114 protein-coding genes, 1 tRNA gene, 1 other RNA gene and 6 pseudogenes (2 of these 122 cut by a window edge) are annotated in these 112,663 nt (G+C 55.6%); 47 read left to right on the top strand and 75 right to left on the bottom strand.

The window, feature by feature from the left end:
• A protein-coding gene (locus NQ842_RS05515; RefSeq protein WP_014833147.1) for an ABC transporter substrate-binding protein crosses the window boundary here: on the top strand, window positions 1-1,124 show its 3' portion. It extends 163 nt beyond the left edge of the window; only the last 1,124 of its 1,287 coding nucleotides appear in the window; its start codon lies beyond the left edge, outside the window; it ends in the stop codon at window positions 1,122-1,124.
• Window positions 1,125-1,197: 73 nt separating this feature from the next.
• Here NQ842_RS05515 and NQ842_RS05510 read toward each other — a convergent pair whose 3' ends face one another.
• From NQ842_RS05510 to kduI, 3 genes are all read right to left on the bottom strand, one after another.
• Complete coding sequence (locus NQ842_RS05510; protein ID WP_013098574.1) at window positions 1,198-2,613, bottom strand: sugar porter family MFS transporter; 1,416 nt, start codon at window positions 2,611-2,613, stop codon at window positions 1,198-1,200.
• 313 nt (window positions 2,614-2,926) lie between these two features.
• Entirely contained in the window at window positions 2,927-3,688 is a 762-nt protein-coding gene (gene kduD / locus NQ842_RS05505) for a 2-dehydro-3-deoxy-D-gluconate 5-dehydrogenase KduD (RefSeq protein WP_013098575.1), read from the bottom strand.
• A 63-nt stretch (window positions 3,689-3,751) separates the two neighbouring features.
• Window positions 3,752-4,588: a 5-dehydro-4-deoxy-D-glucuronate isomerase gene (gene kduI, locus NQ842_RS05500; RefSeq protein WP_014833149.1), complete on the bottom strand. Its 837-nt coding sequence runs from the start codon at window positions 4,586-4,588 to the stop codon at window positions 3,752-3,754.
• A gap of 297 nt (window positions 4,589-4,885) precedes the next feature.
• Here kduI and NQ842_RS05495 point away from each other — a divergent pair, with 297 nt between their 5' ends.
• Entirely contained in the window at window positions 4,886-6,061 is a 1,176-nt protein-coding gene (locus NQ842_RS05495) for an oligogalacturonate lyase family protein (protein WP_096927706.1), read from the top strand.
• A gap of 108 nt (window positions 6,062-6,169) precedes the next feature.
• On the opposite strand, the gene NQ842_RS05490 is transcribed toward NQ842_RS05495, so the two are convergent.
• The 3 genes from NQ842_RS05490 to NQ842_RS05480 form a co-directional block, all read right to left on the bottom strand.
• Complete coding sequence (locus tag NQ842_RS05490; RefSeq protein WP_096927705.1) at window positions 6,170-6,853, bottom strand: porin; 684 nt, start codon at window positions 6,851-6,853, stop codon at window positions 6,170-6,172.
• Between the two features lie 241 nt (window positions 6,854-7,094).
• A complete protein-coding gene (locus NQ842_RS05485; RefSeq protein ID WP_046889802.1) occupies window positions 7,095-8,273 on the bottom strand; it encodes an acetyl-CoA C-acetyltransferase in 1,179 nt (392 codons plus the stop codon).
• 93 nt (window positions 8,274-8,366) lie between these two features.
• Window positions 8,367-9,233: a LysR family transcriptional regulator gene (locus tag NQ842_RS05480; RefSeq protein ID WP_257256602.1), complete on the bottom strand. Its 867-nt coding sequence runs from the start codon at window positions 9,231-9,233 to the stop codon at window positions 8,367-8,369.
• Window positions 9,234-9,338: 105 nt separating this feature from the next.
• Between NQ842_RS05480 and NQ842_RS05475 the strand changes: the two genes are divergently transcribed.
• Window positions 9,339-9,800, top strand: a complete 462-nt coding sequence (locus NQ842_RS05475) for a multidrug/biocide efflux PACE transporter (RefSeq protein WP_020687112.1) — start codon at window positions 9,339-9,341, stop codon at window positions 9,798-9,800.
• A 119-nt stretch (window positions 9,801-9,919) separates the two neighbouring features.
• Window positions 9,920-11,149 (top strand): amino acid permease, encoded by a 1,230-nt coding sequence (locus tag NQ842_RS05470; protein WP_257256601.1) that lies wholly within the window; start codon window positions 9,920-9,922, stop codon window positions 11,147-11,149.
• Window positions 11,150-11,188: 39 nt separating this feature from the next.
• Here the strand turns inward: NQ842_RS05470 and NQ842_RS05465 are convergent, their stop codons facing one another.
• Window positions 11,189-11,641 carry an Lrp/AsnC family transcriptional regulator gene (locus NQ842_RS05465; protein ID WP_013098583.1) on the bottom strand — a complete coding sequence of 151 codons (453 nt, stop codon included), beginning with the start codon at window positions 11,639-11,641 and terminating at the stop codon, window positions 11,189-11,191.
• A 114-nt stretch (window positions 11,642-11,755) separates the two neighbouring features.
• On the opposite strand from NQ842_RS05465, the gene NQ842_RS05460 reads away from it, so the two are divergent.
• Window positions 11,756-12,367 carry a LysE family translocator gene (locus tag NQ842_RS05460; RefSeq protein WP_014833156.1) on the top strand — a complete coding sequence of 204 codons (612 nt, stop codon included), beginning with the start codon at window positions 11,756-11,758 and terminating at the stop codon, window positions 12,365-12,367.
• 27 nt (window positions 12,368-12,394) lie between these two features.
• On the opposite strand, the gene NQ842_RS05455 is transcribed toward NQ842_RS05460, so the two are convergent.
• Window positions 12,395-12,667 (bottom strand): GNAT family N-acetyltransferase, encoded by a 273-nt coding sequence (locus NQ842_RS05455; RefSeq protein ID WP_013098585.1) that lies wholly within the window; start codon window positions 12,665-12,667, stop codon window positions 12,395-12,397.
• Between the two features lie 10 nt (window positions 12,668-12,677).
• Window positions 12,678-12,908 carry a 4Fe-4S mono-cluster protein YjdI gene (yjdI, locus tag NQ842_RS05450; protein WP_014833157.1) on the bottom strand — a complete coding sequence of 77 codons (231 nt, stop codon included), beginning with the start codon at window positions 12,906-12,908 and terminating at the stop codon, window positions 12,678-12,680.
• A gap of 178 nt (window positions 12,909-13,086) precedes the next feature.
• Between yjdI and NQ842_RS05445 the strand changes: the two genes are divergently transcribed.
• The 6 genes from NQ842_RS05445 to NQ842_RS05420 all read left to right on the top strand — a co-directional run bounded on the left by NQ842_RS05445 (window position 13,087) and on the right by NQ842_RS05420 (window position 20,151).
• Window positions 13,087-14,727 (top strand): sensor histidine kinase, encoded by a 1,641-nt coding sequence (locus NQ842_RS05445; protein WP_047361372.1) that lies wholly within the window; start codon window positions 13,087-13,089, stop codon window positions 14,725-14,727.
• Window positions 14,711-15,406 carry a response regulator gene (locus tag NQ842_RS05440; RefSeq protein ID WP_154316671.1) on the top strand — a complete coding sequence of 232 codons (696 nt, stop codon included), beginning with the start codon at window positions 14,711-14,713 and terminating at the stop codon, window positions 15,404-15,406. The genes NQ842_RS05445 and NQ842_RS05440 overlap by 17 nt, the downstream gene beginning before the upstream one ends.
• Window positions 15,407-15,574: 168 nt before the next feature.
• A complete protein-coding gene (locus NQ842_RS05435) occupies window positions 15,575-16,663 on the top strand; it encodes an ABC transporter substrate-binding protein (protein WP_014833160.1) in 1,089 nt (362 codons plus the stop codon).
• A gap of 83 nt (window positions 16,664-16,746) precedes the next feature.
• On the top strand, window positions 16,747-18,516 hold the full coding sequence (locus NQ842_RS05430) for an iron ABC transporter permease (protein ID WP_257256600.1): 1,770 nt from the start codon (window positions 16,747-16,749) through the stop codon (window positions 18,514-18,516).
• A complete protein-coding gene (locus NQ842_RS05425; RefSeq protein ID WP_014833162.1) occupies window positions 18,509-19,579 on the top strand; it encodes an ABC transporter ATP-binding protein in 1,071 nt (356 codons plus the stop codon). Before NQ842_RS05430 ends, NQ842_RS05425 begins: the two co-directional genes overlap by 8 nt.
• Window positions 19,580-19,752: 173 nt before the next feature.
• Window positions 19,753-20,151 carry a hypothetical protein gene (locus tag NQ842_RS05420; RefSeq protein WP_047361369.1) on the top strand — a complete coding sequence of 133 codons (399 nt, stop codon included), beginning with the start codon at window positions 19,753-19,755 and terminating at the stop codon, window positions 20,149-20,151.
• Window positions 20,152-20,209: 58 nt separating this feature from the next.
• On the opposite strand, the gene NQ842_RS05415 is transcribed toward NQ842_RS05420, so the two are convergent.
• Window positions 20,210-20,824 (bottom strand): outer membrane beta-barrel protein, encoded by a 615-nt coding sequence (locus tag NQ842_RS05415; protein ID WP_257256599.1) that lies wholly within the window; start codon window positions 20,822-20,824, stop codon window positions 20,210-20,212.
• 93 nt (window positions 20,825-20,917) lie between these two features.
• Window positions 20,918-21,547: a helix-turn-helix domain-containing protein gene (locus tag NQ842_RS05410; RefSeq protein WP_014833165.1), complete on the bottom strand. Its 630-nt coding sequence runs from the start codon at window positions 21,545-21,547 to the stop codon at window positions 20,918-20,920.
• 534 nt (window positions 21,548-22,081) lie between these two features.
• Between NQ842_RS05410 and NQ842_RS05405 the strand changes: the two genes are divergently transcribed.
• Window positions 22,082-22,894, top strand: coding sequence for a LecA/PA-IL family lectin (locus NQ842_RS05405; RefSeq protein ID WP_046889807.1), 813 nt, complete (start codon window positions 22,082-22,084; stop codon window positions 22,892-22,894).
• Between the two features lie 797 nt (window positions 22,895-23,691).
• On the opposite strand, the gene NQ842_RS05400 is transcribed toward NQ842_RS05405, so the two are convergent.
• The 4 genes and pseudogenes from NQ842_RS05400 to NQ842_RS05385 form a co-directional block, all read right to left on the bottom strand.
• Window positions 23,692-24,048 (bottom strand): putative T6SS immunity periplasmic lipoprotein, encoded by a 357-nt coding sequence (locus tag NQ842_RS05400; RefSeq protein WP_257256598.1) that lies wholly within the window; start codon window positions 24,046-24,048, stop codon window positions 23,692-23,694.
• Window positions 24,049-24,050: 2 nt separating this feature from the next.
• Window positions 24,051-24,320: pseudogene (locus NQ842_RS05395) on the bottom strand (type IV secretion protein Rhs); the annotation flags it as partial.
• A gap of 34 nt (window positions 24,321-24,354) precedes the next feature.
• Window positions 24,355-24,594, bottom strand: a pseudogene (locus NQ842_RS05390) (IS3 family transposase); the annotation flags it as partial.
• A gap of 48 nt (window positions 24,595-24,642) precedes the next feature.
• Window positions 24,643-24,795 (bottom strand): annotated as a pseudogene (locus tag NQ842_RS05385) (transposase); the annotation flags it as partial.
• 144 nt (window positions 24,796-24,939) lie between these two features.
• Between NQ842_RS05385 and NQ842_RS05380 the strand changes: the two are divergent.
• The 3 genes from NQ842_RS05380 (at window position 24,940) to NQ842_RS05370 (ending at window position 26,020) form a co-directional block, all read left to right on the top strand.
• Entirely contained in the window at window positions 24,940-25,212 is a 273-nt protein-coding gene (locus NQ842_RS05380; RefSeq protein ID WP_126521840.1) for a hypothetical protein, read from the top strand.
• A gap of 244 nt (window positions 25,213-25,456) precedes the next feature.
• A complete protein-coding gene (locus tag NQ842_RS05375; RefSeq protein ID WP_125365443.1) occupies window positions 25,457-25,726 on the top strand; it encodes a hypothetical protein in 270 nt (89 codons plus the stop codon).
• 51 nt (window positions 25,727-25,777) lie between these two features.
• Window positions 25,778-26,020, top strand: a complete 243-nt coding sequence (locus tag NQ842_RS05370) for a hypothetical protein (RefSeq protein WP_014833170.1) — start codon at window positions 25,778-25,780, stop codon at window positions 26,018-26,020.
• Window positions 26,021-26,179: 159 nt separating this feature from the next.
• Here the strand turns inward: NQ842_RS05370 and NQ842_RS05365 are convergent, their stop codons facing one another.
• The 6 genes and pseudogenes from NQ842_RS05365 to actS all read right to left on the bottom strand — a co-directional run bounded on the left by NQ842_RS05365 (window position 26,180) and on the right by actS (window position 28,838).
• Entirely contained in the window at window positions 26,180-26,713 is a 534-nt protein-coding gene (locus tag NQ842_RS05365) for a thioredoxin fold domain-containing protein (RefSeq protein WP_014833171.1), read from the bottom strand.
• Window positions 26,710-26,919: pseudogene (locus NQ842_RS05360) on the bottom strand (hypothetical protein); the annotation flags it as partial. The gene NQ842_RS05365 and the pseudogene NQ842_RS05360, both read right to left, overlap by 4 nt.
• Window positions 26,915-27,049 (bottom strand): annotated as a pseudogene (locus NQ842_RS23350) (capsid protein); the annotation flags it as partial. The pseudogenes NQ842_RS05360 and NQ842_RS23350, both read right to left, overlap by 5 nt.
• Window positions 27,048-27,398: a hypothetical protein gene (locus NQ842_RS05355; protein WP_046889576.1), complete on the bottom strand. Its 351-nt coding sequence runs from the start codon at window positions 27,396-27,398 to the stop codon at window positions 27,048-27,050. The gene NQ842_RS05355 and the pseudogene NQ842_RS23350, both read right to left, overlap by 2 nt.
• A 542-nt stretch (window positions 27,399-27,940) precedes the next feature.
• Window positions 27,941-28,014, bottom strand: a tRNA-Gly gene (locus tag NQ842_RS05350).
• An 80-nt stretch (window positions 28,015-28,094) separates the two neighbouring features.
• Window positions 28,095-28,838, bottom strand: a complete 744-nt coding sequence (actS, locus tag NQ842_RS05345) for an amidase activator ActS (protein WP_257256597.1) — start codon at window positions 28,836-28,838, stop codon at window positions 28,095-28,097.
• A 162-nt stretch (window positions 28,839-29,000) separates the two neighbouring features.
• On the opposite strand from actS, the gene idi reads away from it, so the two are divergent.
• Window positions 29,001-29,543 carry an isopentenyl-diphosphate Delta-isomerase gene (gene idi / locus NQ842_RS05340; protein ID WP_014833175.1) on the top strand — a complete coding sequence of 181 codons (543 nt, stop codon included), beginning with the start codon at window positions 29,001-29,003 and terminating at the stop codon, window positions 29,541-29,543.
• A 47-nt stretch (window positions 29,544-29,590) separates the two neighbouring features.
• Here the strand turns inward: idi and lysS are convergent, their stop codons facing one another.
• The 5 genes from lysS to xerD all read right to left on the bottom strand — a co-directional run bounded on the left by lysS (window position 29,591) and on the right by xerD (window position 35,684).
• Window positions 29,591-31,108 (bottom strand): lysine--tRNA ligase, encoded by a 1,518-nt coding sequence (gene lysS, locus NQ842_RS05335; RefSeq protein ID WP_013098608.1) that lies wholly within the window; start codon window positions 31,106-31,108, stop codon window positions 29,591-29,593.
• A gap of 9 nt (window positions 31,109-31,117) precedes the next feature.
• A protein-coding gene (prfB, locus tag NQ842_RS05330; RefSeq protein ID WP_096927693.1) for a peptide chain release factor 2 occupies window positions 31,118-32,216 on the bottom strand; the annotation gives its coding sequence in 2 pieces (ribosomal slippage) (window positions 31,118-32,140 and window positions 32,142-32,216; 1,098 coding nt in all).
• A gap of 90 nt (window positions 32,217-32,306) precedes the next feature.
• Window positions 32,307-34,040: a single-stranded-DNA-specific exonuclease RecJ gene (gene recJ / locus NQ842_RS05325; protein ID WP_257256596.1), complete on the bottom strand. Its 1,734-nt coding sequence runs from the start codon at window positions 34,038-34,040 to the stop codon at window positions 32,307-32,309.
• Window positions 34,041-34,045: 5 nt separating this feature from the next.
• Window positions 34,046-34,759: a bifunctional protein-disulfide isomerase/oxidoreductase DsbC gene (gene dsbC, locus NQ842_RS05320; RefSeq protein WP_013098611.1), complete on the bottom strand. Its 714-nt coding sequence runs from the start codon at window positions 34,757-34,759 to the stop codon at window positions 34,046-34,048.
• A 28-nt stretch (window positions 34,760-34,787) separates the two neighbouring features.
• A complete protein-coding gene (xerD, locus tag NQ842_RS05315; protein WP_014833179.1) occupies window positions 34,788-35,684 on the bottom strand; it encodes a site-specific tyrosine recombinase XerD in 897 nt (298 codons plus the stop codon).
• Between the two features lie 101 nt (window positions 35,685-35,785).
• Between xerD and fldB the strand changes: the two genes are divergently transcribed.
• Window positions 35,786-36,307 carry a flavodoxin FldB gene (gene fldB, locus NQ842_RS05310; RefSeq protein WP_046889569.1) on the top strand — a complete coding sequence of 174 codons (522 nt, stop codon included), beginning with the start codon at window positions 35,786-35,788 and terminating at the stop codon, window positions 36,305-36,307.
• A gap of 6 nt (window positions 36,308-36,313) precedes the next feature.
• On the opposite strand, the gene NQ842_RS05305 is transcribed toward fldB, so the two are convergent.
• Window positions 36,314-36,727 carry a protein YgfX gene (locus tag NQ842_RS05305; protein WP_014833181.1) on the bottom strand — a complete coding sequence of 138 codons (414 nt, stop codon included), beginning with the start codon at window positions 36,725-36,727 and terminating at the stop codon, window positions 36,314-36,316.
• On the bottom strand, window positions 36,708-36,974 hold the full coding sequence (gene sdhE / locus NQ842_RS05300) for an FAD assembly factor SdhE (RefSeq protein WP_013098615.1): 267 nt from the start codon (window positions 36,972-36,974) through the stop codon (window positions 36,708-36,710). Before sdhE ends, NQ842_RS05305 begins: the two co-directional genes overlap by 20 nt.
• Window positions 36,975-37,268: 294 nt before the next feature.
• Between sdhE and ygfZ the strand changes: the two genes are divergently transcribed.
• The gene (gene ygfZ / locus NQ842_RS05295; protein ID WP_047361362.1) at window positions 37,269-38,249 is read left to right on the top strand and encodes a tRNA-modifying protein YgfZ; all 981 of its coding nucleotides are present in this window, start codon (window positions 37,269-37,271) and stop codon (window positions 38,247-38,249) included.
• 109 nt (window positions 38,250-38,358) lie between these two features.
• Here ygfZ and NQ842_RS05290 read toward each other — a convergent pair whose 3' ends face one another.
• Entirely contained in the window at window positions 38,359-39,018 is a 660-nt protein-coding gene (locus NQ842_RS05290; protein WP_003863433.1) for a hemolysin III family protein, read from the bottom strand.
• 265 nt (window positions 39,019-39,283) lie between these two features.
• Here NQ842_RS05290 and NQ842_RS05285 point away from each other — a divergent pair, with 265 nt between their 5' ends.
• Both NQ842_RS05285 and NQ842_RS05280 read left to right on the top strand, forming a co-directional pair.
• The gene (locus NQ842_RS05285) at window positions 39,284-40,015 is read left to right on the top strand and encodes a MurR/RpiR family transcriptional regulator (protein ID WP_014833183.1); all 732 of its coding nucleotides are present in this window, start codon (window positions 39,284-39,286) and stop codon (window positions 40,013-40,015) included.
• A gap of 116 nt (window positions 40,016-40,131) precedes the next feature.
• Window positions 40,132-41,565 carry a 6-phospho-beta-glucosidase gene (locus tag NQ842_RS05280; RefSeq protein WP_257256595.1) on the top strand — a complete coding sequence of 478 codons (1,434 nt, stop codon included), beginning with the start codon at window positions 40,132-40,134 and terminating at the stop codon, window positions 41,563-41,565.
• An 85-nt stretch (window positions 41,566-41,650) separates the two neighbouring features.
• Here NQ842_RS05280 and NQ842_RS05275 read toward each other — a convergent pair whose 3' ends face one another.
• The 8 genes from NQ842_RS05275 to NQ842_RS05240 all read right to left on the bottom strand — a co-directional run bounded on the left by NQ842_RS05275 (window position 41,651) and on the right by NQ842_RS05240 (window position 51,681).
• Complete coding sequence (locus NQ842_RS05275; RefSeq protein ID WP_013098620.1) at window positions 41,651-42,394, bottom strand: SDR family oxidoreductase; 744 nt, start codon at window positions 42,392-42,394, stop codon at window positions 41,651-41,653.
• A 72-nt stretch (window positions 42,395-42,466) separates the two neighbouring features.
• Window positions 42,467-45,340, bottom strand: a complete 2,874-nt coding sequence (gene gcvP / locus NQ842_RS05270) for an aminomethyl-transferring glycine dehydrogenase (RefSeq protein ID WP_257256594.1) — start codon at window positions 45,338-45,340, stop codon at window positions 42,467-42,469.
• 122 nt (window positions 45,341-45,462) lie between these two features.
• Window positions 45,463-45,852 carry a glycine cleavage system protein GcvH gene (gene gcvH, locus NQ842_RS05265; protein ID WP_013098622.1) on the bottom strand — a complete coding sequence of 130 codons (390 nt, stop codon included), beginning with the start codon at window positions 45,850-45,852 and terminating at the stop codon, window positions 45,463-45,465.
• A gap of 23 nt (window positions 45,853-45,875) precedes the next feature.
• Window positions 45,876-46,970: a glycine cleavage system aminomethyltransferase GcvT gene (gene gcvT / locus NQ842_RS05260; RefSeq protein WP_196372772.1), complete on the bottom strand. Its 1,095-nt coding sequence runs from the start codon at window positions 46,968-46,970 to the stop codon at window positions 45,876-45,878.
• Between the two features lie 397 nt (window positions 46,971-47,367).
• Complete coding sequence (ubiI, locus tag NQ842_RS05255; RefSeq protein ID WP_047361356.1) at window positions 47,368-48,570, bottom strand: FAD-dependent 2-octaprenylphenol hydroxylase; 1,203 nt, start codon at window positions 48,568-48,570, stop codon at window positions 47,368-47,370.
• Between the two features lie 12 nt (window positions 48,571-48,582).
• A complete protein-coding gene (gene ubiH / locus NQ842_RS05250) occupies window positions 48,583-49,761 on the bottom strand; it encodes a 2-octaprenyl-6-methoxyphenyl hydroxylase (protein WP_257256593.1) in 1,179 nt (392 codons plus the stop codon).
• The gene (gene pepP, locus NQ842_RS05245; protein WP_257256909.1) at window positions 49,758-51,071 is read right to left on the bottom strand and encodes a Xaa-Pro aminopeptidase; all 1,314 of its coding nucleotides are present in this window, start codon (window positions 51,069-51,071) and stop codon (window positions 49,758-49,760) included. Before pepP ends, ubiH begins: the two co-directional genes overlap by 4 nt.
• 31 nt (window positions 51,072-51,102) lie before the next feature.
• Entirely contained in the window at window positions 51,103-51,681 is a 579-nt protein-coding gene (locus tag NQ842_RS05240; protein ID WP_014833189.1) for a YecA family protein, read from the bottom strand.
• 168 nt (window positions 51,682-51,849) lie between these two features.
• On the opposite strand from NQ842_RS05240, the gene zapA reads away from it, so the two are divergent.
• From zapA to NQ842_RS05225, 3 genes are all read left to right on the top strand, one after another.
• The gene (gene zapA, locus NQ842_RS05235) at window positions 51,850-52,179 is read left to right on the top strand and encodes a cell division protein ZapA (RefSeq protein WP_006811891.1); all 330 of its coding nucleotides are present in this window, start codon (window positions 51,850-51,852) and stop codon (window positions 52,177-52,179) included.
• 41 nt (window positions 52,180-52,220) lie between these two features.
• Window positions 52,221-52,404, top strand: a non-coding RNA gene (gene ssrS / locus NQ842_RS05230) — 6S RNA.
• 24 nt (window positions 52,405-52,428) lie between these two features.
• Window positions 52,429-53,025: a 5-formyltetrahydrofolate cyclo-ligase gene (locus tag NQ842_RS05225; protein ID WP_257256592.1), complete on the top strand. Its 597-nt coding sequence runs from the start codon at window positions 52,429-52,431 to the stop codon at window positions 53,023-53,025.
• A gap of 107 nt (window positions 53,026-53,132) precedes the next feature.
• On the opposite strand, the gene serA is transcribed toward NQ842_RS05225, so the two are convergent.
• Together serA and rpiA are read right to left on the bottom strand one after the other, a co-directional pair.
• Window positions 53,133-54,365 (bottom strand): phosphoglycerate dehydrogenase, encoded by a 1,233-nt coding sequence (serA, locus tag NQ842_RS05220; protein WP_013098629.1) that lies wholly within the window; start codon window positions 54,363-54,365, stop codon window positions 53,133-53,135.
• A 268-nt stretch (window positions 54,366-54,633) separates the two neighbouring features.
• Window positions 54,634-55,293: a ribose-5-phosphate isomerase RpiA gene (rpiA, locus tag NQ842_RS05215; protein ID WP_013098630.1), complete on the bottom strand. Its 660-nt coding sequence runs from the start codon at window positions 55,291-55,293 to the stop codon at window positions 54,634-54,636.
• 127 nt (window positions 55,294-55,420) lie between these two features.
• Between rpiA and argP the strand changes: the two genes are divergently transcribed.
• Entirely contained in the window at window positions 55,421-56,314 is an 894-nt protein-coding gene (gene argP, locus NQ842_RS05210) for a DNA-binding transcriptional regulator ArgP (protein WP_008499727.1), read from the top strand.
• 48 nt (window positions 56,315-56,362) lie between these two features.
• Here argP and NQ842_RS05205 read toward each other — a convergent pair whose 3' ends face one another.
• The 7 genes from NQ842_RS05205 to tkt form a co-directional block, all read right to left on the bottom strand.
• Window positions 56,363-57,103, bottom strand: coding sequence for an oxidative stress defense protein (locus NQ842_RS05205; protein ID WP_014833191.1), 741 nt, complete (start codon window positions 57,101-57,103; stop codon window positions 56,363-56,365).
• A gap of 92 nt (window positions 57,104-57,195) precedes the next feature.
• Window positions 57,196-57,831, bottom strand: coding sequence for an arginine exporter ArgO (gene argO / locus NQ842_RS05200; protein ID WP_014833192.1), 636 nt, complete (start codon window positions 57,829-57,831; stop codon window positions 57,196-57,198).
• 145 nt (window positions 57,832-57,976) lie between these two features.
• Complete coding sequence (gene mscS / locus NQ842_RS05195) at window positions 57,977-58,831, bottom strand: small-conductance mechanosensitive channel MscS (protein WP_014833193.1); 855 nt, start codon at window positions 58,829-58,831, stop codon at window positions 57,977-57,979.
• A gap of 187 nt (window positions 58,832-59,018) precedes the next feature.
• A complete protein-coding gene (gene fbaA, locus NQ842_RS05190; protein ID WP_008499731.1) occupies window positions 59,019-60,098 on the bottom strand; it encodes a class II fructose-bisphosphate aldolase in 1,080 nt (359 codons plus the stop codon).
• Between the two features lie 91 nt (window positions 60,099-60,189).
• Window positions 60,190-61,353 carry a phosphoglycerate kinase gene (gene pgk, locus NQ842_RS05185; protein WP_046889559.1) on the bottom strand — a complete coding sequence of 388 codons (1,164 nt, stop codon included), beginning with the start codon at window positions 61,351-61,353 and terminating at the stop codon, window positions 60,190-60,192.
• Between the two features lie 49 nt (window positions 61,354-61,402).
• The gene (epd, locus tag NQ842_RS05180) at window positions 61,403-62,422 is read right to left on the bottom strand and encodes an erythrose-4-phosphate dehydrogenase (protein WP_257256591.1); all 1,020 of its coding nucleotides are present in this window, start codon (window positions 62,420-62,422) and stop codon (window positions 61,403-61,405) included.
• Between the two features lie 356 nt (window positions 62,423-62,778).
• Window positions 62,779-64,770, bottom strand: a complete 1,992-nt coding sequence (gene tkt, locus NQ842_RS05175; RefSeq protein WP_014833196.1) for a transketolase — start codon at window positions 64,768-64,770, stop codon at window positions 62,779-62,781.
• A 272-nt stretch (window positions 64,771-65,042) separates the two neighbouring features.
• Between tkt and NQ842_RS05170 the strand changes: the two genes are divergently transcribed.
• On the top strand, window positions 65,043-65,801 hold the full coding sequence (locus tag NQ842_RS05170; protein ID WP_046889557.1) for a M48 family metallopeptidase: 759 nt from the start codon (window positions 65,043-65,045) through the stop codon (window positions 65,799-65,801).
• A gap of 210 nt (window positions 65,802-66,011) precedes the next feature.
• The gene (locus NQ842_RS05165; RefSeq protein ID WP_257256590.1) at window positions 66,012-67,280 is read left to right on the top strand and encodes an OprD family porin; all 1,269 of its coding nucleotides are present in this window, start codon (window positions 66,012-66,014) and stop codon (window positions 67,278-67,280) included.
• 91 nt (window positions 67,281-67,371) lie between these two features.
• Here the strand turns inward: NQ842_RS05165 and NQ842_RS05160 are convergent, their stop codons facing one another.
• The 14 genes from NQ842_RS05160 to NQ842_RS05095 all read right to left on the bottom strand — a co-directional run bounded on the left by NQ842_RS05160 (window position 67,372) and on the right by NQ842_RS05095 (window position 80,066).
• A complete protein-coding gene (locus tag NQ842_RS05160; RefSeq protein WP_257256589.1) occupies window positions 67,372-69,012 on the bottom strand; it encodes a thiamine pyrophosphate-binding protein in 1,641 nt (546 codons plus the stop codon).
• Window positions 69,013-69,025: 13 nt separating this feature from the next.
• On the bottom strand, window positions 69,026-70,495 hold the full coding sequence (locus NQ842_RS05155; RefSeq protein WP_257256588.1) for an aldehyde dehydrogenase: 1,470 nt from the start codon (window positions 70,493-70,495) through the stop codon (window positions 69,026-69,028).
• A gap of 9 nt (window positions 70,496-70,504) precedes the next feature.
• Window positions 70,505-71,275, bottom strand: coding sequence for an aspartate dehydrogenase (locus tag NQ842_RS05150; protein WP_014833201.1), 771 nt, complete (start codon window positions 71,273-71,275; stop codon window positions 70,505-70,507).
• Between the two features lie 9 nt (window positions 71,276-71,284).
• Window positions 71,285-72,079 (bottom strand): SDR family oxidoreductase, encoded by a 795-nt coding sequence (locus NQ842_RS05145; protein WP_014833202.1) that lies wholly within the window; start codon window positions 72,077-72,079, stop codon window positions 71,285-71,287.
• Complete coding sequence (locus NQ842_RS05140) at window positions 72,063-72,833, bottom strand: alpha/beta fold hydrolase (protein ID WP_050860360.1); 771 nt, start codon at window positions 72,831-72,833, stop codon at window positions 72,063-72,065. The genes NQ842_RS05145 and NQ842_RS05140 overlap by 17 nt, the downstream gene beginning before the upstream one ends.
• Window positions 72,834-72,842: 9 nt before the next feature.
• Entirely contained in the window at window positions 72,843-73,373 is a 531-nt protein-coding gene (locus tag NQ842_RS05135; protein WP_014833204.1) for a cupin domain-containing protein, read from the bottom strand.
• A gap of 10 nt (window positions 73,374-73,383) precedes the next feature.
• Entirely contained in the window at window positions 73,384-74,640 is a 1,257-nt protein-coding gene (locus tag NQ842_RS05130) for an MFS transporter (RefSeq protein WP_014833205.1), read from the bottom strand.
• Between the two features lie 25 nt (window positions 74,641-74,665).
• Window positions 74,666-75,853 carry an NAD(P)/FAD-dependent oxidoreductase gene (locus tag NQ842_RS05125; protein WP_257256587.1) on the bottom strand — a complete coding sequence of 396 codons (1,188 nt, stop codon included), beginning with the start codon at window positions 75,851-75,853 and terminating at the stop codon, window positions 74,666-74,668.
• Window positions 75,850-76,776, bottom strand: coding sequence for a VOC family protein (locus NQ842_RS05120; RefSeq protein WP_046889550.1), 927 nt, complete (start codon window positions 76,774-76,776; stop codon window positions 75,850-75,852). Before NQ842_RS05120 ends, NQ842_RS05125 begins: the two co-directional genes overlap by 4 nt.
• A 78-nt stretch (window positions 76,777-76,854) precedes the next feature.
• Window positions 76,855-77,643: an IclR family transcriptional regulator gene (locus NQ842_RS05115; protein ID WP_038983568.1), complete on the bottom strand. Its 789-nt coding sequence runs from the start codon at window positions 77,641-77,643 to the stop codon at window positions 76,855-76,857.
• Window positions 77,644-77,655: 12 nt separating this feature from the next.
• Complete coding sequence (locus tag NQ842_RS05110; RefSeq protein ID WP_257256585.1) at window positions 77,656-78,405, bottom strand: SDR family oxidoreductase; 750 nt, start codon at window positions 78,403-78,405, stop codon at window positions 77,656-77,658.
• Window positions 78,405-79,427 carry an aromatic ring-hydroxylating dioxygenase subunit alpha gene (locus NQ842_RS05105; protein ID WP_047361342.1) on the bottom strand — a complete coding sequence of 341 codons (1,023 nt, stop codon included), beginning with the start codon at window positions 79,425-79,427 and terminating at the stop codon, window positions 78,405-78,407. Before NQ842_RS05105 ends, NQ842_RS05110 begins: the two co-directional genes overlap by 1 nt.
• A 10-nt stretch (window positions 79,428-79,437) precedes the next feature.
• Window positions 79,438-79,746, bottom strand: a complete 309-nt coding sequence (locus tag NQ842_RS05100) for a recombinase-like helix-turn-helix domain-containing protein (protein ID WP_083020677.1) — start codon at window positions 79,744-79,746, stop codon at window positions 79,438-79,440.
• Entirely contained in the window at window positions 79,743-80,066 is a 324-nt protein-coding gene (locus tag NQ842_RS05095; protein WP_013098654.1) for a non-heme iron oxygenase ferredoxin subunit, read from the bottom strand. The genes NQ842_RS05100 and NQ842_RS05095 overlap by 4 nt, the downstream gene beginning before the upstream one ends.
• Window positions 80,067-80,480: 414 nt before the next feature.
• Here NQ842_RS05095 and NQ842_RS05090 point away from each other — a divergent pair, with 414 nt between their 5' ends.
• Window positions 80,481-81,692, top strand: coding sequence for an MFS transporter (locus tag NQ842_RS05090; protein ID WP_257256582.1), 1,212 nt, complete (start codon window positions 80,481-80,483; stop codon window positions 81,690-81,692).
• Window positions 81,693-81,695: 3 nt separating this feature from the next.
• Here the strand turns inward: NQ842_RS05090 and speB are convergent, their stop codons facing one another.
• The 3 genes from speB to yqgB form a co-directional block, all read right to left on the bottom strand.
• Window positions 81,696-82,616: an agmatinase gene (gene speB / locus NQ842_RS05085; RefSeq protein ID WP_002434404.1), complete on the bottom strand. Its 921-nt coding sequence runs from the start codon at window positions 82,614-82,616 to the stop codon at window positions 81,696-81,698.
• Window positions 82,617-82,827: 211 nt separating this feature from the next.
• The gene (gene speA / locus NQ842_RS05080; protein WP_014833212.1) at window positions 82,828-84,804 is read right to left on the bottom strand and encodes a biosynthetic arginine decarboxylase; all 1,977 of its coding nucleotides are present in this window, start codon (window positions 84,802-84,804) and stop codon (window positions 82,828-82,830) included.
• An 8-nt stretch (window positions 84,805-84,812) separates the two neighbouring features.
• The gene (gene yqgB, locus NQ842_RS05075) at window positions 84,813-84,944 is read right to left on the bottom strand and encodes an acid stress response protein YqgB (protein WP_139795425.1); all 132 of its coding nucleotides are present in this window, start codon (window positions 84,942-84,944) and stop codon (window positions 84,813-84,815) included.
• 662 nt (window positions 84,945-85,606) lie between these two features.
• On the opposite strand from yqgB, the gene metK reads away from it, so the two are divergent.
• The 8 genes from metK (at window position 85,607) to ruvX (ending at window position 92,680) form a co-directional block, all read left to right on the top strand.
• On the top strand, window positions 85,607-86,761 hold the full coding sequence (gene metK, locus NQ842_RS05070) for a methionine adenosyltransferase (protein WP_013098658.1): 1,155 nt from the start codon (window positions 85,607-85,609) through the stop codon (window positions 86,759-86,761).
• Window positions 86,762-87,111: 350 nt separating this feature from the next.
• Window positions 87,112-88,509 carry a galactose/proton symporter gene (galP, locus tag NQ842_RS05065; protein ID WP_014833219.1) on the top strand — a complete coding sequence of 466 codons (1,398 nt, stop codon included), beginning with the start codon at window positions 87,112-87,114 and terminating at the stop codon, window positions 88,507-88,509.
• A gap of 57 nt (window positions 88,510-88,566) precedes the next feature.
• Window positions 88,567-89,064 carry a SprT family zinc-dependent metalloprotease gene (locus NQ842_RS05060; protein ID WP_046888678.1) on the top strand — a complete coding sequence of 166 codons (498 nt, stop codon included), beginning with the start codon at window positions 88,567-88,569 and terminating at the stop codon, window positions 89,062-89,064.
• A gap of 94 nt (window positions 89,065-89,158) precedes the next feature.
• Window positions 89,159-89,866 carry a deoxyribonuclease I gene (gene endA, locus NQ842_RS05055; protein WP_014833221.1) on the top strand — a complete coding sequence of 236 codons (708 nt, stop codon included), beginning with the start codon at window positions 89,159-89,161 and terminating at the stop codon, window positions 89,864-89,866.
• A gap of 52 nt (window positions 89,867-89,918) precedes the next feature.
• Window positions 89,919-90,650, top strand: a complete 732-nt coding sequence (gene rsmE, locus NQ842_RS05050; protein ID WP_257256581.1) for a 16S rRNA (uracil(1498)-N(3))-methyltransferase — start codon at window positions 89,919-89,921, stop codon at window positions 90,648-90,650.
• A 19-nt stretch (window positions 90,651-90,669) separates the two neighbouring features.
• Complete coding sequence (gene gshB / locus NQ842_RS05045; RefSeq protein WP_046888609.1) at window positions 90,670-91,617, top strand: glutathione synthase; 948 nt, start codon at window positions 90,670-90,672, stop codon at window positions 91,615-91,617.
• A gap of 86 nt (window positions 91,618-91,703) precedes the next feature.
• The gene (locus tag NQ842_RS05040; protein ID WP_013098664.1) at window positions 91,704-92,264 is read left to right on the top strand and encodes a YqgE/AlgH family protein; all 561 of its coding nucleotides are present in this window, start codon (window positions 91,704-91,706) and stop codon (window positions 92,262-92,264) included.
• Window positions 92,264-92,680 (top strand): Holliday junction resolvase RuvX, encoded by a 417-nt coding sequence (gene ruvX / locus NQ842_RS05035; protein ID WP_006811925.1) that lies wholly within the window; start codon window positions 92,264-92,266, stop codon window positions 92,678-92,680. The genes NQ842_RS05040 and ruvX overlap by 1 nt, the downstream gene beginning before the upstream one ends.
• A 10-nt stretch (window positions 92,681-92,690) precedes the next feature.
• Here ruvX and NQ842_RS05030 read toward each other — a convergent pair whose 3' ends face one another.
• Window positions 92,691-93,671: a type IV pilus twitching motility protein PilT gene (locus NQ842_RS05030; RefSeq protein WP_014833224.1), complete on the bottom strand. Its 981-nt coding sequence runs from the start codon at window positions 93,669-93,671 to the stop codon at window positions 92,691-92,693.
• A 17-nt stretch (window positions 93,672-93,688) separates the two neighbouring features.
• On the opposite strand from NQ842_RS05030, the gene NQ842_RS05025 reads away from it, so the two are divergent.
• The 6 genes and pseudogenes from NQ842_RS05025 to NQ842_RS05000 form a co-directional block, all read left to right on the top strand.
• Window positions 93,689-94,390, top strand: a complete 702-nt coding sequence (locus NQ842_RS05025) for a YggS family pyridoxal phosphate-dependent enzyme (protein ID WP_014833225.1) — start codon at window positions 93,689-93,691, stop codon at window positions 94,388-94,390.
• A gap of 21 nt (window positions 94,391-94,411) precedes the next feature.
• Window positions 94,412-94,978 carry a YggT family protein gene (locus NQ842_RS05020; protein ID WP_013098667.1) on the top strand — a complete coding sequence of 189 codons (567 nt, stop codon included), beginning with the start codon at window positions 94,412-94,414 and terminating at the stop codon, window positions 94,976-94,978.
• The gene (gene yggU / locus NQ842_RS05015; protein WP_083020673.1) at window positions 94,975-95,262 is read left to right on the top strand and encodes a DUF167 family protein YggU; all 288 of its coding nucleotides are present in this window, start codon (window positions 94,975-94,977) and stop codon (window positions 95,260-95,262) included. Before NQ842_RS05020 ends, yggU begins: the two co-directional genes overlap by 4 nt.
• Before the next feature lie 12 nt (window positions 95,263-95,274).
• The gene (locus NQ842_RS05010; RefSeq protein WP_013098669.1) at window positions 95,275-95,868 is read left to right on the top strand and encodes an XTP/dITP diphosphatase; all 594 of its coding nucleotides are present in this window, start codon (window positions 95,275-95,277) and stop codon (window positions 95,866-95,868) included.
• Entirely contained in the window at window positions 95,861-97,009 is a 1,149-nt protein-coding gene (gene hemW / locus NQ842_RS05005; RefSeq protein ID WP_014833227.1) for a radical SAM family heme chaperone HemW, read from the top strand. Before NQ842_RS05010 ends, hemW begins: the two co-directional genes overlap by 8 nt.
• Before the next feature lie 35 nt (window positions 97,010-97,044).
• Window positions 97,045-97,131 (top strand): annotated as a pseudogene (locus NQ842_RS05000) (DUF559 domain-containing protein); the annotation flags it as partial.
• Window positions 97,132-97,228: 97 nt separating this feature from the next.
• Here the strand turns inward: NQ842_RS05000 and NQ842_RS04995 are convergent.
• From NQ842_RS04995 to trmB, 3 genes are read right to left on the bottom strand one after another with little or no spacing between them, the layout of a single operon-like run.
• Window positions 97,229-97,945 carry a DUF2884 domain-containing protein gene (locus NQ842_RS04995; protein WP_014833228.1) on the bottom strand — a complete coding sequence of 239 codons (717 nt, stop codon included), beginning with the start codon at window positions 97,943-97,945 and terminating at the stop codon, window positions 97,229-97,231.
• Window positions 97,946-98,001: 56 nt separating this feature from the next.
• The gene (locus NQ842_RS04990; RefSeq protein WP_003862421.1) at window positions 98,002-98,328 is read right to left on the bottom strand and encodes a YggL family protein; all 327 of its coding nucleotides are present in this window, start codon (window positions 98,326-98,328) and stop codon (window positions 98,002-98,004) included.
• Window positions 98,328-99,047 (bottom strand): tRNA (guanosine(46)-N7)-methyltransferase TrmB, encoded by a 720-nt coding sequence (gene trmB, locus NQ842_RS04985; protein WP_020689542.1) that lies wholly within the window; start codon window positions 99,045-99,047, stop codon window positions 98,328-98,330. The genes NQ842_RS04990 and trmB overlap by 1 nt, the downstream gene beginning before the upstream one ends.
• Window positions 99,048-99,185: 138 nt before the next feature.
• Here trmB and mutY point away from each other — a divergent pair, with 138 nt between their 5' ends.
• The 4 genes from mutY (at window position 99,186) to NQ842_RS04965 (ending at window position 103,177) form a co-directional block, all read left to right on the top strand.
• A complete protein-coding gene (gene mutY, locus NQ842_RS04980; protein ID WP_063427377.1) occupies window positions 99,186-100,244 on the top strand; it encodes an A/G-specific adenine glycosylase in 1,059 nt (352 codons plus the stop codon).
• Window positions 100,245-100,269: 25 nt separating this feature from the next.
• Window positions 100,270-100,542, top strand: a complete 273-nt coding sequence (locus NQ842_RS04975; RefSeq protein WP_008499765.1) for an oxidative damage protection protein — start codon at window positions 100,270-100,272, stop codon at window positions 100,540-100,542.
• A gap of 56 nt (window positions 100,543-100,598) precedes the next feature.
• Entirely contained in the window at window positions 100,599-101,675 is a 1,077-nt protein-coding gene (gene mltC / locus NQ842_RS04970) for a membrane-bound lytic murein transglycosylase MltC (protein ID WP_257256908.1), read from the top strand.
• Window positions 101,676-101,920: 245 nt separating this feature from the next.
• Complete coding sequence (locus NQ842_RS04965) at window positions 101,921-103,177, top strand: nucleoside permease (protein WP_050860610.1); 1,257 nt, start codon at window positions 101,921-101,923, stop codon at window positions 103,175-103,177.
• Between the two features lie 33 nt (window positions 103,178-103,210).
• Here the strand turns inward: NQ842_RS04965 and citG are convergent, their stop codons facing one another.
• The 8 genes from citG to NQ842_RS04925 are packed head-to-tail and all read right to left on the bottom strand — an operon-like array spanning window position 103,211 to window position 110,519.
• Window positions 103,211-104,014: a triphosphoribosyl-dephospho-CoA synthase CitG gene (gene citG, locus NQ842_RS04960; protein WP_257256580.1), complete on the bottom strand. Its 804-nt coding sequence runs from the start codon at window positions 104,012-104,014 to the stop codon at window positions 103,211-103,213.
• The gene (citX, locus tag NQ842_RS04955; RefSeq protein ID WP_083020669.1) at window positions 103,992-104,531 is read right to left on the bottom strand and encodes a citrate lyase holo-[acyl-carrier protein] synthase; all 540 of its coding nucleotides are present in this window, start codon (window positions 104,529-104,531) and stop codon (window positions 103,992-103,994) included. Before citX ends, citG begins: the two co-directional genes overlap by 23 nt.
• 2 nt (window positions 104,532-104,533) lie before the next feature.
• On the bottom strand, window positions 104,534-106,051 hold the full coding sequence (gene citF / locus NQ842_RS04950; protein ID WP_196372785.1) for a citrate lyase subunit alpha: 1,518 nt from the start codon (window positions 106,049-106,051) through the stop codon (window positions 104,534-104,536).
• Between the two features lie 10 nt (window positions 106,052-106,061).
• Window positions 106,062-106,937 (bottom strand): citrate (pro-3S)-lyase subunit beta, encoded by an 876-nt coding sequence (gene citE, locus NQ842_RS04945; RefSeq protein ID WP_013098681.1) that lies wholly within the window; start codon window positions 106,935-106,937, stop codon window positions 106,062-106,064.
• Entirely contained in the window at window positions 106,934-107,227 is a 294-nt protein-coding gene (gene citD, locus NQ842_RS04940) for a citrate lyase acyl carrier protein (RefSeq protein WP_050860606.1), read from the bottom strand. Before citD ends, citE begins: the two co-directional genes overlap by 4 nt.
• A gap of 16 nt (window positions 107,228-107,243) precedes the next feature.
• Window positions 107,244-108,266, bottom strand: a complete 1,023-nt coding sequence (citC, locus tag NQ842_RS04935) for a [citrate (pro-3S)-lyase] ligase (RefSeq protein ID WP_046888619.1) — start codon at window positions 108,264-108,266, stop codon at window positions 107,244-107,246.
• 10 nt (window positions 108,267-108,276) lie between these two features.
• Window positions 108,277-109,140 carry a fumarylacetoacetate hydrolase family protein gene (locus tag NQ842_RS04930; RefSeq protein ID WP_014833237.1) on the bottom strand — a complete coding sequence of 288 codons (864 nt, stop codon included), beginning with the start codon at window positions 109,138-109,140 and terminating at the stop codon, window positions 108,277-108,279.
• Window positions 109,141-109,157: 17 nt separating this feature from the next.
• Window positions 109,158-110,519: a 2-hydroxycarboxylate transporter family protein gene (locus NQ842_RS04925; protein WP_013098685.1), complete on the bottom strand. Its 1,362-nt coding sequence runs from the start codon at window positions 110,517-110,519 to the stop codon at window positions 109,158-109,160.
• Between the two features lie 345 nt (window positions 110,520-110,864).
• Here NQ842_RS04925 and NQ842_RS04920 point away from each other — a divergent pair, with 345 nt between their 5' ends.
• Window positions 110,865-112,502, top strand: a complete 1,638-nt coding sequence (locus NQ842_RS04920) for a sensor histidine kinase (RefSeq protein WP_046888620.1) — start codon at window positions 110,865-110,867, stop codon at window positions 112,500-112,502.
• Window positions 112,492-112,663, top strand: partial view of a response regulator gene (locus tag NQ842_RS04915; protein WP_014833240.1) — the beginning only. Its footprint extends 521 nt past the window's final position; 172 of the gene's 693 nt are visible here — the first part of the coding sequence; its start codon is at window positions 112,492-112,494; the stop codon falls past the right edge of the window. The genes NQ842_RS04920 and NQ842_RS04915 overlap by 11 nt, the downstream gene beginning before the upstream one ends.

The raw sequence follows: 112,663 nt of genomic DNA, 5'->3' as shown, positions 1-112,663 counted from the left end.
ACATTAACGTTAAGGCGGAATACACTGGCTGGGATGGCCATCTTTCCCGTCTGACTACCCAGATCGCAGGCGGCACAGAGCCGGATGTGATGCAAACCAACTGGAACTGGCTGCCGATCTTCTCGAAAACCGGCGACGGTTTTTACGATCTGAATAAAATGAAAGACGTGATCGACTTAAGCCAGTTCGATGCCAAAGAGCTTCAGTCCACGACCGTCAACGGCAAGCTAAACGGGATCCCAATCTCCGTGACCGCGCGCGTGTTCTACTTTAATGACGAGACCTGGAAAAAAGCGGGCATCGACTACCCGAAAACCTGGGACGAGCTGATGGCCGCCGGTAAAACGTTCGAAAGCAAACTCGGTAAGCAATATTACCCTGTCATTCTGGAACACCAGGACACGCTGGCGCTGCTGAATTCTTACATGATTCAGAAATACAACATCCCGGCCGTGGACGAGAAAACCAAAAAGTTCACTTACAGCAAAGCGCAGTGGGTGGAGTTCTTCCAGACCTATAAAAAACTGATTGATAGCCACGTAATGCCAGACACCAAATACTATGCGTCGTTTGGCAAGAGCAACATGTATGAAATGAAGCCGTGGATCCAGGGGGAATGGGGAGGCACCTATATGTGGAACTCCACCATCAATAAATACTCCGATAACCTCAAACCACCGGCAAAACTGGTGCTGGGCAGTTACCCCATGCTGCCGGGCGCCACGGATGCGGGCCTGTTCTTCAAACCGGCGCAGATGCTCTCGATTGGTAAATCGACCAAAAACCCGGAAGCGGCGGCGAAGCTGATTAACTTCCTGCTGAACAGTAAAGAGGGCGTGGATACGCTGGGACTGGAGCGTGGCGTACCGTTGAGCAAAGTGGCGGTTCAGTACCTGACTGAAGCCGGGACCATTAAGGAAAACGACCCGTCGGTTGCGGGCCTGCGTCTGGCGCAGTCTCTGCCGTCAAAACTCTCCGTCTCACCTTACTTTGACGATCCGCAGATAGTGGCGCAGTTCGGCACCTCGCTGCAGTATATCGACTACGGTCAGAAATCGGTGGAAGAGACAGCGGCGGACTTCCAGCGTCAGGCAGAGCGTATTTTGAAACGGGCGATGCGTTAACCCTCACCCCGGCCCTCTCCCTTAAAGGGAGAGGGCGCAAACCATTCCCTCTCCTTTGGGGTGAGGGGATAAATCACACGCCAATATTACGTAGTTTCTCCCCGCTCATCAGCTTGCGTTCAATATGTTCCAGCGTCACGCCTTTGGTTTCAGGAATAAGCCAGAAGGTCACACCGATAAACACCACGTTCAGTACCGTGTAGAGCCAGAACGTTCCTGCTGCGCCAATAGCATCCAGCAGCGTCAGGAAGGTTGCGCCGATGATCATGTTCGACACCCAGTTGGTGGTGGTGGAACAGGTGATACCAAAATCGCGACATTTCAGCGGCTGAATTTCAGAGCACAGGATCCACACCACCGGTGCGGCGCTCATGGCATACCCGGCGATACACATCATGGTCATCCCGACAGAGAGCCAGGAGAGACCGCTTGAGGCGGTGCCGTTATCAAACTGCATCAGACAGTAACCGAGGATCAGCGTACCGAGCGCCATTACGCTAAAGCCAATCTTCAGCGCCGGTTTACGACCGGCTTTATCCACGGTAAATACCGCGATAAACGTGGCAAACATAAAGGTCAGCCCGACCACCAGGGTTGCAATCATCTGCTGTTCGGTGGTGGTGAATCCGGCCATTTTGAAGATACGCGGCGCGTAATACATGATGATGTTCATCCCGGTGAACTGCTGCATCGCCTGCAGCAGCATGCCGAGGAACACCGCGCGACGCACGTTGCGGTTGGCTTTAAACAGCGACCAGCCGCCCTGCTTAAGCTTCAGGCTTTCGCGGATCTCATTCAGTTCTTCACGCGCTTTCTCTGAGGTATCACGCAGCATGCGCAGCACCTCTTCTGCTTCCACGTGACGGCCTTTCTGCGCCAGCCAGCGCGGGCTGTTCGGCAGAAAAATCACCAGCACAATCAGCAACAGCGCCGGCAGCGCCAGTACGCCCAGCATGGCGCGCCAGTTACCGCTGTAGCTGAAGTAAGTATCCGACAGAAACGCCAGTACGATACCCAGCGTGACCATCAGCTGGTACATACTGATCATCTTGCCGCGCACGTTCTCGCTCGCCATCTCCGAGAGATACAGCGGCGCGGTGTAGGAGGCAATCCCGACCGCCACGCCCAGCAATACGCGGGAGAGCAGCAGCACTTCCACGTTGGTGGCAAACGCAGAGCCAATGGAGCCTGCCACAAACAGGATCGCCCCAACCATCAGGCTATATTTGCGCCCGAGACGGAACGAGAGCCAGCCGTTGAACAGCGCGCCGATGGCCGCGCCGAGCATCATGCTGCTCACCACCCACTCCTGCAGGCGACTGCTCAGCGTAAAGTGATCGGTAATAAACGGTAATGCGCCAGCAATGACGCCGATATCCAGTCCAAATAATAAGCCTGCCACTGCCGCCGCAATGGAGACAAACTGGTTCATACGGCGAGTATCGCGCAGCGCCGCGGGCATGAGGGTAGAGTCATTTATAGATGTCATAGTTTCCTGCCTGAACAGAGAAATTCGTTAAGTGAAATTACGAGATAGGGAAGAAAAGTGTCAGGCCGGAATTCGCGAAGATATGGATTATTTCGCTATGGCATGGCGATCTGTGATGGACATTACAATTTCAACTCGCGGTGAAATATCGCCATATTTTACTAATTGATTAATATTTAAGTAATAAAACTGTGATTCGCGTCATTTATTATTTTTTAGTATGGATTTTTCATCTTTGACGATATGGATAATGACAATTTTTGAGCAAAAAAAAACCTCCACCCACAGGCAGAGGCTCTATCGTCAGGGCGAATTAACGCGCCAGCCAGCCGCCATCAACCGCCACGGTATAACCGTTGATGTAGTCCGATGCCTTCGATGCCAGGAACACCACCGGCCCTTTCAGATCGTCCGGCAGTCCCCAACGCCCTGCCGGGATCCGGTCAAGGATTTCCGCGCTGCGCTGCTCGTCGGCACGCAGCTGCTGGGTGTTGTTGGTGGCCATGTAGCCCGGGGCAATGGCGTTAACGTTGATATTGTGCTTCGCCCATTCGTTCGCCAGCAGACGGGTGACCCCCATCACTGCGCTTTTTGACGCGGTGTAAGATGGCACCCGGATCCCCCCCTGGAAGGAGAGCATGGAGGCGATATTAATAATCTTGCCGCCGTTCCCCTGAGCGATAAAGTGTTTCGCCGCCGCCTGAGACATAAAGAACACGCTTTTGATATTCAGGTTCATCACGTCGTCCCAGTCGCGCTCGCTGAAGTTAATGGCATCTTCACGGCGGATCAAACCGGCATTGTTGACCAGAATGTCGATATGGCCGAATTCCGCCACCGCGCGATCCAGCAGGTCAGGAATGGCGTCGATTTTACGCAGATCCGCCGTCAGGCTCAGGAAACGGCGGCCCAGCGCGGTCACACGCTCGATGGTTTCCGTAGGCTCGACGATGTTGATGCCCACGATATCGCAGCCCGCTTCTGCCAGCCCTAACGCCATGCCCTGGCCCAGACCGGTGTCACAACCGGAAACCACAGCCACTTTACCTTGCAGAGAGAATGCATCCAGAATCATGTTTGTTCCTTACTCTTTCGATGCCTGTCAGCAACAGGCAGATTTATGCTTAACTGCCCGCGACTAGCGCAGATCTTTTACCGCGACGTGGTCCATGTCATCAAAGACCTGGTTTTCACCGACCATTCCCCAGATGAAGGTGTACGCCTTCGTCCCCACGCCGGAGTGAATTGACCAGCTTGGAGAGATAACCGCCTGCTCGTTGTGCATCACGATATGGCGTGTTTCCTGCGGTTGCCCCATCATGTGGAATACACAGGCATCCTCATCCATGTTGAAGTAGAAATAGACCTCCATGCGACGCTCATGGGTGTGGCACGGCATGGTGTTCCACAGGTTGCCAGGCGCCAGCTCGGTCAGCCCCATGCTGAGCTGGCAGGTCTCCAGCACATCCGGAACGAAGTATTTATTGATAGTGCGACGGTTGCTGGTGAGGTTGTCGCCCAGCGTCACCGGGGCTACGTCTGCCGGGGTGACTTTTTTGGTAGGACAGGTGGTATGAGCCGGGGCGCAGTTGTAATAAAACTTCGCTGGCGTGCTGCCGTCAACGCTTGCAAAGACCACCTCTTTCGCGCCCTTGCCGACATACAGCGCGTCGCGGTGACCAATCTCGTAGCACTGACCGTCAACCGTAATGGTGCCCGGCCCGCCAATGTTAATCACGCCCAGTTCACGCCGTTCCAGGAAATAGCTCACGCCGAGTTGTTTACCCACTTCACCGCCCACGGAGACGGTTTTGGCCACCGGCATAATGCCGCCCACAATAATGCGGTCAATGTGGCTGTAGACCATAGTGTAGCGATCGGCTTCGAACACCTGCTCAACTAAAAACTCACTGCGCAGCCCCTGCGTGTCGAGGGTTTTGGCATGCGCACTGTGGATGCTTTGTCTGACGTCCACGATAACCTCCAGATGGATCGTGCCCGAAGGCAGAAAATTAACGAAACGACGTTCCGTTTTAAGGATAAGCACAGTGTAAACGCCAGTAAGGGGGTTTTCAAATACATTTAAAACATCGTTTCATTTTTTATGATTCTTTATATCAGAAATGGTGTTCCGATCACGATAACGCCAGGATTCCATCATTCTTATCCATTAAACCGATAAACAGCGCGATAAGTCACACATAATGAAACATCGTTTTGATATTTTAACACCCGGTTTTTAATCTGATTTTATCGCCGAAAGGAGCGCAATATGGCTAAAGGTATGCGGGTCAAGCTGAACTATGAGATCGGCCGCGATCCGGATACAGGCGTGGAAGTCACTCGCCTGACCCCGCCTGAAGTAACCTGTCATCGCAACTACTTTTACCAGAAGTGCTTCTTCAATGACGGCAGCCACCTGCTGTTCGCGGGGGCGTTCGATGGTCACTGGAACTATTACTTGCTGGATCTGCAGAACGCCGAAGCCGTTCAGCTGACGGAGGGCGCAGGCGATAACACCTTTGGCGGATTCCTCTCCCCGGACGATCGCGCCTTCTACTATGTGAAGAACGATCGCACGCTTATGGAGGTCGATCTTCAGACGCGAGTGGAGCGTGAAGTGTACCGCGTCCCGGATGACTGGGTCGGTTACGGCACCTGGGTGGCGAACAGCGACTGCACCAGCCTTGTGGGCATAGAAATTGCAAAACGCGACTGGACGCCGCTGAACGACTGGAAAATTTTCCACGACTTCTTCCATAAAGGGCCCCACTGCCGACTGCTGCGCGTGGATCTGAAAACCGGCGCGAGCTCAACCATTCATGAAGAGAAAAACTGGCTGGGGCATCCCATCTACCGTCCGTTTGATGACCACACGGTGGCGTTTTGTCACGAGGGGCCACACGATCTGGTCGATGCCCGAATGTGGCTGGTCAACGAAGATGGCACCAACGTACGTAAAGTTAAAACGCATGCACAGGGTGAAAGCTGCACCCACGAATTCTGGGTCCCGGATGGCTCCGCGCTGGTTTATGTCTCGTATCTGAAAGGCCTGCAGGGCCGCAGCATCTGCCGCTTTAATCCGGATTCAGGTGTGAACGAGGCGGTGATGCAGATGCCATCCTGCTCGCATTTGATGAGTAATTTCGACGGCACGTTGCTGGTGGGCGACGGTTCCGGCACACCGGTGGATGTAAAAGACACCCACGGTTACACCATCGACAACGATCCTTATCTGTACGGGTTTGACGTGGCGAAAAAAAGCTACTTCCGCATCGCCCGCCATGACACCTCCTGGGCGACGGTGGAAAATAGCCGCCAGGTCACCCATCCGCATCCCTCCTTTACACCGGACGAGAAAGCGGTGCTGTTCAGTTCCGATAAAGACGGCAAACCTGCCCTCTATATCGCGAAACTCCCCGCGCAACCGGATATGTTGTCTGCATGATTTAAATCAGTGTTTCTGTAACTGGCCTTGCCCTCCTTACGGAGGGCTTTTTTTTGCTCTGAGCGTTTTGCCCGGTGGCGCTGCGCTTGCCGGGCCTGCGGGGACTTATCAGAAAGAGTACGCCACACCTACACGGAAGCGGGTCTGGCGTTCATCACTCTCTTTCACCCCCACGTTACCCACCTCAACATACGGCGCCCAGTTTTTATCCCATTTATACGCCAGCTTCGCGTTATATTCGGTGGAATAATCTTTATTATTATTACGGACCATCCCTTCCGTACTTTTTGCATAAACATAATTCAGCTCGCTACGCCAGTCTCCCATTACCCAGCCGACCCAGGCATCACCGCGGTTAACTTTGTCATCCTCTTTATTTGAGCTTGACGGATAACGGGTATATTCATAGCGGTAACGTGCGGCTACGTAAAAGCCATTATCAAAACTGTATTGCAGGTGCAGATTGGGTTTATAAATGGTGCGACTGTCATTACTCTCAAGCGTGAACGCAGGCGTCAGCGCAATATTCTCTGTCGCTTTCCAGCGCCAGCTAATTTGATCTTCATGACCGTTCCCCACCACATCCGCGAAGGGCTGATCGGCCTTATCGCCGCCCGATTTCCATTTTGCTTCAACAGAAAAACCGACGCCATTGGCAAAGCGATGCGACACAGAGACACGGTCAGCATTCGCGCCATTGTCGATATATTCATGACGCAGATCGACGGTCACCGCCTGCGCCGCGAAAGAGGTACCAATGAGAGAAGCAAGGACCAGAGATTTTTTAAACATAGAAAACCCTCAACTAAAATAACGTTTCATTTTTATGAAACAGCAGTTTATTTTTTAATAATTGCTATTTTAGTGAGCAAGATCGTAATTATTTGTTTCATTTTTTTCGGTACAAATCGGCGTGATATTCGTCAACAAACACGAGGTATTTAGGCGAAATTAGCGGAGGGAGATCACGTCAGTGCAGAATAACACGCATAAAAAAACCTCCCGACGGGAGGTTCATTTACGAAGGAAGTCATTAACGTTCGATAGCCAGCGCCACCCCTTGCCCACCGCCGATACACAGCGTGGCAATGCCTTTACGGGCGTTACGCTTTTTCATCTCGTGAACCAGCGATACCAGAATGCGGCAGCCAGAAGCGCCGATGGGATGACCGAGCGCAATCGCGCCACCGTTGACATTCACCCGCAGGGGATCCCACTCCAGCATTTTGCCCACCGAGATCGCCTGAGCGGCAAAGGCCTCGTTGACTTCAATCAGATCCACATCGGAGAGCTGCCAGCCCGCGCGCTCCAGGCAGCGACGTGTCGCGTACACTGGCGCGATCCCCATTAACGCAGGATCAACGCCCACGCTGGCAAAGGCCCTGATACGGGCCAGCACCGGGAGATCCAGCTCCTGAGCTTTGCTTTCGCTCATCATCATCACAGCCGCCGCACCGTCGTTAATGGAGGAGGCATTTCCCGCCGTCACCGAGCCCTGCGTCTCAAAAGCAGGGTTGAGCATGGCCAGCCCTTCTGCACTGGCATCGGTACGCGGCTGTTCATCGGTGTCGACGACAAGAATCTGACCATCCTGGCGCTGGGTGCTTACCGGAACAATTTCATCGCGAAAACGCCCGGAATCAATCGCGGCACGCGCTTTCTGCTGCGAGCTTAACGCGTATGCATCCTGCAGCTCACGGCTGATGCCATACTCCCGCGCCAGGTTCTCCGCCGTCACGCCCATATGGTAATCATTAAACGCATCCCACAGCCCGTCATGCACCAGGCTGTCGAGCAACTGGCTATTTCCCAGCTGTGCGCCGGTGCGGCTGTCGGTGAGAACATGCGGCGCACGGCTCATGTTCTCCTGTCCGCCGGCGATGACCACATCCGCTTCGCCACACTGGATGGCCTGCGTGGCAAGATGCAGCGCCTTTAATCCTGAGCCACAGACGTCGTTGATGGTGATGGCCGAGACGGTGTTGGGCAGGCCGCCTTTTAGCGCCGCCTGACGGGCAGGGTTTTGCCCGGCGCCGGCCGTCAGGACCTGTCCGAGGATCACCTCATCGACTTCATGTGCTGCGATCCCGCTGCGCTCCACCAGCGCTTTAACCACCACGCTCCCCAGATCAACAGCCGAGTGACGCGCCAGCGCTCCCTGAAAACAGCCGATAGCTGTACGCAACGCACCCACTATAACGACATCTTTCATCACCACCTCTGTGTTAAAGGACATGACGATAGTAGAGGATTGTTACTGGCATTTATCTTAATTGTTTAAAAATAGTGAGTTTAATCACAAGGATTAGCATGCGTCCTGCAGATACTGTCGCAGCCAGCTTCCGGCGACGCCGGGAGGGGATCGTTTATTCCACAGCAGATCGATGCCGATCGCACGGGGCCAGCCAGGGACATTCAACGGCACCAGCGATTTCGCGGGCGCAAATTCATCCACCAGCGCACACGGCAACACGCACCAGCCAAATCCCTGCACCGCCATACTCAAGAGTAACAGGTAATTCGGTGCTGACCAGACCGGCCCCCGGGCGAGCGTCGCCTCGCGCTCAAGGTAGGTGCTGAGCCGCAGTTCCCGCCAGCCGTGCAGTTCATCGGCCTGCACGTCATGTTGTCCGGCAAGTGGGTGGGTGGTCGCGACATAAATTGCCATTCGCGTTTGTATCGGCAGTCGGGTAACGCCGATATCGGTCGGGTAACTGTCGCGTGCCTCCGTCAGGCCAACCTGCGCCCTCTCCTTCTGCAGCAGATCGATGACGTCCTCTTCCTCGCCAATCAGGCACTCAAATTCCGTATGGGGAAAACGCTGGTCAAACTGGTTCATCAGATCTTCCAGCACGTCCGGGTTAAGCGTATCGGAAAGCACAAAGGTCAGACGCGCCTCCGTTTGCGCGGTTAACGATACCGCCAGCTCGTCCAGCCGCGAGCTGGCGGCGAGGATCGCCTGGACATACCCCAGCACCTGCTCCCCCTGAGCGGTGAGTACCGGCTGGCGGGCGGAACGGTCAAACAGCTCAAAGCCGAGATCGGCTTCGAGGTTGGCAATCGCGGTGCTGATCGTCGACTGGCTTTTGCGTAACCGACGAGCGGCGGCAGAAAAGGAGCCTGCCGCCACGGTTTCAACAAACGCGGTAAGGGCTTCAGGTGAGTAGCGCATGACCTATCTATTTTATCGATGGATACCATCTTTAATATATCACGTTTAGCGATAAAAATAGGTTCCATCAACGCCCATACTGGCGAGTTAATGAGGTCGAAAGCTATGCAACATCAGGATGCACTCCAACGTAAACTGCCGGAGCGGATCTTCCACGCGGTCTGCTTTGAGGGGATTGCCACGGCGATCCTCGCCCCAACGGCAGCGTGGCTGATGCAGCGTTCCGTGGTGGAGATGGGTGGGTTGACCATTATCCTCGCCACTACGGCCATGCTCTGGAACATTATTTATAACTTCGGTTTCGACCGTTTCTGGCCTGTCCAGCGCGTAAAACGCACGGCAAAAGTCCGCGCGCTGCATGCCCTGGGGTTCGAATGTGGGTTTATCGTGATTGGCGTGTCGATTGTCGCTGCGGTTCTTGGCGTCACGCTGCTGCAGGCATTCACGCTGGAAATAGGTTTCTTCCTGTTCTTCCTGCCCTACACCATGTTCTACAACTGGGCGTATGACACGTTACGTGAGAAATTCCTGAAGCGCCGTCAGCAGCGACGCGCCCTGGCGGGCTAACTCCCCTCTGGCCGGACGACTGGTCCGGCCAAACTCCGTCGAAGCAACTGCGCTCTCCACGCATAACTATGGTAAATTGCACTCCATTCTGATGGTTTGATAGTTGATACGTTGCTCTAATGTCGAAAATTTGGTCAAAAGATGAGACTCTCTGGAGTTTCGCTCTCTATGGCACGGCCGTGGGCGCAGGAACGCTGTTCTTGCCCATTCAGCTTGGCTCCGCAGGCGCTATTGTCCTGTTCATTACTGCCCTTGTGGCCTATCCATTAACCTACTGGCCGCATAAAGCACTGGCGCAATTTATTCTGTCGTCAAAAACACGAGGCAATGAAGGGATCACCGGCGCGGTCTCTCACTACTACGGCAGGAAAATAGGGAATCTGATCACCACGCTCTATTTCGTCGCCTTCTTCGTGGTGGTGCAGATTTATGCCGTGGCCATCACCAACTCCCTGACGGAGCAGCTGGCAAAAAAGATGACGGTGGATACCGCCATTCGCGTGCTGGTCAGCTTTGGCGTGGTGCTGGTGCTGAATCTGATCTTCCTGATGGGACGGCATATCACAATCAAAGTGATGGGCTTCCTGGTGTTCCCGCTGATCGCCTATTTCCTGTTTGTCTCCCTGTACCTGACCGGCAGCTGGCAACCTTCACTGCTCACCAGCCAGATGGCGTTTGATCGCCACACTTTGCATCAGGTGTGGATCTCAATCCCGGTGATGGTGTTTGCGTTTAGCCATACGCCGATTATCTCGACGTTCGCCGTCGATCGTCGCGAGAAGTTCGGTAACGCTGCCATGGATAAGTGCAAAAAAATCATGAAGGTGGCGTATCTGGTTATCTGCCTGAGCGTGCTGTTCTTCGTGTTCAGCTGCCTGCTGTCTATTCCACCGTCCTATATTGTGACCGCAAAAGAGCAAGGGGTGACGATCCTGTCAGCGCTGTCGATGATGCCCTCTTCTCCGGCCTGGCTCGGCATTTCCGGGATTATTGTGGCGATTATTGCCATGTCGAAATCGTTCCTGGGCACCTATTTTGGGGTGATTGAAGGAGCGACGGAAATCGTGAAATCGTCGCTGAATCAGGTGGGCGTGAAAAAGAGCCGCGCCTTTAACCGTGCGATTTCCATTCTGGGCGTGTCGCTGATTACCTTTGCGGTCTGCTGCATTAACCCGAACGCCATTTCGATGATTTACGCCATCAGCGGTCCGCTTATTGCCATGATCCTGTTTATCATGCCGACGCTGTCGACGTACCTGATCCCCTCCCTGAAGCCGTACCGCTCCATTGGCAGCCTGCTGACGCTGATTGTCGGCGTCCTGTGCGTGTCGGTGATGTTTGTCGGCTAATCCTACCGTGCCCGGCCTTCTGCCGGGCGCGTCTGATTTTTACAGCGGAAACGGTCTGTCCTGCACGACCGTTTTCATCACCAGCGTAGAGCGAAGATGTTGTACGCCAGGCATGGCAGAAAGTTTCTCGTCATACAGTTTCTGAAAAGCTGACAGATCGCGGGTAACAACATGCATCAGATAGTCCGGATCGCCAAATAAGCGCTGGGCCAGCACGATTTGCGGGATCTCTTCCACCGCCTCTTCGAACGCGCTGACCGCTTTCTTATCGCCCTCTTTCAGGGTGGCAAACACAATCGCCAGGAAATTAAATCCCATTTTGGCGGGATCGAGATTGGCGCGATACCCCGTAATGGCTCCGCTCTGCTCCAGCGCACGCACGCGTCGGTGACACGGAGAGAGGCTCAGGTTCACCCGCTCTGCCAGCTCCGTAAGAGATAAACGGCCATCAGCCTGCAGCTCAGCAAGAATTTTTCGATCAATGCTATCCATGTGGAAGATTTTCTCAATTTTAGCGTTTTATGAGCATAACATTGAAAACTCATTTCGTACCGATACCGATATTCTTTCTCTCCAGGTAATACAGGTACGGGAGTTTCACAGACGATGGAAATGAGTATTGTGGCCGGTTTTTGGGTGGTGTCCTTCCTGCTCATCATGACGCCGGGTGCAGACTGGGCCTATGCGATCAGCGCCGGGATCAACGGGCGGCGCGTAGTGCCGGCGGTGATGGGGCTGATGTCCGGGCATCTGCTCGCCACGCTGGTCGTGGTGGCGGGTGTGGGTGTGTTGATTGCTCAACATCCGCTGGCATTATCAGGGCTGACAATTGCGGGGGCGGTTTATCTGCTGTGGCTCGGCATCACGCTGTTACGCCATCCTGCCGCGCCGGAAAGCACTGTGCAGCATGCAGGAAACTGGAAACAGTGGGCGGTGAAAGGATTGTGTATCAGCGGGCTTAACCCAAAAGTCTTCTTGCTGTTTCTGGCGTTGCTTCCGCAGTTTACCGATCCAAAGGGAAGCTGGTCGATTGCCACACAGATGTCAGCCCTGGGAATAATGCATCTTATCACCTGCACACTGGTCTATTTGCTGGTGGGGTATGGTTCGAAAGCGGTGCTGGCGACCCGTCCGCAGGCGGCACGTGCGGTGAGCATGGCCTCCGGAGGGATTATGGTGGCGATCGCGCTGGGGTTACTGCTGGAACAGGTGAGATAAAAAAACACCGGCCATCGCCGGTGTGTTTTACGCCCGAATATCGTCATATTCCCGCGTGTTATCAAACTCATGCTTCGCAAACGGGCACAGCGGGATAATTTTGCGATTCTCACCGCGCATTTTCTCCACCACCTTCGCCACCAGCTGCTTGCCCACACCCTGCCCCTTCAGGCTCGGATCAACATCGGTGTGCTCAATAATACTCAGGTGCTCACCTGTGGGGACGAAGACAATCTCAGCGACCTGATTGCCATTCGCATCGTTCACGTAAAACTTGTTATGGCCTTCCAGAATATCCATGGTTCCTCGCTTATTTTTGGCGATACTTCAGCGCACCGCTCGGGCAGGTATCAATCACGCGGACAACCGTATCTACATCCACTTCATCGGGAATGATCCACGGTTTACGTTTCAGATTAAACAGCTTTGCGCTGCCACGCACGCAGTTACCGGAGTGTTTGCAGATCCCGGTGTTGAAGTAAACGTCAATTTTCTCGCCGGTATAGGCCCGGTAACCCGCATCCAGTAGCTCTTTATCCATGACATTGCCTCTGTAATTATTTTACTGCTGAATGAAGCATAGCCTTACGGGATCCTGATAGCTATAACGTTGAAAACGAAAAGCCAGGTCACAACTCTTTTGTTGCCGGATTGCGTCCCCCATTGGCGCATGTCAGGCTCCCCCCATGTCTCCCTTTTCCATGACTGGCGCAGGTTGAATGAAACGCAGACTTTCATTTCAGGTTAAGCTTTTTTTAGCGCTGGTGTGCTTCTCCTGCCTGCTGTTAGTGCTGCTGGGAACCATCCTGTTTCATTTTATCGACCGGCAACTGCATCACGATCTCGGCCAGCGCGCCAGGGTTCAGGCCAGTGAAATCGCCCTGATGCCCGGCCTGGCGGAAAAAGTCGCCGCCAGAGATATCCCCGGTATCGCCCGTTTAATCCAGCCGCTGCGCGCGGAAAGTGATGCCAGCTACATCGTGATTGGCGATACCCGGGAGCAACACCTTTATCATTCGGAATCCCCGGAGCGCATCAATTTACCGATGATCGGCGGGGACAATGCAGAGGTATTAAAAGGCAAAACCATTATTTCCGTGCGTAAAGGGGGCATTGGCGTGTCATTACGCAGCAAAGCGCCCATCTTTAATGCGCAGCACCAGGTGATTGGCATTGTCTCTGTCGGTTATCTGACCTCGTATATTGCCAATATTAACGCCCGCATTCTCTGGCAGTCCGGGTTATACGGTATGGGGCTGTTACTGCTGCTGTTTATTTTCTCATGGTTGTTCACGCGTAACCTTAAAAAGCAAATGTTCCGTCTGGAGCCGAAAGATATTGCTCAGCTGGTGTTGCAACAAAAAGCCCTGCTGGAGGCCATGTATGAAGGGGTATTTGCCGTCAATGCGGAGAAGCAGCTGATTTTAATTAACCGTGCTGCCCGTGAGATGCTGGATATTCACCAGAGTGAGGAGGCGCTTATTGGCAAACCGCTGGAGGCTATTGTGCAAACCTCGCCGGGCTTTTTATCCCAGCGCTATGCGTCGATAAGCAGCGGCAGTCACGACCAGATTGCCGTGCTCAACCAGCGCGAGGTGATCGTCAACCGCGTGGCGATCGAGGTTGAACCCGGTGTGGAGAGCGGCTGGGTCTACAGTTTTCGCGATAAAAATGACATTAACACCCTCAGCAGCCAGCTAAGTCAGATAAAACGCTATGCGGATAACCTGCGCATCATGCGTCATGAACAGCTGAACTGGACGGCAACGCTGGTGGGACTGCTGCAAATGAAGCACTACGACGAGGCGATCCGCTACATCCAGCTGCAGTCGGAAGGCGCCCAAAAAGTGCTGGACTTTGTCTCGGCCCATTTTGCCTCTCCGGCACTGTGCGGACTGCTGTTAGGGAAATATGTCAGCGCACGGGAAAAAGGCATTGAACTGCAGTTTGATCCCGCCTGCCAGCTCACCCGCATGCCGGCCTCCATCAACGAAACAGAGCTGATGTCGGTGATCGGCAATTTGCTGGATAACGCCGTGGACGCCACCCTGAAGGCGTCGGTTCACGCGCCAGTGGAGATCTACATTTCCGACCGCAACCAGGAGCTGTTGATTGAGGTGGCCGACAGGGGCTGCGGCGTGGATGACGCGCATAAACCGCATATATTCCGCCAGGGGTACAGCAGCAAACCCGAGAGCGAGAACGACATTGTGGGGACAGAGCACGGTATTGGCCTGTTTCTGGTGGCAGGCTATATCGAGAAAGCGGGCGGCAGCATAGAGATCGCCGATAACACGCCACAAGGCACTATTTTTTCTGTGTTTATTCCGAATGGGCAACAGCATGACCCGACCACTTGATGTTGTGATAGTTGAAGATGAGCCGCACCTGGCGGAGTTGCATCGCGAGTATATTGAGCAGAATTTTCATTTGCGCGTGGTGGGTATTGCCGCGTCGATTGAGCAGGCGTGCAGCCTGATCCGCCAGCATCAGCCGCGACTGATTCTGCTGGATAACTATCTGCCAGACGGCAAAGGCGTGGAGTTAATCGATAACCCGCTGCTGAAAAGCTACGAATGCTCGGTGATCTTCATCACCGCCGCCAGCGATATGCAAACCTGTAGCCACGCCATGCGCAGCGGTGCCTTTGACTATCTGATTAAACCGGTCTTTTTTCAGCGCCTGCACGCCTCGCTGGAGCGCTTTATGCGTTTTATCCACACCGTGCAGCAGGTCAAGGTTGTCGATCAGCATGCGCTGGATCGCCTGTTCAACCTGCCTGCTGCGGAATCTTCGCTCACGCCGTCGACAAAGGGCATTGAGCCCCAAACGCTGGAGCGGATTAAACGCCTGTTCGCAGAACATCCCGACAATGCCATGTCGGTTGAAGAGGTGGTGGAGAACGTCGGGATCAGCAAAACCACGGGGCGTCGCTATCTGGAATACTGTGTGGAGAGTGGGTTAATCAGCGTCGAAATGCTGTATGGCAATATTGGTCATCCGCGAAGGTTATACCGCAAAGCCGCCGAGAAAGCGTAATCCGCAACCGTTCGTTTGCTAACGTTCGCGGTTTTTATGGTGTTAATTGCTGAAACGACGCCGACAATCACACTTCGGAATCATGGCCCGCTTCCGCCTGTTGTGGCGGCGGTGCTATACGCTATGTTGACAATTAGTTCCTCAAATGTAACTAAAAGGTTAACTATAATGTCGAACACATTCCGAATTTCTCTGATTACCGCTACCGTACTGTTCTCTGCTTCTGCACTGTCTGCCCTGCCGCAGGGCTACCCTGCCGACTATCAAAAAGTTGTCGATGCCGCGACCAAAGAGGGCAAGGTCGTCATCTATTCCACCACCGATACCAAAGCCGCCGGGCCGCTGATCGAGGGTTTCGAAAAGAGCTATCCGGGCATTAAAGTTGAATACAACGATATGAACAGCACAGAGCTGTACAACCGTTTTATCAGCGAGCAGGCCTCCGGTGGCGGTAGCGGCGATGTGGTCTGGAGCTCCTCGATGGACACCGGGCTGAAGCTCGCCACTGACTACGCCATGGAGTACAAATCGCCCGAGCAAAGTCAGCTGCCGAAATGGGCGGTATGGAAAGATAAAGCGTACGGCACCACCTATGAGCCGGTGGTGTTTATCTACAACAAACGCCTGATCCCGGCTGGCGACGTGCCGGATTCTCACGTTGCGCTGGCGAAGCTGATTGCCAGCCAGACGGACAAATTCAAAAGCAAAGTCACGACCTACGACATCGAAAAATCGGGACTGGGCTTTATGCTCTCCGTGCAGGATCACAAGGCCGATCCAAACTACTTTAAAACCCTGGCCGATGTCGCCAAAGGCGGCCTGGCGGTGCAGTCGTCTACCGGCACGATGATGGAGAGGGTGTCATCCGGCGAAAACCTGATCGGCTTTAATATCCTCGGCTCCTACGCGGAAGCCCGCGCGAAGAACGATCCGTCGCTCGGGATCGCTTATCCGAAAGATTACACCCTGGTGTTATCGCGCGTGTCCTTTATCAGCCAGCAGGCGCAAAACAGCAATGCCGCGAAGCTGTGGCTCGACTATGTCCTGTCTGAAAAAGGGCAAAGTATCCTGGCTAATCAGGCGGATATCCCCTCCATTCGCAACGATATCGAAGGCAAAAATGATATCGATGGCCTGACCAAAGTCCTCGGCAATGCGCTGAAGCCGATCCCGGTTGATGAAAGCCTGCTGGAATACCTGCAGCCGAAAAAACGTCTGGAGTACATCAAACAGTGGCGTGCTGCCGCCGGCAAATAAAACGGTGTGCGCGGCGCAGGTCGCCGCGCGCCTGTTCATCTGACTGAATTCGTTTTGCTGGGCTGCAATACCAGGGATACCCCATGAATACATTACGCAGAAAGTGGCAAAGCCTGCCGCGCGGTATTGTCGTGTTGATAACCGCGCTGGTTATCTATACGCCGCTGTCGTTTATCGTGATACAGAGCTTCCTGTCCGCCCCGTTCTTTTCTCCGGCAAAAGAGTGGAGCCTTGAATCATTTGATTTTATTTTCACAGACCCTGATTTCTACAAGGCATTGAGAAGCGGTTTTATCCTCGCTTTCGGGCTGGTGATCATCGCCATTCCGCTGGGCGGCGTGCTGGCCTTTTTGATGGTGCGTACCGATCTCCCCGGTCGCCGGTTGATTGAGCCGCTGATCCTGGTGCCCATTTTCGTTTCCCCCATGGTGCTGGGGTTCGGCTACGTGGTGGCCGCCGGTCCGGTGGGCTTTTTATCCCTCTGGGTGGAAGCCCTGATCGGCTTTGTACCGTGGAATATTTATGACATGTCGAGCATCGTGGTCATCGCGGGCCTGACGCATGTTCCGCACGCCTATCTCTATATCTCGTCGGCGCTGCGCAGCGTGGGGTCGGATGTGGAAGAGGCCGCGCGTACTGCAGGCGCGTCTCCCCTGCAGGTGATGACCTCCGTCAGTCTGCCCATGGTGCGCCCGTCGATCCTGTACGCCATCGTGCTGCTGTTCTTCCTCGGGCTGGAAGTGTTTGGTCTGATGCTGGTGCTTGGCGATCCGGAAGGCAACATGGTGCTGGCAACCTATCTCTACCAGCTGACCAACAAACTGGGCACCCCGTCCTATCACCTGATGGCCGCGGTTGCCGTGGTGCTAATCTGCATCACCATCCCGCTGGTGATGCTGCAGCGTCGCCTGATGCGTACCGCCAACCGCTTCGTGACCATGAAAGGCAAAGCCTCTCAGGCGCGGGCATTACCGCTGGGCAAATGGCGCTGGGTGGCTGGCGCGGTGGTCGCCTTCTGGCTCACCGTCACCATCGGCGTTCCACTGCTTGGCGTGGTATTGCGCGCGTTTATCTCCAACTGGGGCGTGGGCGTTTCCGTTTGGGACCAGCTTTCGCTCAGCACGTTCCGCACTATCTGGGCACAGCCGAACCTGCTGCGCGCCATCGTCAACTCGATGTCCATCGGCGTGATTGGCGGTGCGCTGGCCGTGGCGTGCTACCTGTTTGTCGGCATTGCCATGCACCGTAAACCGGACAACACCACACGCTTTCTGGATTACAGCGTGCTGGTGCCGCGCGCCGTGCCTGGTCTGCTGGCGGGCCTGGCCTTCCTGTGGGTGTTCCTGTTCCTGCCGATGTGGCTCGATAACGCGCTGAAATCGGGCTGGCTTTCCGGGTTCACCTGGAGCGACTGGATGCGGGAAAACCTGATCGTCTGGCTGCGTTCGCTTCGCAGCACCATTTTCAGCGTCTGGCTGGCCTATACCGTCGTGTGGATGGCCTACGGGCTGAGGCTGATCTCGTCCACGCTGCTGCAGGTGGGACCGGAACTTGAAGAGGCCGCGCGTAGTACAGGGGCTACGCGTGGTCAGATCACCCGCCATGTGACGATCCCGCTCTCCCGCTATGGCCTGATCGGCTCATGGCTACTGATGTTCCTGATCTTTGAACGCGAATACTCAACGGGTGTGTATCTGCTCTCCCCCGGCACAGAAACCATCGGCTCGATGCTGGTTTCCCTCTGGGCGACGGGTGCCATTGATATTGTGGCAGCGCTCTCTTTTATTAACATCCTGCTGGTGGTGGTAGGTCTGGGCATTGCCCTTCGTTTCGGAGTCAAAATACATGATTGAATTAGCGGTTGACGATCTGCACTTAACCTACGGCGACAATCCTGTTTTGAAAGGGGTCTCCATGAACCTGAAACGCGGCGAAGTGGTCTCCCTGCTGGGCCCCTCCGGCAGCGGCAAAACCACCCTGCTGCGCGCGGTAGCGGGTCTGGAAAAACCGACTCAGGGCTCTATTGTCATCGGCAAAAACAAAGTTTACGACGGTACACCGCGCAGCGAGGTCCCGGCGGAGGAGCGTAACCTGGGGCTGGTGTTCCAGTCCTACGCCCTGTGGCCGCACAAAACCGTGTTTGAGAACGTGGCCTACCCGCTCAAGCTGCGTAAAGTCCCGGCCAAAGAGATCCAGCAGCGCGTGCAGGATGTGCTGGACCAGCTGGGGCTGGGCCATCTTGGCAAGCGTCACCCGCACCAGCTTTCCGGTGGACAGCAGCAGCGCGTGGCCATTGGCCGGGCGCTGGTCTACAACCCGCCGGTGATTTTACTGGATGAGCCCCTCTCTAACCTCGACGCCAAATTACGCGAAGAGGCCCGCGTGTTCCTGCGCGAGCTGATCATCAAACTCGGCTTATCCGCGCTGATGGTGACCCACGACCAGAACGAAGCGATGTCCATTTCCGACCGTATCCTGCTGCTTAACAACGGTAAAATTGAGCAACAGGGCACACCGCAGGAGATGTACGGCTCGCCGAAAACGCTGTTTACCGCCGAGTTTATGGGCAGCAATAACCGCCTGCACGGCAAGGTTACTGAACTGCGCGACGGCAAAGCGCGTATTGAAGGAAAAGGCTGGGTGCTGTGGGGTCAGGCCGGTGAAGGGGTGCAGAGTGGAGATGACGCCACGGCGGTGATCCGCGTCGAGCGCGTGGCGGTGGTTGACGGGCCGGGGGAAAACCAGCTCGAATTGCCGCTGCTCACCAGTATGTATCTGGGTGACCGCTGGGAGTATCTGTTCCGCACGGCGGGGGATGATTTTGTGATCCGTGCCTATGGGCATGAGGTTCGGGATCCGCAGCAATGCCATCTCTCACTGCCTGAGAAGCATGTGTGGATATTCCCGAAAAGCTAAGCAAACAGGCTGCGTCATGCAGCCTGTTTTCTTTTAAACCGTGAGCAGGCGTTAATGCTTTTCCTGTCACGACGCAGGCGCGAGGATATATTTAAAATTAAACAAGTTTAATCTGAAGATGTTGCTGTTGTTTACGATAATGTCCGTTCCGCTTATTTACCCTGAGTTATCCAATGAAGAAACGGTCATTATTGCTGACTCTGCTCAGCCTCACGTTATTAACCGCCTGCAGCACCTCCCATCCGGATAAGGTTGAACAAATCCACCATCTGCAGGTGCCGTTAGTTTTACCGGGAGAAAAATCTCCTGTCATTCCGGCATCGCATATTGCTGCACTTTATCAGGAGAATAAAGCGCAGATTGACAAATTAACAACGCAACTAAAATCAGACTATTTACAGCATGCGACCGCAAAGGATGTTTTTACTGAAGATAGCGCTGTTCAGCCCGTCTACGCCTCGCTGACAAAACTGGAACAGCTGGACATGATTAATCAGCAATACCTGAAAGATAAAAATGTCACAGGCCTGCAAAAAATTAAATCTGTCCTTCAACCTTTAGTCACCGGTTAAATGCCAAAAGCCCAACTGCTGAACAGTCGGGCTTTTTTCGTTGAAAGGGTGATAATGTTTAATCGTGCTGGCCAAATCGCCATGTCAGGCCTGCCGTTACGGAGCTCACGTCACTGCTGACGCCAATCTGGTTGGCGTTACCCACATTGCTTACCCACTGATATTCGAGGCGGCCCGCCAGATTTTTGTTGAACGCATACTCCGTCCCTACCGCGGCAAGCGGGCGAACACCTGTATCAAAACGATTGTGACCACTCACATCAGACTCAGCGCGATACGCCATCGCCCCGGCACGTCCATAGATATCCCAGCGGTCAGTCACGGCATAGCTGGCTTTTAAAGACATCTGCAGACCCTGGCTTTTCATTTGTGCGCCCGCACTGTGATGGCCTTTCATCTGCATATTACCTAAATAATCGTACCCGCCTTCCAGTGCAAGCCACGGAGTCATCTGATAACCCGCGTATACCCCACCACCGACATTATCATGATCGATATTATACTGGTTCGAGCCGCTGTTATTTTCGCTCGCTTTAGAGCCGGTGCTGGCGTCAAAATAGTGTGACCAGCCAAATTTAGCACCGCTATACCAGGTGCCGGCATCCGCTGCTGCAAATGCAGTGGTTGCGGTAAAAACGTTAGCCAGAATTAATGCGACAAGTGTCTTTTTCATAAGAATCCCGTTTACTCTGTTGAATATTTCAGTGAGCAAACGATATCGGCAAAAGCGCACAACGTGAAATCATTTCCTGTTTAATTTTAAATTTTAAAATGACTCCGGCAAATGCCCTACTTCCAGTAAATATCCGCCGCGTTTAAACGCTATATATTGCCCTTGTTTGAGCGCAGATAATACGTTGAGAATACTGCTGCGTGAAAGAAGCGTACGATCCTGAATATATTCCAGAATGCTCGTGCGCATACGCGTTTCATCGGGCAGTAATATCATTTCCTGCAGATAACTGCGAATCACAGAATAGGTACGTTGCTGCACGACCTGGGCATCACGATAAATCAGATACGCCGTGTGATACGACAGTAAGGCGGCAACATCTTCCCAGACGCCCTGTTCACGAAATAGGGCGGCGGCTTCATCGGCATCAGCACGCAGAATCGTAGACTCCCGTTCAGCACGTAAAATATGTCCTTGCGTCGGCTGGATCATCTCGGCAATGCCAAACAGATGCGGCTCGAATACGGTGACTAAAAGCAGCCCATCAGATGCCCGCAGCAGTGAAAGCTCCCCGTCCTGAAAAAGGTACATCTGCTGGCGACCTTTGTGTTTCCAGGTGATCCGCTTACGGGGCGCGAGCTTCACTTTCTCTGCGACTGGCTCAAGGATCGCCGTCAGACGTTCAATGGAATGTTCAGGGCGAACAGGAGGCAATATATGCATGACACCACCTTTTAGCGTTGGGTACTGGCCAGTATAGACCACCGAGGTCAATGCTCAGACCGGTATGAGGGAAGGAAGGTATATCAGGGGGCACTGCATGGGTAAAAAGATAATTTGTTTATTTTTAAACTTGACCCGCGTAACAGGTGATAAGTGTGCCAGATTTCCTGACGTACTTACATGAATATCAATGTAAACGATGGGGAGAATAAACTATTACAAACCTGACGTATTTATCCCCTCCCTCCTTAAGATTATTCCTATTTCGGCAATAATTATTTTATTATTTTTAAGTGATTACAAAATCGCAACCTTTAATAAAGCGTTTCGCGTTTTGAATTGTATATACCACCTGACTATTCTCATTCCAGCCGATAACAACCGGGTAATGAATATGAGAAGTGTGTGCTTCTCATGAGATCATTTATTCTGATTATCAGGCGGTTAGCTGAATTGAGTGATTAAAATCACGCATTTCGTCAGGACTATCTTTCAATGGCGAATGTATTCGCCACGCTGTCACAGGAGTCAGACATGAGCGATAATTTAATCTGGTCGGGAAAAGTTGACGCTAAAAATGCCGAAGGAACAAATACAGGGATATCCCTCAAAGCGGGAGAGATAATTACCATTCTGGCCAGTGGTTGGGCCAGGAATGGAAGTGAAAATTTTGCCCTTACCGCACCACAGGGACGTATTCCCAGAGAGGGCGAAACGCTAGCCTTACGCAATCCTTCGCTTCAGGCACGCATTGGTAACGAAAATTATCCGGTAGGTAATCATAAATACCGCTGGTCGGTTCCTGCTGAAGGAACGCTGACGCTGATTTTTGCCGACGGCAAAGACCAGTACAAAGACAACGCCGGTGAATTCAGCGTTGAAGTCTATCGCGAGGCGGATATTTCTGCCGCGGCGGCAGCTCCGTTTGAAGATTTCACCAACTTTGAGCGTGATAACTGGAATAGCTGGCAGGCAGGACCTGCCGGGCACGATCTTTACCTGGTTGACGCCAGCACGCGGGCCGTCGAGTTTATTACCAACCCCAATAAAAATCATGCCGGCGAAATCCTCAAAAAGACGCTGACAGGTCTGACTGCCGGGCATGAATATACCTGGACGGTGAAAGCGGCACGCATTATTGGAAAATATGAGGCGCCAAAAATATCACTCCGTGCGGATGGCAAAGACATTTCCGCCCCCCTGGAACTGAAGCAGGCGAATGAATGGGTAACCCTGAGTGGAAAATTCAAAGCCGCGGGCAGTCAGGCTGAACTCGCGGTAGTCAGCCATGTTGCAGCGAGTATGGGGAATGATTTCCGCATCAAAGAGCTCAGGATAAAGGGTTAATCTACAGAAATGTCGGTCTGCTATTCTGTGAGAATGCTGGATGGCAGTTTGATGTTCAAAAAATTGTGTAGCGCACATGTTCAACATATGCGCTACACCAACAGGCAATAAACACACACGGCATTACTCTTTGTTATGTTGTATATCCTCTCAATATCGGCAGCGGTTTGAAACAAGACGCGTCTTGATTAACGCCATCCAGAAACACAGCACGCTTTCGGTTAGGGTACCTGAGTGGAAGCAGCACACTCATTTCATGCCAAATAAACACCAGTGGGGTAATATCGGTTCTGAATACGCATTCAGGGCTGCATATTCACGTAATTAAAAAGATCATGGTGCCTGAAAAAGCGCACCATGGAAGAGCCACAACCTGCAATTAGCAAAGCACATCCCTGTTTAATTAAAAGGCAACGTAATTGTAATACCGCTATATCGTTAAACGATACAAGACCTGTCTGGTTAATTCAGGGGTAAGCGAGAAAGTTGGTACTGACTGATTATGCCGTACACAGGAAATGTGCGCATACAAGGCTTACGCGTTATGAGAGGCTCTCCAGCAATGGCTCAAGACAGGCTGGCTCTCAGCAAAACTACCTTCTATCGACGAAAGACCTTCTGACCCATCTTACTGATATTTAAGGATTATGCCAGTTACAAGTGGGAGCCTTCGATCAGGTTGTTAAGCGGCTTCAGCAAGCGTGATAGACTATATGCATTAAAAGATATATACGCGCATTAAACGCTTACTTGATCACGTACGTGCGTTGAAATGAATATAAAGGGGCAGTTTGCCCCTATTCTTTAGGGTAAGAAAGTTCAGCGGTGACTAAATGTGATTCTGACGTATCAGATTGGACGTCATACGCGAAGTTATACCGCTCCCCAGACGTAAACTTAAATCCAAATACAGGAAGACACTCCCCCTTCGGTACATAAACAGGCTTGTCATCGAAAATCTTGTGAAGAGAGTCGTTATTATCGCTTTTGATTTGAATAGCAGTGATCCGTTCCTGCGGCTCCAGTGGTGACAACACACAAACTTGATTATCTTTGATCAATGCCGTTGTAGATTCACGATTTACCATTCGATCACCTGGCCCAGGGCATCCCGTTAAGAGGAATACAACACCCAGCAACATTTTGTTTTTCATGTTTAACGCCCCTTCCCTGTTACGATTTTCTGGTAAAGCGAAGGGACATCCTGCAACAAATCTACGCCCCGGTACATCCCCATGCGCCCTGGTCTCTGATAGTAAGACCACTTACTGATCCCATAAACCAGCAGTAACCAGTAATCAGCTAAAATAGAGGCTTGCTGTTCAAGAGAGTAATCAGTGAGCTTTTCTTTATCCAGCCTGTAGGTATATTCAGCAGCCCAGCTAAAAGCTCCCCGCATTCTCACCCATTGCCCGTGTTGGTGTTTGGACTGACCCCACAACAGTAGACATTTCCTGTCCTCACGACGAGGCCTGTTCGAAGGCCTCCGGACTGACGCCGCCGAGGTGACTGTGGCGCCGGGCCCGGTTGTAGAACACTTCAATGTAATCGAAGATATCCGCCCGGGCCAGATCTCGGGTTTTGTATATTCTCTTCCTGATGCGTTCTTTTTTCAGTGAACTGAAGAACGATTCGGCCACCGCATTATCCTGGCAGTTGCCACGCCGGCTCATGCTCGGTGCCAGGTTATTGGCCCGGAGTTTCAGGATCTCGCTTTTAGCTTCCAGTAAATCCCGGGCATGCTGCTCGTTGTTATCAGGTTTGATAGCCCGTAGCCACTTGTAGAGGCTGTGTGCAGAGACGCCCAGACGGCCAGATACTTCGGCGACGGAATAACCGCGTTCCGTTATCTGACGGACGGCTTCTTCCTTAAATTCAGGTGTAAATCGTGGTGTGCCCATACGCTCCTCCTATGCTCAAACTATAGGGCAGGATCGTCTACCGGGGCGGGGTCAGTCCATAAATGACTCTGAGGTGTCTGTTAAACCCGTGGCGATTCAATATTTGCTCAGGGTTTAATTAAAAAAACTGTAAAAGGATTTTTTTTGAAAGTTATAGATAAGACGCCGTACAGTAACGTATCCGGAGCCGGGCTGGGGGATACCTGTGGCCCTTCTGGCGGCAGTAATTGTGGTGGCTCATCCGGTTCTGCTGGTCATAATGGGGGAAGTTCAGACAAACAGCACCGTGATTACCAGACCTCAAACCGCTGGAGTGGCAGTCAGGCGAATCATTTCGAACAAGGCGGTGGTTCGTTTGGTTCATCCGGTGGCTGTTCCGGAGGAGCCAGAGGACGGACCTCTGCTGATGGCCGTTAATCACTGAGTTCCTTTATCCACGCAGGGGAAGCCCTGTGTTTAAGGCCCGTTAAATATGACCAAAGACAGCAGCACAGATAAACTGCAGAGCCAATACAGCGAGCATGTGGGAAGCAAGTATTGACTGCTCTTCTTGTGATACAGACAGTGATACTGTTTTTCACCGGTCTGAACTGGACCTCTCCCGTTAACGAAATCAGTACTGGCTCTTCTGAGGTCGCTCATTTTTGCAAAAGGAATTCAAATGAAAGAAATCCATTCTTCACAATACAGTACGGTAGCAGGAGCCGGGCTGGGCGATACCTGTGGTCGTTCAGGCGGCAGTAATTGTGGTGGCTCATCCGGTTCTGCAGGCTCAAAGGGGGGAAACTCCGGCAAACAGAACCGTGATTACCAGACTTCAAATCGCGGGAGTGGCAGTCAGGCGAATCATTTCGGACAAGGCGGTGGTTCGTTTGGTGGAGGCGGTGGATGCACCGGAGGCGGACGTGACCATGTTGGTACCAACCGTTAATTGATGAGAAAACCTGCAGCAATACCCAGGCTGCAGGTTTAAGGAAGATCTATGCCTAAGTTTGTCTTTTTTAAAAGTAGTGCGGATATTGTTACTGCCGTAAGTCAGTCGGTTTACGCCGACCAGTTATCCACATCGTCAGAATACGAAAAAATCGATTTTGAAACAGAGGCGACAGACAAGCAGGCAGCAGTGCTGAAACTGAAAGCATATCTGGAAACCAATACCAATGCCCTGAAGGACTTTAGTGGAGATATTACTTTCAGTAGCGTTATTGAATCTTTGCTGAGGTAAGTTCTGTTAAGCTAATAATGGGGTTCTTGAGAAACTCTATGCTTCAGTGTTACCTGGCGACATCCATCTCGAATGCTCTACAGTGGAAATACCAGACGCAGGAAGTTCTGCGTCTGGTTGCATTACCTGGCGAGGCTTGTTAACCGCGACCTTTTGCAACTACTTACCGAGCGTATTAAGTATATATTCCGGTTTAACATTCCCGGTGAATACAACAGGTGTAGGTTGCATTACCACCATTACCGGCGTCACCTCTATTCCCACACGGTGTGCGAGTTCTGATTGTTGCACGATCGTGTGTTGACAGGCCGGAGTACTGTCATTGTCAGGTAAAAAACCTTCCATGGCCATACGCAGGCTTTCCCGGGGTAAGCCAGAGCACCAGACTCTGGCCATATCCTCGATCACCGAGTCTCTGATAGATGCCGGGGCGACAGTCAGAAATGACATGGTCAGCCCGGCGTCTGTATAGTGCTGAACATGTTTGACCACATCAGAGCAGTAGCTGCATTGATTATCAATAAATACCACCAGATGATATTTTTCTGCCGGAGCAACCCAAGTTATGGGTTTAAGTTCTTCAAGGTGATCGGCGATTTCTTTTACTGATTCCTCCGGTGTCAGGGCAAACGAACTGTTAGCAGCCCCCAGAACCAGCAAAGCAAGCAGAGAACTCATAAAGCCAGTTTTCATAGATGGATCCCCTTTGATTCATGCCCTTCGTTACTGTGTTCCGGGCTGTGATGTGTTCCCAGGCAGATAACTCTGTCAGCAGAAGCGATGGTCGACGGACGGTGTGCAATGATAATGCGGGTCATATCAAGGCCGGATATGGCGCGGTTGATAAGTTTTTCATTTTCTTCATCCAGATGGCTGGTTGCTTCGTCCATGAACAGTATCCCGGCTGTAACGGACGTTCATTAACTTCTTATGTTCCATCAGGATGATGAACCAAGCCGGATCGATAAGCAGTGCCAGCTCCGCCACCGGAATATCTTTCTCAGTCAGGAATCGATTAACAGCAGCTTTACTTAAATACTTCGGCAGCTCTTGGAGAGTCAATGTTATGTGCAAGTGCATTCCGCAACTTGTTCAATTTGTCCAAAGCAGCCCAAACATTTTTAGGGAATTCCACGCCCGGTAAATGAGATCCAAACATAGCATGCACTAGGCTCAGCTTATGGCTAAAGCCGAGCTTAATATTCTCAATCGGGACGCTATTCCGGCAATGCAATTTCAGAATATCAAAAAGCAATTCCTCAACGAAAAGATGCCCTTTCAGTATGATTGAGGTGGTATCCATACCAGCGTGCAGGTGCTTCTCGTACCTTGCGCATCTGGCTTCATAAATGTCTTTAAGACTTTTCTGTGTGCGCATCGTGTTCCATCCAGCAGTACTTGTTTTTATGCAGTGTACCAAAGCTATCACATACATGATTCCATACACATACCGCAATAGAATCCATAAAACCCCGTTGGTGGTAAGACAACAAGCGGAGCCTCTGGCGACTTCATCAGGGTTATGTCAGTTAGTGATGTTTATCAGGATGACCATGTACCCAAGGGGAGAGAGGCCGAACCGCCGGCAGAGCTTGCATATGGTCTGCAAGTACCGTGACCACCATAAACCTGTTTATCCCCTGCGGCGTCTCGCGACGGCGACAGAACGGGGGCATCGGGCTAAAATGCGCTTCACTAAAAGTCTTCGGGATTATGCCGGGTAGGCGGCTTTTGTTCGTTGTTGGGCTGTCGCAGTAAGAACGTTGAAACCACTGCCAGCGCGGTGATGTGCTCCCGACTACCACACACCAACCACGCGACAGGCGCGGCGATTGTGCAATGTGTAGTTACGGCTGTACCTGCATTAGCGGGGTAAAGTAACTAGCTGATAAATAACAATGTGCTTATTTATCAGTGATCTGGAGCGGGCGAAGGGAATCGAACCCTCGTATAGAGCTTGGGAAGCTCTCGTTCTACCATTGAACTACGCCCGCTTTGAGGTGCGTAAGGCATTATAGACCTTACGCTTCTTCATACAAGCCTCTTCGCAACTAAATGGCGATAAAATAATCACTTAGCACTTCGGCTTGCTGCCCTGCGCCGGGAGATAACGCAGTGGGTCGATGGCGGTGGCCTTATAACGGATCTGGAAGTGCAGCTTCACCGTATCCGTCCCCGTGCTGCCCATGGTGGCGATCTTCTGCCCCGCCTTCACGTTCTGACCATTGTTAACCAGCATTGTGTCGTTATGCGCATAGGCCGTGATGTAGTCTTCACCATGCTTAATCATGATCAAATTACCGTAACCGCGCAGCTGATTGCCCACGTACACCACCTTCCCTGCGCCGGATGCATAAACCGGCGTACCGCGCGCGGCTGCAATATCGATACCTTTGTTGCCCCCTTCGGACAAGGAGTATGGCAATACCACTTTGCCGCTGGCCGGCCAGATCCAGCAGCGCTGCCCGACAGGCGGCCAGGAGGACTGCGGCACCGCGTAAGAGGGCGTCACTTTGGCTGTTTTGCCTTTCGACGAGGATTTTCTGCCCGAGGACGAACTGCCGTTAACCTTCAGCTTCTGCCCCACTTCGATGGTGTAAGGCGGAGAGATGTTATTCAGACGCGCCAGATCCTTCACGCTGGTCCCCGTCGCGCGCGAAATCCGGTACAGCGTATCCCCGCGCTTCACGGTATACACCGCGCCGGAATAGCTGCCCATGTCTGAAGATTTTCTCCCTGAACAGCCTGCCAGTATTAGCGCCAGCGTCAGGCAGAAAACAGCAGTGATGGGGTTTCTCGTCAGGCTTCCTGCAAACAAAACAGATCCTCGGTCAGCGTGAATGGCGCCCTATGATACCAGCCCAAACAGAAATGGGTCAGCCCTTTTCCGCTCTGTGGGTCAAACCGTTCGTATAAGAATGCAGTATAATGGCGTCGCTGATGGTGCTTAACCATCCGCATGGTTAGCACTGGAGCATCAATGAGTATTCAAGAACACGTTATTTTGGTAAATGACCAGGGAATGGTGATTGGCACTCAGGAAAAGTACGCAGCACATACCTCCCACACTCCGCTACATCTGGCGTTCTCCTCCTGGCTGTTTAACGCCAAAGGGGAGTGTCTGATCACCCGTCGCGCATTAAGCAAAAAAGCCTGGCCGGGTGTGTGGACGAACTCAGTCTGCGGACATCCGCAATCTGGCGAAGAGATTGAGCAAGCTATTGTTCGCCGTTGTCGCTTCGAAGTGGGTGCGGAAATTACCGATATCACCCCTGTCGCCGCTGAGTTTCGCTACTGCGAAACCGATCCTTCCGGGATCGTCGAAAATGAGATTTGCCCGGTCTTTGCCGCCAGGATCACGAATGGGCTGACGATCAACAGTGATGAAGTGATGGCATACGAATGGGTTGATCTGGACGCATTGTTCCAGGCCCTGGATGCCACACCGTGGGCCTTTAGCCCCTGGATGGTGATGGAAGCGACGACCGCACGCGAAAAACTGCGGGCCTTCGCCGCCAAATAAAAAAGCCCCGGCGACTATCGCACGGGGCTTTTTCAGTCTGGACGACGTTATTTCACCGGACGCATCGCCGGGAACAGGATCACGTCGCGGATGGTGTGGCTGTTGGTGAACAGCATCACCATGCGGTCGATACCAATACCCAGACCCGCCGTTGGTGGAAGACCGTGCTCCAGGGCCGTCACGTAGTCTTCGTCGAAGAACATCGCTTCGTCGTCGCCTGCCGCTTTCGCGTCAACCTGATCCTGGAAGCGCTGCGCCTGATCTTCAGCATCGTTCAGTTCGCTAAAGCCGTTACCGATTTCACGGCCACCGATGAAGAATTCAAAGCGGTCAGTGATCTCCGGGTTCTCGTCATTACGACGCGCCAGCGGAGAGACTTCAGCCGGGTATTCAGTGATGAAGGTCGGCTGAATCAGGTGCGCTTCTGCCACTTCTTCGAAGATCTCAGTCACGATACGGCCCAGACCCCAGCTCTTCTCGACTTTAATACCGATGCTTTCAGCGATCGCTTTCGCAGAATCGAAGTTATCCAAATCCGCCATGTTGGTTTCCGGGCGGTATTTTTTGATGGCTTCGCGCATGGTCAGTTTTTCGAACGGCTTGCCGAAGTCGAACACTTCTTCACCGTAAGGGACCTGCGTGGTGCCCAGAATGTCCTGTGCCAGGGTGCGGAACAGGGATTCGGTCAGCTCGATCAGATCTTTGTAATCGGCATACGCCATATAGAGTTCCATCATGGTGAACTCTGGGTTATGACGCACTGAGATACCTTCGTTACGGAAGTTACGGTTGATTTCGAACACGCGGTCGAACCCACCCACCACCAGACGCTTCAGGTACAGTTCCGGCGCGATACGCAGGTACATGTCCAGATCCAGGGCGTTATGATGGGTGATGAACGGACGCGCAGATGCGCCGCCAGGGATCACCTGCATCATTGGGGTTTCTACTTCCATAAAGTCGCGGTTAACCATGAACTGGCGGATACCGGCCATGATCTGAGAGCGAATTTTGAAGGTCTTGCGGGATTCATCGTTAGAGATGAGATCCAGGTAACGCTGACGGTAGCGCGCTTCCTGATCCTGCAGGCCGTGGAATTTGTCCGGCAGCGGGCGCAGGGCTTTGGTCAGCAGACGCAGTTCGGTACAGTGGATAGACAGTTCACCGGTCTTGGTTTTGAACAGTTTACCTTTCGCGCCGAGGATATCGCCCAGGTCCCACTTCTTGAACTGCTCGTTGTAGATGCCTTCCGGCAGATCGTCACGGGAAACATACAGCTGAATGCGGCCGCCCACGTCCTGCAGGGTAACGAAAGAAGCTTTACCCATGATACGACGGGTCATCATGCGGCCCGCAACGGCCACTTCGATGTTCAGCGCTTCCAGCTCTTCGTTTTCTTTAGCGTCGAAGTCAGCGTGCAGTTGGTCTGAGGTGTGATCACGACGAAAATCGTTCGGGAACGGCACGCCCTGCTCGCGCAGCGCTGCCAGCTTCTCGCGGCGGGTTTTCAGTTCGTTGTTAAGATCGACTACCGCGTCAGCGCCCTGTGCTTGTTGTTCAGACATGTTGGTTCCTCATAACCCTGCTTTCAAACTTGCTTCGATAAATTGATCCAGGCTGCCGTCCAGCACCGCCTGCGTGTTACGGGTTTCAACCCCGGTGCGCAGGTCTTTGATGCGGGAGTCATCAAGGACATAAGAACGGATCTGGCTGCCCCAACCGATGTCGGACTTGTTGTCTTCCATCGCCTGTTTCTCAGCATTTTTCTTCTGCATCTCCAGCTCATAAAGCTTCGCTTTCATCTGCTTCATGGCCTGGTCTTTGTTCTTATGCTGGGAACGGTCGTTCTGGCACTGTGTTACCAGCCCGGTTGGAATGTGGGTAATACGTACCGCCGATTCCGTACGGTTAACGTGCTGTCCGCCCGCGCCAGATGCGCGATAAACGTCGATACGCAGATCCGCCGGGTTGATTTCGATATCGATATCTTCGTCAACTTCGGGGTAAACAAACGCGGAGCTGAAGGAGGTATGACGACGGCCACCGGAGTCGAACGGGCTCTTACGTACCAGGCGGTGAACGCCGGTTTCGGTACGCAGCCAGCCGTAGGCGTAGTCACCAATGATCTTGATGGTGACGGACTTAATGCCAGCCACTTCACCTTCAGACTCTTCGATAATTTCGGTTTTGAAACCACGCGCTTCTGCCCAGCGCAGGTACATGCGCATCAGCATGCTGGCCCAGTCCTGTGCTTCAGTACCGCCAGAACCCGCCTGAATGTCGAGATAGCAGTCAGCGTTATCGTATTCGCCGGAGAACATACGACGGAACTCAAGCTGCGCCAGCTTCTCTTCCAGCACGTCGAGTTCTGCCACGGCTTCATTAAAGGTTTCTTCGTCGTCGGCTTCTACAGCCAGCTCCAGCAAACCGGAAACGTCTTCCAGTCCCTGAGCCATTTGATCCAGCGTATCTACGATAGCTTCGAGAGAGGAACGCTCTTTACCCAGCGCCTGCGCGCGTTCTGGCTCGTTCCAGACGTCCGGCTGTTCCAGCTCGGCGTTTACTTCTTCAAGACGCTCTTTCTTGGCATCGTAGTCAAAGATACCCCCTAAGAACGTCAGAGCGCTCCGTGAGGTCCTGAATACGGTTTTTTACCGGATTAATTTCAAACATGGTCTGTTTTCTTTTATGGACTTGTCAAAATGCGGTGATAAGAGCGGGATTGTACCGAATCCACGCCCTTTTTTATAGACATTACTGCCGCTAAATTGGCCAGATATTGTCGATGATGATCTGAAGGGAGCGGTTACCGCGAAACTCGTTGATATCCAGTTTGTAGGCCAGTTCGACCTCGCGTACGCCATTGTCCGGCCAGACAGCGGTATCGACGTTAAAGGCGATACCGTCCAGCAGCGGGCCGCCGCCCACCGGTTCCACCATCACCTTCAAGTGACGTTCGCCTACAAGGCGCTGTTGCAGCAGACGGAAGCGGCCATCAAACAGTGGCTCCGGGAACATCTGCCCCCACGGGCCTGCATCGCGTAGCATATGCGCCACGTCCATGGTCATCTCCATCGGTGCGAGCTCACCGTCGGAAATCACTTCACCCTGCAGCAGAGCGGGGTCGATCCAGTCGGTCACCAGCTCGCCAAACAGACGCTGGAACTCCTCGAATTTCGCCTCTTCCAGCGACAAACCTGCCGCCATCGCGTGACCACCGAATTTGAGCATCAGGCCCGGGTAAAGTGTATCGAGACGCTCCAGCGCATCGCGCATGTGCAGCCCCTGAATCGAACGACCGGAGCCTTTCAGCGTGCCATCGCCTGCGGGTGCAAACGCAATCACCGGACGATGGAAACGCTCTTTAATGCGCGACGCCAGAATCCCCACCACCCCCTGATGCCACTCAGGGTGGTACATAGCCAGCCCACCCGGCAATGTGTCACCGCTGCGTTCAAGCTTTTCGCACAGGGTCAGCGCTTCAGCCTGCATTCCCTGTTCAATCTCTTTGCGGGTCTGGTTCAGCGCATCCAGTTCATTCGCCAGCACGCGCGCTTCACCAATGTTATCGCACAATAGCAGCGCGACGCCGACGGACATATCGTCCAGCCTGCCAGCCGCGTTGAGGCGCGGGCCGAGGGCAAAGCCCAAATCGCTGGCGGCGAGCTTGAGCGGATCGCGGTTCGCAATCTCCAGCAGCGCCTTAATGCCCGGACGACATTTGCCCGCACGAATGCGGCTTAATCCCTGCCAGGTGAGGATACGGTTATTGGTATCGAGCGGTACCACGTCCGCAACGGTACCGAGCGCGACAAGATCGAGGTACTCGGCCAGATTGGGCACGGCAATCCCGCGGGATTCGAACCAGCCTTTATCTCGCAGCAGCGTGCGCAGCGCCAGCATCAGATAAAACGCCACGCCCACGCCCGCCAGTGATTTCGACGGGAAATCGCAGTCGCGCAGGTTCGGGTTAATAATGGCTTCTGCGGCCGGCAGCGTTTCACCCGGCAGGTGGTGGTCAGTGACCAGCACCGGGATCCCCAACTGATGCGCGTGATCGACACCCGCATGGGAGGAGATCCCGTTATCAACGGTCAGGATCATCTGTGCGCCGCGGGCATGCGCCTGATCGACCACTTCCGGGCTGAGACCATAGCCATCTTCGAAGCGGTTGGGCACCAGATAGGTGACATTTTCGCAGCCCAGCGCGCGCAGGCTGAGCACGCTCAGCGCGGTACTGGTGGCGCCGTCGGCGTCGAAATCCCCCACCACCACAATGCGCGTTCCTTCACGAAGCGCGTTGTAGAGCATTTCAGTGGCTTTTTCGATGCCGTTCAGCTGCTGCCAGGGCAGCATCCCTTTGACGCTGCGCTCAAGATCGCCTGCACTCCGCACGCCGCGGCTGGCATAGAGCCGCTTTAACAGCGGCGGAAGATCGGCTGGCAAATCAGCCTGTTCAACCGCGTCACGGCGGCGCAATTTTATTGGGGCTTTCACGCGGATTATTTACCACCAAACTGTTTCTGGTGCGCGTCGAGGAACTCTTTCATCTCTTTTGGCCCCTGATAGCCCGGCACAACGTAGCCGTTGCTTAAGACAATGGCTGGCGTACCGGTCACGCCAAACTGCACGCCCAGCGCGTAGTGGTTGGCGATATCAATATCACAGGAAGCCGGCTGCACGCCTTTACCGTTCATCGCGTCATCAAACGCTTTGTTACGATCTTTCGCACACCAGATGGCCTTCATGTCCTGCTCAGGCTGGCTCTGCACGCCCGCGCGAGGGAAAGCCAGATAACGCACGGTAATACCCAGCGCGTTGTAATCTTTCATCTCTTCATGCAGCTTGTGGCAGTAGCCACAGGTGATGTCGGTAAAGACGGTAATGACGTGTTTTTCCTGCGCCGCCTTATAAACGATCATCTCTTTTTCGAGCGCATTCAGGTTTTTCATCAGCAGCTGGTTGGTCACGTTCACCGGCTGCGCGCCGCTTACGTCGTACATCGGCCCCTGAATAATGTGTTTACCGTCTTCGGTTACGTACAGCACGCCGCTGTTGGTTAAAACGGTTTTCATCCCCGCCACCGGTGCAGGCTGAATATCGCTGCTGGTCACGCCGAGTTTCGTCAGCGACTGTTTGATGGCGGCGTCATCCGCATGGGCAAAACCGGTAAAAGAGGCTGCCAGCAGAGTGAACAGCGCAAAAGACTTTTTCATATAAGATCCTGTAACAATTCGTCGGCACTCACGCACGAGGGTGGTGCTGTTGGTGTAGCTGCCGCAGGCGTTCCGTCGCGACATGGGTGTAAATTTGCGTCGTGGAAAGATCGCTGTGTCCCAGCAGCATCTGCACCACGCGCAGATCGGCGCCGTGGTTCAGCAGATGTGTCGCGAAGGCATGTCGCAACACATGCGGCGACAGCTTTTCACTGTCAATACCCGCCAGTGTGGCGTAATGCTTGATGCGATGCCAGAACGTTTGTCGCGTCATCTGCTGCGCACGCTGGCTGGGGAACAAGACATCGATAGAAACGCCATTCAGCAACCACGGACGTCCGTGCTCCAGATACGTTTCCAGCCAGTACACCGCCTCTTCTCCCAGCGGGACCAGCCGTTCCTTGTTCCCTTTACCGATCACACGAACCACGCCCTGACGCAAGCTGATGTCGCTCATCGTCAGGCCAACCAGTTCCGAAACGCGCAAGCCGGTAGCATACAATAGCTCAAGCATGGCTTTATCGCGTAACTCCAGCGGCAGGTCAACTGCGGGTGATTGTAATAATCTCTCAACTTGTGCTTCGCTGAGATCTTTCGGCAGCCGCTGCGGGAGTTTAGGCGATGCCAGGAGAGCACTGGGATCGTCTGCGCGAATTTTCTCGCGGTACAAATGCTGGAACAGTCGACGCATTGCACTGAGCAGACGCGCGGAACTGGTGGCTTTGTAGCCCCCTTCCATACGCTCGCCCAGCAGCGCCTGCAAGTCGTCGCTTTGTGCGCTCTCCAGCGACAGTTCCCGGCGTGCCAGCCACTCCACCAGCATGGTGAGATCTCGCCGGTAGGCGCTCAGCGTATTCTCGGCCAGGTTTTTCTCCAGCCACAGCGCGTCAAGAAACTGCTCGATGAGTGCGAGATCCTTTTCCACATCAGCCCCTTTGATTCTGCAATCCGGGCATTATGCCTGATTGCGACCGGTTTCTGGTACACTACGCGCAAAGTCATAGCAAGAATTGAGATAGATACGCGATGAATATTGGTCTGTTTTATGGTTCCAGCACCTGCTACACCGAAATGGCAGCAGAGAAAATTCGCGACATCATTGGCCCGGAACTGGTGACGTTGCATAACCTGAAAGATGATGCGCTCACGCTGATGGAGCAATACGACGTATTGATCCTCGGCATCCCGACCTGGGATTTCGGCGAGATACAGGAAGACTGGGAAGCCATCTGGGATCAGCTCGATACGCTCAACCTCGACGGCAAAATCATTGCCATGTACGGTATGGGCGACCAGTTCGGTTACGGTGAATGGTTCCTGGATGCGCTCGGCATGCTGCATGATAAGCTGGCCCCGAAAGGCGTTACGTTTATCGGCTACTGGCCAACGGAAGGTTACGAGTTCACCAGTAAAAAGCCGGTTATCGCAGACGGCCAGCTGTTTGTCGGGCTCGCGCTGGATGAAACCAACCAGTACGATCTGAGTGATGAACGTCTGCAAACCTGGTGCGAACAGATTCTGGGCGAAATGGCTGAGAAGTTCAGCTAACGCGTATCACTCCTGCGTCGGTTGCTGCTGCAATATCATCCGGCGCAGATCCCGCCACTCCGCAATATCCATACTGTCGGCGGCCAGCCACAGATGCTGGCACTTACCGCCGCCCACCTGGCGTAACCGTAGCATCATGCCGGAACTGAGCATCCAGGGCATACCGAGGATATCCCACTCCTGCCCCTGCCAGCGCAGGCGGGAGTCCATCAGTAATTTAATCTCACCCTGGCGGGCATTGATCCGGCGCTGGCTGCGCACGCTGTCAAAAACGACGAACGACAACAACAACAGCCACAGAGGCGTATAGCTAAGCGGCCACGGCATCAGTAAAACAAAGGCCGCGACCAGGCCGTGGAGCAATAACGACATCCACTGCGAGCGCCATGAGACGCGAAGATCAGATTGCCACAGGACCACGTTCCCGATTCCGTGTTTGAATTAATTGCACCATCCGTTGCAACTCGGTGTCGGCGGGCTTGCCGTGGTTCATCAGCCAGTTGAATAAATCGGGATCGTCAGACTCAAGCAGGCGAACAAACAGACGCTTATCCTCATCGCTTAAGCTGTCATACTCATATTCGAAGAAAGGCATGATGGAGATATCAAGTTCACGCATGCCGCGTCGGCATGCCCAGTGAATACGGGCCTTGTTGTTAATATCCATGTTCTGTTTCCTGCATTACGTTTGGCACAGTCGGTACCCCGTTCAGTCTTCTTTATTTCTCTGCGGGGACACTCGCTAGTGTAACGTGTTTTTGACCGTTTCTTTACTGGAATATTGCGAAGCTGAAGCGGGCTTCCAGAATAAACCCTATAAAGACAGCGGATTACACTATTTTGCGTGGCGCTACGCATTGCTGCGTTATGGCACGAATGGCCTGCTGAAAGCGCTTGCAATGGCTGTAGTCTCTTTTACCATTAGGCATTATCAAAGCGTTAAGCAATTCAGGATACCGTTATGGCATTTACACCATTTTCTCCTCGCCAGCCCGCCGCCTCTGCGCGTCTGCCGCTGACGCTTATTTCTCTTGATGACTGGGCGCTGGCCACACTCGTGGGTGCCGACGCCGAAAAATACCTGCAGGGCCAGGTCACGGCAGACGTCAGCCAGATGACTGAGCATCAGCACCTGCTGGCTGCGCATTGCGATCCAAAAGGCAAAATGTGGAGCAACCTGCGTCTGTTCCGCCGTCAGGATGGCTTTGCCTTTATTGAGCGCCGCAGCCTGCGTGATGAACAGCTCAAAGAGCTGAAAAAATACGCGGTCTTTTCCAAAGTCACGATTGCACCAGATGACGAGCACGTGCTGCTGGGCGTGGCCGGTTTCCAGGCGCGTGCTGCGCTGAAAAACCTGTTCAGCGACCTGCCGGATGCAGAAAAACAGCTGGTCAGCGAAGGTGAAACCTCCATCCTGTGGTTTGAACACCCTGCAGAGCGTTTCCTGCTGGTGACCGACACCGCGACCGCCGAACGCGTTACTGAGGCCCTGCGCGGTGAAGCCCAGTTCAATAACAGCCAGCAGTGGCTGGCGCTGAACATTGAAGCGGGTCTGCCGGTGATTGATGCGGCCAACAGCGCGCAGTTTATTCCGCAGGCGACCAACCTGCAGGCGCTGGGCGGTATCAGCTTTAAAAAAGGCTGCTACACCGGCCAGGAGATGGTCGCGCGAGCGAAATTCCGCGGCGCGAATAAGCGTGCACTGTGGACCCTGGCGGGTCACGCCAGCCGTGTACCGGAAGCGGGTGAAGATTTAGAACTGAAGATGGGCGAAAACTGGCGCCGTACCGGCACTGTGTTAGCCGCCGTTCAACTGGATGATGGCCGTCTGCTGGTGCAGGCGGTGATGAACAACGACATGGAAGCCGACAGCGTGTTCCGCGTGCGTGATGATGCCAATACACTGAGTATTGAGCCGCTGCCGTATTCTCTGGAAGAGTGATGCTGTATCGCCCGGTGGCGCTGCGCTTACCGGGCCTACGGTTTTGGTGTTCTCCCTCTCTCTGTGGGAGAGGGTTGGGGTGAGGGCAACAGGCCGCAAGATGTAAAAACTACACCTGCCCCACATACAAATAAATTGCCAGGAAGTGACACACGCTGCCCCCAAGCACAAAGCCGTGCCAGATGGCATGGTTGTAAGGGATGCGCTTGCAGACATAGAAAATGACGCCCAACGAGTAGACCACGCCGCCGACGGCAAGCAAGGTCACGCCCCCTACCGCCAGCTTAATCGCCAGCTGATAAACCACTATCAGCGACAGCCAGCCCATCGTCAGATAGGTCACCAGCGACAGCACCTTAAACCGGTGCGCGATGGTCAGCTTAAACAGGATCCCCAGCAATGCCAGGCTCCAGATCACAATCATCAGGCCACGCGACAGCGGTGAGTTCAAGCCCACCAGCAGGAACGGCGTGTAGGTGCCGGCAATAAGTAGATAGATAGCGCAGTGGTCAAATTTTTTGAGCCATATCTTCGCCCGCTGATGCGGAATGGCGTGATACAGCGTCGACGCCAGAAACAGCAGGATCATACTCCCGCCATACAGGCTGTAGCTGGTAATGGCCATGGCACTGGCGTTGGTGTCCACCGCCTGCACCAGTAATAACACTAAACCGACAATCCCAAACACCAGGCCAATGCCGTGGCTGATGCTGTTGGCTACTTCCTCAGCCAGTGAATATCCCTGTGCGATTAATGGTCTGCTCACCATACAAAACTCCGGGAAAACGAAAGATGATTATTCATCGCATGACTATGCTAACTGAGAATGATTCCAGTGAACACCTGTTAGCTAAAATAATTTCAATCTATAATTTATATATAAAAATCATATATATAAAAAACCATTTCACCTTACATTTGTTCACATTAAAATTTAATCATTATGAATCAAAGGCATAAAAATGGATCCTGCCCTCCGGCTGCATGTTATGATGGATCAATGAAGTCTGAATGAGAGTTATGCCACTGTGAGTATGTTCACCCACGCCGCCATTGCCAGTCTCAATAATCTGGAAATGATGGTCTACAACTATGTCATCAAAAATCGTGACAAAGTGATGTACATGACTATCCGCGAACTGGCGGACGCGGCGGGTGTCTCCACCACCACTATCCTGCGCTTTTGCCGCAAACTCAACTGCGAAGGCTACTCTGAATTCCGCGTACGCTTTAAGCTCTATCTGGAGCAGAATGAGCCTCAGCAGGTAAATTTTGGTGCCAGTGAAATTATCAGCTTCTTTAAAAGCGTTAATAATGAAGAGTTCGATACATTATTAGATGAAGCGGTGGAGATAATATTATCGTCCGAGCGAATTATCTTTGTCGGCGCGGGGACCTCAGGCTCGCTGGCAAAATATGGCGCACGCTTCTTTTCTAATATCGGTAAATTCAGCAACCATATCGACGATCCTTATTTCCCGGTAACCAATGACATGGCCAAAAATGCGCTGGCGATTGTACTGTCGGTATCCGGTGAAACGGAAGAGATCCTGCGCTTTGCCAGCCAGTTCAGCCTGCATCACTGCAAGGTACTTTCCATTACCAGCCATGAGCATTCGCGGCTGGCAAAACTGGCCGATTTTAATCTTTCCTGGCATGTTCCACAGACACGTATTGCAGGCGTGTATGATATCACCACCCAAATCCCCGTTATTTATATTCTGGAGTCGCTCGGGCGTAAACTGGCGAAGAAATTAACAGAATAAAACATCCTGTTTTTTGCATGTAACAAATTACAATTCAGGCAAATTGTTATATCGTGACATTTAATGTCGCTTTGCTAGACTCGATTCCAATAAGTCATGAATTGAGAATAGCAACGATGAAAAAATTAACCTTACCAAAAGATTTTTTATGGGGCGGCGCGGTTGCTGCTCACCAGGTGGAAGGCGGCTGGAACAAGGACGGCAAAGGGCCGAGCATCTGTGACGTGCTGACCGGTGGCGCACATGGCGTCCCCCGTGAAATCACTCAGGAAGTGGTACCGGGTAAATACTACCCCAACCACGAGGCCATCGATTTTCACGGCCACTACAAAGAAGACATCAAGCTGTTTGCCGAGATGGGCTTCAAATGTTTCCGCACCTCTATCGCGTGGACGCGCATCTTCCCGAAAGGTGATGAAACGCAGCCTAATGAAGAAGGGCTGAAGTTTTACGACGATATGTTCGATGAGTTACTGAAGTACAACATCGAGCCGGTGATCACCCTCTCCCACTTCGAAATGCCACTGCACCTGGTGCAGGAGTATGGCGCCTGGACCAACCGTAAAGTGGTCGATTTCTTTGTCCGTTTCGCGGAAGTGGTCTTCGAGCGTTACAAAAACAAGGTCAAATACTGGATGACCTTCAACGAAATCAACAATCAGCGTAACTGGCGTGCCCCGCTGTTCGGCTACTGCTGCTCCGGTGTGGTCTATACCGAGCACGACAACCCGGAAGAGACCATGTACCAGGTGCTGCATCATCAGTTTGTGGCCAGCGCCCTGGCAGTGAAAGCTGCGCGTCGTATTAACCCGGAAATGAAGGTCGGCTGTATGCTGGCGATGGTGGCGCTCTATCCGTTCTCCTGTAAACCGGAGGACGTGATGTTTGCCCAGGAGTCCATGCGTGAACGCTACGTCTTTACCGACGTTCAGCTGCGCGGTTACTACCCGTCTTACGTACTGAATGAATGGGAGCGCCGAGGTTTCACCATTGACATGGAGCCGGGTGATGAGCAGATCCTGCGCGAAGGCACCTGCGACTACTTAGGTTTCAGCTATTACATGACGAACGCTGTCAAAGCCGAAGGCGGTACCGGCGATGCAATTTCAGGCTTTGAAGGCAGCGTGCCCAACCCGCACGTGAAAGCCTCTGACTGGGGCTGGCAGATTGACCCTGTGGGTCTGCGCTACTCTCTGTGTGAGCTATACGAGCGTTATCAGAAACCGCTGTTTATCGTCGAGAACGGTTTTGGCGCCTACGATAAAGTGGAAGAAGACGGCAGCATCAACGATGACTACCGCATCGACTATCTGCGCGCTCACGTGGAAGAGATGATCAAAGCCGTGACGCACGATGGGGTTGATCTGATGGGTTACACACCGTGGGGCTGTATCGACTGCGTCTCTTTCACCACCGGCCAGTACAGCAAGCGCTATGGCTTTATCTATGTGAACAAGCACGACGACGGCACGGGTGACATGTCGCGCTCCCGTAAGAAAAGCTTCGAGTGGTATAAAGGTGTGATTGCCAGTAACGGTGAGACGCTTTAACTCTGTAACGCCGGGCGGCGCTACGCTTGCACCGGCCTACGATTGCTCCCCTCTCCCTTTTGGGGAGAGGGTTAGGGTAAAGGGTTTACTTCCCGCCCGCTAACTCAATAAAACTGCCCGTCACGTACGACGCCTTCTCGCTCAGCAGCCAGACAATCGCCTGGGCCACCTCTTCCGGCTGGCCACCGCGCTGCATCGGCAGCAACGACTTAACGCGATCCACACGTCCCGGCTCTCCACCGTCGGCATGGATGTCGGTATAGATAAGCCCAGGGCGCACGCAGTTAACGCGGATACCTTGCGCCGCCACTTCCAGCGCTAACCCGGTTGTCAGTGAATCCACCGCCCCTTTGGACGCCGCGTAATCCACATACTCACCCGGCGCGCCCAGTCGTGACGCCGCGGAGGAGACATTCACAATCGCCCCACCCTTGCCGCCATGTTTGTGCGACATACGCTTTACCGCTTCACGGCAGCAGAGGAAATACCCCGTGACGTTGGTTGCCAGCACACGATTGATGCGTTCAGCCGAAAGATTTTCGATGGTGGATTGCTCAAACAGGATCCCGGCGTTATTTACCAGCGCGGTCAGCGGCTCCGCTTCGCGGTCAAGACTGTCGAACATCGCCAGTACCTGCGCTTCATCGCTGATATCCGCGCGCAGGGCAAAGGCTTTACCGCCCGCCCCGACGATCTGGTTGATAACGTCCGTCGCGGCCTTAATGTTATGGTGATAGTTCACCGCCACGGTGTAGCCTTCGTTTGCCAGCTGCAGCGCGGTGGCTTTACCGATACCGCGGCTGGCGCCGGTGACAAGTGCAATACCCATTCTTTTCTCCCAATAAAAAAGCCGGGTATGGCGGCTTCGCCATACCCGGCCTACGTTACTACATCAACACGATTACTGGTATTCGCTCATTGGTACGCAGGAGCAGAACAGATTACGGTCGCCGTAGACGTCATCAAGACGTTTCACGGTTGGCCAGTATTTGTTTGCCACACCGGCCGGGAAGACCGCCAGTTCACGGCTGTAACCGTGAGTCCACTCCGCCACCATTTCATGCTGCGTGTGCGGCGCATTGACCAGCGGGTTGTCTTCCAGCGTCCATTCGCCGTCCTGCACGCGGTCGATCTCCATGCGGATGGCCAGCATCGCATCAATAAAGCGGTCCAGCTCGGCTTTGCTCTCGGACTCCGTTGGCTCCACCATCAGCGTACCCGCAACCGGGAAGGACATGGTTGGTGCATGGAATCCATAGTCGATCAGACGTTTAGCAATATCCAGTTCACTGATGCCGGTCTGCTCTTTCAGCGGACGAATATCCAGAATGCACTCGTGCGCCACGCGGCCATCGCGGCCGGTGTAGAGCACCGGGTAGGCCGACTTGAGGCGGGTCGCGATGTAGTTAGCGTTCAGGATGGCCACCTGGCTTGCCTTTTTCAGCCCTTCTGCGCCCATCATGCGGATGTACATCCAGCTGATTGGCAGGATTGAGGCGCTACCAAACGGCGCCGCTGACACCGCGCCCTGACGGGTCAACATCCCTTCGATCTGCACCACGCTGTGGCCCGGAACAAACGGTGCCAGGTGCGCTTTCACGCCGATTGGCCCCATACCCGGGCCGCCACCGCCGTGCGGAATGCAGAAGGTTTTATGCAGGTTCAGGTGCGAAACGTCCGCGCCGATGAAGCCCGGCGAGGTAATGCCCACCTGCGCATTCATGTTCGCGCCATCAAGATAAACCTGGCCGCCGAACTGATGTACTACTTCGCAGACTTCACGGATGGTCTCTTCGTACACGCCGTGAGTCGACGGGTAGGTCACCATGATGCAGGAGAGCTTATCGCCCGCCTGTTCGGCTTTCGCACGCAGGTCAGCGAGGTCAATGTTGCCGTTCTTATCGCACGCCACCACGACCACTTCCATTCCCGCCATCTGGGCAGAGGCCGGGTTGGTGCCGTGGGCAGAGCTTGGGATCAGGCAAATATCACGGTGGCCTTCGTTACGACTCTCGTGATAGTGGCGGATCGCCAGCAGCCCGGCGTATTCACCCTGCGCGCCGGAGTTTGGCTGCATGCAGAGCGCGTCATAACCCGTCAGTTTCACCAGCCAGTCGGAGAGCTGGTTGATCATCAGGTGATAGCCTTCCGCCTGCTCGGCCGGGCAGAACGGGTGCAGCTCAGCAAACTCAGGCCAGGTGATAGGGATCATCTCGGCCGCCGCGTTCAGCTTCATGGTGCAGGAGCCCAGCGGGATCATCGCCTGGTTCAGCGCCAGATCCTTGCGCTCCAGAGAGTGCATATAACGCATCATCTCGGTTTCGCTGTGGTAGCGGTTAAAGACCGGGTGCGTCAGGATCGCATCGTCACGCAGCATACCGTCCTGAATAGAACGGCTGTCGAGCGCGACCTCTTTGTCCAGCGTATCGATGTCCAGACCGTGCGCGTCGCCCAGCAACACGTTAAACAGGTTGACGATATCTTCACGGGTGGTGGATTCATCAAGGGTGATGCCGACCGCGTTATGGATGTCGCTGCGCAGGTTGATTTGCGCCGCATCAGCACGTGCCAGCACCGCCGCTTTGTCCGCCACGTCAACGCACAGGGTGTCGAAGTAGTGAGCGTGACGCAGTTTAAGGCCTTTCTGCTGCAGACCGCAGGCCAGAATATCGGCCAGACGGTGAATGCGGCTGGCGATGCGTTTCAGGCCAACCGGACCGTGGAACACCGCATACAGGCTGGCGATGTTTGCCAGCAGAACCTGTGACGTACAAATGTTGGAGTTCGCTTTCTCGCGGCGGATATGCTGCTCACGCGTCTGCATCGCCATGCGCAGCGCAGTGTTACCGGCAGCGTCTTTTGACACGCCAATAATACGGCCCGGCATGGAGCGTTTGAATTCATCTTTTGCCGCAAAGAATGCTGCGTGCGGGCCGCCGTAGCCCATCGGCACACCGAAGCGTTGCGCAGAGCCGAAGACAATATCCGCACCCTGTTTGCCAGGCGCCGTTAGCAGTACCAGCGCCATAAAATCAGCGGCGACGCTGACAACGACTTTGCGGGATTTGAGTTCGGTCATCAGCGCGCTGTAGTCATGCACTTCGCCGGTGGTACCCACCTGCTGCAGCAGCACGCCAAAGACGTCCTGGTGATCCAGTACTTTGTCGGCATCATCGACAATGACGTCGAAGCCAAAGGTTTCCGCACGGGTGCGTACCACATCCAGCGTCTGCGGATGAACATCCGCCGCCACAAAGAAGCGGTTGGCGTTTTTCAGCTTGCTCACGCGCTTCGCCATCGCCATGGCTTCTGCCGCAGCAGTGGCTTCATCCAGCAGAGAGGCGGAAGCGATATCCAGTCCGGTCAGATCCAGGGTCACCTGCTGGAAGTTCAACAGCGCTTCCAGACGGCCCTGGGACACTTCCGGCTGATAGGGGGTATACGCGGTATACCAGCCCGGGTTTTCCAGCATGTTGCGCAGGATCACCGGCGGTAACTGCACGTTGGTATAACCCATGCCAATGTAAGACTTATAGCGCTTGTTAAGAGCAGCGATGGCCTTTAATTCTGCCAGCGCAGCAACTTCAGTCGTCGCCTCACCCACCTGTGGTGGCGTGGCAAGCTGGATGTCTTTTGGCACGATCTGGCCGATCAGTGCGTCTAATGAATCCGCGCCAACTGTCTTCAGCATCTCCTGCTGTTGCTGAGCATCCGGCCCAATGTGACGTTCAATGAAGGCGCCACGGTTTTCAAGCTGGCTTAAAGTCTGTGTCATGAGCGATGATTCCTGAAACGTGCAGTGAATTTAAGTTCCCTCTCCCTGTGGGAGAGGGGTAGGGTGAGGGGAAGATGGGCACCCTCACCCCTGCCCTCTCCCGAAGGGAGAGGGATAATGGCTTACTCGTCTTCTAACAGGGCTTCGTATGCGGTGGCATCCAGCAGCGCAGCAACCTGCGATTCGTCGCTGGCTTTGATCTTGAAGATCCAGCCGCCTTCATACGGCTCGCTGTTGACCAGTTCCGGGGAGTCACTCAGCGCATCATTAACGGCAATGATTTCACCGCTTACCGGTGCGTAGATATCAGATGCCGCTTTAACGGACTCCGCGACAGCGCAGTCGTCGCCCGCGCTGACGGTCGCGCCCACTTCCGGCAGGTCAACAAACACCATGTCGCCCAGCAGCTCTTGCGCGTGCTCGGTGATCCCAACGGTATAAGAGCCGTCCGCCTCTTTGCGCAGCCACTCGTGTTCTTTGCTGTATTTCAGTTCTGCTGGCACATTGCTCATTGAAGTTCTCCTGATAAAAATGATTAGGCGACCGGTTTACCGGCGCGAACAAAAATCGGTTTGGTCACGTGGACAGGCATTTCACGGTTGCGGATCTGTACCACCGCCGTTTCGCCAATGCCGGCCGGCACGCGTGCCAGTGCAATACTGTAGCCCAGCGTCGGGGAGAAGGTACCGCTGGTGATCACGCCTTCACGCGGATTGCCGTCTGCATCGGTAAAACGTACCGGCAGCTCGCCGCGCAGCACGCCTTTTTCCTTCATCACCAGGCCAACCAGCTGTTCAGTGCCCTTTTCGCGCTGCATCTCCAGCGCTTCACGGCCAATGAATTCGCGATCGGCCGGTTCCCAGGCGATGGTCCAGCCCATGTTAGCAGCCAGCGGAGAGACGCTTTCGTCCATCTCCTGACCATAAAGGTTCATGCCCGCTTCCAGACGCAGCGTATCGCGCGCGCCCAGTCCTGCTGGCTTGACGCCCGCTTCCACCAGCGCACGCCAGAAGTCGGCGGCTTTTTCATTCGGCATGGCAATTTCATAGCCCGCTTCACCGGTATAGCCGGTGGTCGCGATAAACAGATCGCCTGCCTGCACGCCGAAGAACGGCTTCATGCCAGCGGTGGCCTGACGCTGCTCGTCGTTGAACAGCGTGGCGGCTTTCGCCTGCGCGTTCGGCCCCTGCACCGCGATCAGAGACAGATCATCACGTACGGTGATGTCGATGGCATACGGTTCGGCGTGTTGGGTAATCCAGGAGAGGTCTTTTTCGCGGGTGGCGGAGTTTACAACGAGGCGGAAGAAATCTTCAGTGAAATAGTAGACGATGAGGTCATCAATCACGCCGCCGGAGGCATTTAGCATGCCGGTGTAGAGCGCTTTACCTGGCGTCTTCAGTTTTGCGACGTCGTTTGCCAGCAGATAACGCAAAAACTCCCGGGTGCGGCTACCGCGCAGATCGACAATCGTCATGTGGGACACGTCGAACATACCGGCATCGGTGCGTACCGCGTGGTGCTCATCAATCTGTGAGCCGTAATGCAGCGGCATCATCCAGCCGTGAAAGTCCACCATACGTGCACCGCATAACACGTGTTGTTCGTACAAAGGAGTCTGTTGAGCCATCTTTTCCTCGTTGAAAAATTCACCGTGAATCCCGGTATCGGCCCCGTTCCCCGGCGCCGACGCAAACGTTCTCTTTTACCTGAACTTACCACCGAAACCGGCGATTAACCATAAGGTAAAACAGGTCATCACATTAGCTTATGACCAAAAAACGCTGAAAAGCCTACAGAGTTATTCACTGGTAAAATGCGATTCAACCCGCATAAAATTAACAACAATCTAACAAGATTTAGCACATGGTGATATTTCGTGCGGAAAAACGGGCCGAATTTCCGCAACACGAAAATAGCCAGATTAGATTATCTAATGCGAAAAATGACGTGAAATTAGAATATTTCAAACGAGCATATTTACCCGGCGCAGAGGCCGGGTAAATAAAGTGTGACGGGGGTCTAAATCAGCGTAGCCAGTCAGGCAGGTCGTTAAGACCCATCGCCTGGCGAAGAAGTTGAGGTTTTACGCCTGGAAGGGTGTCGGCAAGTTTGAGGCCGATGTCGCGCAGCAGTTTTTTCGCCGGGTTTGCCCCGGCAAACAGCTCGCGAAAGCCCTGCATGCCTGCCAGCATCACCGCCGCGCTGTGCTTGCGGCTACGTTCGTAGCGACGCAGGTAGAGATGCTGGCCGATGTCTTTACCTTCGCGGTGCAGACGGCGCAACTCATTCACCAACTCTGCCGCATCCATAAAGCCGAGGTTAACCCCCTGCCCGGCCAGCGGATGAATGGTATGCGCCGCGTCACCCACCAGCGCGAGACGGTGTGCCGCAAACTGGCGCGCGTAGCGGCCGGTCAATGGGAATACCAAACGTTCGCTCTCAAGGGTGCACAGCCCAAGACGGTTATCAAACGCCATGCACAGCGCCTGATTAAACGCCTCTGGCGTCGCCTCGCGCATCAGCTGTGCTTTTTCCGGCACCAGAGACCAGACGATCGAGCACAGGTGCGGATCGCTCAGCGGCAGAAACGCCAGAATGCCATCGTTATGGAAAATCTGGCGCGCAACGCCACCGTGCGGCTCTTCAGTACGGATGGTCGCGACCAGCGCATGATGACGATAGTCCCAGAAGGTCAGGGGAATATCCGCCTTGTTACGCAGCCAGGAGTTTGCGCCATCCGCGCCCACCACCAGCCGTGCGGTCAACATATCGCCGCTCTGCAGGGTGATAAACGCTTCGTTTTCCCCCCACGCCACCTGCTGGATTTGCGCGGGCGCGATCAGGGTGATATCGCTGCAGGATTGCGCTTTTTGCCATAACGCATGGTGAATGACGGCATTTTCGATGATATGACCCAGATGGCTATAGCCCATACTTTCATCATCAAACGCGATATGGCCAAAGCTGTCTTTGTCCCACACTTCCATCCCGTGATAGCAGCTGGCACGCTGCGCCACGATATCTGACCAGACGCCAAGGCGCGTCAGTAGTTTTTCGCTGGCGGCGTTGATTGCCGAGACGCGCAGTTCCGGTGGCGCATCGTGCGCAACTGGCTGAGGCAGATTTTGTTCCAGCACGGCCACGCGCAGACCGCTGCCCTGTAAACCACAGGCCAGCGCCAGCCCTACCATTCCGCCGCCCACAATGGCGACATCAACATTTTGCACGATGATAACTCCTTAACGCGCGACCCAACCAAGGGTCCGCTGCGCCAGCACGTCACGTGCCGGAATGAATAATTCCATCGCCATCAGCCCAAGGTTGCGGCCTGCAACCAGCGGTGCCCAGCGATTGGCAAACAGATGTACCAGGCCATCGGTGACGCCGATAGTCGCTTCTTTATCCGCCCGGCGTCGCTTTTGATAATGGCTGAGCACCGGATACGCACCGCAATCTTTTTGCTCATGCCACGCCTGGGACAGAGTCTCTGCCAGGCTCATCACGTCGCGCAACCCAAGGTTGAAGCCTTGCCCGGCGATTGGGTGCAGCGTTTGTGCGGCATTGCCCACCAGCGCCACGCGATGGGAGATGGACTGAGATGCCGTGGTCAGCGACAGCGGGTAAACAGCGCGTTTTCCCGCATGGGTAATACGCCCCAGCCGCCAGCCAAAGGCTTTTTGCAGCTCGGAACAAAAACGTTCGTCGGACCAGGCCTCAACGTCAGCCGCTTTATCCTGGGGATGACACCACACCAGCGAGCAGCGTCCGTTTGACATCGGCAGCATGGCCAGCGGGCCGTGCTGGGTGAAACGCTCAAACGCTCTGCCATTGTGTTCTCCCGCCGTGGAGACGTTAGCAATAACGGCGACCTGCCCGTAAGGCTGCGAGCGCCATTCCACGCCGCACTGGGTGCCAAGCGCAGAACGAGAACCATCGGCGGCGACCAGAAGCTGGCCATCGAGAACCGTGCCGTTTTCCAGCGTCACGCTGACCGCCTCTTCGCTACGGCTAAAGCTGGCGACGCGCGCCGGGCAATGCAGCGTCACGCCCGGGGCATCCTGCAATAAACGGAACAGACGCAGCCCGACGTCGTGAAGTTCAACCACCCTGCCTAACGCATCGATGCGGTAATCCTGGGCGTCCAGCGTCACAAACCCGGCATGGCCACGATCGCTGACGTGAACGGTATTAATCGCCGTCGCACAATCCGCAATCGCCTGCCAGATGCCAATGCGCGCGAGCTGCTGGCATGTCCCCTGTGCCAGCGCAATGGCGCGGGCATCAAAACCAGGATGATCGGACGCCTCTGGCGCCACGGCCTCCACCAGATGGACCGGGAGTTGCCCTTTCGTCAAATGCGAGATGGCCAGCGCCAGCGTAGCTCCCGTCATCCCCCCGCCAACGATAATCACGCTCATGGGCGTGCCGCTGCCATCAGCGCCTCAATGTCATCGGCGCTTTTCACCACGCCCGCGGTCAGGTTTTCGTTACCGGTTTCGGTGATGACAATGTCATCTTCGATGCGAATGCCAATTCCACGGTACGCTTCCGGCACGTCGGCATCCGGCGCAATGTAGAGCCCCGGTTCAACGGTCAGCACCATCCCCGGCTCCAGCACGCGAGAACGTTCTGCACCATACGCGCCCACATCATGCACATCCAGCCCCAGCCAGTGGCTCAGGCCGTGCATAAAGTAGGGGCGATGCGCATTTTCAGCAATCAGGGTATCCACATCACCGTTCAGGATCCCGAGCCTTACGAGGCCGGTAATCATGATGCGCACCACTTCGCCGGTCACTTCCTGGATGGAGGTACCGGGGCGATAGAGCGTCAGCGCCGTCTCAAGGGATTCAAGGACGATGTCATAAATCTCGCGCTGCGCGGGTGAGAACTTACCGTTCACCGGGGACGTACGGGTAATGTCGCCCGCATAGCCCTGGTATTCGCAACCCGCATCAATCAGTACCAGATCGCCGTCACGCAGCTCACTTTCGTTTTCGGTGTAGTGCAGAATACAGCCGTTTTCGCCGCCGCCGACAATGGTGTTGTAGGAGGGATAGCGGGCACCGTGGCGGTTAAATTCGTGGTGGATCTCGCCTTCCAGCTGATATTCAAACATGCCTGGACGGCACTTCTCCATCGCCCTTGTGTGTGCCAGTGCGCTGATTTCGCCTGCACGACGCATCACGTCCAGCTCTTCTTGCGATTTGAACAGGCGCATCTCGTGGACCACCGGACGCCAGTCCGTCAGCGTGGCCGGGGCAGAGAGATTCTGACGGGAGCCTTTACGCAGCTTGTCCAGCGCGGTAAAGACTATCTCATCGGCATACGCATACTCGCCCTGCGCGTGGTAAAGCACATCCAGCCCGTTCAGCAACTGATAGAGCTGCTGGTTGATTTCGCTGAATGCCAGTGCACGGTCCACACCCAGTTTTGCTGGCGCGGCCTCTTGCCCCAGACGTCGACCGAACCAGATTTCCGCCGTGAGATCCCGAACGCGGTTGAAAATCACGCTGTGGTTGTGGGTGTCATTGCTCTTGATCAGCACCAGTACCGCCTCCGGTTCATTGAACCCGGTGAAGTACCAGAAATCGCTGTTCTGACGATAGGGGTATTCACTGTCGGCGCTGCGCGTCACTTCGGGCGCGGCAAAAATCAGCGCTGCGCTTCCTGGCTGCATTTTTGCCAACAGCGCCTGACGACGACGGGAATACTCTTGATTCGAGATAACCATGACACCCTCCTGTGCGTTATTTTTCTTAATGTAAGGTTGGCTTACGGACTTCCGGTGCGGTTGGCTTTGAGCGCGTAAAGTTGTCGTGGCACAGCAGTGCCGCCACGCGAACGTACTCGATGATCTCTTCGAGAGACATCTCCAGCTCTTCCTGATCTTCTTCTTCGTCGTAACCCAGTTGCGCGATGTTACGCAAATCGTCGATCGCTTCACCCGCTTCGCCGGTGACTTTATCAAGCTTAGGCTGCGTGACGCCCAGCCCCAGCAGATAGTGGTTTACCCAACCGGCCAGCGCATCGGCGCGATCGAACACGCTGACATCGTCGCCTTCAGGCAGATAAAGCTGAAAAAGGAAGCCATCGTCTTCCAGCGAATCGCTGATTGCCGAGTGCATTTTTCGCAGCGCTTCCGCCAGTTCATGACCAAACGCCAGCCCTTCGTTCGTGAGGTCGTGGATCAGCGGCTGCCATGAGCTGTCGCTGTTTCCGCCGCATAGCATGCCACTGATCAGACCGTGCATTTCGGCAGGGGTTAAACCCACACCCTGCTGGTTCAGTAACTGGTTTAAATCGTTGTAACCAGGCATTTCGTTCTGTATAGACATGAGCTTTCGTCATCAAAGGGAGGAATATTCATGATATGCTACCACTTTGGACCCTGGTGATACCAGAAAAGGGCTTGTATCTTCACATCAGGGTAGCTATAGTGTCGCCCCTTCGCAGCCCCCGGGGCAGTAAGCGAAGGCAGCGCAGTCAATCAGCAGGAAGGTGGCATGTCTGCACAACCCGTCGATCTCCAGATTTTTGGCCGTTCACTGCGAGTGAATTGTCCTCCTGAACAAAGGGATGCTTTGAATCAGGCTGCGGACGATTTGAATCAGCGGTTGCAAGATCTTAAAGAACGCACTAGAGTCACAAATACTGAGCAGCTGGTTTTTATCGCCGCGTTGAACATCAGCTATGAACTGACTCAGGAAAAAGCGAAGACCCGCGACTACGCGGCAAGCATGGAGCAGCGCATTAAAATGCTCCAGCAGACCATAGAACAGGCGTTGCTTGATCAAGGTCGCAATCCCGAAAGACCGGGACCAAAGTTTGAATAACACTTCTCAGTTGACTATGGTAGAGTAACTGTGAAGACAAAATTTCTCTGAGATGTTCGCAAGCGGGCCAGTCCCCTGAGCCGATATTTCATACCACAAGAATGTGGCGCTCCATGGTTGGTGAGCATGCTCGGTTCGTCCGAGAAGCCTTAAAACTATGACGACACATTCACCTTGAACCAAGGGTTCAAGGGTTACAGCCTGCGGCGGCATCTCGGAGATTCCCTCACTCTTCTTCTACCCACTACCATGACCCAATTCCCTGAAGTTTCTGCCTCACGCCAGGACATTCGTCAGTTAATTCGTGAACGTCGCCGGGCGTTAACCCCTGAACAGCAAACGCATTTTGCCCAACAGGCCGCCGCACGCATGATGGCGTATCCGCCTGTAGTGATGGCGCATACCGTCGCGCTGTTTCTCTCTTTTGATGGTGAGCTGGATACGCAGCCGCTCATCGAACAACTCTGGCGAGCCGGAAAGCGGGTTTACCTGCCTGTGCTGCATCCGTTTAGCGCCGGGAATCTGCTGTTTCTGCACTACCACCCGCACAGCGAACTGGTTGTGAATCGTCTGAAAATCACCGAGCCGAAGCTGGATGTGCGCGACGTGCTGCCGCTGTCACAGCTGGACGTACTGATTACGCCGCTGGTGGCGTTTGATGAACAGGGCCAGCGTTTAGGAATGGGCGGGGGGTTCTATGACAGAACGTTGCAAAACTGGCAGCAGTACGGGTTGCAGCCGGTGGGTTATGCGCATGATTGTCAGGCGGTGGAAGCCTTGCCGGTCGAGAAGTGGGATGTGCCGTTGCCGGCGGTGGTGACGCCATCGAAGTTGTGGGAATGGTGAAACAGGCGTGCAGCCTGATGCCCCCACCCCAGCCCTCTCCCACAGGGAGAGGGAGAAAACATAAAAAACGGTAACTCTCGTTACCGTTTTGCATTTACCTCACACCCTCAGTACAGCAGACGCGCGCGAATCGTCCCCGGAATGGCCTTCATGCTCTGCAGCGCTTTCTCGGCCACATCTTCATCTGCTTCGATATCAATCACCACGTAACCCATCTGCGAGTTCGTCTGCAGATACTGCGCGGCAATGTTGACGCTCTGCTCAGCAAAGATCTGGTTGATGGCGGTCAGCACGCCCGGACGGTTTTCGTGAATGTGCAGCAGACGACGACCACCGTGCAGCGGCAGCGACACTTCCGGGAAGTTAACGGCCGAGAGCGTTGAGCCGTTATCGGAGTATTTGCTCAGTTTACCCGCCACTTCCAGGCCGATGTTCTCCTGCGCTTCCTGAGTAGAACCACCGATGTGTGGCGTCAGGATCACGTTGTCGAACTCGCACAGCGGAGAGTTAAACGGATCGCTGTTGGTCGCAGGCTCCGTCGGGAAGACATCGATAGCCGCCCCCGCCAGATGCTTACGCTTCAGGGCATCGCACAGCGCGGGAATATCGACAACCGTACCGCGTGCGGCATTGATCAGCAGTGAACCCGGTTTCATCAGCGCCAGCTCTTCTGCGCCCATCATGTTTTTGGTTGAGGCGTTTTCCGGCACATGCAGGCTCACCACGTCACTCATGTTCAGCAGGTCAGAAAGATGTTGAACCTGAGTCGCGTTCCCCAGCGGCAGTTTGCTTTCGATGTCGTAGAAGTAAACATGCATCCCCAGGGATTCAGCCAGGATACCCAGTTGGGTACCAATGTGGCCGTAACCGATGATACCCAGTTTTTTACCGCGCGCTTCATAAGAGCCCGCGGCCAGTTTGTTCCACACGCCGCGGTGGGCTTTGGCGTTAGCTTCCGGAATACCACGCAGCAGCAGCAGCAGTTCGCCAATCACCAGCTCCGCCACGGAACGGGTGTTGGAGAACGGGGCGTTGAAGACCGGGATACCGCGTTTTGCGGCAGCATTCAGGTCAACCTGGTTGGTACCGATGCAGAAACAGCCGATAGCGACCAGCTTTTCCGCCGCAGCAATAACATCTTCAGTCAGGTGAGTACGGGATCGCAGGCCGATGAAGTGGGCATCACGGATGGACGCTTTCAGCTCTTCAGTATCCAGCGCGCCTTTGTGAAATTCGATGTTGGTGTAACCTGCCGCGCGAAGGCTATCGAGTGCTTTTTGATGCACGCCTTCTACTAGCAGGAATTTAATCTTGTCTTTCTCCAGTGATACCTTTGCCATTTACCCGACCCTGTTTTTTTGTCTGAACTGATGTTGTGCTGGATTGAAATCCGCTTAGCCAACATATCAAAAAAAACTATTGCAGCAATATGAACGTTTGCGTCGGCACTCTGAAGAAAAGTCATACAGCGCAAAATAGCAGAGTAAAATGCTGTAAATACTTGTGAATACGGAAGGTTCAGCAAGAGAGGGACAAAAAACGTGACACAAGTCACCGAATTTAGCTTTTCAAAAATTTTTTAGCGGGGGGAGTGCTCCCCCCGTCAGATCATTTTACGATGGTTTTCACGCCATCAGCCGTGCCGATCAGCGCAACATCCGCACCACGGTTGGCAAATAACCCTACGGTGACAACGCCCGGGATGCCGTTGATGGCATTTTCAAGCGCAATCGCGTCAAGAATTTCCAGGCCATGCACGTCGAGGATCACGTTACCGTTATCGGTGACCACACCCTGACGGTATTCCGGACGGCCACCCAGTTTTACTAGCTCACGTGCCACGGCACTGCGCGCCATCGGGATCACTTCAACCGGCAGCGGGAATTTACCCAGAATATCGACCTGTTTGGATGCATCTGCGATACAGATGAATTTATCCGCGACAGAGGCGATGATCTTTTCACGCGTCAGCGCCGCACCGCCGCCTTTGATCATCTGCATATGCCCGTTGATTTCATCCGCGCCATCAACGTAGATCCCCAGACGGTCCACTTCGTTCAGATCGAAAACGGTAATGCCGAGGCTTTTCAGCTTTTCCGTGGAAGCATCGGAGCTCGAAACCGCGCCCTCGATCTGCCCCTTCATCGTGCCCAGCGCATCGATAAAGTGTGCCGCCGTCGACCCCGTACCCACACCGACGATAGTACCCGGTTGCACGTACTGGAGCGCGGCCCATCCTACTGCTTTTTTCAGTTCATCCTGCGTCATGATCGTTTTGCCTGTGGTATGAAAACTTAGGGCGCATTATAGAACACGTGAGGTGGAATTCGTCTGCCACAAAGGGAAAATTGTGTCATAGTGCAGATTAAGCAAAATTAAGGAGTAAGCCAGAGCAATGAAACGTCCGGACTACAGAACACTACAGGCACTTGATGCAGTTATTCGTGAACGCGGTTTTGAGCGCGCAGCGCAAAAGCTGTGTATTACTCAGTCCGCCGTATCACAGCGTATCAAACAGCTTGAAAACATGTTCGGGCAGCCACTGCTGGTGCGTACCGTGCCACCGCGTCCAACAGAGCAAGGACAAAAGCTCCTCGCCCTGCTGCGTCAGGTTGAACTGCTGGAAGACGAATGGCTGGGTGATGAGCAAACGGGTTCTACGCCGTTGCTGCTGTCGCTGGCGGTGAACGCCGACAGTCTGGCAACCTGGCTGCTGCCCGCCCTCGCCCCGGTCCTGGCCGACTCCCCTATCCGCCTGAATCTGCAGGTTGAAGATGAAACCCGCACTCAGGAACGCCTGCGCCGTGGTGAAGTGGTTGGAGCGGTCAGTATCCAGCCTCAGGCGCTGCCAAGCTGTCTGGTGGATCAACTGGGTGCGCTGGATTACCTGTTTGTTGGTTCAAAAGCCTTTGCTGAACGTTACTTCCCCAATGGCGTCACCCGCGCCGCGCTGCTTAAGGCGCCTGCGGTGGCGTTCGACCATCTGGACGATATGCATCAGGCTTTCCTGCAACAAAACTTTGACCTGCCGCCGGGCAGCGTGCCGTGCCATATCGTGAACTCGTCCGAGGCCTTCGTGCAGCTTGCGCGTCAGGGAACCACCTGCTGCATGATCCCACACCTGCAAATTGAAAAAGAGTTGAAAAGCGGTGAGCTGATTGATTTGACGCCGGGGCTGTATCAGCGCCGGATGCTCTACTGGCACCGTTTTGCGCCGGAAAGCCGCATGATGCGCAACGTCACCGACGCGCTGCTGGCTTACGGGCACAAGGTGTTGAGACAGGATTAATCGCTTGAATTCCCTCTCCCTGTGGGAGAGGGTTAGGGTGAGGGCAAATTACTGCGCCTTAGCCGCCTCAGTTTGCTGAGTTTGAGTCGGTTCCAGCTGGAACACCACATCCACCTGATCGTCGAACTGAATGGTCGGCTGCTCATAGGTTTCCTGAGCAGATACCGGTGCCGCATCGGCTTTCATCATCCGTACCATTGGGCTTGGCTGATAATTAGAGACGTGGTAACGCACGCTATACACCGGGCCGAGTTTACTCTTAAAGCCAGCGGCCAGCTGCTGCGCCTGATGCATTGCATCATCAATTGCCGCTTTACGCGCTTCGTCTTTATATTTCTCCGGTTGCGCAACGCCCAGTGAGACGGAACGGATTTCGTTCAGACCTGCCTTCAGCGCGCCATCCAGCAGGGAGTTCAGCTTATCCAGCTGGCGGACGGTCACTTCAACGGTGCGCACGGCACGGTAACCTTTCAGGATACTTTTGCCGTTCTGGTAGTCGTAATCAGGCTGAGTACGCAGGTTCGCAGAGCTGATGTCTTTTTTGGCAACACCATTCTGCTCCAGGAAAGAGAGATATTGCGCAACACGATCGTCAGCCTGCTTCTTGGCGGAAGCGGCATCCTTCGCGGCCACATTCACTTCAATTGCCAGCGTCGCAACATCCGGTACCGCATCCACGCTGGCGGTACCTGAAGTGACGATGTGCGGGCCATTTGGCAATTCATTCGCCTGAACAGACACCGCACCTAAACTTACTAATGCCGCCAGGGCCATCACGTTAAACTTCACTGTCATTCCTCCATGTTGCGAAGAGTGCCCCAACAACAGGGCGCATGCCAGCAAGCTTAGCGGGTCTTGCTCAGTTGTCCATAAGACAACGCTTAGTTGAGCAATCCCTGAACATGATGAATCCCCTCTTTTGCCAGCTGAAAGGCAATGACCCACATCACCACGCCCACCAGCGTGTTGATGATCCGCTGGGCTTTGGCGGTACGAAGACGGGGTGCCAGCCACGCCGCCAGAACGGCGAGGCCAAAGAACCAGAGGAAGGAGGCGCTCACCGTACCCAGCGCAAACCAGCGCTTCGGTTCAACCTCCAATTGCCCACCCAGGCTCCCGAGCACCACGAAGGTGTCGAGATAGACATGCGGATTAAGCCACGTTACCGCCAGCATGGTGACGATAATCTTCCAGCGTCCCTGCTTCATCACTTCGGCGCTCGCCAGCGCCAGGTTGCTGCTCATCGCCGTTTTCAGCGCACCGAATCCGTACCACAGCAGGAAGGCGACCCCACCCCAGGTCACCAGCGCCAGCAGCCAGGGGGACTGCATCAGCAGCGCGCTACCACCAAAAATCCCGGCACAGATCAGCAGCAAATCGCTTACCGCGCACAGCAGGGCAATCATCAGATGATACTGGCGGCGAATCCCCTGGTTCATCACAAACGCGTTTTGCGGACCAAGGGGAAGGATCATGGCTGCGCCTAACGCAAGCCCCTGAAAATAGTACGATAACATGACATCAATCTCGCAGAATGGTCTTTGGTGCAGACTATACTTTGAGAATAACATTAGAGGAAATTGATAATATTAATTGGGTATTAGCAGATCTAATGAAGAAAAAGCCCGGTGTCGCCAGCGCTTACCGGGCCTGCAGGAGACGTTATTCGACTTCTTTGACTTTTTTGACGTTTACGTCCATCTGCGGATACGGGAAGCTGATGCCGTTGGCGTCAAACTCACGTTTGATCCGCTCCAGCACATCCCAGTACACGTTTTGCAGATCGCTGCTTTTGCTCCAGATGCGCACCACGAAGTTAATAGAAGATGCCCCCAGTTCGTTCAGGCGGACGGTCTGCTCTTTATCTTTCAGAATGCGTTCGTCAGAGGCAATGATGTTAGCAATCAGCGATTTCACCTGATCGATATCAGAATCATACGCCACGCTGATAATTAACTCGTTACGGCGCACCGGCTCGCGGGAGAAGTTAATAATGTTGCCCGCAATGATTTTCCCGTTCGGAACCACAACGATACGGCCATCGACGGTACGCAGAGTGGTAGAGAAAATTTGTACCTGCAGCACGGTTCCGGCAATGCCGCCCAGATCAACATACTCACCGGAGCGGAACGGACGGAAGGTGACCAGCAGTACGCCTGCCGCCAGGTTCGAGAGCGAGCCCTGTAACGCCAGACCAATCGCCAGACCCGCGGCACCAAGCACGGCGATCACCGATGCCGTCTGCACGCCAACGCGCCCCAGTGCGGCAATCAGCGTAAAGGCGATAATGCCATAGCGCACCAGCGCAGAGAGGAAGTCAGCCACCGTGGCGTCAATATGTCGCGCCACCATCACCCGGTTGACCGCGTTCGATACGATACGCGCCACAATCATCCCGACGATGATGATGGCAATCGCGGCAACGATGTTCACCGCATAACTCAGCAGCAGTGCCTGGTTGCGCACCAGCCAGTTGCCAGCGTTATTGATGCTGTCTACAACATCGAGTTGTTCCATTTATTCTTCCTTTTGTTAAACCAAAACACAAAATCCATCCCCCATGGAGACAGGCAGGTCAGTAAAGGGTAAACAAAAAGCGCAAGTTTTGCCAAACAGATCACAAATCCAGATGTTGCAGCATGTTGAAAACGCATAAAAAAAAGGCCCGCATATGCGGGCCTTCTGGTGCTGTCAGCCGTTCAGATTACAGAACGTCGATTGCGTTCAGCTCTTTGAATGCCTGTTCCAGACGGGTCACCATGGATGTCTGTGCTGCGCGCAGCCATACGCGTGGATCGTAGTATTTTTTGTTCGGCTGGTCTTCGCCTTTCGGGTTGCCCAGCTGGCCCTGCAGGTAAGCTTCGTTTGCTTTGTAGTACTGCAGGATACCGTCCCAGGTTGCCCACTGGGTGTCGGTATCGATGTTCATTTTCACTACGCCGTAGCTTACGGAGTCTTTGATTTCCTGAGCAGAAGAACCGGAACCGCCGTGGAAGACGAAGTTCAGGCTGTTGTGCGGCAGGTTGTGTTTCTTGGACACGTATTCCTGAGAGTCACGCAGGATGGTTGGGGTCAGAACCACGTTACCTGGTTTGTAAACGCCGTGTACGTTACCGAAGGACGCTGCAATGGTGAAGCGTGGGCTGATTTTGCTCAGCTCGGTGTAAGCGTAATCAACGTCTTCTGGTTGAGTGTACAGAGCAGAAGCGTCCATGTGGCTGTTGTCCACGCCGTCTTCTTCACCGCCGGTGCAACCCAGTTCGATTTCCAGGGTCATGTCCATTTTGGCCATGCGCGCCAGGTACTTAGAGCAGATTTCGATGTTTTCGTGCAGTGACTCTTCAGACAGGTCGATCATGTGAGAAGAGAACAGTGGCTTACCGGTAGCCGCGAAGTGTTTTTCACCCGCGTCCAGCAGACCGTCGATCCACGGCAGCAGTTTCTTCGCGCAGTGGTCAGTGTGCAGGATAACTGGAACACCGTAGTGTTCAGCCATCTGGTGTACGTGGTGCGCACCAGAAATAGCACCCAGGATTGCAGCACCCTGAGGAATGTCAGTTTTCACGCCTTTACCTGCGATGAACGCAGCGCCGCCGTTAGAGAACTGTACGATAACCGGTGCTTTAACTTTTGCAGCGGTTTCCAGTACGGCGTTGATGGAGTCAGTACCCACGCAGTTAACTGCTGGCAGAGCAAAGTTGTTTTCTTTAGCTACCTGGAACACTTTCTGAACGTCATCACCAGTGATCACGCCAGGTTTTACGAAATCAAAAATTTTAGACATGTTGCTTAGTCCTGTATCTTCGGCCGTTAGAAAAGGTGCGAGCTCTTAAAGCGCGCTGAAAATTGGGCAGGTTTCCCTGCCCTTGAATGGCTTACTTCTTAGCGCGCTCTTCGAGCATTGCTACTGCTGGCAGAACTTTGCCTTCCACGAATTCGAGGAATGCGCCGCCACCAGTGGAGATGTAGGAGATTTTGTCAGCAATACCGAACAGGTCGATTGCTGCCAGGGTGTCACCACCGCCTGCGATAGAGAACGCTTCGCTGTCTGCGATAGCGTTAGCAACAATTTCAGTCCCTTTACGGAAGTTCGGGAATTCGAACACGCCAACAGGACCGTTCCACAGGATAGTTTTAGCGTTTTTCAGGATTTCAGCCAGCTTCTGTGCAGAAACGTCGCCCAGGTCCAGAATCTGCTCTTCATCTTTGATGTCGTTTACAGATTTCAGGGTAGCAGTCGCCGTTTCGGAGAACTCAGTGGCAACGCGAACATCGGTTGGAACCGGGATATCACAGGTGCCCAGCAGGCGTTTGGCTTCGTCAACCAGGTCTGCTTCATACAGGGATTTACCAACGTTGTGGCCCTGAGCGGCAACGAAGGTGTTCGCGATACCACCGCCAACGATCAGCTGGTCAGCGATTTTAGACAGGGAATCCAGAACGGTCAGTTTGGTAGAAACTTTAGAACCACCAACGATAGCAACCATTGGACGAGCGGGCTCTTTCAGTGCTTTACCCAGCGCATCCAGCTCCGCGGCCAGCAGAGGACCAGCACACGCAACGTCTGCAAATTTACCGATACCGTGGGTAGACGCCTGTGCACGGTGAGCCGTACCGAATGCATCCATTACGAATACGTCGCACAGTGCCGCGTATTTTTTGGAAAGAGCTTCGTCGTCTTTCTTCTCGCCTTTGTTGAAGCGAACGTTTTCCAGAACCACCAGTTCACCGGCAGCCACTTCCACGCCGTCCAGGTAATCTTTCACCAGGCGAACCGGGTTGGACAGTTTGTCTTTCAGGTAATTAACAACCGGCAGCAGAGAGAACTCTTCGTTGTACTCGCCTTCAGTTGGACGACCCAGGTGGGAGGTCACCATCACTTTCGCACCCTGCTTCAGAGCCAGTTCGATGGTTGGCAGAGATGCACGGATACGCGCGTCACTGGTCACTTTGCCATCTTTAACTGGCACGTTCAGATCCGCACGGATGAAAACGCGTTTACCAGCCAGATCCAGATCGGTCATCTTAATTACAGACATGGTGAATCCTCTCGTTGATTCTTAAAGTTTTGCAGACGCACGATGCGTCTTACCTGAAACCTTTGGCGGCCATTGCTAACGTGGTGTCGAGCATACGGTTAGCAAAGCCCCATTCGTTATCACACCAGACCAGCGTCTTGATAAGGTGTGCGCCACTGACGCGCGTTTGCGTGCCATCAACAATGGCGCTGTGCGGGTCGTGGTTAAAATCCACTGAGACCAACGGTAATTCCGTATAGTCAACTATACCATGAAATGCCCCCTGTGCCGCTTTTTGCAGCAACAGGTTGACTTCACAAGCTTTTACCGGTTTTTTTACCGTCACGCTGAGGTCAATTGCGGTGACGTTTATCGTCGGTACGCGCACGGCAATCGCTTCAAAACGGTCATTAAACTGCGGGAAAATTCGGGTGATCCCCGCAGCCAGTTTTGTGTCCACCGGGATGATTGACTGGCTCGCGGCACGCGTGCGTCGTAAATCCGGGTGGTAGGCGTCGATGACCTGTTGATCGTGCATGGCGGAGTGAATCGTGGTCACGGTACCGGATTCAATGCCATATGCATCGTCTAACAGTTTGATGACCGGAATAATGCAGTTGGTGGTGCAGGAGGCGTTGGAGACAATACGGTGTTCGGCTTGCAGCTCATGCTGATTGACGCCGAAAACGACCGTCGCGTCGAGGTCGTTACTGCCGGGGTGGGAGAACAGGACTTTTTTTGCGCCGGCGGTGAGATGCGCTTCGCCGTGTTCACGGTTGCCATATACGCCGGTACAGTCAAGCACCACATCCACACCCAGTTCACGCCACGGTAGCGCGGCAATACTGCGATCATGCAGTACGCGGATCGTATCGTCACCGACAAACAGCTGATCCCTTTCCTGACGCACGTCCCAGGCAAAGCGTCCGTGGCTGGTGTCATATTTCAATAAATGCGCCATGCCCGCAGCATCCGCCAGTTCATTGATTGCCACCACGGTAATTTCCGCCCGACGCCCGGATTCATATAAAGCACGAACCACGTTGCGCCCGATGCGACCGAAGCCATTAATCGCTACGCGTACGGTCATAGATCTCCTGCAAAGCTATCCCTGAGTTCAAGGTGGCTGAAAGAGTAATCCAGCTACGCCCGAAGGGGAATCTTTGCTATCACAAACTGCGATTGATTGGTCAATTGTCGAACATTTAATCGACTGAAACGCTTCAGCAAGAATAAGCGAATCGGGGAATAAAAGGAATGTCTGTCCAGATGAATAAGCGAGCTATATGACTTGCGTCACATTTTGGATGGAATAATTTACAGAGCAGTTACATGTCTGAGGAATAGTGCCTACAAAAAAGCCGGGTGACGCTTACGCTTACCCGGCCTATATTTTGTGCCATATGTAGGCCCGGTAAGCGTAAGCTTCACCGGGCAAAACGGCAATTACAGCAGTTCTTTCGCCTTAGCGACCACATTCTCAACGGTGAAGCCGAACTCTTCGAACAGCTGCTCTGCCGGAGCAGATTCACCGAAGGTGGTCATACCGACGATAGCGCCGTTCAGACCCACGTATTTGAACCAGTAGTCAGCGATACCCGCTTCAACCGCCACGCGTGCGGAAACGGCTTTAGGCAGTACGGATTCACGGTAAGCAGCATCCTGCTTGTCGAACGCATCGGTAGACGGCATGGAAACCACGCGCGCTTTAACGCCTTCGGCAGTCAGTTTGTCCCAGGCTGCAACAGCCAGCTCAACTTCAGAACCGGTTGCGATGAAGATCAGCTCTGGCTGACCCGCGCAATCCTTCAGCACGTAGCCACCGCGCGCGATGTTCGCCAGCTGCTCTTCGGTACGATCCTGCTGTGCCAGGTTCTGACGGGAGAGGATCAGCGCGGTTGGACCGTCCTGACGCTCAACGCCGTATTTCCATGCCACTGCAGATTCCACCTGGTCACATGGACGCCATGTGCTCATGTTCGGGGTGACACGCAGGGAAGCGACCTGCTCTACCGGCTGGTGAGTTGGACCATCTTCGCCCAGACCAATGGAGTCGTGGGTATAAACCATCACCTGACGCTGTTTCATCAGCGCAGCCATACGCACGGCGTTACGTGCATATTCCACGAACATCAGGAAGGTAGAGGTGTACGGCAGGAAACCACCGTGCAGGGAGATACCGTTCGCGATAGCGGTCATACCGAATTCACGTACACCATAATGGATGTAGTTACCGGCTGTATCTTCGTTGATTGGCTTAGAGCCAGACCACAGGGTCAGGTTAGACGGGGCCAGGTCAGCAGAGCCACCCAGGAATTCCGGAAGCAGCGGACCGAACGCTTCGATCGCATTCTGAGACGCTTTACGGCTGGCGATTTTAGATGGGTTCGCCTGCAGCTTAGCGATGAACTCGTTCGCTTTCGCGTCGAAGTCAGACGGCATTTCACCTTTCATACGACGGGTGAATTCAGCCGCTTCCTGTGGGAAGGCTTTAGCGTAAGCCGCGAACTTCTCGTTCCAGGCGGCTTCTTTCGCCTGACCCGCCTCTTTGGCATCCCACTGAGCATAAATATCAGATGGAATTTCGAAAGCAGGGTATTTCCAGCCCAGCGCTTCACGCGTCAGTGCGATTTCCGCGTCGCCCAGTGGCGCACCGTGAGAATCGTGGGTGCCCGCTTTGTTCGGTGAACCGAAACCGATGATGGTTTTACACATCAGCAGGGATGGTTTGTCCGTTACCGCACGCGCTTCTTCAATTGCACGTTTAATCGAGTCAGCATTATGACCATCAACACCACGCACAACGTGCCAGCCGTAGGCTTCGAAACGTGCCGCAGTGTCATCAGTGAACCAGCCTTCAACATGACCGTCGATGGAGATACCGTTGTCGTCATAGAACGCCACCAGTTTGCCCAGCTTCAGGGTACCTGCCAGAGAGCACACTTCATGAGAAATGCCTTCCATCATGCAACCGTCGCCCATGAACGCGTAGGTGAAGTGGTCAACGATGTCGTGGCCAGGACGGTTGAACTGTGCCGCCAGGGTCTTCTCAGCTATCGCCATACCCACCGCGTTCGCAATGCCCTGACCCAGTGGGCCAGTCGTGGTTTCAACACCCGCGGTGTAACCCACTTCCGGGTGACCTGGAGTTTTGGAATGCAGTTGACGGAAGTTTTTCAGCTCTTCGATTGGCAGATCGTAGCCAGTGAGGTGCAGCAGGCTATAGATCAGCATTGAGCCGTGGCCGTTAGACAGCACAAAACGGTCGCGGTCAGCCCATGCCGGGTTCTGCGGGTTGTGGTTCAGGAAATCACGCCACAGGACTTCGGCGATATCAGCCATACCCATAGGGGCCCCTGGGTGGCCGGATTTGGCTTTCTGTACTGCGTCCATGCTCAGCGCACGAATAGCATTAGCAAGCTCTTTACGTGAGGACATTTTAACTCCAGATCGGACTGTTAAAGGCCATGCCCTTGACGACAGCGCGTTTTGGGCTACGCCGGAAAAAAGTGCCAACAATGTAACCCAAGCGGCATGCCATGTACATGGAGCATTCTTTTGCCGCTTAAGAAATCTCTGGATCATGCTCGCATGTTGCGCAATCTGCTCGCCCGGGCCCGTAGATATTCCTTATACTTAGCCCGACCCCGGCTTCGCTGTCGGTGTACTTTTCGGATTTTATTCAGATTAACGAGTACGGAAGCAATCTCATGAAAATGCGTGCATTAGTGCTGGCCCTGGGTACAACGTTCCTGCTGAGCGGTTGTCAGAGTATGGATTCTAACGGCCTGATGTCCTCAGGCGCAGAAGCCTTTCAGGCCTACTCCCTGAGCGACGCGCAGGTTAAAGCGCTGAGCGACCAGGCCTGTAAAGATATGGATGGAAAGGCTACGATTGCCCCGGCCAACAGTCCCTACACGCAGCGTCTGAATAAAATTGCCTCTGCGCTTGGCGATAACATCAACGGTCAGCCGGTGAACTACAAAGTCTACGTCGCAAAAGACGTGAACGCCTTTGCCATGGCGAACGGCTGTATCCGCGTCTACAGCGGGTTAATGGACATGATGACCGATAACGAAGTGGAAGCGGTGATCGGCCATGAGATGGGCCACGTTGCCCTCGGCCACGTGAAGAAAGGGATGCAGGTCGCCTTAGGCACCAACGCCCTGCGCGCAGCGGCGGCCTCGGCGGGCGGTATTGTGGGCAGCCTGTCCCAGTCACAGCTTGGCGATGTGGGTGAAAAGCTGGTCAACTCGCAGTTCTCTCAGCGTCAGGAGTCCGAAGCGGATGACTACTCCTACGATCTGTTGCGCAAACGCGGTATTAATCCAGCAGGCTTAGCCACCAGTTTTGAAAAGCTGGCCAAACTGGAAGCCGGACGTCAAAGTTCCATGTTTGACGATCACCCGGCCTCAGAAGCGCGTGCACAACATATTCGCGACCGTATGGCCGCAGACGGAATTAAATAATTTTGGAAGGAGGCAAATTTGCCTCCTTTTTATTTCGCATGAATTGCTAACTTAACCGCACATATCGGCAACACCCACAGAAAGCCCGTCACACCTGCCCTTCACCATTGAAATGTCTGGTCACATAATTATTGCAATCGGTTACTTTTCGGGTAATTATCGAATCCGCAGTAATTCAAATTAATATATTAAGACAGAGACGTTCCCTCCGTGAAAAAAGAATTATCGTTAATTGCTTTAAGCTTATTCGCCACATTCCCTGCCGTTGCGAGCCAACAATCAGACAGCCAGGGTTTTATTAATGACAGCCATTTAGATCTGTTTTTACGCAATGCGTATATCAGCCGTGATTATCACCAGGGCCAGCAGGATAAAGCAGAATGGGGCCAGGGTATCATCGCCACCTTTGAATCCGGCTATACCGAAGGAGTGGTTGGCTTTGGGGTGGACGGCATTGCGCAATATGGCGTGCGTCTGGACGGCGGGCGCGGCAAGAGCGGCGCGGGCGGCATTGACTTCTTTAAACAGGAAGACGATGGACGCGCAAAATCCGATCTGGCGAAATTTGGCGCGACCGCCAAAATGCGCATCTCGAATACTGTACTCAGTTACGGTAATCAGCGTCCCGAGCTGCCAATCATTACCGCCGACAGCTCACGCCTGCTGTTTGAAAGCTACACCGGCACCCTGCTGACCTCGAAAGAGATCGACGGTCTTGAAATCAACGCCGGTTACTTCACCGACGAGCAGCGTAAAAGTGACGATCGCCACGACAGCGGTCTGAAAAGACTCACCTTCGGCGGCGCGAGCTACCAGTTCAATGACCAGTTCAGCGGCGCGCTGTACGCCTCCCATAACGAAGAGGTGATGAACAAGCAATATCTGGGTATGAATTTCAAACAGCCGTTCAGCTCCGGACAACAGCTGGTACTCGATTTTAACGGCTACAACTCACGTCTGGACCAGGGTTACGCTGACAGCCTCAATACGGGCCGCAGCAACACCATCTGGAGCCTGGCAGCGAGCTACATCTGGGATATCCATACCTTTAAAGTGGCGTACCAGCAGAGCAGCGGCAGCACCGGCTACAACTATGGTGGCTACCGTGACCAGGGCGGTGTAGGTGACGGCGGCAACACCATCTGGCTGGCGAACTCCTACTGGTCTGATTTTAACGGTGAAGACGAACGTTCATGGCAGGCGTCTTACGGGCTGGACTTTGGCGGTCTCGGCTTGCCAGGCCTGACCTGGACCACCGCCTACGTGCGTGGCGACAACATTAAAACCGCTGAAACCAGTAACGGCAAAGAACATGAATGGTTTAACCAGATTCAGTACCAGGTGCAGGATGGCCCGGCGAAAGATCTGAAACTGAAACTGCGCTATTCCGTACTGCGCGTCTCCAGCAACGCCAGTGATTACAACGTGGGCGGGGATGAGATCCGCGCTTACGTGGAATACCCGTTTAACGTGTTCTGAGTTTATCCCCTCCCCCTAACCCTCTCCCAAAGGGAGAGGGAATATGATCGCCCTCTCCCTTTGGGAGAGAGCCAGGGTGAGGGAAAAACAGCTAGTAAAGCGTCTTCTGCGGCGGCCCGGCAAACTTCAGCGCGCCAATTTGTCCCATCCGCACTTCCACTACCGACGGTCCCGGCATCGCCAGCGCTTCCGTCATCACCGCATCAAAATCCTCTGCCCGCTCAACGCTCCATGCCTGCAGGCCAATCGCCTGTGACAGCAGGGTAAAGTCCGGCGTATGCAGCTCGTTATAGTACTGACGGCCACCGAAATACTTGTCCTGTATACCGCGCATGACGCCGTAGCCGCCGTCATTCATGATCAGCAACGTCACGTTGGCCTTCTCCTGCGCCAGCGTCGCCAGTTCGCCCAGATTCAGGCTCAGACCACCGTCCCCCACCAGCCCCACCACTTTACGCTGTGGGTTGGCAATCGCGGTGCCGATCGCCATCGGCAGGCCCATGCCAATTGCCCCGGCCAGAGAGTGGATATTCATCAGCGGCCCCCTGGCGCGGAACAGTCGGCTGCCCCACAGGCTGCCGGAAACGGTAATATCGCGCACCAGCAGTCCATCTTCAGGTAGCGCTTTCTCTATGGCATCGTTGAGTTGCGCATAGGCGCCGCACTGTTCACGCAGCCCACGTTCGGCCTGTGTCACCGCCTCCTGAACCAGACCATCCCACTGAGCATTCCCCCATTCACGCCCCTGTGCTTTTTCAGCCAGCGCGCTCAGCAACGCGGAGCAGTCGGCTACCAGCGTGTTATCCATCAGATAGTTACGGCTGGCCGCCGCCGGGTCGATATCAATCTGCACCCGCGGAGAAGGCAGCTCGAGCGTCCATGAACGGGTCTCATTGCTGCGCAGACGTGAACCGGCGATCAGCGTAAAGTCACACTGCGAAATGAGCGCCTCGACTGATGGCGAGTTGTGGAACGCCCGCAGGCTGGTGCGATGGCTGTCCGGCAGCACGCCGCGCGCGTGAGTACTGGAGATCACGGTGATACCCGCATCCGCCAGCTTTTTCACTGCGTCCGCGCTGCCCAGCGCACCACCGCCCAGCCACAGCAGCGGCTGTTTCGCCTGCTTGAGCTGCGCCCACAGCGTATCGATAACAGTCACATCAACGCTCACACCCGGCGCCGGTTTCACCGGTGCGGTCACCAGCGACAGCGGAATTTTCGCCCCCTGAATATCAATCGGGATCTCCACGGAGACCGGCCCGCACGGCGGCGTCTGCGCGTCCTGAATCGCTTTATGCAGAATCGCTATCGCCTGACTGGCATTGCTGATGCGATACGCCCGTTTTGAGCTGGCCTTCAGGAAGGTCAACTGGTCGCGGGTTTCATGGATAAATCCGGTGTCGGCATCCAGCCAGGCTTTTTCTACCTGCCCGGTTAAGTGCAGCAGCGGCGTGCAGGCGTTCATCGCTTCCACCAGCGCGCCTACGGCGTTACCCGCACCCGCGCCGGTGCTGGTCAGCGCCACGCCGAGGCCGGAAAAGCGCCCGTGGGCATCGGCCATGGTGACGGAACCGGCTTCACCGCGTGCCGGTACAAAGCGGATGTTACCGCGCTGTCCTACCGCATCCGCGATGGGCAGGTTGTGAATGGAGATGACGCCGTAGATGGCCTCTACCTGATACTGCTCCAGCGTTCTGGCGATGGCGTCGCCGACGGTTATCATTTCGCTCATTGCTCATCCTTTCTCAGTCGCACCAGTGGTTGACGCTGTTACTCGTCGCCAGATAAATGCTTTTTTGCTGCATCCAGGCTTTCAGCCCCTGAATGCCCTTTTCGCGGCCCAGACCGCTCTCTTTAAAGCCCCCGAACGGGGTCGAAATCGCAAACACTTTGTAGGTGTTGATCCACACCGTGCCCGCCTCAAGCTGCTCGCTTAAGCGCAGCGCGCGCCCGGTATCGCGCGTCCAGATCCCGGCGGCCAGGCCGTAAACCGAGTCGTTGGCCTCGCGGATAAGCGTGGCTTCATCGCGAAACGGCATCGCCACCAGCACCGGGCCGAAGATCTCCTCCTGGCAGGTGCGGGCGCTGTTGTTCAGCCCTTCAATAATCGTGGGCAGGAAGAAGCTGCCGTTTGCAAGATTAGGATCGGCCGGGATCTCCCCGCCACACAGCACGCGGCCCCCTTCACGCTTCGCCACCTCAACGTAAGCCAGCACGCTCTGACGATGGCTGGCGCTGATCAGCGGCCCAACGTGGGTACCCGGCGCGAACGGGTGTCCGACGCGCAGACCGCGGGTTAACTCCAGCAGCCGCGCCATCAGCGGCGCGTAAAGGCTCTCGTGGATAAACAGCCGCGAACCGGCGATGCACGCCTGTCCCGCCGAGCTGAAAATGCCGTAACAGATCCCGCGCGCGGCCTGCTCAATATCCGCATCATCCAGCACGATAGTCGGCGATTTTCCGCCCAGCTCCAGCGATGCCGGGATCAGTTTTTCCGCTGCCACGTGCGCCAGGTGACGGCCCGTGGTAGTGCCGCCGGTAAAGGAAATTTTGCGTACCTTAGGGTGGCGTGCCAGCGCATCGCCAATCACCGAGCCTTTGCCCGGCAGCACACTCAGCAGCCCGGCGGGCAGCCCGGCCTGTTCAAATATCCGCGCCAGCTCCAGCGCCATCAGCGGCGTGGCTTCGGCGGGCTTGAGGATCACCGCGTTACCCGCGGCAATGGCCGGCGCGACCTTCTGCATCTCGCTGGCAATCGGCGAGTTCCACGGCGTGATGGCCGCCACCACTCCGAGCGGCTCATAGCGGCTCAGGGTCAGTAAATCTGGCTGGCGCGGCGTCGGCAGTTCCCCTTCCAGCAGCTCGCAGGCGGCGGCGAAGTAGCGCGCCGTGCCCGCCGCGCTCATCACCAGCCCGCGGGCCTCCGCCAGCGGCTTGCCGTTATCGCGGCTCTGCATCTGAGCCAGATCGTCGACGCGGGATTCAATGAGATCCGCCACCTTGTGCAGGATCTTTGCCCGAATATGCGGCAGACTATGCCGCCAGGCGGGATCTCGCCACGCACGCTCACCGGCCTCGATCGCGTCCTGCAGGTCGTCCAGACTTGCCGCATTCAACGTCGCGTTGATCGACCCGTCAGCCGGAAACTGGCTCTGCATCGGGTTGCCGCTGCCGTGTCGCCAGTGGCCGCCGATAAATATCTTCAGATCGTCCATCGTCACTCCTCAGCTCAGGGCCAGCTCGCGGCAGGCGCGTACCGCGCTGAGTGCCGCCAGGGTGGAGGTTTTCGGGTTAGAGGCAAGCGGCAGGCCGCTTAGCTCCAGATGGAATTCACCAAACGCGCCTTCCACGTGCAGCGTGTGGGTGTTACGTTTCGTTGACGGGTCGACCATCAGCTGTACGCGCGTGTCGTCCATTCCCACGCCGCCGAGCGCCACGGTGGCCGCCACGTTGGCGTTGGCCGGGAACAGACGCGCCGCCTCGCGGGCGCTGCCTTCAAAAAAGACCTGCGCAACAGCCACCGAATTCAGATCGATAAGCTGCTCGGCATAGCTGCCGCGCCAGCTGGCCGGGCTTTTACGCGACTGGTAGGTCACGCGTGCCAGCCCGCCCTCTTTCGCCGCCGACAGCCCGTCAATGCCGGCCACCGCCCCGGAGAGCAGCGTCAGCCTGCCGCCTGCGTTGAGCAGGCGCTGTTCGAGCGCGCTGTCCGCCAGTGCGCCGGTCGAAATGACCGCCAGATGCCAGCCACGACGTAAAATGTCCTCACCGTACTGCGCTACCGCCTGCTGGCTGGCGCACTCGAGCACCAGGTCGGGCGTTTGCACGCATTGCAGCGGTGAGGTCAACGCCACTACCGCATCACCAAACTGCGCGTGAATCGCCGCATGATGGGCCTCGCGCGCCACAATCCAGCCGATAGCCACGCCAGCGGGCAGGCGCTCAATCACCGCCTGCGCCATGGCACCAAAACCAATCAACATAACCTTTTTCATGATGTGTCCTTACAGATGGCGGCAAAAGCCGCCGGAAACGTCCAGCGCCGCACCGGTGGTAAACGAGGCCAGCGGTGAGGCGAGAAACAGTAGCGCCTGCGCGGGCTCCTGCGGCTTGCCGAGGCGCGCCATCGGAATACCGCGTTTGCGGGCGATCTCCGCCGTCCACTCCGGCCAGCTCTGGCTTTTGTCTGTCCGGTTTTCAAAGCGACGCTGCCACTGTCCGGATTCGACCATGCCAAGCAATATCGAATTCACGCGAATGCCTTTACCCACCAGCTCTTTTGAGAGCGTCAGCGTCATGTTCAACAGCGCCGCGCGGGCGGCAGAGGTGGCAATCATGTGCTCCTCCGGCTGGAGCGCCAGCAGGGAGTTCACGCAGGTGATGGAAGCGATGTCGGACTGCTCCAGCAAAGGCTGAAACGCCTGCACCGGGTTGATCACGCCAAACAGTTTGAGTTCGGCTTCATGCAGCCACGCCTCGCGCGGGGTGTCATGGAAGTGCGCCACGTATCCCTGCCCGGCGTTATTGATCAGCATGTCCACAGCACCAAAGCGCGCCTGAACGGCAGCCGCGAAGGCCTGCATCTCGTCAGCGTTCAGTACGTCACAGCGATAAGAGAAAACCTCCCCGTCGGGGTATTCGTTATGCAGCGCGGCATGGGCGCTGGCGAGGCGATCCGGATCGCGGCCACAGAAGGCCACTTTTGCCCCCTCGCCCAGCAACAGGCGCAGCGTTTCGAAGCCAATACCAGAAGAACCGCCGGTGACGACCGCTACGCGTCCGTCAATTTGTGCATTCATCGCGCACCTCTTCGTTAATACGTAAAAGCTGTTGGTTAAAAAACGCATCGTTATCGAGATAGCTGGCGTGACCGGCCTGGGCAATGGCGATAAACGGCATGCCGTAGCGCAGCGCCAGCCCCTGCACCAGCTCGGGTTGCGTGATCGCATCCTGCTCGCCGCACCACACTTCAAAGTTGCCGGAATAGCGCTTCAGCCAGCCATGAATATCGTCGTGCGCCAGCATCCACGCGGCGGCGAGGTAGCCCTCGGGGCGAAGCCTGCGCATGCCTGCTGCCACAGTGGCGATATCCGCTTCACGCGCGCCGGGACGCAGCAGTTTTGCGGCGCGGGTCTGCGCGAGGATTTCACCGCCGAGGGCCATCTGCTGCTCGCGACTGCGCCAGACCTGCTCGCGCTGCTCCGGCGCGGCCTGGCCGTAACCCTGCGCGGCGTCCGCCAGCACCAGATGCAGCACACGATCCGGATATTTCGCCGCAAAGGCGCTGGCAACCAGTGCCCCGAGTGAATGGCCCACCAGCACCGCCTGCCAGACGCCAGCCCGATCAAGCATCGCCGCCAGCGCGTCGGCATAATCCCCCGCGTTCGCCTGTTCCGCGGCCAGCATCGGGCTTTCGCCATAACCGGGCATGTCCCACGCCAGCACGCGAAAACCGTTCAGCGCCATCTGCTTGTGCCAGGAGGCTGCACCAGAGCTAATCCCGTGCAGCAGCATCAGCGGAACGCCGCTTCCCTGTTCACGAAAACCCGTCATCATGCCCCCTTAGTTCCGCTTCACTTTCGAGAGCGGATGGTCCGCCGGGTAGGTCGGAATTTCCGGCTTGTTGGTGCCCAGCATGACGCACATCAGCGCCTCTTCTTCGCCGTGGTTAAACAGCCCGCGATAGATCCCCGGCGGAACGGAGATCAGGTCGCGCTCGCGCAGCACGGTTTCGGTGTAGTTATCGCCGTCCTGGATCATCAGCGTGATCTGCCCTTTGAGCATGAAGAACACCTCTTCCACATCGTCGTGCAGGTGCAACGGTCCTTCGCACTTCGACGGCAGCACCATGGTGGAGAAGGTAAAATGGTCCGCCTGCACGGTGTTGGTGTCGCTCGCCACACCCGTGGCGCCGGTGCCGATATAGCGCATCTGCGCGCGGCGGTATTTCGGGTCAAAATCGGCCTGGAACTTCAGCGCGTTCCAGTCGTATTTGCGACCCTCAAAGCGCGCAATACGCGACTCGACCCACTCTTCCATCGTCAGGTGGTCAGGTTTGATGCCAGATGTATTGGTTACGGTTGAATCAGTCATGACACTCTCCTCAGTAACGTCTCAGCAGCGGCAGTAACAGGACGCAGCCCACCGCCGCCATCACCGCCAGAAAAATCAGCCCGGAATCCATGCTGTGGGTGAAGGCGATAAGCGCGCCCATCACCGCCGGCGACAGCGCGCCCGCAAAGTTTCCCAGCCCGTTGAAAATGCCGCCCGCCGTAGCGCTCACCCGTGGATGGGTGGCCTTTGCCAGCAGGGCGAAAATGTTAGGTGCCCCGGTGCCCCACATGAATGTGCTGAAGCTCATCGCCGCAATGATGGTCAGCGGGGTGTCGAGGTGCATTACGGCCGTGAGCCCGACAGCGGCCCCCGCCATGGAGATAAAGCAGGCCGCCGCACGCTTATCGACCCGATCGGAGAGCCACGCGCCAATCACTTCCCCCGCCAGCATGGCGATAAACGGCATCGACGACAGCCAGCCCGCGTGCTCAAGATGGATCCCTTTGCCTTTGATCAGATAGCCCGGCAGCCAGCCGTTGATGCCCCACAGGTAGGTCAGGAAAGCGATGTTAAAGATGCAGATGATCCAGAAGTGCGGGCTGACAAACAGCTCGCGCCGTGCAGCACGCCGTTCGTCCCGGGAGGTCTGTGACGTACCGCTCTTCGCCTCCAGACGGATCCCGCGCAGACCCACGCGCACAAAGATCAGCACCGGTACGGTCAGCATCGCCATCACGAAGAAGGTGCTCTGCCAGCCGAAGGTGTTCAGCAGCCAGAGGGAGAGCGGGAAGCCAATCGCCGCCCCCACCGGCGTGCCCAGCAGCCACAGCATGGTGGCGCGCGCCTGCAGATGCTGCGGGAAGTTGTGGCGCACAATGGCGAAGGCCAGCGGGAACAGCGGCCCCTCCGCCACGCCCAACAGAATGCGCAGCACGATCATCAACGTGTAGTTATGGGTAAAGCCCATCGCCACCATCAGTACACACCACACCACCATCATTCCGGTGAGCAGGCGCAGCGGGGCAATTTTGTCCCCCAGCCCACTGAGAAATACCGATGAAAAGCCGTAGCTCAGCAGGAAGGCGCTCATCAGAATGCCGAGGCGCGTGGTGTCAAAATCGATGCCCATCGCCTGCTGGAAGTGGCCGTCAGAAAACAGCGCGGCAATGCTGATTTTGTCGAAAAACGCCAGCAGCACGCAGGCCAGCAGCGACAGCGGGATGGCCCAGCGCACCGCTTTTTCAGGCGTGCGGGTCCCCTCACCGCTCGCCTCAACGGGCGCGGTGTTGGTCTCTAATGTGGTCATGTCTCCCCCTACGGGTGCGGGTTAGCTATCGCAATGACATCAGTGAAAAAGTCGGGTCGGCGAGCGGCACGTCTGATAAATCCCGCCCGGCCGCCATCCAGCGTTTCGCCAGCTTGACGGTGCGCGCATCGTTGAACGCCACCAGCTGCGTCAGGCGCCCGTTTTCGTCCAGCGAGAAGTACAGCGCGTCTTCACGCACTATGGTGCGGCTGCCCGGCTGCGGAATGCCGAGGATCTGAATATTGTGCTGGTATTGATCCGACCACAGCCACGGCGCGTCGTCATAGCCTGCTGCATCGGGGTTAAGCATCGCTTTTGCCGCCACCACCGCCTGATTCTGAGCGAAGGCCCAGGACTGAATGCACAGGCCGTAATGATGATGCTGTGCCACATCCCCGGCAGCGAAGATGGACGGATCCGATGTGCGGCCCTGCGCATCCACCACGATCCCGCGTTCGGTTTGCAGCCCCGCGTCGCGCGCCAGTTCCAGATTGAGATCGACGCCGATCCCTACCACCACCGCATCAACGGTTTCACGTTTGCCGTCACAGTGAATGACCGGCAGGCCGTTATCGTCCTCAAGCTCCAGCGCGCCGCAGCCGGTACGGATATCCACGCCCTGCTCGCGGTGAAGGGCCTCTAAGCGCTGCGATACCTCGCCGCTCACCGAGCGCATGCACAGCGCGGGCTGCTGCTCGAACAGGGTGACCGCCACGCCGCTTTTGCGCGCAGAAGCGGCAATCTCCAGGCCTATCCAGCCGCCGCCGACAATAGCCAGGGTTTGGCTTTCCGCCAGCCGACGTTTCAGGCGCTGCGCGTCCTGCCAGTGGCGGAGGGTGTAGACCTGCGGATGCACAGAGCATGCCTCACCCGGCAGGCGCGCCCGCCCTCCGGTGGCAATTAAAAGTATGTTGTAACTAAGATGCTCGCCGTTGCTTAAACGCACCGTTTTCGCCTTGCGGTCAATCTGTTCCGCGCGCAGCGGACGGTACCAGGTCAGATTCAGCGCCTGCTGAGCCTCTTCAGTAAAGAGTCGCGGAAGCGCCGCGTCCGTCTCCAGCAGAGCCGCTTTCGACAGCGGCGGACGTTCATAGAAATCCCACGCCTCTTCCGCCACCACGCAGATCTCACCGTCAAAGCCCTCATCGCGCAGGGTTTTCGCCGCCCAGCCCCCCGCCTGACCGCCACCAATAATGACAATGCGCGACGTCATACCGCCTCCGGTTTTTTCTGCTGGCGGCGTGTATCGTGGTCGATACCGCCTTCCACCGCCCACTCGGTAAAGGAGACCAGCGAATGCTCCAGCTCGCGCGGCTGCCAGTTTTCCGTCAGGTAGTCGTCATTGGTGTAATACTCGAACGCCCCGCCGGTCGGGCTGTTGACGTACCAGAAGTAGGCTGACGACACTGGATGGCGGCCGGGTCCGATAAATGTGCTCCAGGCGTTTTTGTTCATCGCAATCCCGCCGCCGATCACTTCGTGAATATCGCGCACGGTAAAGGCCACGTGGTTCAGGCCGCGCTTACGGTTCGGCAGCTGCAGCAGGAACAGGTTGTGATGGCCGCCGCGCACGCCGCAGCGCAGGAACACAGCGCGGTTGATGTAGCGGTCAGAGACCTGGAAGCCGAGCACCTCGCGGTAGAATTTCTCCACCGCCGCGAGCTCCTCCACGAAGAACACCACGTGCCCCACGTTAATGGGCCGGGCGCGATCGTAAACCGGGCTGGGGGTGTCGATACGACGAGCGTCGCCCCACTGGTTGATCGGCTCAACGTTTAGCTCCACTTCGGTCTGCTGGCTGACCTGCACACGCAGCGTCATGCCGTTCGGGTCAAGACACTCCAGGGCGTCACCCACTTCGCGAAAGCCGGGCTGCTGCGCAAGCTTCGGGCGCAGCGCATCCAGATCTGACTGTGCGGCAACCGCCCATGTCATGCGGCGCAGGGTGTTGCCCGCTTCAAACGCCGGGGGCAGGTCGGGGCTGTCGATCGGGTTAAGTTCCACGCGCGCGCCGCTCAGGGTGGTAAAACGCTGGCCGCTGGCATCGCCCGTCAGGCCAAAATCACGCATAAATTTGGCGCAGTGCGTCAGGTCTTCAACGCCAAATTCCAGCTTTTCAATTCCGGTTACACTCATCGTTCGTTGCCTCATCTGGCCCAAATTGGGCGTAAAACATGCCCGACGCAGCAAAGCGCCTGACGTTAACTTACTGATTTAACTGGCCTGTGATAAATACCCTAAGAAGCCAGAAATTTTGTCCGCCGCCAGACGAACCTCGTTTTGCAGTCGCTCGCGGTCGGCTTGTGGGATCTCTTCCGACGGCACCAGAATGCTCACCACCGCCGCCACGCGATGGCTTCGGTCAAACACCGGATAAACGATGGAGGAGATACCGTGGCGGAAGAAGGATTCACCGATCACGTATCCGCGGGCTTTGTCCTGCTGCACCATCTGCCACAGGGCTTCACGGTCGTGAAGCTGACCCGGTGTGTTGCCCGGCAGGCGCTCGTGCGGGAACAACTGTTCGAAATCGGCGCGGGAAATATCGGTCAACAGCATGCGGCCAAGCGAGGTGCAGTGCACCGGCAAACGGGTGCCAATGCTGACCTGGTTGATGCGTGATCCGGCGGCGCTGACGCGGGCGATGTAAATGATGTCGCGCCCGTCGCGGATCGCCAGATGGCTGCTGCACTGGCTCACGTCGCGCAGTTGCTCAATCACCGGCTGACCCACCTGCGCCACATCCAGCGAGGCGATGTACTCAAAGCCCAGACGCAGCACGTTCATGCCGAGCGAGAAGGTATTGGTACGGGTATTGCGCTCCAGAAAGCCCATATATTCCAGGGTCTGCACCACGCGGTAGGCGGTGGCCTTCGGCATATCCACCAGCCGGTGCAGCTCGGCAAAGGTCAGTTCGCGATGCTGCTCGCCAAAGGCCAACAGCAGCTGCAGGCCACGCTCCAGCCCCGGTACCAGATACTTCACTTCCTGATCGTTTGCCATCATCGCCCTACCTTAGTTAAAGACAAAACCGCCGTTGACCGGGATCAGCTGCCCGGTGATAAACCGCGACAGATCGCTTAACAACCAGACCACGCTGCCGGTGACATCTTCCGGCTGCTGGGCCCCCGTTAACGCCCGGCCGTTTTCGTAGAGTTGGTGTCGTTCGGCGGGAACATATTCCGTTGCCTCGACGCGGGTCAGTCCCGGCGCGATGGCGTTGATCCGGATACGCTTTTCACCGAGTTCGCGCGCCATTGAGCGGGTCATGGCAATCACGGCCCCTTTGCTGGCGACGTAGGCCATCAGGCGCGGCGCGCCCCACAGGGCGGTGTCGGACGCCACGTTCACGATCCCCGCCCCCTCGCGCAGAAGGGGTACGGCGGCCCGCGTCACCAGCCAGGTGCCTTTGACGTTCACGCGCATTACCCGGTCCCACAGCTCCGGGTCGTAATCGAGCATATTTTTGCCGCCCACGCCGGTCGCCATCGCCGCGTTATTCACCAGCCCATCAATCTGCCCCTGCTCGCTAATCGCGTTGAACACCTGCTCAATAGAGGCCGGATCGGCGAGATCGATAACGTGCGATTCGATCGTAAAACCCTGTGCCCGCAGAGCGTGTGCGCTTTCGGCCAGCTCACCTTCGAGGATGTCGCACATCACCACCGCGGCACCCTGCTCCGCGCAGGCGCTGGCGAAGTGATAGCCCAGCCCGCGCGCGGCGCCGGTCACCACGATGCGTTTCCCGCTCAGCAGCGCATTCATCAGGCGGCTCCCTGCTGCGCGTCACGCATCGCCAGTTGCTCTTTAGCGGCCTTTTGCATCATGCGGCGCAGGCGCGAGAGACCGACATCGTGCTGGTACAGGTATTCGTGGTCGCGGGCGTTGGGCGCCAGGCTTTCCAGCACCACGCGGTCCTGCTCCAGCACCTCCCAGTGCAGTTTTTCCAGGCGGTTGCGGTACATAAAGCGCCACATGTCGCGCTGCCAGCCCTGCACGCGGCGGATACGCCAGAAGAAGACGCGGCAGTTGTCGTTATCTTCCGGCACCACCATGCCAACGATGAAGAAGTGACCGCCCGGCCCAAAACGCTTCTTGTACGGAATGGAGAGTCGCATCCAGCAGGTGCCGCTATTGCCCAGCTCCACCCAGTCGAAGTTGACGCCGCTCTGCCCTTTTTTCTCGAAGATAAAGCCGGTCTTCGTCGGCTGCAGGACCATGTCGGCCTTGCGATCCCCTTCCGCCATCGAGTGCGAGGAGGAGTGCAGATAGGTGCCATGCATCGGATCCATCACATTTTCCAGCGCGTACTGGTAGTTACATTTCCAGGCCGCGGTGCAGAGGAAGTTGCTGAAATGTTCGGTGTCGGCGAGTTCATCCGGGAAGCTCAGTTCATCCGGCTGCTGATCGGCAGTGACGCCAAACCACAGGAAAATGGCGCCGTGCGCCTCCTGCACCTGATAGCTGCGCACGCACTGCTGGCCGACCAGCGGACATTTGTCCACGGCGGGCACGTCTTTCACTTCACCGTTGCCCGCCACTTCCACGCCGTGATACCAGCAGGCGATGCGGTCGCCGAGATTCCAGCCCATCGACAGACGCGCGCCGCGGTGCGGACAGCGGTCTTCCAGCGCCTGCACCTGACCATCTTTGTTGCGCCAGACCACAATCTGTTCGCCCAGACGAGTAATGCCCACGGGCGCAGACTGCACTTCCCAGCTCGCCAGCACCGGATACCAGAGGCCACGCAGACCTTTATCGAGATAGTTTTGTACGGTAATTGTCATCGCGTCGTCCTCAGTAGCCGTTAACCTGTAAGAATGCCTGGAAGCTGGCGTCGCTCCACGGCTCGCCCTGCTGGTCGTGCATGCGCACCGCGTTCAGCCCGTTGACCAGCTCCGGCAAGGTTTCAACGCCCTGCTCAAAGAGATCTTCCAGCGTGGCGATAAGGCTCACTTCCCAGTTTTCCGGCACCCGGCTGCGGGTCTGCCAGATCAGGTTCTGGTACTCGCCCGGTTTATGAATGGCGCCGTTCCCGCCTTCTGCCGGGGGCGTAAACTGGCGGCTTTCGGGCAGCGCCGGGTTGAAGTTCAGGATGTCGCTCATGCCACGGTCTCCTCGACAAAAGTAATCTGGATTTGATTTTCAAAGACCCGAACCGGGTAGCGGTTAAGGTTTCGGCCGCCGGGGCCGTGCAGGCACTGGCCGGTTTTGACGTCGAACACCGCCTCGTGCAGCGGACATTCCACTTTGCCGTCCTCGACAAAGCCCTGACTCAGCAGCGCATAGGCGTGCGGGCATACGTCTTCCAGCGCGTAATATTCGCCGTCGATTAAATAAACGCCGATCTCTTTACCTTCTACGTTGCCGCTAAAAGGGAAATCTTCCTGTACTTGTTCTGCGTCACATACGCCTATCCAGCTCATCACGATCCTCCAGGCTTTTGTTTCATATATGAAACTCTGTTTCTTATTTAATACGGTCAATATAAAAGCGATGAATGTTTCGTCAAGCGTAAATGTGACGAATTTGTTAATTGATCGACAATTAATAAGCTAAGTGTGCAAGGGATCACGAAAAAATGCAGCGATATGAAATTTTCATTATTGAGACGTGAAAGAATACGTTTTAGTGATGAGCTAAAAGAGTAAATGAAAAATATTGACTTATTTTCTTTTTCTTCCTTAAAAATAAAGCAAAGAAAAAGCGACAGGTTTCACCTGTGAAACAATTTTTCAAACAACCCTTTAAAAACAACGAGTTTCACAGGTGAATCATTTTACCTCCGTGACAATCACATTGATAAAAATATAAATTCTCGAACGCATAAGGCGGGCAATATGACGGCAAGATGGCAAGGCACAATTGCACTGTTATTTCTCATTATTATTTCCTACGTTGACCGGGTAAATATTTCGGTGATGATTTTAAACCCGGAATTTGCCGAACATTTTCAGTTAAATGAAAACAGAATGTTACAGGGAATGTTAATGACCTGCTTTCTGCTGGGTTATGGATTCTCGGCCTTATTATTAACACCGGTTATCGAAAGCAAACTGCATTATCGACATGGATTATTAAGCAGCATTGCGATTTGGGCTCTGGTCTGCGCCATTTCTCCCTTACTCGGCTCGCTGATGGGGATGCTCATCGCACGCGTGATTCTGGGCGTCGCGGAGGGGCCGCTCTTTTCACTGAAAACGCGCTTTATCAGCGATAACTTTGGTGCAGAAGAGATTGGCAAACCCAACGCCGTGACCGCGCTGGGCGTCTCGCTCGGGCTGGCCGTGGGCTTTCCGCTGGTGACCTGGTTGATGGCCCATCTGGGCTGGGCCGGATCGTTTTATGCGCTGGCGGCAATCAACCTGCTCCTTGGCGGCGGCCTCATCTGGCGTTTCCTGCCGGCACCGCGCAGTACGGTAAAAATGCACAAACGGGGGCTCGCAGAGACAGTGACGCTTGCCTGGCAAACCCCGCTGTTGGGCTGGATCCTGCTGGTTGAAATCGCCACGCTGAGCTATCTCTGGGGGAGCAGCGCCTGGCTCCCGGCGTGGCTACGCGACGAACATCACTTCTCGCTGCACGCCACGGGCATGCTCGCTGCCATCCCCTTCCTGTTGAGCCTGAGCTCAAAATTCCTTGGCGGGGTACTGCTCGATAAAATGCGGCCGGAACAGGCACCGGTGCTGTTTGTGGCGGGCGGGGCGCTGACGGCGTTATCCGTGATCGCGCTGATGCTCAGCCATCAGCCTGCCTGGCTGGCGCTGTTTATGCTGTCGGCTAACGTCTTCTGGGGACTTCAGGGCGCGGCCATTCCGGCGGTGATCCAACATCACGCCGCGCGTGAGGCGGTGGGGAGCGCGTACGGCATCATTAATGGGATCGGCAATATTTGTGCCGCCTTTATTCCGCTGCTGATGGGAATGGTGATGAGATCGGTGGGGTCGGTCAGCTCTGGCTTTTCCGTGCTGGTGGTGTCGCAGATTATCACCCTGCTGGCGGGGGGAATGTTGCTGCTGCGCATGCGTCGCGCAGCAGCAATCGGCGCGTAAGTCTTATTCGCCTTTTTTCGCGGCCTGGATATAGAGCATCTCCAGTGCCAGGGTCGCCGCGGCCAGCGCGGTGATCTCGGACTGGTCATAGGCAGGCGCCACTTCCACCACGTCCATCCCGACGATGTTCAGATCCTTCAGGCCGCGCACCAGTTTGATGGCGCGGTCTGAGGTCAGCCCGCCGATCACCGGCGTACCGGTACCCGGGGCAAACGCCGGATCCAGACAGTCGATGTCGAAGGTCAGGTACACCGGCATATCACCGACGATCTGCTTAACCTGCGCGATGATGTCATCCACGCCGCGATCGTTGACCTGGCACGCGTCCAGCACGGTGAAGCCGTTGTCTTTGTCAAACTCGGTACGGATACCGATCTGCACGGAGTGGTTAGGATCGATCAGACCTTCGTTCGGTGCGGTGTAGAACATGGTGCCGTGGTCGAACTCGCAGCCGTTCGCGTAGGTGTCGGTGTGCGCATCGAAGTGCACCAGCGCCATTTTACCGAAGTGCTTCGCGTGGGCGCGCAGCAGCGGCAGGGTCACGAAGTGGTCACCACCGAAAGAGAGCATGCGCTTACCGGCAGCCAGCAGTTTCTCGGCATGCGCCTGCAGCTTTTCGCTCATTTCACGCGCGTCACCGAAGGCGTACACCAGGTCGCCGCAGTCCACCACGTTCAGGCGTTCGCGCATGTCGAAGTTCCACGGGAAGCGGTTATGCTCCCAGGCCAGGTTGGTGGAAACCTGACGGATCGCCGCCGGGCCGTGACGACCGCCCGCACGGCCTGATGTGGCCATATCAAACGGCACGCCGGTGATCACCCAGTCTGCGTCGCTGTCGTACGGCTGGAAGTTCATCGGAAGGCGTAAAAAACCAAACGCGTTAGAAACCAGAGAGTTGTCGTACTGATGACCTAAAGTGCTCATGTCCTGACCTCTTTTAAAGTCGATACATTAAAAACAGATGAAAAAAAATCCCCTCCGCGTCGTTAAACCCGACGAGGAAGGGATTGATTCGTAAATCGCTTATTGGGGCAAATTATCGCCGGTAATTCATACGGGTTCAAGTGAGTATAGGGCATTGTGCGGCCTTTGCCCCTCACCCTAACCCTCTCCAACCGGGAGAGGGCGGTTTGCCTTATTCGTCTTCCAGGTAGGTGTACCCGTACAGACCCGCTTCAAACTCTTCCAGGAACTGCTGCTGCAGCGCGTCATCCAGACCGGTGTTTTTCACCTGATCGCGGAATTGCGTCAGCAGGGTTTTCGGATCCAGCTGCACGTATTCCAGCATGTCCGCCACGGTGTCACCTTCGTCGGACAGCTCCACTTCCACGCTGCCGTCAGGGAAGACAAACACGTCAACCGCTTCGGTATCACCGAACAGGTTGTGCATGTTGCCAAGGATCTCCTGATACGCGCCGACCATAAAGAAGCCCAGCATTGGCGGGTTCTCAGGGTCGTACTCCGGCATGGGCATGGTGGTGGCGATACCGTCGCCGTCCACATAATGGTCGATAGCACCGTCGGAGTCACAGGTGATGTCCAGCAGCACCGCACGACGCTCCGGGGCGTGATTCAGCCCTTCCAGCGGCAGAACCGGGAACAGCTGATCGATACCCCAGGCATCCGGCATCGACTGGAACAGCGAGAAGTTGACGTAAATCTTATCCGCCATACGTTCCTGCAATTCGTCGATAATCGGACGGTGCGCACGGTTGCTCGGGTCCAGCTGTTTCTGCACTTCATGGCACATGTTCAGATAAAGCTGCTCCGCCCACGCGCGCTCCTGCAGGCTAAAGGTGCCTGAAGAGTAGCCGACGTGGATATCATGCAGATCCATCTGGCTGTCGTGCAGCCATTCGCGCAGCGAACGACGCGTGCCCGGCTCGTGCATCTCCTGCCAGGTTTCCCACATGCTTTGCAGCGAACGTGGGGCATCGTCTTGCGGTGGCGTCGCTTCGGTGATTTCGCTGCGCTCAACGCCGATGATGTTAGAGACCAGCACCGTGTGGTGCGCGGTCACCGCGCGGCCAGACTCGGTGATCACCGTCGGGTGCGGCAGGCCGTGCTCTTCACAGGCATCGCCAATCGCCCAGATAATGTTGTTCGCGTATTCGTTCAGGCCGTAGTTCACGGAGCAGTCGGACTGCGAGCGGGTACCTTCGTAATCCACGCCCAGGCCACCGCCCACGTCGAAGCACTGAATATTGACGCCGAGCTTGTGCAGCTCAACGTAGAAACGTGCCGACTCACGCACGCCGGTGGCGATATCGCGAATGTTAGCCATCTGCGAACCGAGGTGGAAGTGCAGCAGTTGAATGCTGTCCAGACGACCGCGCTCGCGCAGAATTTCCACCAGCTGCAGTACCTGGTTTGCCGCCAGACCGAATTTGGATTTTTCGCCGCCGGAGGACTGCCATTTACCGGACCCCTGCGAGGCCAGGCGCGCACGCACGCCAAGACGTGGCACCACGTTCAGGCGCTCGGCTTCTTCCAGCACGATGGCGATTTCCGTCATCTTCTCGATAACCAGATAGACCTTATGGCCCATCTTTTCGCCAATCAGCGCCAGACGAATGTATTCACGGTCTTTATAGCCGTTACAGACGATCACTGAACGGGTCATGCCCGCATGCGCCAGCACGGCCATCAGTTCTGCTTTTGAACCCGCTTCCAGGCCCAGCGGTTCGCCGGAGTGGATCAGGGATTCAATCACGCGGCGGTGCTGGTTCACCTTGATGGGGTAAACCAGGAAGTAGTCGCCTTTGTAACCGTAAGATTCACGCGCGCGTTTGAACGCGGCGTTAATAGAACGCAGACGGTGTTGCAGGATCTGCGGGAAGCAGAACAGTGCAGGCAAACGCTGGCCCTGCGCTTCACGGGCTTTCACCAGTTTGGCGAGATCCACGCGCGCTTCAGGGACGTCAGGATCCGGGCAGACGCTGATGTGGCCCAGTTCGTTGACGTCGTAGTAGTTATTGCCCCACCAGGCAATATTGTATGTGCGCAGCATCTTGCTGGCTTCCTGGGAGCTCATCGCAACCTCCTGCATGGAACGTAGTACACCCTGTTCGCCCGCTGACGAAGGCGAAAAAGAAGACATGTCGTCAGACATAGCGAACCTCAACTCTTTGTATTAAGTGTAAAACAGTTGACTACTATCGCAGCGTTGTACGGCGATAACAACCCATAAACGGCTCTGTTTCCCAGCAGAGTATGCTGAAATCCAGACCGTGCGACCGGTTTCTTATTCATATCATTGTAAAACACGTATCCGAACTCTGTATGACAAGGTTCGGCGAAACCACGAGAAAACTCTTGTATTAACAAGAGCGCCCTTGTTCAGTTTTCACAAAGCGTGACCGGCCCTGGAATCCTGAGAAGCGCCGAGATGGGTATAACATCGGCAGGTTTGCAGACTAGAAATGCGGGTTGCGGGAATCAAATGCGCGCCAGAACGGCTGCGCTGAATTAGCGGAAAACGATGGTTCATTATCTCGTATCACCTCCACGGCCGCCTCTGCTGAAACGGACCACAAGCCAAAGCTAAAAGTTCACTGCTTAACCCGGCTGGAAGTGGCGACACGATGAGTTCATCGAGCGCTTTTTGTGTATGAGCCGCGCGCCGCGTTTTATACCGAGAAGGGGGCTAAAAAGCAAAACAAAAATGCGCGGGTTGCCAGTACCGTCAGGAAAAATTTCCAGCAGCCATTTCAACGCAGTGAGAGGTTAGTCAAAAAAAACTGGAAATCGGGCGAAGAAGTGACCTAAAATAGCCATCCAGATGTTAATCCATCTATACTGATTAACACTCATACTGCCAGTGTCAAAAACCTGCGGCCTTGGTAGAATTATCTCCTTTGGCTATTCCACACAGCAGCTTGAGCTAACCAAATTCCTCTTAGGTGAAATAAAACATGGCAAAACACCTGTTTACGTCCGAGTCCGTATCAGAAGGACATCCTGATAAAATTGCTGACCAAATCTCCGATGCGGTGCTGGATGCGATCCTGACTCAGGATCCGAAAGCGCGCGTAGCGTGTGAAACCTATGTCAAAACCGGCATGGTTCTGGTTGGCGGTGAGATCACCACCAGCGCATGGGTTGATATCGAAGAGATCACCCGTAACACGGTACGTGAAATCGGTTATGTCCATTCTGATATGGGCTTTGATGCCAATTCCTGCGCGGTCCTGAGCGCGATTGGCAAACAGTCTCCGGACATCAACCAGGGCGTTGACCGTGCCGATCCGCTGGAACAGGGCGCGGGCGACCAGGGCCTGATGTTCGGTTATGCAACCAACGAAACCGACGTGCTGATGCCAGCCCCGGTGACCTACGCGCACCGTCTGGTGCAGCGCCAGGCTGAAGTGCGTAAAAACGGCACGCTGCCATGGCTGCGCCCGGATGCGAAAAGCCAGGTGACCTTCCAGTACGACGACGGCAAAATCGTCGGCATTGACGCGGTAGTTCTGTCTACCCAGCATGCCGAAGATATCGATCAGAAATCCCTGCAGGAAGCAGTGATGGAAGAGATCATCAAGCCTGTTCTGCCAACCGAATGGCTGAGCAGCGCAACCAAATACTTCATCAACCCAACCGGACGCTTTGTAATTGGCGGCCCAATGGGTGACTGCGGTCTGACCGGTCGTAAAATCATCGTTGATACCTACGGCGGCATGGCACGTCACGGTGGCGGTGCATTCTCCGGTAAAGATCCATCAAAAGTGGACCGTTCTGCTGCCTACGCTGCACGCTATGTGGCGAAAAACATTGTTGCTGCAGGCCTGGCTGACCGCTGTGAGATCCAGGTTTCCTACGCAATCGGCGTGGCGGAACCCACCTCCATCATGGTTGAAACCTTCGGTACTGAAAAAGTGCCTTCAGAACAGCTGACCCTGCTGGTGCGCGAGTTCTTCGACCTGCGTCCATACGGCCTGATTCAGATGCTGGATCTGCTGCACCCAATCTACAAAGAAACCGCTGCATACGGTCACTTTGGTCGCGAACATTTCCCATGGGAAAAAACCGACAAAGCCGCTCTGCTGCGTGAAGCTGCCGGTCTGAAGTAATCGACCACCCGCAGCTTAAACAGGCCAGCCTTTGTGCTGGCCTTTTTTATGTCGGGTGGCGGCAATGCCTGGAACCGTTTACACCTCACTCTCTATACCCCGCTTTCAGAAAAATCTCTTTGCATGATCGGCTTTCTTCTGCTGTTACATTTCCTTTCAGTTAAGTCTGAAATTCATGCAAACGCGATGCGCATCACCTCATTTACCTCTATATTTTCAAAGCTTTATTAATATTTACAGTTACACACCAGTGTAACCGATTACACCTATGTGATTTATCTCACATATTTTTACGGGTCGCTCACCTACCCTTAACATCAATAAAACTGATAACCCAACTGGAGGGCATAATGCCTGACAATAATAAACAGGGGCGTACGTCCAACAAGGCGATGACATTCTTCGTCTGCTTCCTTGCCGCCCTGGCAGGATTACTCTTTGGCCTGGATATCGGCGTGATTGCCGGCGCCCTTCCCTTTATCGCAGACGAATTCCAGATTAACGCACATACCCAGGAATGGGTGGTCAGCTCCATGATGTTCGGTGCGGCCGTCGGGGCCGTCGGCAGCGGCTGGCTCTCTTTCAAACTGGGACGTAAAAAGAGCCTGATGATTGGCGCGATCCTTTTCGTCGCCGGTTCCCTCTTCTCTGCCGCCGCCCCTAACGTTGAAGTACTTATCCTGTCCCGTGTGCTGTTGGGTCTGGCCGTAGGCGTCGCGTCTTATACCGCGCCGCTTTACCTGTCAGAAATCGCGCCGGAGAAAATCCGCGGCAGTATGATTTCGATGTACCAGCTGATGATCACCATCGGGATTTTGGGCGCTTACCTGTCCGATACCGCCTTTAGCTACAGCGGCGCATGGCGCTGGATGCTGGGCGTGATCATCATTCCGGCCATTCTGCTGCTGATTGGCGTCTTCTTTCTGCCGGACAGCCCGCGCTGGTTTGCCGCCAAGCGCCGTTTCGTCGATGCCGAACGCGTGCTGCTGCGTCTGCGTGATACCAGTGCGGAAGCTAAAAACGAGCTGGAAGAGATCCGCGAAAGCCTGAAGGTGAAACAGTCTGGCTGGGCGCTGTTCAAAGAGAACAGCAACTTCCGTCGGGCGGTCTTCCTCGGCGTGCTGCTGCAGGTGATGCAACAGTTCACCGGGATGAACGTCATCATGTATTACGCGCCAAAAATCTTTGAGCTGGCGGGGTATACCAATACCACCGAGCAGATGTGGGGCACCGTGATCGTGGGGCTGACCAACGTGCTGGCGACCTTCATCGCCATCGGTCTGGTCGACCGCTGGGGACGTAAGCCAACGCTGACCCTGGGCTTCCTCGTGATGGCCGCCGGTATGGGGATCCTCGGTACGATGATGCACATGGGCATTCACTCCCCAACCGCGCAGTACCTGGCGGTAGGTATGCTGCTGATGTTTATCGTCGGGTTTGCAATGAGTGCCGGCCCGCTGATTTGGGTGCTGTGCTCTGAAATCCAGCCGCTGAAAGGACGTGATTTCGGTATCACCTGCTCTACCGCGACCAACTGGATTGCCAATATGATCGTCGGTGCCACGTTCCTGACCATGCTCAACACGCTGGGCAATGCGAACACCTTCTGGGTCTACGCCGGTCTGAACCTGTTCTTTATTGTTCTCACCGTCTGGCTGGTTCCTGAAACCAAACACGTTTCACTGGAACACATTGAACGTAACCTGATGAAAGGTCGTCCGCTGCGCGAAATCGGCGCACACGACTAATCCTCTTGCGGGAGGCGCCTCTTGCGCCTCCCCGCTTCGCGCTTTATGCTCTGCCCCATGAAAGCACCCCGTCTCCCCATCGCCATTCAGCAAGCCGTTATGCGCAGCCTGCGGGAAAAACTCGCCCAGGCCAACCAGAAGCTCGGCCGTAATTATCCGGAACCAAAACTCGTCTACCAGCAGCGAGGAACCGCGGCGGGTACCGCCTGGCTGGAATCCTATGAGATCCGCCTGAACCCGGTACTGATGATGGAAAACCAGCAGGCGTTTATTGAGGAAGTGGTGCCGCACGAACTGGCACACCTTCTGGTATGGAAACACTTCGGCCGCGTGGCTCCGCACGGCAAAGAGTGGAAATGGATGATGGAGTCGGTGCTCGGCGTTCCGGCACGCCGTACTCATCAGTTCGAACTGGAATCGGTACGCCGTAATACCTTCCCCTACCGCTGCCAGTGCCAGCAGCATCAGCTCACCGTTCGTCGCCATAATCGTGTGGTACGCGGCGAGGCAACCTACCGCTGCGTGAAGTGCGGCGAGCCACTGGTCGCAGAATAACCAACTGAACTTTCAGGAACTTTCCTGATCTGGCTGATTGCATACAGGAACAACTTTCGCTACGTTGCGGGCTCGTTTTGACACGGAGTGTAAGATGTCCCGTAATTTCTCTCTCGCGGTTGCCTTTCTGACAACGGCCCTCTCCGGCCAGGCTCTGGCCGACGGTATCAACAGTTTTTCCCAGGCCAAAGCGGCAGGCGTGAAGGTCAACGCTGACGTGCCGGGCGACTTCTACTGTGGCTGCAAAATTAACTGGCAGGGTAAAAAAGGGGTCGTTGACCTTGAATCCTGCGGCTATAAGGTGCGTAAAAACGAAAACCGCGCCAGCCGCATCGAGTGGGAACATGTGGTTCCGGCATGGCAGTTTGGCCATCAGCGCCAGTGCTGGCAGGATGGCGGACGTAAAAACTGCGCCAAAGATCCGGTCTATCGTCAAATGGAAAGCGATATGCACAACCTGCAGCCCGCTGTGGGTGAAGTGAATGGCGACCGCGGCAATTTTATGTACAGCCAGTGGAACGGTGGCGAAGGCCAGTACGGCCAGTGCGGAATGAAGGTGGATTTTAAAGAGAAAGTCGCCGAGCCCCCTGCCCGGGCACGCGGCAGCATTGCCCGCACGTACTTCTATATGCGCGATCGTTACAACCTCAACCTTTCCCGCCAGCAAACCCAACTGTTTAACGCCTGGAATAAACAATACCCGGTCACCGAGTGGGAATGTCAGCGCGACGAACGCATCGCCAGGGTCCAGGGGAATCATAACCCTTACGTCCAGCGGGCTTGCCAGGCGCAAAAGAGCTAACCTACACTAGCGGCAATTCGCTTACACAGCATGACACATGGAATTTTTGACTATGCGTATTCCTCGCATCTATCACCCTGAACTGATTACCGCTGGCCGCGAAATCGCCCTGTCTGACGATGCCGCCAATCACGTTGGCCGCGTGCTGCGCATGGGGGCAGGCCAGGCGATTCAGCTGTTCGACGGCTCCAACCAGGTTTTCGACGCGGAAATTACGCGGGCGGATAAAAAAAGCGTGCACGTCAATGTGCTGCGCGGCGAAGTCGATGACCGTGAATCGCCGCTGCACATTCATCTGGGCCAGGTGATGTCGCGCGGGGAAAAGATGGAGTTCACCATTCAGAAATCCATTGAACTGGGTGTAAGCCTCATTACGCCACTTTTTTCTGAGCGCTGCGGCGTTAAACTGGATGCGGAACGTCTGAACAAGAAGATCCAGCAGTGGCAGAAAATTGCCATTGCTGCCTGTGAACAGAGTGGCCGCAACCGTATTCCGGAGATCCGCCCGGCGATGGATCTCGAAGACTGGTGTGCAGAAGAGGAGAGCGGGCTGAAGCTCAATCTCCATCCGCGCGCCAGCGCCAGTATCAATACGCTGGCGCTGCCCGTTGAACGTGTACGCCTGCTGATTGGCCCGGAAGGCGGCCTGTCGGCAGATGAAATTGCCATGACGGCGCGTTACCAGTTTACTGATATTCTGTTGGGACCTCGCGTTCTGCGCACTGAGACAACGGCACTCACAGCCATCACCGCGCTACAGGTGCGGTTTGGCGATCTGGGTTGACCCATTAACGGAGAAGAACATGATCAAGCTCGGCATCGTGATGGACCCCATCGCAAACATTAACATCAAGAAAGATTCCAGCTTCGCCATGCTGCTGGAAGCGCAGCGTCGCGGCTATGAGCTCCACTATATGGAGATGAACGATCTTTATCTGATCAACGGTGAAGCCCGCGCACGCACCCGCATCGTTAACGTCGAGCAAAATTACGACAAATGGTACGAATTCGGCAGCGAGCAGGATATTGCGCTCGCCGATCTCAACGTCATCCTGATGCGTAAAGATCCTCCGTTCGACACCGAATACATCTACTGCACCTATATCCTCGAGCGCGCAGAAGAAAAAGGGACGCTTATCGTCAATAAACCGCAGAGCCTGCGCGACTGCAACGAGAAGCTCTACACCGCCTGGTTCTCCGATCTGACGCCGGAAACGCTGGTGACCCGCAGCAAAGCCCAGTTGAAGGAATTCTGGCAGAAACACGGCGATATCATCATGAAACCGCTGGACGGCATGGGCGGCGCGTCGATTTTCCGCGTAAAAGAAGGCGACCCGAATATTGGCGTGATTGCCGAAACGCTGACCGAACTGGGTACGCGTTACTGCATGGCACAGAACTATCTGCCCGCGATTAAAGACGGCGATAAACGCGTCCTGATCGTGGATGGCGAACCCGTGCCTTACTGCCTGGCACGTATCCCGCAGGGGGGCGAAACCCGTGGTAATCTGGCGGCCGGTGGCCGTGGCGAACCGCGTCCGTTAACCGAAAGTGACTGGGAAATTGCCCGCCGCGTCGGCCCAACGCTGAAAGCCAAAGGTCTGATCTTTGTTGGCCTGGATATCATTGGCGATCGTCTGACCGAAGTTAACGTCACCAGCCCGACCTGCATTCGTGAAATTGAAGCGGAATTCCCGGTCTCGATCACCGGAATGCTGATGGACGCCATCGAAAAACGTCTCCAGAAATAACTTACCAATACTATTAGTGACAGCACCCCGGTTTGTCCGCATACTGGGGCTGTCGCTTTTTAAACCAGGAAACAGTACCTCTGACAATGAATTTACAGCATCACTTTCTTATTGCCATGCCTGCTCTCCAGGATCCGATTTTCCGCCGCTCCGTGGTTTATATTTGTGAATACAATGAAGACGGCGCGATGGGTATTATCATCAACAAGCCGCTGGAGAACCTGCAGGTTGAAGGGATTCTGGAAAAGCTGAAAATTACAGCTGAAGCACGCCTGCCGGAAATCCGTCTTGATAAACCGGTGATGCTGGGTGGCCCTCTTGCAGAGGATCGCGGTTTTATCCTGCATACGCCGCCCATTTTCTCTTCCAGTATTCGTATCTCTGACAACACGGTGATCACCACCTCCCGCGATGTGCTGGAAACGCTGGGCACCGCAGAGCAGCCTTCTGAAGTGCTGGTGGCACTGGGTTACGCCTCCTGGGAGAAGGGCCAGCTTGAACAGGAGATCCTGGATAACGCCTGGCTCACCGCCCCTGCTGACATGAATATCCTGTTCAAAACCCCTATCGCCGACCGCTGGCGTGATGCGGCGAAACTGATTGGCATTGATATTCTGACCATGCCTGGCGTTGCGGGGCACGCCTGATGAGCGGAACACTTCTGGCCTTCGATTTTGGCACGAAAAGCATTGGCGTCGCCGTCGGCCAGCGTATTACCGGCACCGCCCGTCCGCTCACGGCCCTTAAGGCGAACGACGGCACACCGGACTGGAACCTTATTGAGCGTCTGCTTAAAGAGTGGCAGCCGGACGACGTGATTGTCGGTTTACCGCTCAACATGGACGGCACTGAACAGCCACTTACCGCCAGAGCGCGTAAATTTGCTAATAAAATCCACGGTCGCTTTGGCGTCTCCGTGAAGCTCCACGACGAACGATTGAGTACCGTCGAAGCGCGTGCCGGCCTTTTTGAGCACGGGGGCTTCCGCGCACTCAACAAAGGCAGCGTCGATTCGGCTTCCGCCGTCATCATCCTCGAAAGCTATTTCGAACAGGGTTACTGAGCGTAGGGGCCTACAACCGCCCCTGCGCCCGTCGCTCTGCCAGGCTCCGATCAAAATTCTGCATCCCCGCCTGCTGACCGGTTTGAATAATACCGGGCAACTGCCACGTTTTACCTTCGCGGATAAGGTTCGCTGCCGCTGGCGTATTCACCAGCAGCTCATACAGCGCGACGCGCCCACCCTGCAGGTCGGGGAGTAGCCTCTGCGCCAGCACCGCCCGCAGGCTGCCGGCCAGCTGATTACGCACCGGGTCTTTCTCCTGCGCCGGGAACGTATCGACCAGCCGTTCAATCGCCTGCGAGGCGCCGCGGGTGTGCAGCGTCGCCAGCACCAGATGCCCGGTTTCAGCGGCGGTCAGCGCCAGGCGGATCGTTTCGCTGTCGCGCAGTTCTCCCAGCAGGATGACATCGGGGTCTTCACGCAACGCACTGCGCAGCGCCTCGGCAAATGAGGGACTGTGCAGGCCGATCTCCCGCTGCTGAATCAGACAACGTTCGCTCTGATAGACAAACTCCACCGGATCTTCGAGCGTCAGAATATGCCCATCCGTCTGGTGATTAAGAAAATCCACCATTGCCGCAAGGGTTGTGGATTTGCCGCTGCCGGTTGCGCCTGTCACCAGTATCAGCCCGCTGTCGTGGGACAGGAGTTCCGGGATAGCCTGGGGAGCGCCCAGGGCGGAGAGCTGCGGGCAGACCCGGGGTAACAGGCGCAGCGTGATGGAGTTGCCCTTCATCTGTTTAAAGGCGCTTGCGCGCAGGCGCTGGTTTCCCGCAAGGGTCACAGCAAAATCTACCTGCCCGCTTGCCCACCATGTCCCCTGCTGCTCATCGTTGAGCCACGTTTTCAGTAACGCATCCACATCGGGAGAGGGAAAGGGAGCCGGTTCAAGGCGGCCTGCTCTGCGCCAGCGCGGTGGCGAATCACTGCACAGGTGTAGATCGGAGACATTATGCTTTACACTAAGGGCCACAATTTCTTCCACATCCATATATTACTCCTCGGAAAATGAACGACATTGCGCATAACCTGGCACAGGTCCGGGACAAAATCTCAGCCGCAGCAACACGTTGCGGCCGTGCTTCAGAAGAAATTACGTTACTTGCAGTGAGCAAAACCAAGCCTGCGAGCGCCATCGCAGAAGCGATTGATGCAGGCCAGCGTGCATTTGGTGAGAACTACGTGCAGGAAGGCGTGGATAAAATTCGCTATTTCCAGGAGCAGGGGAATACCGGCCTGCAATGGCACTTTATTGGCCCACTGCAGTCGAATAAAAGCCGTCTGGTGGCAGAGCACTTTGACTGGTGCCATACCATCGACCGTCTGCGGATTGCCACCCGTCTGAACGATCAGCGCCCGGCAGAGATGCCAGCGCTCAACGTACTCATTCAGATCAATATCAGCGATGAAAACAGTAAATCCGGTATTGCGCTGAATGAGCTGGAGGCTCTGGCAGCCGAAGTGGCGGCCCTGCCGCGCTTAACCCTGCGCGGTTTGATGGCCATCCCGGCGCCTGAGTCAAGTTATGAAAGGCAGTTTGCCGTGGCACAGCAAATGGCTGTAGCATTTGAGGCGCTTAAAGCGCGCTATGAAACGGTAGACACGCTTTCTCTGGGCATGTCGGATGATATGGAAGCCGCCATCGCGGCAGGCAGCACTATGGTGCGCATCGGCACGGCAATTTTCGGTGCGCGCGACTACACCCAATAATAAGGAAACCTGAGGAACGCCATGAAGACGTTGACTTTCCTGCTCTCAACGGTCATTGAGCTGTATACGATGGCGCTTTTGCTGCGCGTCTGGATGCAGTGGGCCCGCTGTGATTTTTACAACCCGTTCTCGCAGTTTGTCGTGAAAATCACCCAACCTGTTGTGGGGCCGCTGCGCCGTATTATTCCGGCGATGGGCCCCATTGACAGCGCATCTCTGCTGGTGGCGTTTATTCTGAGCGTTATCAAAGCGATTGTGCTGTTTATGGTCATCACCTTCCAGCCGATCATCTGGATTGCTGCCGTCCTGATCCTGATTAAAACCATCGGTCTGCTGATCTTCTGGGTGCTGCTGGTCATGGCCATCATGAGTTGGGTCAGCCAGGGCCGTAGCCCGGTGGAATATGCCTTGATTCAGCTGGCCGAACCGCTGCTGCGTCCCATTCGTAACCTGCTCCCGTCAATGGGCGGCATCGACTTTTCCCCGATGATCCTGGTTCTGCTGCTGTATGTCGTCAATATGGGCATTGCCGAGCTGTTACAGTCCACGGGCGATATGCTGCTGCCGGGGCTGTGGATGGCGCTATGAGTGCCGTAAGCACCTGCGCTGATGGGCTGGTTTTACGGCTGTATATTCAGCCGAAAGCCAGCCGTGACAGTATTGTTGGACTGCATGGCGACGAGTTAAAAGTCGCCATCACCGCCCCACCGGTAGATGGCCAGGCGAATGCGCATCTGACCAAATATCTGGCAAAACAGTTTCGCGTTGCCAAAAGCCAGGTCATCATAGAAAAGGGTGAACTTGGGCGGCATAAACAGGTAAAAATCCTTAATCCGCAATCCATCCCGACGGAAGTCGCGGCTCTGATTTAACAGGATAAAACGATGCAGAAAGTTGTTCTCGCTACCGGCAACGCCGGTAAAGTGCGCGAGCTGGCCTCGCTATTAAATGATTTTGGCCTGGATGTAGTGGCGCAGACCGAGCTTGGCGTGGAGTCCGCCGAAGAGACCGGCCTGACGTTTATCGAAAACGCGATCCTGAAAGCACGCCATGCCGCGCAGGTGACCGGCCTGCCCGCGATTGCCGATGATTCCGGCCTGGCGGTTGATTTTCTGGGCGGTGCTCCGGGCATTTACTCTGCCCGCTATTCAGGCGTGGACGCCACCGACCAGCAGAATCTGGAAAAGCTGCTTGTTGCCCTGAAGGATGTGCCAGACGAACAGCGTACCGCGCAGTTCCACTGCGTGCTGGTCTATATGCGTCACGCGGAAGACCCTACGCCTGTCGTCTGCCACGGCAGCTGGCCGGGGGTGATTACCCGTGAAGCAGCCGGTAACGGCGGCTTTGGCTACGACCCCATCTTCTTTGTCCCGACTGAGGGCAAAACCGCCGCGGAACTGACCCGCGAAGAGAAAAGCGCGATTTCCCACCGTGGACGCGCCCTGAAACTGTTACTGGAAGCGCTGCGTAATGGCTAATTTGCCACCCCTGAGTCTTTATATTCACATCCCGTGGTGCGTGCAGAAATGCCCGTACTGCGATTTCAACTCGCACGCGCTGAAAGGTGAAGTGCCGCACGATGATTACGTTGCGCATCTGCTGGCCGACCTGGATGCCGATGTACCTTACGCGCAGGGACGTGAAGTTAAGACCATTTTTATTGGTGGCGGTACGCCGAGCCTGCTATCAGGCCCGGCGATGCAGACGCTGCTGGACGGCGTGCGTGCGCGCCTGAATCTGGCAGCGGATGCTGAAATTACGATGGAAGCCAACCCCGGTACCGTTGAGGCCGACCGTTTTGTCGAGTATCAGCGGGCGGGCGTGAACCGGATTTCCATCGGCGTGCAGAGCTTTAGCGAGCCGAAGTTAAAACGACTGGGGCGTATTCACGGCCCGGAAGAGGCGAAGCGGGCGGCAAAGCTGGCTACTGGGCTGGGTCTGCGCAGTTTTAACCTCGATCTGATGCACGGCCTGCCGGATCAGTCGCTGGAAGAGGCGCTGGACGATTTGCGTCAGGCGATTGCCCTGAACCCGCCGCATCTTTCGTGGTATCAGCTGACCATCGAGCCCAATACGCTGTTTGGCTCTCGTCCGCCGGTGCTGCCGGATGACGATGCGCTGTGGGATATCTTTGAGCAGGGCCATCAGTTGTTGACCGCCGCAGGCTATCAGCAGTACGAAACGTCGGCCTATGCGAAGCCGGGCTACCAGTGCCAGCACAACCTGAACTACTGGCGCTTTGGCGACTATCTGGGCATTGGCTGCGGCGCGCACGGTAAAGTCACTTTCCCTGACGGGCGAATTCTGCGTACGGCTAAGACGCGCCATCCGCGCGGGTATATGGAAGGTCGTTATCTTGAACGTCAGCACGATGTCGAGGCGGTGGATAAGCCGTTTGAGTTCTTTATGAACCGCTTCCGCCTGCTGGAAGCCGCACCGCGTAAAGAGTTTGCCCTTTATACCGGGTTGCCGGAAGCCGTGATTCGCCCACAAATAGATGAGGCGCTGGCGCAGGGGTATCTCACGGAATGTGAGGAATACTGGCAGATCACCGAGCACGGCAAACTGTTCTTAAACTCCCTTCTCGAGTTGTTCCTCGCCGAAGAATCTGAAGGCTGATTCAGAATTTTGCATCCCGTTCTGCCGGCTGAGGGAAAGGCTGGCATGTCATTCGATTCTGGAATAACGAACTCTGGAACAACGAAGAGGCGGTATTAGAAAAAATACGGGAAACCCTGTAAATGCTACCCTCACCCCGGCCCTCTCCCTGAAAGGGAGAGGGAGCAAACCATCCCCTCGCCCCTTTGGGGAGAGGGTTAGGGTGAGGGGGGAAATTAATTACTTCAGCGTCCCCACCAGCGCCTTACGGCTATCTTCCAGCGACACCACGCGTTTACACACGTCTTTACCGAACTGCTGGAAATCGGCTTCCTGATTCTTCCACTCGTTCTGAATCGAGGTCTGCAGACCGCCCAGGCTACCCAGCACGCCCTGCAGCGGGTTACCGCCGCCTTTCAGTACCGCTTTGGCGCCCATCTCGTTAATGCTGTCCTGCAGGATACCGCCCATGGCCTGATTCACCAGCTGCTGGCCGTCAGCACGCACCTGATCGATCGCTTTGTAGTGGAACGTCAGGCCGTCGGTACGATGCTCGATAATTCGGTTCATCTGCTCTTTCAGCTGTTTGTCGAGCTTCGTCAGGCGGGTGCGCATGTTGCTGCTCTCACCCACCTCTTTGGTAATGATCTTGTCCAGTGCGACGCGGCCTTTCTCAACGCGGGTCAGGGCGCCTTCGTCAATCCACGGCAGCGCGGTACGCAAATCGGCCTGATAGTCTCTCGCCTGCTCACGCTGCGCGGCAGTCAGGTTGTACTGTTTGCCATTGAACGTGACATCACCCTGCGGCGTGATGACCAGATTGCCGTTCTCGCCTTTAACCTGCACGGTTTGCGGGCTTAACACCACGTCATCACGCGGGGTGACGCTACATTTATACTCCGCATGGGCGGTGAATCCGGTTGCCATTAAGGCAACAGCCAGCAACGTTTTGCGCATTTTTAACACTCCCTCAGACAAAATGGGCCAGCATTAGCTGGCCCCTGACTTCTTTATTAGTCCCACCAAACGTCGAAAAGTTCGCTGACGCGGACATCTTCCAGTTTGTGGTCTTCAAGCCATTTGCGTACCAGTGCCTGATGTTCTTCGGTGCATTTACCCACTTCCTGGGTGCAGATAAGACCTTCCCACGCCAGATAGCCGCTACCGTCGAAGGCCAGCTTGTTTGGCTCGATCACCTCGTTGATGAACGCATCAACGTCCTGATCGATCTGCTCAACGCTGGTGCCTTCCGGGAAACGCCAGGCAACGGAGAAGCCCACTTCCTGGAATTCTTCGATGTGCATCTTTTTACGCAGACGACGGCTACGATTCTTTGCCATTATTTCACCCTCTCGAACATTAAGTCCCATACGCCGTGACCAAGACGATGGCCACGCTGTTCAAATTTTGTTACCGGACGCGATTCCGGACGCGGTACATAATCGTTGCTCTCTGACTGGTTTTTATACCCGTCCAGAGACGACATCACTTCCAGCATATGTTCCGCATAAGGTTCCCAGTCGGTCGCCATATGGAAGACACCGCCCAGTTTCAGCTTACTTTTTACCAGCTCAGCAAACGGCGCCTGAACGATACGGCGCTTATTATGACGTGCTTTGTGCCACGGGTCAGGGAAAAAGAGCTGAACCATGTTCAAAGAATTGTCAGGAATCATTTTGTGCAGCACTTCGACCGCGTCATGACACATCACGCGCAGGTTCTCTACCCCCTCTTCATGGGCCGTGGCCAGACACGCGCCAACGCCCGGGGAATGCACTTCAATGCCGAGGAAGTTCTGCTCCGGGCGGGCTTTCGCCATGGTCACCAGTGAGGTACCCATACCAAAGCCGATCTCCAGGGTCACGGGCGCATCGCGACCGAACAGGTCGGCAAAGTCGAGCGGCTGCTCGCTGAACTCAACGCCCATCACCGGCCAGTAGTTGTCCAGCGCGTGTTGCTGCCCTTTTGTCAGGCGACCCTGACGGCGGACAAAGCTGCGAATACGGCGCAGCGGGCGACCGTTTTCATCAAATTCCGGTGAAATGACGTCGTTTTTCATAAAAGAGTTGTCTGCTTGTGAGAATGTTCGGGAAACGGGCATTATCCAAAGTTAAGGCTTCTATGCAAGCATGGGAAAGATCCGGTTTACAGCAGATTGACGCTGTGCTGCAATCGGCGTCCCTGATTATACGAATCGATGACCATGCAAGCCTCTCAATTTTCAGCCCAGGTGCTGGACTGGTACGACAAATACGGGCGTAAAACCCTGCCCTGGCAAATTGAAAAAACGCCTTACAAAGTATGGCTCTCCGAAGTGATGTTGCAACAAACGCAGGTTGCCACGGTGATCCCTTACTTTGAGCGTTTTATGGCGCGCTTTCCCACGGTGACCGATCTGGCCAACGCACCGTTAGACGAGGTGCTGCACCTGTGGACGGGGCTTGGTTACTACGCCCGCGCGCGCAATCTGCACAAAGCCGCACAGCAGGTTGCGACCCGCCACAACGGCCAATTCCCGGAAACCTTCGACGAGGTGGCGGATTTACCCGGTGTCGGACGATCCACCGCGGGTGCCATCCTCTCACTGTCCCTCGGCAAGCATTTCCCGATCCTTGACGGTAACGTGAAGCGCGTGCTGGCACGTTGCTATGCGGTTGACGGCTGGCCGGGGAAAAAAGAGGTCGAAAAGCGGCTGTGGGAGATCAGCGAAGCGGTAACCCCGGCAAAGGGCGTGGAGCGGTTTAACCAGGCGATGATGGATCTCGGTGCGATGGTCTGCACGCGCTCGAAACCAAAATGCGAGCTCTGCCCGCTCAATAACCTGTGCGTGGCGTACGCAAACCATTCCTGGGCGCAGTATCCCGGTAAAAAGCCGAAGCAGACGCTGCCGGAGCGCACGGGCTACATGCTGCTGATGCAGCACGGTGACGAGGTCTTCCTGGCGCAGCGCCCACCGAGCGGCCTGTGGGGTGGTCTATACTGCTTCCCACAGTTTGAAGATGAAGCCACGCTGCGGGCCTGGCTTAAACAGCGCGGCATTGCTGCCGATAACCTGACGCAGCAGACCGCGTTTCGCCACACTTTCAGCCATTTCCATCTGGATATAGTGCCGATGTGGCTTCCCGTGTCCTCCCTCGCCTCGTGCATGGATGAAGGCACCGCTCTCTGGTATAACTTAGCGCAACCGCCATCAGTCGGACTGGCGGCTCCCGTGGAGCGCCTGTTACAACAATTACGTGCCGGTGCAATGGTTTAGCATCGGTTAAAAAAGAGGAATAAGTATGGCCAGAACCATTTTTTGTACTTTCCTGCAGCGCGACGCTGAAGGCCAGGACTTCCAGCTTTACCCGGGCGAACTGGGTAAGCGCATTTATAACGAGATCTCCAAAGAAGCCTGGGGACAGTGGCAGAAAAAGCAGACCATGCTGATTAACGAGAAAAAGCTCAGCATGATGAACCCGGAACACCGCAAGCTGCTGGAGCAGGAGATGGTGAGCTTCCTGTTCGAAGGTAAAGACGTGCACATCGAAGGCTATACGCCGCCGGAAAAATAACAGCGCGCGGGGGAAACCCCGCCGTTAAAGCAAACACAACACGCACTCCCGGAATGATGAAAAAAATTTTAGCGCTAGCCCTTGTTGCGCCGTTGCTTGTCTCGTGTTCATCCAAAAAAGGCGATGAATACAACGAAGCCTGGATTAAGGACACCAACGGTTTTGATATTTTGATGGGGCAGTTTGCCCACAACATCGAGAACATATGGGGATTTAACGAAGTTCTTATCGCCGGACCTAAGGACTACGTTAAGTACACCGACGCCTACCAGACCCGTAGCCACATCAACTTCGATGACGGTACGATCACGGTTGAAACCATCGCGGGGACTGATCCTGCGGCGCATTTACGGCAGGCCATTATCAAAACCCTGCTGATGGGCGACGATCCGGGTTCTATCGATCTCTACTCCGACGCCGACGACATTACCATTTCTAAAGAGCCGTTCCTGTACGGTCAGGTCGTGGACCAGACCGGTCAGCCTATCCGCTGGGAAGGCCGCGCCACGAAATTTGCCGACTATCTGCTGCAAACGCGTCTGAAAAACCGCACCAACGGCCTGAAAGTGATTTATAGCGTCACGATTAACCTGGTGCCGAACCACCTCGACAAGCGTGCACATAAGTATCTGGGCATGGTGCGTCAGGCGTCACGTAAATATGGCGTGGATGAGTCGCTGATCCTGGCGATCATGCAGACCGAATCGTCCTTTAACCCGTACGCCGTGAGCCGTTCCGACGCGCTGGGGCTGATGCAGGTTGTCCAGCACAGCGCCGGTAAAGACGTGTTCCGCGCACAGGGGAAATCGGGCACGCCGAGCCGCAGCTATCTGTTCGATCCGCAGAGCAACATTGATACCGGCACCGCCTATCTGGCGATGCTCAACAATGTCTATCTGGGCGGGATTGATAACCCAACGTCGCGTCGCTATGCGGTCATTACCGCCTACAACGGCGGTGCCGGCAGCGTGCTGCGCGTCTTCTCCAATGACAAAGTGCAGGCCGCAAACATCATCAACAGCATGGCACCGGGAGATGTTTATTCCACGCTCACCACCCGCCACCCGTCTGCGGAATCCCGTCGCTATCTGTATAAAGTGAACACGGCGCAGAAGAACTATCGTCGCCGCTAGAAAATCATCCCTCACCCTCTCCCTGTGGGAGAGGGCCAGGGTGAGGGCATCAGGCCGCACCCATCTCACCCCATCCATACGAAAATGTTATTTGCATCACAATCCAAACTGCAAATTAATGTGGATTGCATTTTTTTGCGGGAGGTAACAAAACATATCGTTGCCAACTGATAGAATTGCATCAAATAACAACCCTGAATGTTCCTATAACAACATATCTCCCGCTCACTTGTGAGGAAAGTAACATGAACCTTAAGCTGCAGCTTAAAATATTGTCGTTTCTGCAGTTCTGCCTGTGGGGTAGCTGGCTGACTACACTCGGCTCCTATATGTTTGTGACGCTCAAGTTCGATGGTGCGTCAATCGGTGCCGTCTACAGCTCGCTGGGTATCGCGGCGGTCTTTATGCCAACGCTGCTGGGGATCGTGGCGGATAAATGGCTGAGTGCGAAATGGTTGTACATGCTTTGCCACCTGGTGGGCGCGGGAACGCTGTTTATGGCAGCCCAGGTCACCACGCCGGGGGCGATGTTTATGGTGATCCTGCTTAACTCGCTGGCCTATATGCCAACGCTTGGCCTGATCAACACCATCTCCTACTACCGCCTGAAATCTGCGGATATGGATATCGTGACCGATTTCCCGCCAATCCGTATCTGGGGCACCATCGGTTTTATTATGGCGATGTGGGGCGTGAGCTTCGCGGGCTTCGAACTGAGCCATATGCAGCTCTACATCGGTGCGGCGCTCTCCGTGGTGCTGGCGCTGTTCACGATGACGCTGCCGCATATTCCGGTATCTAACCAGCAAAAAAACCAGAGCTGGAGCACCATGCTCGGCCTGGACGCTTTCGCGCTGTTTAAAAACAAACGCATGGCGATCTTCTTTATCTTCTCCATGCTGCTGGGCGCGGAACTGCAGATCACCAACATGTTCGGCAACACCTTCCTGCACAGCTTCGATAATAACCCGCTGTTCTCTGGCAGCTTTATCGTTGAACACGCCTCCGTGATGATGTCCATCTCGCAGATCTCTGAGACGCTGTTCATCCTGACCATCCCGTTCTTCCTGAGCCGCTACGGCATCAAGAACGTCATGCTGATCAGTATTGCGGCGTGGATGTTGCGCTTCGGCCTGTTCGCCTACGGCGACCCAAGCCCGTTCGGTACCGTGCTGCTGGTTCTGTCGATGATTGTTTACGGCTGCGCCTTCGACTTCTTCAACATCTCTGGTTCGGTGTTTGTGGAAAAAGAGGTGAAACCTGAAATCCGCGCCAGCGCACAGGGTATGTTCCTGATGATGACCAACGGCTTCGGCTGTATCCTGGGCGGTGTGGTGAGCGGTAAAGTGGTTGAGATGTATACCACCAACGGCATTACCGACTGGCAGCCAGTGTGGCTTATCTTCGCCGCATACTCGCTGGTGCTGTTCTTCGCGTTTATCGTGCTGTTCAAGTACAAGCATGTTCGCGCAGCGCACGGTACACAGCCAATCGCGCATTAGTTGTTGTGCCCGGTGGCGGCTTCGCTTACCGGGCTATTTTAATGCAGACAGCACCCACCCCACCGACAGCAAATCCGCGCTGCCGCCCGGGCTCAGGTTGCGTTCAATCAATGCGTTATTCATTCTACGCAACGCTTCATTATCCCAGCCGTCAGCCAGCAGTTCCCGCGCATAGCCCTGAACATAGCCCAGCCCCTCAATGCCGCCGCGCGACACCAGATTGCTGTCCTGATTGATTGCCATCAGACGCAACAGCAGGCCATGAAGCGAATGTCCGTTCCACTGCGCCAGCGCCTTACGCACCGTCGCAAAACCGCTCTCCGCCTCGCCGCGCGCGCCGGTTAAGCCGTACTGCCGGAACTGCCGCTCCCCCGCCGTCGCCTGCCCGCTGCGTGTGGCCAGCTCTCGCGAAACCAGCCCGTTGCAGATGTTACTCACCTCACAACAGAGGCTTTCTGCGGAGATATTTTTCACACGCCCGGCGGCAAAGCACAGTAACCCCAGGGCAAAAATGCCCCCTTTGTGCGTGTTCACCCCGTTCGTCGCGGCATACATCGCCTGCTCACAGGCCATCCCCATCGGGCGGAGGATCCGTAACTGTTCGCCAGCGGGTTTATCGGCATGCGCGTTACCCAGCTCAGCAAAGCGCGAAAACCACGGCGTAATCGCCATAATGCTGCGGACAAACAGCGCGTGATCCATATCGCGATGGGAGCCGTTGTTGAGCCTGTCCACCAGCCCCGGTTTGGGTGTCAGTTCCAGCTCCTGCCACAGCGCTTCTGCGGCAAGGGCGGGGACGTCAAGCGGGCGCGGTTTAGTCGCGAGCAAACCAGTCATCGATCATCTTCTCCACGCGCGCCACCACCTGCTCCAGAGGATGTTTGCGCGAACGGGAACAGGCGTGGGCTGGTTCATCGCAAATCAGGCAGCGTCTGAGATGTGAGCCCAGCGACTGACGTCCAACGTGGCCGTTTTCAGGGCAAATCACATCCAGATCCCACAGCCTGCCAAGCGGATGCGTCTGCTCCAGCTCCGCACAGTGGGCTTTGATTTCTGCCGCAGGATGGGCCACGCACCACAGCGCTTCGGGCCCGGTCGGCAGCCAGAGCACCTGACGGTCCAGCACCTGCCAGCGGTTTTCCCACAGCAGCTGATCGCACATCTGTAACGCCACGCCCATAGTATTGCGATAGCGCAGGCTGTCTTTGATCTCCCCGGGTGTTACCAGCGTGAGGGAGATCACCGGTTGTTGATAGTGCGTGAGCCAGTCAGCCTGACGGGCTGCGCGGCGCTCTTTCGCCGCCAGCAGCGCGTCCAGGCTGACACCCGCCCGCACGGGTGTCGCAATGGTCATATTCACTCCTTTACCTGTCGAACGGTGTCGATCACGCTGCCGTCGCGGTAGCGGATCACCCCGACAATTTTGTCGGTGAACTCAATCGGTTTCGGTACGCCTGTCAGCGAAATTGCCCGCTCATAGAGGGCGTTGATATCAACAACCTTCAGCCCTGCTTCCATGAGGCGTTCGCGGATCTCCGGGCGCGCCGGGTTAACCGCAATGCCGTGATCGGTGACCAGCACGTCGATGCTCTCCCCCGGTGTAAGGCGTGTGGTAACGCGCTTCACCACGGTCGGAATGCGGCTACGCAGCAGCGGCGCAACGACGATGGTCAGGTTCGCCGCGGCGGCCACGTCGCAGTGCCCGCCGGACGCGCCACGCATCACGCCGTCGGAGCCGGTAATGACGTTAACGTTGAAATCGACGTCAATCTCCAGCGCGCTGAGGATCACCACGTCCAGCTGATCGCAGCTTGCCGCCTTACTGCCGGGGTTGGCGTAGACGTTAGTCGAGATCTCCACGTGGTTCGGGTTGCGCGCCAGCGAGGCCGCCGCCTGGCCGTCAAAGCACTGGGTATCGAGCAGCTTTTCGATCAGCCCCTTCTCGTGCAGATCCACCAGGCTGCCGGTGATGCCACCCAGCGCAAAGCGTGCCTTCACGCCGCTGCGCTCCATCTTCTCTTCCATAAAGCGGGTGCAGGCCGTGGCCGCCGCGCCGGAGCCGGTCTGCATCGAGAAGCCCGGTTTGAAGTAGCCGGAGTGCTCAATCACATCCGCCGCATAGCGGGCAATCATCAGCTCGCGCGGATTACTGGTGACGCGCGCCGCGCCGACGCTGATTTTCGCCGGATCGCCCACGCTCTCCACCTGCACAATGTAGTCCACCTGATCCTGCACCAGGCTGGCGGGCATATTGGGGAACGGCACCAGCGCTTCCGTCAGCAGCACCACCTTGCGGGCAAAATGGGCGTCCACCATCGCATAGCCCAGCGAGCCGCAGCACGATTTGCCGTGCGTGCCGTTGGCGTTACCAAACTCATCGCTGCACGGTACGCCGAGGAACGCCACGTCAATGTTCAGCTCACCGTCCTGCAGCAGCTTCACGCGCCCGCCGTGGGAGTGAATTTGCACCGGCTCGGCCATCAGCCCGTGGGAGATGGCCTCCGCCAGCCTGCCGCGCATGCCGGAGGTGTAAATCCGGGTGATGACGCCGCTCTCAATATGTTCGATCAGCGCATCGTTGCAGGTCATCAGCGAGCTGGAGGCCAGGGTCAGGTTTTTGAAGCCCATCCGCGCCAGCAGCGCCACAACAGTGTTGATCACCCGGTCGCCTTCGCGAAACGCATGGTGGAAGGAGATGGTCATGCCGTCCTGCAGGCCGCAACGCTTAACCGCCTCTTCAATGGAAGCGCAGAGTTTGCGGCTGTGTTTCGTGTCGCTGTCCGCCAGCCACGGCGTGGCGCTGTGGGCGGTATCAAACGGTTTTAACGCCCGCAGATGGGGAAAATTCACATGGAGAAGTTCTGTCTGGTTCATTGTGTCATCCTTACCGACGCACGCCGGAGGCCGCCGCGCGTTCGAGCACCACCTGCGCGTGGTTAATAATCGGTGCATCCACCATCTTGCCGTTGAGCGACACCACGCCAAGGCCGTTACGTTCGCCCTCTTCTGCCGCTTCAATCACCCGCAGGGCGTGATCCACCTCTTCCTGGGTTGGCGCATAGGCGTTATGCAGCAGGTCTATCTGGCGCGGGTTGATCAGCGATTTGCCGTTAAAGCCCATCTTGCGGATCAGATCGACCTCGCGCAGGAACCCGGCCTCATCGTTAACGTCTGACCACACCACGTCGAAGGCGTCGATGCCTGCCGCGCGGGCGGCGTGCAGCACGGCGCAGCGGGCGTAGAACAGCTCGGTGCCGTCGCCGCGCTCGGTCTGCATGTCCATCACGTAGTCAAAGGCCGCCAGTGCAATACCAATCAGGCGCGGCGAGCTGCGGGCAATCGCCACGGCGTTGATGACGCCAATAGCCGATTCAATCGCCGCCATCACGCGGGTAGAACCAACCTCGCGCCCGCACTCCTGCTCGATACGCTCAAGGTGGCCTTCCAGTTCGTAGATGTCGTCCGGGGTGTCGGTTTTCGGCAGGCGGATCACGTCCACGCCGGCGCGCACGGCGGCTTCCAGATCCAGCAAGCCAAACGGCGTGCTCAGCGGGTTAATGCGCACCACGGTTTCGATGTCCTGATACATCGGGTGCTGCAGGGCGTGGAACACCAACATTCGCGCGGTGTCTTTCTCGCGCAGGGCAACGGCGTCTTCAAGGTCAAACATGATGGAGTCTGGACGGTAGATAAACGCGGTTGAAAGCATGGCGGCATTGGCGCCGGGCAGGAACAACATACTGCGGCGGAGTTTGCTCATTTCAGCGCCTCCCAGTTGATAGCCTGTTCATCGGCGGCACGCAGAAGCGCACTTTGCAGGCGGGCGCGGATCACACAGTCCAGCGCCCCTTTGTCTTCAATAATGATCAGTCCCTGGTGCACGTTCATGGCGCGCAATGTCTCGTTGACCACCTGGCGAATTTGCTCGCCAAACTGCTTAATCACTTCACTGTGGATGACTATCTCCAGCTCGCCGTGAGCGGGAGCAATTTTCACCATCAGGTCGCTGGACTCCTGCGTTCCGGCCAGCGCCTCCCTTACAATTTTCATGATAAATTCCTGGTAGTTAAGCGACTTCGGCACTCGCACGGTAGTGTGCTTCGAGATGCGCGAAGGTGGAGTCCGGGACAATCTCCCGGATCCGGGAAAACTGCTGAGTCTTGAGCAAGCGGCGCACTTCCGACGCCGAAATGGCGTTGCCGGTGGCCTTGATGCGCGGCATTTCCACCACCTCAATCTGCGGGCTCAGCAAGGCGTGCAGCGTCTGGTTGTACTGACGGGTGATATCACAAAACGGCTCGGAGCCGATAAAACGATGGGTAATGCCCAGCGCCGGTGCGATAAAGTCCCGGAAGATCAGCACGTCGATTTCGCTCCACGCCTGCTGCACTTTGCCGGTCTCTTTCAGGAAGTAGGCCGGGAAGGTGGCGCGGGAGATGATGTACTGCGAGCCTTCGTGCACGGTCACATTTGGCAGATGCGCGACGCCCGCACGCACCATTGCGAGGCGCGCGCTGAACGGAAAGAACGAAGCATCTTCACGCACCACAAACAGGTGCAGGGCGTCACACTGCATCGCCGCCTGCTCCACCAGATGACGGTGGCCTAGGGTGAACGGGTTGGCGTTCATCACTATCGCGCCAGTCTTCTCCCCGCCCTTGCGCATCCTGCCCAGGGAACGGCAGTAACGCTCGATCCCCTGCGGAGTGTTCTCCATCAGCACGGCGTTGTTGCCGCTCTGGGCAATGGGCCAGAAGCCGCTGCGGGCAAAACGCGCCTTATTGCACGGGCGCGTGCAGAGGAAGAGGTGAAAATGTCCGCGCTCCAGCGCCGCATTCTGCACCTCCGCCAGCAAGCGCGCGCTAAGGTTCTCGCCACGAAGCTGCTCATTCACGGCCACACACTTGATGACGTTGGCGGCCAGCCCGGCGCAACCCACCAGCTGCGCGCCGGACCAGGCTTCGACAAACAGCGTGATGTCGTTGTCCAGGCCCAGGCCGCTGTCTGCCAGCAGGTAACGGATCTGGCTTAAGCGTTCCGGGTGTTTCGCCACCAGCGTGTGGCGAAAATCGATGGGTTGACTGTTCATGCCGCCTTTCTCAGTGTGCCGCCGCAAGCCCGGTAGCTGGCGCTTCCACAATCACGTTACTCAGATGACCGATATGCTCGATCTCCACTTCAATGCGATCGCCCTCTTTCATAAACAGCGGCGGATTACGCTTTTTCCCCACCCCGCCCGGGGAGCCGGTGATGATCACATCGCCCGGACTTAAGCGAGTAAAGGTGCTGATGTACTCGATCAGCTCCGCAACCTTGTGGATCATGCTGCTGGTGTTGTCTTCCTGCACCATGCGGCCGTTCAGCCAGGTGCGGATCGCAAGCTGATGCGGGTCCGGGATCTCATCGGCCGTGGCCATCCACGGGCCAAACGCGCCGGTCTGACGCCAGTTTTTACCGGCAGTGAACCAGGTGTGCTGCCAGTCACGGGCGGAGCCGTCCATGTAGCAGCTGTAGCCCGCCACGTGGTGCAGCGCCTCGTCGCGGCTGATATTCTCTCCGCCTTTGCCGATGATCACCGCCAGCTCGCCTTCGTAGTCGAATTCGCTGGAGTGGCGCGGCTTCAGCACCGGTTCGTTGTGGCCGGTCTGAGAATCCGGGAAGCGCACGAACAGCGTCGGTGCCGGGTTGTGCTGGTCAAACTCCTTGCGCTTGTCGGCGTAGTTCATGCCCACACAGAGGATTTTTTCCGGCTGCTCAATCACCGGTAAGAAGGTGATGGCGCTCATCGGCACGTCCACAGCATCGTTCAGGTAACGGGTGGCCTGCGCCAGTCCGTTACCCTGCAGCAGCGCTTTGAGGTCGCTGTAGCGGTCGCCGAGACGGCGACCTAAATCAATCACACCTTCGGCCTGGACGATGCCGTAGCTGCGTTTTCCCTGGTATAAAAAGCTTGCGAGTTTCATTGTTCTTTCCTGAAAACTTAAACGAGGAAGTTGCCCAAAATCAGCAGTGAGATAGAGACGTTAATCGCGCCGCCGATACGGGTAGCAATCTGGGCGAAGGGCATCAGGCTCATACGGTTGCCTGCGGTCAGGATCGCCACGTCACCGGTGCCGCCCTGGCCGCTCTGGCAGCAGGAGACGATGGCGACATCAATCGGGTGCATACCAATCTTTTTGCCGACGAAGAAGCCGGTCGCCACCAGCGAAGAGACGGTACTGATAATCACCAGCAGGTTAGTCAGCGTGAAGGCCGCGACCAGTTCATGCCATGGGGTGATCGCCACACCGACCGCGAAGAGGATGGGATAGGTCACCGAGGTCTGGAAGAATTTGTACACCACCTGAGAGCCTTCCAGCAGACGCGGAGAGGCACCGTTGCAGAGCTTCACCAGCACCGCCATAAACAGCATGCCAACCGGCGCAGGCAGGCCAATCAGCTTATGGCCGAGCATGCCCAGCATGTAGAGCAGCACCGCCAGCAGCGCACCGGAGGCGATGGTGGTGACGTCCGCTTTGCCGGAGAACGCAGGTTGAGAAACGGTGGCATCGGCATTCGCGCGGTTCGGCATCAGCTGACCTTCACCGGTCAGGTGCGGATAACGCTTGCCCAGCTGGTTCAGACAGCCGGAGATGATGATGGCGGTCAGACCGCCGAGCATCACCATCGGCAGCACGCGACCGAGCGCCACGCCCTGATCCATGTGCAGCAGGGTGGCATAGCCGATGGAGAGCGGGATTGCCCCTTCGCCCACGCCGCCCGCCATAATCGGCAGAATGATAAAGAAGAAGATCTGGAATGGCTCAAGGCCCAGCGCCAGACCCACGCCCATCCCCACCAGCATGCCGACGATCTCGCCGCACAGCATCGGGAAGAAGATGCGCAGGAAGCCCTGAATCAGCACCGTGCGGTTCATGCTCATGATGCTGCCGACAATGATGCAGCAGATGTAGAGGTAGAGAATGTTGGTGGATTTGTAGAACTTGGTGGTGGACTCGACCACCACATCCGGCAACAGGCCGTAATAGACCAGCGCGGAAGGGATAAAGGTGGCGCAAATTGCCGCCGCGCCGAGCTTACCGACAATCGGCAGGCGTTTGCCAAACTCACCGCAGGCAAAGCCGAAGAACGCCAGCGTCGCCACCATCACCACGATATCGCTTGGCAGTTTTCCGCCCAGACAATCAATGGCAATCAGCGCGCCCGCCAGAACAAACAGCGGCAGAGGAATAATCCCGATTTTCCAGGTATCCATAATATGCCACCAGCGCTCTTTGAGCGATGGCCGCTGAATATCAATCGGGTCGTGGGTAACAGAGAAAGAATCGTCAGTTGTGCTCATAATAAGCCCCTTGGTTATTTTGTGCGTTCAGCTTAGAGTCACAAAGGCTTACTTTATGTGAGGAATGGCATATTAAAAGCGAAGTTTTAATGGCAGCTATGGTTTTAATGGTTTCTTTTATTTAATGTGATTTGCCCCTTATTTATTGCCGTGGTTTTTATGGTTTCTTTTCTAAATTGAACAAACAAATAACATTTAATTGTGCGCAGTTAAGCGCGAAAGCCTTTCAGATAAATCTTTTACAGCCCTTGCTGTGCAAGGGATCACAAGTTTTCTGCAAAGCGGGCATCCGCATGAAAAAAGATGATATATTGGCGATCTTCGTTGATACCACGCGTGATAGTTATGAAAGTATCGTTTCAGATTAAGCTGTTTGTTTCGCTGGTTGTCTTTTTCTCAGTGCTTTTTGCGCTACTGGGAGGATATTATTATGTCGACGTTGGCCGACAGCTTTATCAGGAAATGAGTGCACGCGCAAAAATACAGGCTGAAGAGATCGCGCTTATTCCGTCATTGCGAAAAGAAGTCGAACAAAAAGATATCAACGCCATTCACGATTTTATGCAGAAAATAGCCACCCACAGTGACGCCAGTTTTATTGTGATTGGCGATAACAAGGGGCTGCATCTGTTTCATTCCGTTTTTGCAGACAGAGTGGGTCATACGCTGGTCGGAGGCGACAACGAAGAGGTGCTGCACGGCAAAAGCACCACCACCATCCGCAAGGGAGGACTGGGCATTTCGCTGCGCAGCAAAGCGCCCATTTTTAACGATGCCGGTCAGGTGGTGGGGATTGTCTCGGTGGGCTATCTCACCAGCTACCTTGATACCATCACCGTCAGTAAAGTGGTCAACATCCTGATTGCCGCCGTACTGCTACTGCTTGCCCTCTTTATCTTCTCCTGGTTCTTTACCCGCAGTATCAAGAAGCAGATTTTCTCCCTGGAGCCGAGAGAGATCGGTCTGCTGGTGCGCCAGCAGAAGGCGATGATGGAGTCCATTTATGAAGGGGTGATCGCCATTGACGATGAACGGCGAATTGAAGTGATCAACCAGGCGGCGCGCAAACTGCTGGGCCTGAGCCAGCCTGCCCGGGAACTGCGCGGGCAGTTGATAAACGAGGTGATCGATCCGGTGCCGTTCTTCGAAACACAAACCATGCTCGCCAAAGACACCCATGACGAGATTTGCCGCTTTAACGATCTCACGGTGATCGCCAGCCGGGTGCGCATCATGCTTGAGAACTCGCTGCAGGGCTGGGTGATCACCTTCCGCGATCGCAACGAGATCGACTCGCTCAGCGCCCAGCTCAGCCAGGTCAAACGCTATGTCGATAACCTGCGCATCATGCGTCACGAGCAGCTAAACCGGATGACCACCCTCTCCGGTCTGCTGCATATGGGCCGCTACGAGGAGGCGATTGGCTACATTCAGGCGCAGTCGGAACACGCTCAGGAGCTGCTGGACTTTATCTCTTCGCGCTTCAGCTCCCCGACCCTGTGCGGCCTGCTGCTGGGGAAAGCCGCGCGGGCGCGGGAGAAAGGGGTGGAGCTGAATTTCGACCCGGCCTGTCGGCTGGACAGACCGTTCCTCGCGCTGCCTGAAGAGGCGCTGATTTCTATCATTGGCAACCTGCTGGATAACGCCATTGAAGCGACCCAGCGCTCGCCGCTTCCGCATGCTCCTGTGGAAGTGCTGATAAAACTGAGCGAACAAGAACTCATCATCGAAGTGGCCGATCAGGGCGTGGGCATTAAACCGGAGATCCGTGACAGGATATTTGAGCGCGGCATCACCACCAAAACGCGCGGCGATCACGGTATTGGTTTGTATCTGATCGAAAGCTATGTCACACAGGCTGGCGGTGCAATCGAGGTTGCCGATAACACGCCGCGGGGGGCGATTTTCTCACTGTTCATCCCCGCCACGGGAACCGCCCGGCATCCCGCACAGGAACAGGAAAATACCGATTATGCAACATGAACTTATCGACGTACTGATTGTTGAAGACGAGAACGAACTGGCGCAACTGCACGCAGAGCTGATCGGCAAACATCCGCGTCTGAGACTGGTGGGGATTGCCTCGTCGCTGGCGCAAGCGCAGGTTGAGCTTGAAAGTAAACAGCCGCAGCTGATGTTGCTGG

Source organism: Enterobacter cloacae complex sp. R_G8, assembly GCF_024599795.1.
GTDB classification, from domain to species: domain Bacteria; phylum Pseudomonadota; class Gammaproteobacteria; order Enterobacterales; family Enterobacteriaceae; genus Enterobacter; species Enterobacter dissolvens.
This window is presented reverse-complemented; position numbering and strand designations above follow the sequence as displayed.

Coding starts and splice junctions, on each gene's coding strand:
- yggU (WP_083020673.1), top strand. CDS start 94,975: ATGAGTGCCGTAAGCACCTGCGCTGATGGGCTGGTTTTACGGCTGTAT.
- NQ842_RS05240 (WP_014833189.1), bottom strand. CDS start 51,681: ATGTCTATACAGAACGAAATGCCTGGTTACAACGATTTAAACCAGTTA.
- argP (WP_008499727.1), top strand. CDS start 55,421: ATGAAACGTCCGGACTACAGAACACTACAGGCACTTGATGCAGTTATT.
- NQ842_RS05100 (WP_083020677.1), bottom strand. CDS start 79,746: ATGAGCGACATCCTGAACTTCAACCCGGCGCTGCCCGAAAGCCGCCAG.
- NQ842_RS05510 (WP_013098574.1), bottom strand. CDS start 2,613: ATGACATCTATAAATGACTCTACCCTCATGCCCGCGGCGCTGCGCGAT.
- serA (WP_013098629.1), bottom strand. CDS start 54,365: ATGGCAAAGGTATCACTGGAGAAAGACAAGATTAAATTCCTGCTAGTA.
- citF (WP_196372785.1), bottom strand. CDS start 106,051: ATGAACCAGACAGAACTTCTCCATGTGAATTTTCCCCATCTGCGGGCG.
- rsmE (WP_257256581.1), top strand. CDS start 89,919: ATGCGTATTCCTCGCATCTATCACCCTGAACTGATTACCGCTGGCCGC.
- NQ842_RS05290 (WP_003863433.1), bottom strand. CDS start 39,018: ATGGTGAGCAGACCATTAATCGCACAGGGATATTCACTGGCTGAGGAA.
- NQ842_RS05145 (WP_014833202.1), bottom strand. CDS start 72,079: ATGAATGCACAAATTGACGGACGCGTAGCGGTCGTCACCGGCGGTTCT.
- citX (WP_083020669.1), bottom strand. CDS start 104,531: ATGACCATTGCGACACCCGTGCGGGCGGGTGTCAGCCTGGACGCGCTG.
- NQ842_RS05490 (WP_096927705.1), bottom strand. CDS start 6,853: ATGTTTAAAAAATCTCTGGTCCTTGCTTCTCTCATTGGTACCTCTTTC.
- NQ842_RS05480 (WP_257256602.1), bottom strand. CDS start 9,233: ATGCGCTACTCACCTGAAGCCCTTACCGCGTTTGTTGAAACCGTGGCG.
- mltC (WP_257256908.1), top strand. CDS start 100,599: ATGAAAAAAATTTTAGCGCTAGCCCTTGTTGCGCCGTTGCTTGTCTCG.
- NQ842_RS05460 (WP_014833156.1), top strand. CDS start 11,756: ATGGAAATGAGTATTGTGGCCGGTTTTTGGGTGGTGTCCTTCCTGCTC.
- yqgB (WP_139795425.1), bottom strand. CDS start 84,944: ATGAATAAGAAACCGGTCGCACGGTCTGGATTTCAGCATACTCTGCTG.
- NQ842_RS04995 (WP_014833228.1), bottom strand. CDS start 97,945: ATGCGCAAAACGTTGCTGGCTGTTGCCTTAATGGCAACCGGATTCACC.
- NQ842_RS05485 (WP_046889802.1), bottom strand. CDS start 8,273: ATGAAAGATGTCGTTATAGTGGGTGCGTTGCGTACAGCTATCGGCTGT.
- NQ842_RS05225 (WP_257256592.1), top strand. CDS start 52,429: ATGACCCAATTCCCTGAAGTTTCTGCCTCACGCCAGGACATTCGTCAG.
- NQ842_RS05495 (WP_096927706.1), top strand. CDS start 4,886: ATGGCTAAAGGTATGCGGGTCAAGCTGAACTATGAGATCGGCCGCGAT.
- citD (WP_050860606.1), bottom strand. CDS start 107,227: ATGAAAATTGTAAGGGAGGCGCTGGCCGGAACGCAGGAGTCCAGCGAC.
- tkt (WP_014833196.1), bottom strand. CDS start 64,770: ATGTCCTCACGTAAAGAGCTTGCTAATGCTATTCGTGCGCTGAGCATG.
- NQ842_RS04920 (WP_046888620.1), top strand. CDS start 110,865: ATGAAAGTATCGTTTCAGATTAAGCTGTTTGTTTCGCTGGTTGTCTTT.
- NQ842_RS05130 (WP_014833205.1), bottom strand. CDS start 74,640: ATGACCACATTAGAGACCAACACCGCGCCCGTTGAGGCGAGCGGTGAG.
- galP (WP_014833219.1), top strand. CDS start 87,112: ATGCCTGACAATAATAAACAGGGGCGTACGTCCAACAAGGCGATGACA.
- rpiA (WP_013098630.1), bottom strand. CDS start 55,293: ATGACGCAGGATGAACTGAAAAAAGCAGTAGGATGGGCCGCGCTCCAG.
- NQ842_RS04990 (WP_003862421.1), bottom strand. CDS start 98,328: ATGGCAAAGAATCGTAGCCGTCGTCTGCGTAAAAAGATGCACATCGAA.
- NQ842_RS05285 (WP_014833183.1), top strand. CDS start 39,284: ATGTTCACCCACGCCGCCATTGCCAGTCTCAATAATCTGGAAATGATG.
- NQ842_RS05455 (WP_013098585.1), bottom strand. CDS start 12,667: ATGGATATTCTGGAAGGCCATAACAAGTTTTACGTGAACGATGCGAAT.
- NQ842_RS05110 (WP_257256585.1), bottom strand. CDS start 78,405: ATGAATGCGCTGCTGAGCGGGAAACGCATCGTGGTGACCGGCGCCGCG.
- endA (WP_014833221.1), top strand. CDS start 89,159: ATGTCCCGTAATTTCTCTCTCGCGGTTGCCTTTCTGACAACGGCCCTC.
- NQ842_RS05475 (WP_020687112.1), top strand. CDS start 9,339: ATGCAACATCAGGATGCACTCCAACGTAAACTGCCGGAGCGGATCTTC.
- NQ842_RS05440 (WP_154316671.1), top strand. CDS start 14,711: ATGACCCGACCACTTGATGTTGTGATAGTTGAAGATGAGCCGCACCTG.
- NQ842_RS05425 (WP_014833162.1), top strand. CDS start 18,509: ATGATTGAATTAGCGGTTGACGATCTGCACTTAACCTACGGCGACAAT.
- NQ842_RS05435 (WP_014833160.1), top strand. CDS start 15,575: ATGTCGAACACATTCCGAATTTCTCTGATTACCGCTACCGTACTGTTC.
- NQ842_RS05010 (WP_013098669.1), top strand. CDS start 95,275: ATGCAGAAAGTTGTTCTCGCTACCGGCAACGCCGGTAAAGTGCGCGAG.
- NQ842_RS05140 (WP_050860360.1), bottom strand. CDS start 72,833: ATGACGGGTTTTCGTGAACAGGGAAGCGGCGTTCCGCTGATGCTGCTG.
- NQ842_RS04930 (WP_014833237.1), bottom strand. CDS start 109,140: ATGAAACTCGCAAGCTTTTTATACCAGGGAAAACGCAGCTACGGCATC.
- NQ842_RS05470 (WP_257256601.1), top strand. CDS start 9,920: ATGTCGAAAATTTGGTCAAAAGATGAGACTCTCTGGAGTTTCGCTCTC.
- pgk (WP_046889559.1), bottom strand. CDS start 61,353: ATGTCTGTAATTAAGATGACCGATCTGGATCTGGCTGGTAAACGCGTT.
- NQ842_RS05465 (WP_013098583.1), bottom strand. CDS start 11,641: ATGGATAGCATTGATCGAAAAATTCTTGCTGAGCTGCAGGCTGATGGC.
- NQ842_RS05280 (WP_257256595.1), top strand. CDS start 40,132: ATGAAAAAATTAACCTTACCAAAAGATTTTTTATGGGGCGGCGCGGTT.
- NQ842_RS05120 (WP_046889550.1), bottom strand. CDS start 76,776: ATGAGTGTAACCGGAATTGAAAAGCTGGAATTTGGCGTTGAAGACCTG.
- gcvP (WP_257256594.1), bottom strand. CDS start 45,340: ATGACACAGACTTTAAGCCAGCTTGAAAACCGTGGCGCCTTCATTGAA.
- kduD (WP_013098575.1), bottom strand. CDS start 3,688: ATGATTCTGGATGCATTCTCTCTGCAAGGTAAAGTGGCTGTGGTTTCC.
- NQ842_RS05040 (WP_013098664.1), top strand. CDS start 91,704: ATGAATTTACAGCATCACTTTCTTATTGCCATGCCTGCTCTCCAGGAT.
- ruvX (WP_006811925.1), top strand. CDS start 92,264: ATGAGCGGAACACTTCTGGCCTTCGATTTTGGCACGAAAAGCATTGGC.
- NQ842_RS04925 (WP_013098685.1), bottom strand. CDS start 110,519: ATGAGCACAACTGACGATTCTTTCTCTGTTACCCACGACCCGATTGAT.
- ygfZ (WP_047361362.1), top strand. CDS start 37,269: ATGGCATTTACACCATTTTCTCCTCGCCAGCCCGCCGCCTCTGCGCGT.
- NQ842_RS05275 (WP_013098620.1), bottom strand. CDS start 42,394: ATGGGTATTGCACTTGTCACCGGCGCCAGCCGCGGTATCGGTAAAGCC.
- NQ842_RS05150 (WP_014833201.1), bottom strand. CDS start 71,275: ATGAAAAAGGTTATGTTGATTGGTTTTGGTGCCATGGCGCAGGCGGTG.
- citC (WP_046888619.1), bottom strand. CDS start 108,266: ATGAACAGTCAACCCATCGATTTTCGCCACACGCTGGTGGCGAAACAC.
- idi (WP_014833175.1), top strand. CDS start 29,001: ATGAGTATTCAAGAACACGTTATTTTGGTAAATGACCAGGGAATGGTG.
- NQ842_RS05025 (WP_014833225.1), top strand. CDS start 93,689: ATGAACGACATTGCGCATAACCTGGCACAGGTCCGGGACAAAATCTCA.
- hemW (WP_014833227.1), top strand. CDS start 95,861: ATGGCTAATTTGCCACCCCTGAGTCTTTATATTCACATCCCGTGGTGC.
- NQ842_RS05410 (WP_014833165.1), bottom strand. CDS start 21,547: ATGCATATATTGCCTCCTGTTCGCCCTGAACATTCCATTGAACGTCTG.
- NQ842_RS05405 (WP_046889807.1), top strand. CDS start 22,082: ATGAGCGATAATTTAATCTGGTCGGGAAAAGTTGACGCTAAAAATGCC.
- citE (WP_013098681.1), bottom strand. CDS start 106,937: ATGAGCAAACTCCGCCGCAGTATGTTGTTCCTGCCCGGCGCCAATGCC.
- mutY (WP_063427377.1), top strand. CDS start 99,186: ATGACCATGCAAGCCTCTCAATTTTCAGCCCAGGTGCTGGACTGGTAC.
- yjdI (WP_014833157.1), bottom strand. CDS start 12,908: ATGGATAAAGAGCTACTGGATGCGGGTTACCGGGCCTATACCGGCGAG.
- metK (WP_013098658.1), top strand. CDS start 85,607: ATGGCAAAACACCTGTTTACGTCCGAGTCCGTATCAGAAGGACATCCT.
- mscS (WP_014833193.1), bottom strand. CDS start 58,831: ATGGAACAACTCGATGTTGTAGACAGCATCAATAACGCTGGCAACTGG.
- gcvH (WP_013098622.1), bottom strand. CDS start 45,852: ATGAGCAATGTGCCAGCAGAACTGAAATACAGCAAAGAACACGAGTGG.
- NQ842_RS05370 (WP_014833170.1), top strand. CDS start 25,778: ATGCCTAAGTTTGTCTTTTTTAAAAGTAGTGCGGATATTGTTACTGCC.
- NQ842_RS04965 (WP_050860610.1), top strand. CDS start 101,921: ATGAACCTTAAGCTGCAGCTTAAAATATTGTCGTTTCTGCAGTTCTGC.
- zapA (WP_006811891.1), top strand. CDS start 51,850: ATGTCTGCACAACCCGTCGATCTCCAGATTTTTGGCCGTTCACTGCGA.
- NQ842_RS05095 (WP_013098654.1), bottom strand. CDS start 80,066: ATGAGCTGGATAGGCGTATGTGACGCAGAACAAGTACAGGAAGATTTC.
- NQ842_RS05430 (WP_257256600.1), top strand. CDS start 16,747: ATGAATACATTACGCAGAAAGTGGCAAAGCCTGCCGCGCGGTATTGTC.
- NQ842_RS05060 (WP_046888678.1), top strand. CDS start 88,567: ATGAAAGCACCCCGTCTCCCCATCGCCATTCAGCAAGCCGTTATGCGC.
- NQ842_RS05020 (WP_013098667.1), top strand. CDS start 94,412: ATGAAGACGTTGACTTTCCTGCTCTCAACGGTCATTGAGCTGTATACG.
- speB (WP_002434404.1), bottom strand. CDS start 82,616: ATGAGCACTTTAGGTCATCAGTACGACAACTCTCTGGTTTCTAACGCG.
- citG (WP_257256580.1), bottom strand. CDS start 104,014: ATGACTGGTTTGCTCGCGACTAAACCGCGCCCGCTTGACGTCCCCGCC.
- NQ842_RS04975 (WP_008499765.1), top strand. CDS start 100,270: ATGGCCAGAACCATTTTTTGTACTTTCCTGCAGCGCGACGCTGAAGGC.
- NQ842_RS05125 (WP_257256587.1), bottom strand. CDS start 75,853: ATGACGTCGCGCATTGTCATTATTGGTGGCGGTCAGGCGGGGGGCTGG.
- NQ842_RS05090 (WP_257256582.1), top strand. CDS start 80,481: ATGACGGCAAGATGGCAAGGCACAATTGCACTGTTATTTCTCATTATT.
- argO (WP_014833192.1), bottom strand. CDS start 57,831: ATGTTATCGTACTATTTTCAGGGGCTTGCGTTAGGCGCAGCCATGATC.
- lysS (WP_013098608.1), bottom strand. CDS start 31,108: ATGTCTGAACAACAAGCACAGGGCGCTGACGCGGTAGTCGATCTTAAC.
- trmB (WP_020689542.1), bottom strand. CDS start 99,047: ATGAAAAACGACGTCATTTCACCGGAATTTGATGAAAACGGTCGCCCG.
- NQ842_RS05365 (WP_014833171.1), bottom strand. CDS start 26,713: ATGAAAACTGGCTTTATGAGTTCTCTGCTTGCTTTGCTGGTTCTGGGG.
- NQ842_RS05160 (WP_257256589.1), bottom strand. CDS start 69,012: ATGAGCGAAATGATAACCGTCGGCGACGCCATCGCCAGAACGCTGGAG.
- NQ842_RS05170 (WP_046889557.1), top strand. CDS start 65,043: ATGAAAATGCGTGCATTAGTGCTGGCCCTGGGTACAACGTTCCTGCTG.
- NQ842_RS05375 (WP_125365443.1), top strand. CDS start 25,457: ATGAAAGAAATCCATTCTTCACAATACAGTACGGTAGCAGGAGCCGGG.
- NQ842_RS05420 (WP_047361369.1), top strand. CDS start 19,753: ATGAAGAAACGGTCATTATTGCTGACTCTGCTCAGCCTCACGTTATTA.
- epd (WP_257256591.1), bottom strand. CDS start 62,422: ATGACCGTACGCGTAGCGATTAATGGCTTCGGTCGCATCGGGCGCAAC.
- NQ842_RS05400 (WP_257256598.1), bottom strand. CDS start 24,048: ATGAAAAACAAAATGTTGCTGGGTGTTGTATTCCTCTTAACGGGATGC.
- gcvT (WP_196372772.1), bottom strand. CDS start 46,970: ATGGCTCAACAGACTCCTTTGTACGAACAACACGTGTTATGCGGTGCA.
- dsbC (WP_013098611.1), bottom strand. CDS start 34,759: ATGAAAAAGTCTTTTGCGCTGTTCACTCTGCTGGCAGCCTCTTTTACC.
- NQ842_RS05155 (WP_257256588.1), bottom strand. CDS start 70,495: ATGGACGATCTGAAGATATTTATCGGCGGCCACTGGCGACACGGCAGC.
- NQ842_RS05415 (WP_257256599.1), bottom strand. CDS start 20,824: ATGAAAAAGACACTTGTCGCATTAATTCTGGCTAACGTTTTTACCGCA.
- NQ842_RS05355 (WP_046889576.1), bottom strand. CDS start 27,398: ATGCGCACACAGAAAAGTCTTAAAGACATTTATGAAGCCAGATGCGCA.
- NQ842_RS05445 (WP_047361372.1), top strand. CDS start 13,087: ATGAAACGCAGACTTTCATTTCAGGTTAAGCTTTTTTTAGCGCTGGTG.
- NQ842_RS05030 (WP_014833224.1), bottom strand. CDS start 93,671: ATGGATGTGGAAGAAATTGTGGCCCTTAGTGTAAAGCATAATGTCTCC.
- sdhE (WP_013098615.1), bottom strand. CDS start 36,974: ATGGATATTAACAACAAGGCCCGTATTCACTGGGCATGCCGACGCGGC.
- NQ842_RS05115 (WP_038983568.1), bottom strand. CDS start 77,643: ATGGCAAACGATCAGGAAGTGAAGTATCTGGTACCGGGGCTGGAGCGT.
- ubiH (WP_257256593.1), bottom strand. CDS start 49,761: ATGAGCGTGATTATCGTTGGCGGGGGGATGACGGGAGCTACGCTGGCG.
- fbaA (WP_008499731.1), bottom strand. CDS start 60,098: ATGTCTAAAATTTTTGATTTCGTAAAACCTGGCGTGATCACTGGTGAT.
- speA (WP_014833212.1), bottom strand. CDS start 84,804: ATGTCTGACGACATGTCTTCTTTTTCGCCTTCGTCAGCGGGCGAACAG.
- NQ842_RS05135 (WP_014833204.1), bottom strand. CDS start 73,373: ATGACTGATTCAACCGTAACCAATACATCTGGCATCAAACCTGACCAC.
- NQ842_RS05105 (WP_047361342.1), bottom strand. CDS start 79,427: ATGACAATTACCGTACAAAACTATCTCGATAAAGGTCTGCGTGGCCTC.
- fldB (WP_046889569.1), top strand. CDS start 35,786: ATGAATATTGGTCTGTTTTATGGTTCCAGCACCTGCTACACCGAAATG.
- gshB (WP_046888609.1), top strand. CDS start 90,670: ATGATCAAGCTCGGCATCGTGATGGACCCCATCGCAAACATTAACATC.